109 protein-coding genes, 1 tRNA gene and 1 pseudogene (1 of these 111 running past the window's edge) are annotated in these 115,343 nt (G+C 42.2%); 68 read left to right on the forward strand and 43 right to left on the reverse strand.

Annotation, left to right across the window (positions count from 1 at the left end; all coding sequences use genetic code 11):
• Positions 1 to 331 precede the first annotated feature (331 nt).
• The 7 genes from FM019_RS16355 to gloB all read right to left on the reverse strand — a co-directional run bounded on the left by FM019_RS16355 (position 332) and on the right by gloB (position 7,222).
• Positions 332 to 625 carry a putative quinol monooxygenase gene (locus FM019_RS16355; RefSeq protein WP_143837041.1) on the reverse strand — a complete coding sequence of 98 codons (294 nt, stop codon included), beginning with the start codon at positions 623 to 625 and terminating at the stop codon, positions 332 to 334.
• Between the two features lie 15 nt (positions 626 to 640).
• On the reverse strand, positions 641 to 1,330 hold the full coding sequence (locus FM019_RS16360) for a response regulator (protein ID WP_143837042.1): 690 nt from the start codon (positions 1,328 to 1,330) through the stop codon (positions 641 to 643).
• A 5-nt stretch (positions 1,331 to 1,335) separates the two neighbouring features.
• Positions 1,336 to 2,799 (reverse strand): ATP-binding protein, encoded by a 1,464-nt coding sequence (locus FM019_RS16365; RefSeq protein WP_143837043.1) that lies wholly within the window; start codon positions 2,797 to 2,799, stop codon positions 1,336 to 1,338.
• A gap of 222 nt (positions 2,800 to 3,021) precedes the next feature.
• Positions 3,022 to 3,483, reverse strand: a complete 462-nt coding sequence (locus FM019_RS16370) for a methyltransferase family protein (protein ID WP_185969320.1) — start codon at positions 3,481 to 3,483, stop codon at positions 3,022 to 3,024.
• A gap of 199 nt (positions 3,484 to 3,682) precedes the next feature.
• Positions 3,683 to 4,729 (reverse strand): ion transporter, encoded by a 1,047-nt coding sequence (locus tag FM019_RS16375; RefSeq protein WP_143837045.1) that lies wholly within the window; start codon positions 4,727 to 4,729, stop codon positions 3,683 to 3,685.
• 8 nt (positions 4,730 to 4,737) lie between these two features.
• Positions 4,738 to 6,405 (reverse strand): LysM peptidoglycan-binding domain-containing protein, encoded by a 1,668-nt coding sequence (locus FM019_RS16380; RefSeq protein ID WP_143837046.1) that lies wholly within the window; start codon positions 6,403 to 6,405, stop codon positions 4,738 to 4,740.
• A 43-nt stretch (positions 6,406 to 6,448) separates the two neighbouring features.
• Positions 6,449 to 7,222, reverse strand: coding sequence for a hydroxyacylglutathione hydrolase (gene gloB / locus FM019_RS16385; RefSeq protein WP_143837047.1), 774 nt, complete (start codon positions 7,220 to 7,222; stop codon positions 6,449 to 6,451).
• A gap of 77 nt (positions 7,223 to 7,299) precedes the next feature.
• Here gloB and FM019_RS16390 point away from each other — a divergent pair, with 77 nt between their 5' ends.
• The 4 genes from FM019_RS16390 to FM019_RS16405 all read left to right on the forward strand — a co-directional run bounded on the left by FM019_RS16390 (position 7,300) and on the right by FM019_RS16405 (position 13,221).
• Positions 7,300 to 8,085, forward strand: coding sequence for a class I SAM-dependent methyltransferase (locus tag FM019_RS16390; RefSeq protein ID WP_143837048.1), 786 nt, complete (start codon positions 7,300 to 7,302; stop codon positions 8,083 to 8,085).
• Positions 8,086 to 8,207: 122 nt separating this feature from the next.
• The gene (locus FM019_RS16395; protein WP_143837049.1) at positions 8,208 to 9,281 is read left to right on the forward strand and encodes a methyl-accepting chemotaxis protein; all 1,074 of its coding nucleotides are present in this window, start codon (positions 8,208 to 8,210) and stop codon (positions 9,279 to 9,281) included.
• 473 nt (positions 9,282 to 9,754) lie between these two features.
• On the forward strand, positions 9,755 to 10,660 hold the full coding sequence (locus FM019_RS16400; protein ID WP_143837050.1) for a hypothetical protein: 906 nt from the start codon (positions 9,755 to 9,757) through the stop codon (positions 10,658 to 10,660).
• Between the two features lie 332 nt (positions 10,661 to 10,992).
• Complete coding sequence (locus tag FM019_RS16405; RefSeq protein ID WP_185969321.1) at positions 10,993 to 13,221, forward strand: winged helix-turn-helix domain-containing protein; 2,229 nt, start codon at positions 10,993 to 10,995, stop codon at positions 13,219 to 13,221.
• A 4-nt stretch (positions 13,222 to 13,225) separates the two neighbouring features.
• On the opposite strand, the gene FM019_RS16410 is transcribed toward FM019_RS16405, so the two are convergent.
• The 4 genes from FM019_RS16410 to metG form a co-directional block, all read right to left on the reverse strand.
• The gene (locus FM019_RS16410; RefSeq protein WP_143837052.1) at positions 13,226 to 14,017 is read right to left on the reverse strand and encodes a hypothetical protein; all 792 of its coding nucleotides are present in this window, start codon (positions 14,015 to 14,017) and stop codon (positions 13,226 to 13,228) included.
• A gap of 61 nt (positions 14,018 to 14,078) precedes the next feature.
• Positions 14,079 to 16,310 (reverse strand): TonB-dependent receptor, encoded by a 2,232-nt coding sequence (locus FM019_RS16415; protein WP_143837053.1) that lies wholly within the window; start codon positions 16,308 to 16,310, stop codon positions 14,079 to 14,081.
• A 110-nt stretch (positions 16,311 to 16,420) separates the two neighbouring features.
• Positions 16,421 to 17,074, reverse strand: a complete 654-nt coding sequence (locus FM019_RS16420; RefSeq protein ID WP_143837054.1) for a hypothetical protein — start codon at positions 17,072 to 17,074, stop codon at positions 16,421 to 16,423.
• Positions 17,075 to 17,533: 459 nt separating this feature from the next.
• Entirely contained in the window at positions 17,534 to 19,561 is a 2,028-nt protein-coding gene (metG, locus tag FM019_RS16425; RefSeq protein ID WP_143837055.1) for a methionine--tRNA ligase, read from the reverse strand.
• A 117-nt stretch (positions 19,562 to 19,678) separates the two neighbouring features.
• Between metG and apbC the strand changes: the two genes are divergently transcribed.
• Positions 19,679 to 20,740 (forward strand): iron-sulfur cluster carrier protein ApbC, encoded by a 1,062-nt coding sequence (gene apbC, locus FM019_RS16430; RefSeq protein WP_143837056.1) that lies wholly within the window; start codon positions 19,679 to 19,681, stop codon positions 20,738 to 20,740.
• Positions 20,741 to 20,844: 104 nt separating this feature from the next.
• Positions 20,845 to 21,447, forward strand: a complete 603-nt coding sequence (gene dcd / locus FM019_RS16435) for a dCTP deaminase (protein WP_143837057.1) — start codon at positions 20,845 to 20,847, stop codon at positions 21,445 to 21,447.
• Positions 21,448 to 21,465: 18 nt separating this feature from the next.
• On the opposite strand, the gene FM019_RS16440 is transcribed toward dcd, so the two are convergent.
• A complete protein-coding gene (locus tag FM019_RS16440) occupies positions 21,466 to 22,368 on the reverse strand; it encodes an AraC family transcriptional regulator (protein WP_143837058.1) in 903 nt (300 codons plus the stop codon).
• 115 nt (positions 22,369 to 22,483) lie between these two features.
• Here FM019_RS16440 and FM019_RS16445 point away from each other — a divergent pair, with 115 nt between their 5' ends.
• From FM019_RS16445 to FM019_RS16455, 3 genes are all read left to right on the forward strand, one after another.
• Positions 22,484 to 22,951, forward strand: a complete 468-nt coding sequence (locus FM019_RS16445; protein WP_143837059.1) for a YHS domain-containing (seleno)protein — start codon at positions 22,484 to 22,486, stop codon at positions 22,949 to 22,951.
• A 190-nt stretch (positions 22,952 to 23,141) separates the two neighbouring features.
• A tRNA-Pro gene (locus FM019_RS16450) sits at positions 23,142 to 23,218 on the forward strand.
• Positions 23,219 to 23,599: 381 nt separating this feature from the next.
• Positions 23,600 to 24,355: a hypothetical protein gene (locus FM019_RS16455; protein ID WP_143837060.1), complete on the forward strand. Its 756-nt coding sequence runs from the start codon at positions 23,600 to 23,602 to the stop codon at positions 24,353 to 24,355.
• 239 nt (positions 24,356 to 24,594) lie between these two features.
• Here FM019_RS16455 and FM019_RS16460 read toward each other — a convergent pair whose 3' ends face one another.
• From FM019_RS16460 to FM019_RS16475, 4 genes are all read right to left on the reverse strand, one after another.
• Positions 24,595 to 25,458 carry a hypothetical protein gene (locus FM019_RS16460; protein WP_143837061.1) on the reverse strand — a complete coding sequence of 288 codons (864 nt, stop codon included), beginning with the start codon at positions 25,456 to 25,458 and terminating at the stop codon, positions 24,595 to 24,597.
• Positions 25,459 to 25,680: 222 nt separating this feature from the next.
• Positions 25,681 to 25,887, reverse strand: coding sequence for a hypothetical protein (locus FM019_RS16465; RefSeq protein ID WP_143837062.1), 207 nt, complete (start codon positions 25,885 to 25,887; stop codon positions 25,681 to 25,683).
• Positions 25,888 to 25,945: 58 nt separating this feature from the next.
• On the reverse strand, positions 25,946 to 26,164 hold the full coding sequence (locus FM019_RS16470; protein ID WP_143837063.1) for a hypothetical protein: 219 nt from the start codon (positions 26,162 to 26,164) through the stop codon (positions 25,946 to 25,948).
• Positions 26,165 to 26,267: 103 nt separating this feature from the next.
• A complete protein-coding gene (locus FM019_RS16475) occupies positions 26,268 to 26,813 on the reverse strand; it encodes a hypothetical protein (RefSeq protein WP_143837064.1) in 546 nt (181 codons plus the stop codon).
• Between the two features lie 214 nt (positions 26,814 to 27,027).
• Between FM019_RS16475 and FM019_RS16480 the strand changes: the two are divergent.
• Together FM019_RS16480 and FM019_RS16485 are read left to right on the forward strand one after the other, a co-directional pair.
• Positions 27,028 to 27,639, forward strand: a pseudogene (locus FM019_RS16480) (tyrosine-type recombinase/integrase).
• A gap of 153 nt (positions 27,640 to 27,792) precedes the next feature.
• Positions 27,793 to 28,665, forward strand: coding sequence for a hypothetical protein (locus FM019_RS16485; RefSeq protein ID WP_143837065.1), 873 nt, complete (start codon positions 27,793 to 27,795; stop codon positions 28,663 to 28,665).
• A gap of 192 nt (positions 28,666 to 28,857) precedes the next feature.
• On the opposite strand, the gene FM019_RS16490 is transcribed toward FM019_RS16485, so the two are convergent.
• A complete protein-coding gene (locus tag FM019_RS16490) occupies positions 28,858 to 30,024 on the reverse strand; it encodes a tyrosine-type recombinase/integrase (RefSeq protein ID WP_143837066.1) in 1,167 nt (388 codons plus the stop codon).
• Complete coding sequence (locus FM019_RS16495) at positions 30,024 to 30,314, reverse strand: hypothetical protein (protein ID WP_143837067.1); 291 nt, start codon at positions 30,312 to 30,314, stop codon at positions 30,024 to 30,026. The genes FM019_RS16490 and FM019_RS16495 overlap by 1 nt, the downstream gene beginning before the upstream one ends.
• Positions 30,315 to 30,984: 670 nt before the next feature.
• Between FM019_RS16495 and FM019_RS16500 the strand changes: the two genes are divergently transcribed.
• Positions 30,985 to 31,626 (forward strand): hypothetical protein, encoded by a 642-nt coding sequence (locus FM019_RS16500; RefSeq protein WP_143837068.1) that lies wholly within the window; start codon positions 30,985 to 30,987, stop codon positions 31,624 to 31,626.
• A gap of 12 nt (positions 31,627 to 31,638) precedes the next feature.
• Here FM019_RS16500 and FM019_RS16505 read toward each other — a convergent pair whose 3' ends face one another.
• Positions 31,639 to 32,016 (reverse strand): transcriptional regulator, encoded by a 378-nt coding sequence (locus FM019_RS16505; protein ID WP_143837069.1) that lies wholly within the window; start codon positions 32,014 to 32,016, stop codon positions 31,639 to 31,641.
• A 248-nt stretch (positions 32,017 to 32,264) separates the two neighbouring features.
• Here FM019_RS16505 and FM019_RS16510 point away from each other — a divergent pair, with 248 nt between their 5' ends.
• From FM019_RS16510 to FM019_RS16525, 4 genes are all read left to right on the forward strand, one after another.
• Complete coding sequence (locus tag FM019_RS16510) at positions 32,265 to 32,912, forward strand: hypothetical protein (protein WP_143837070.1); 648 nt, start codon at positions 32,265 to 32,267, stop codon at positions 32,910 to 32,912.
• Positions 32,913 to 32,915: 3 nt separating this feature from the next.
• Positions 32,916 to 34,553 (forward strand): hypothetical protein, encoded by a 1,638-nt coding sequence (locus tag FM019_RS16515; RefSeq protein WP_143837071.1) that lies wholly within the window; start codon positions 32,916 to 32,918, stop codon positions 34,551 to 34,553.
• Between the two features lie 145 nt (positions 34,554 to 34,698).
• Entirely contained in the window at positions 34,699 to 34,959 is a 261-nt protein-coding gene (locus FM019_RS16520) for a transposase (RefSeq protein WP_143837072.1), read from the forward strand.
• Between the two features lie 73 nt (positions 34,960 to 35,032).
• Positions 35,033 to 35,335 carry a hypothetical protein gene (locus FM019_RS16525; RefSeq protein ID WP_143837073.1) on the forward strand — a complete coding sequence of 101 codons (303 nt, stop codon included), beginning with the start codon at positions 35,033 to 35,035 and terminating at the stop codon, positions 35,333 to 35,335.
• Positions 35,336 to 35,508: 173 nt separating this feature from the next.
• Here FM019_RS16525 and FM019_RS16530 read toward each other — a convergent pair whose 3' ends face one another.
• The 4 genes from FM019_RS16530 to FM019_RS16545 form a co-directional block, all read right to left on the reverse strand.
• On the reverse strand, positions 35,509 to 36,270 hold the full coding sequence (locus FM019_RS16530; RefSeq protein WP_143837074.1) for a cyclodeaminase/cyclohydrolase family protein: 762 nt from the start codon (positions 36,268 to 36,270) through the stop codon (positions 35,509 to 35,511).
• A gap of 16 nt (positions 36,271 to 36,286) precedes the next feature.
• Positions 36,287 to 37,807 carry a hypothetical protein gene (locus FM019_RS16535; protein WP_221934390.1) on the reverse strand — a complete coding sequence of 507 codons (1,521 nt, stop codon included), beginning with the start codon at positions 37,805 to 37,807 and terminating at the stop codon, positions 36,287 to 36,289.
• A complete protein-coding gene (locus FM019_RS16540; RefSeq protein ID WP_143837075.1) occupies positions 37,797 to 39,185 on the reverse strand; it encodes a toll/interleukin-1 receptor domain-containing protein in 1,389 nt (462 codons plus the stop codon). Before FM019_RS16540 ends, FM019_RS16535 begins: the two co-directional genes overlap by 11 nt.
• 216 nt (positions 39,186 to 39,401) lie before the next feature.
• Positions 39,402 to 40,076, reverse strand: coding sequence for a recombinase family protein (locus tag FM019_RS16545; RefSeq protein WP_143837076.1), 675 nt, complete (start codon positions 40,074 to 40,076; stop codon positions 39,402 to 39,404).
• A gap of 456 nt (positions 40,077 to 40,532) precedes the next feature.
• Between FM019_RS16545 and FM019_RS16550 the strand changes: the two genes are divergently transcribed.
• The 24 genes from FM019_RS16550 (at position 40,533) to FM019_RS16655 (ending at position 51,126) form a co-directional block, all read left to right on the forward strand.
• Positions 40,533 to 40,829, forward strand: a complete 297-nt coding sequence (locus FM019_RS16550) for a hypothetical protein (RefSeq protein WP_143837077.1) — start codon at positions 40,533 to 40,535, stop codon at positions 40,827 to 40,829.
• Positions 40,830 to 41,256: 427 nt separating this feature from the next.
• Positions 41,257 to 42,045: a tyrosine-type recombinase/integrase gene (locus tag FM019_RS16555; RefSeq protein WP_143837078.1), complete on the forward strand. Its 789-nt coding sequence runs from the start codon at positions 41,257 to 41,259 to the stop codon at positions 42,043 to 42,045.
• Positions 42,046 to 42,117: 72 nt separating this feature from the next.
• Positions 42,118 to 42,375: an AbrB/MazE/SpoVT family DNA-binding domain-containing protein gene (locus FM019_RS16560; RefSeq protein WP_143837079.1), complete on the forward strand. Its 258-nt coding sequence runs from the start codon at positions 42,118 to 42,120 to the stop codon at positions 42,373 to 42,375.
• The gene (locus FM019_RS16565) at positions 42,375 to 42,713 is read left to right on the forward strand and encodes a type II toxin-antitoxin system PemK/MazF family toxin (RefSeq protein ID WP_143837080.1); all 339 of its coding nucleotides are present in this window, start codon (positions 42,375 to 42,377) and stop codon (positions 42,711 to 42,713) included. The genes FM019_RS16560 and FM019_RS16565 overlap by 1 nt, the downstream gene beginning before the upstream one ends.
• An 11-nt stretch (positions 42,714 to 42,724) precedes the next feature.
• Positions 42,725 to 42,955 (forward strand): hypothetical protein, encoded by a 231-nt coding sequence (locus tag FM019_RS16570; protein WP_143837081.1) that lies wholly within the window; start codon positions 42,725 to 42,727, stop codon positions 42,953 to 42,955.
• Positions 42,956 to 43,152: 197 nt separating this feature from the next.
• Positions 43,153 to 43,641 (forward strand): hypothetical protein, encoded by a 489-nt coding sequence (locus FM019_RS16575; RefSeq protein WP_143837082.1) that lies wholly within the window; start codon positions 43,153 to 43,155, stop codon positions 43,639 to 43,641.
• Between the two features lie 27 nt (positions 43,642 to 43,668).
• Positions 43,669 to 43,938, forward strand: coding sequence for a hypothetical protein (locus FM019_RS16580; RefSeq protein ID WP_143837083.1), 270 nt, complete (start codon positions 43,669 to 43,671; stop codon positions 43,936 to 43,938).
• An 18-nt stretch (positions 43,939 to 43,956) separates the two neighbouring features.
• Complete coding sequence (locus FM019_RS16585; protein WP_143837084.1) at positions 43,957 to 44,361, forward strand: hypothetical protein; 405 nt, start codon at positions 43,957 to 43,959, stop codon at positions 44,359 to 44,361.
• A 23-nt stretch (positions 44,362 to 44,384) separates the two neighbouring features.
• Positions 44,385 to 44,858 (forward strand): hypothetical protein, encoded by a 474-nt coding sequence (locus tag FM019_RS16590; protein ID WP_143837085.1) that lies wholly within the window; start codon positions 44,385 to 44,387, stop codon positions 44,856 to 44,858.
• A 482-nt stretch (positions 44,859 to 45,340) separates the two neighbouring features.
• Positions 45,341 to 46,195, forward strand: coding sequence for a hypothetical protein (locus FM019_RS16595; RefSeq protein WP_143837086.1), 855 nt, complete (start codon positions 45,341 to 45,343; stop codon positions 46,193 to 46,195).
• A 116-nt stretch (positions 46,196 to 46,311) separates the two neighbouring features.
• A complete protein-coding gene (locus FM019_RS16600) occupies positions 46,312 to 46,653 on the forward strand; it encodes a hypothetical protein (protein WP_143837087.1) in 342 nt (113 codons plus the stop codon).
• Positions 46,654 to 46,835: 182 nt separating this feature from the next.
• Positions 46,836 to 47,024: a hypothetical protein gene (locus FM019_RS16605; protein ID WP_143837088.1), complete on the forward strand. Its 189-nt coding sequence runs from the start codon at positions 46,836 to 46,838 to the stop codon at positions 47,022 to 47,024.
• Between the two features lie 66 nt (positions 47,025 to 47,090).
• Positions 47,091 to 47,282: a hypothetical protein gene (locus FM019_RS16610; protein WP_143837089.1), complete on the forward strand. Its 192-nt coding sequence runs from the start codon at positions 47,091 to 47,093 to the stop codon at positions 47,280 to 47,282.
• Positions 47,283 to 47,300: 18 nt separating this feature from the next.
• The gene (locus tag FM019_RS16615; protein WP_143837090.1) at positions 47,301 to 47,579 is read left to right on the forward strand and encodes a hypothetical protein; all 279 of its coding nucleotides are present in this window, start codon (positions 47,301 to 47,303) and stop codon (positions 47,577 to 47,579) included.
• Positions 47,580 to 47,587: 8 nt separating this feature from the next.
• Entirely contained in the window at positions 47,588 to 47,791 is a 204-nt protein-coding gene (locus FM019_RS16620; protein ID WP_143837091.1) for a hypothetical protein, read from the forward strand.
• Positions 47,792 to 47,803: 12 nt separating this feature from the next.
• Positions 47,804 to 47,959, forward strand: a complete 156-nt coding sequence (locus FM019_RS20845; RefSeq protein WP_185969322.1) for a hypothetical protein — start codon at positions 47,804 to 47,806, stop codon at positions 47,957 to 47,959.
• Between the two features lie 8 nt (positions 47,960 to 47,967).
• A complete protein-coding gene (locus tag FM019_RS16625) occupies positions 47,968 to 48,198 on the forward strand; it encodes a hypothetical protein (RefSeq protein ID WP_143837092.1) in 231 nt (76 codons plus the stop codon).
• A gap of 230 nt (positions 48,199 to 48,428) precedes the next feature.
• Positions 48,429 to 48,689, forward strand: a complete 261-nt coding sequence (locus FM019_RS16630) for a hypothetical protein (protein ID WP_143837093.1) — start codon at positions 48,429 to 48,431, stop codon at positions 48,687 to 48,689.
• 10 nt (positions 48,690 to 48,699) lie between these two features.
• Positions 48,700 to 49,233: a hypothetical protein gene (locus tag FM019_RS16635; RefSeq protein WP_143837094.1), complete on the forward strand. Its 534-nt coding sequence runs from the start codon at positions 48,700 to 48,702 to the stop codon at positions 49,231 to 49,233.
• A gap of 11 nt (positions 49,234 to 49,244) precedes the next feature.
• Positions 49,245 to 49,637 carry a hypothetical protein gene (locus tag FM019_RS16640; protein ID WP_143837095.1) on the forward strand — a complete coding sequence of 131 codons (393 nt, stop codon included), beginning with the start codon at positions 49,245 to 49,247 and terminating at the stop codon, positions 49,635 to 49,637.
• A gap of 13 nt (positions 49,638 to 49,650) precedes the next feature.
• Positions 49,651 to 49,947, forward strand: coding sequence for a hypothetical protein (locus FM019_RS16645; protein ID WP_143837096.1), 297 nt, complete (start codon positions 49,651 to 49,653; stop codon positions 49,945 to 49,947).
• A 21-nt stretch (positions 49,948 to 49,968) separates the two neighbouring features.
• Entirely contained in the window at positions 49,969 to 50,265 is a 297-nt protein-coding gene (locus FM019_RS16650) for a hypothetical protein (RefSeq protein WP_143837097.1), read from the forward strand.
• A gap of 11 nt (positions 50,266 to 50,276) precedes the next feature.
• On the forward strand, positions 50,277 to 50,411 hold the full coding sequence (locus tag FM019_RS21040) for a hypothetical protein (RefSeq protein ID WP_260681650.1): 135 nt from the start codon (positions 50,277 to 50,279) through the stop codon (positions 50,409 to 50,411).
• Between the two features lie 175 nt (positions 50,412 to 50,586).
• Positions 50,587 to 51,126, forward strand: coding sequence for a hypothetical protein (locus FM019_RS16655; protein WP_143837098.1), 540 nt, complete (start codon positions 50,587 to 50,589; stop codon positions 51,124 to 51,126).
• A 97-nt stretch (positions 51,127 to 51,223) separates the two neighbouring features.
• On the opposite strand, the gene FM019_RS16660 is transcribed toward FM019_RS16655, so the two are convergent.
• The 6 genes from FM019_RS16660 to FM019_RS16685 all read right to left on the reverse strand — a co-directional run bounded on the left by FM019_RS16660 (position 51,224) and on the right by FM019_RS16685 (position 59,140).
• The gene (locus tag FM019_RS16660; RefSeq protein ID WP_143837099.1) at positions 51,224 to 52,825 is read right to left on the reverse strand and encodes a hypothetical protein; all 1,602 of its coding nucleotides are present in this window, start codon (positions 52,823 to 52,825) and stop codon (positions 51,224 to 51,226) included.
• Between the two features lie 14 nt (positions 52,826 to 52,839).
• Complete coding sequence (locus tag FM019_RS16665; protein WP_143837100.1) at positions 52,840 to 53,631, reverse strand: tyrosine-type recombinase/integrase; 792 nt, start codon at positions 53,629 to 53,631, stop codon at positions 52,840 to 52,842.
• Between the two features lie 14 nt (positions 53,632 to 53,645).
• Positions 53,646 to 54,803, reverse strand: a complete 1,158-nt coding sequence (locus FM019_RS16670; RefSeq protein ID WP_143837101.1) for a hypothetical protein — start codon at positions 54,801 to 54,803, stop codon at positions 53,646 to 53,648.
• A gap of 236 nt (positions 54,804 to 55,039) precedes the next feature.
• Positions 55,040 to 56,347 carry an HNH endonuclease gene (locus tag FM019_RS16675; RefSeq protein ID WP_143837102.1) on the reverse strand — a complete coding sequence of 436 codons (1,308 nt, stop codon included), beginning with the start codon at positions 56,345 to 56,347 and terminating at the stop codon, positions 55,040 to 55,042.
• 37 nt (positions 56,348 to 56,384) lie between these two features.
• Positions 56,385 to 56,906, reverse strand: coding sequence for a DUF2726 domain-containing protein (locus tag FM019_RS16680; protein ID WP_143837103.1), 522 nt, complete (start codon positions 56,904 to 56,906; stop codon positions 56,385 to 56,387).
• 1,211 nt (positions 56,907 to 58,117) lie between these two features.
• A complete protein-coding gene (locus FM019_RS16685) occupies positions 58,118 to 59,140 on the reverse strand; it encodes a patatin-like phospholipase family protein (RefSeq protein ID WP_143837104.1) in 1,023 nt (340 codons plus the stop codon).
• A 545-nt stretch (positions 59,141 to 59,685) separates the two neighbouring features.
• Between FM019_RS16685 and FM019_RS16690 the strand changes: the two genes are divergently transcribed.
• Positions 59,686 to 59,883, forward strand: coding sequence for a hypothetical protein (locus FM019_RS16690; protein ID WP_143837105.1), 198 nt, complete (start codon positions 59,686 to 59,688; stop codon positions 59,881 to 59,883).
• 52 nt (positions 59,884 to 59,935) lie between these two features.
• Here FM019_RS16690 and FM019_RS16695 read toward each other — a convergent pair whose 3' ends face one another.
• From FM019_RS16695 to FM019_RS16715, 5 genes are read right to left on the reverse strand one after another with little or no spacing between them, the layout of a single operon-like run.
• Positions 59,936 to 63,283, reverse strand: a complete 3,348-nt coding sequence (locus FM019_RS16695; protein ID WP_143837106.1) for a CHAT domain-containing protein — start codon at positions 63,281 to 63,283, stop codon at positions 59,936 to 59,938.
• Entirely contained in the window at positions 63,280 to 63,852 is a 573-nt protein-coding gene (locus tag FM019_RS16700) for a hypothetical protein (RefSeq protein WP_143837107.1), read from the reverse strand. Before FM019_RS16700 ends, FM019_RS16695 begins: the two co-directional genes overlap by 4 nt.
• A gap of 10 nt (positions 63,853 to 63,862) precedes the next feature.
• Positions 63,863 to 65,167 (reverse strand): peroxidase family protein, encoded by a 1,305-nt coding sequence (locus FM019_RS16705; RefSeq protein WP_143837108.1) that lies wholly within the window; start codon positions 65,165 to 65,167, stop codon positions 63,863 to 63,865.
• Between the two features lie 49 nt (positions 65,168 to 65,216).
• On the reverse strand, positions 65,217 to 65,888 hold the full coding sequence (locus FM019_RS16710; RefSeq protein WP_143837109.1) for a hypothetical protein: 672 nt from the start codon (positions 65,886 to 65,888) through the stop codon (positions 65,217 to 65,219).
• Entirely contained in the window at positions 65,861 to 66,616 is a 756-nt protein-coding gene (locus FM019_RS16715) for an RNA polymerase sigma factor (protein ID WP_185969323.1), read from the reverse strand. Before FM019_RS16715 ends, FM019_RS16710 begins: the two co-directional genes overlap by 28 nt.
• 273 nt (positions 66,617 to 66,889) lie before the next feature.
• On the opposite strand from FM019_RS16715, the gene FM019_RS16720 reads away from it, so the two are divergent.
• Positions 66,890 to 68,146 (forward strand): hypothetical protein, encoded by a 1,257-nt coding sequence (locus tag FM019_RS16720; protein ID WP_143837111.1) that lies wholly within the window; start codon positions 66,890 to 66,892, stop codon positions 68,144 to 68,146.
• Between the two features lie 68 nt (positions 68,147 to 68,214).
• Positions 68,215 to 68,901, forward strand: coding sequence for a hypothetical protein (locus tag FM019_RS16725; RefSeq protein WP_143837112.1), 687 nt, complete (start codon positions 68,215 to 68,217; stop codon positions 68,899 to 68,901).
• A 930-nt stretch (positions 68,902 to 69,831) separates the two neighbouring features.
• Here the strand turns inward: FM019_RS16725 and FM019_RS16730 are convergent.
• Positions 69,832 to 70,743 carry a LysR substrate-binding domain-containing protein gene (locus FM019_RS16730; protein WP_260681651.1) on the reverse strand — a complete coding sequence of 304 codons (912 nt, stop codon included), beginning with the start codon at positions 70,741 to 70,743 and terminating at the stop codon, positions 69,832 to 69,834.
• A gap of 121 nt (positions 70,744 to 70,864) precedes the next feature.
• On the opposite strand from FM019_RS16730, the gene FM019_RS16735 reads away from it, so the two are divergent.
• The 7 genes from FM019_RS16735 (at position 70,865) to FM019_RS16765 (ending at position 77,558) form a co-directional block, all read left to right on the forward strand.
• A complete protein-coding gene (locus FM019_RS16735; RefSeq protein WP_143837113.1) occupies positions 70,865 to 71,749 on the forward strand; it encodes a pirin family protein in 885 nt (294 codons plus the stop codon).
• Between the two features lie 37 nt (positions 71,750 to 71,786).
• A complete protein-coding gene (locus tag FM019_RS16740) occupies positions 71,787 to 72,032 on the forward strand; it encodes a DUF2798 domain-containing protein (RefSeq protein ID WP_185969324.1) in 246 nt (81 codons plus the stop codon).
• Positions 72,033 to 72,410: 378 nt separating this feature from the next.
• Entirely contained in the window at positions 72,411 to 73,244 is an 834-nt protein-coding gene (locus tag FM019_RS16745) for an NmrA family NAD(P)-binding protein (RefSeq protein ID WP_143837115.1), read from the forward strand.
• Positions 73,241 to 73,678, forward strand: a complete 438-nt coding sequence (locus tag FM019_RS16750; RefSeq protein ID WP_143837116.1) for a DUF1772 domain-containing protein — start codon at positions 73,241 to 73,243, stop codon at positions 73,676 to 73,678. Before FM019_RS16745 ends, FM019_RS16750 begins: the two co-directional genes overlap by 4 nt.
• A 109-nt stretch (positions 73,679 to 73,787) precedes the next feature.
• The gene (locus tag FM019_RS16755) at positions 73,788 to 74,762 is read left to right on the forward strand and encodes an AraC family transcriptional regulator (protein ID WP_143837117.1); all 975 of its coding nucleotides are present in this window, start codon (positions 73,788 to 73,790) and stop codon (positions 74,760 to 74,762) included.
• Between the two features lie 302 nt (positions 74,763 to 75,064).
• Positions 75,065 to 76,351 (forward strand): serine hydrolase domain-containing protein, encoded by a 1,287-nt coding sequence (locus tag FM019_RS16760; RefSeq protein WP_260681652.1) that lies wholly within the window; start codon positions 75,065 to 75,067, stop codon positions 76,349 to 76,351.
• A 319-nt stretch (positions 76,352 to 76,670) separates the two neighbouring features.
• A complete protein-coding gene (locus FM019_RS16765) occupies positions 76,671 to 77,558 on the forward strand; it encodes a M28 family peptidase (RefSeq protein ID WP_185969325.1) in 888 nt (295 codons plus the stop codon).
• 62 nt (positions 77,559 to 77,620) lie between these two features.
• Here the strand turns inward: FM019_RS16765 and FM019_RS16770 are convergent, their stop codons facing one another.
• A complete protein-coding gene (locus FM019_RS16770; RefSeq protein ID WP_143837119.1) occupies positions 77,621 to 78,877 on the reverse strand; it encodes an FAD-binding oxidoreductase in 1,257 nt (418 codons plus the stop codon).
• 99 nt (positions 78,878 to 78,976) lie between these two features.
• Here FM019_RS16770 and FM019_RS16775 point away from each other — a divergent pair, with 99 nt between their 5' ends.
• The 4 genes from FM019_RS16775 to FM019_RS16790 all read left to right on the forward strand — a co-directional run bounded on the left by FM019_RS16775 (position 78,977) and on the right by FM019_RS16790 (position 83,175).
• Positions 78,977 to 79,885: a dihydrodipicolinate synthase family protein gene (locus FM019_RS16775; RefSeq protein ID WP_143837120.1), complete on the forward strand. Its 909-nt coding sequence runs from the start codon at positions 78,977 to 78,979 to the stop codon at positions 79,883 to 79,885.
• Positions 79,886 to 79,895: 10 nt separating this feature from the next.
• Complete coding sequence (locus tag FM019_RS16780; protein ID WP_143837121.1) at positions 79,896 to 80,897, forward strand: 4-hydroxyproline epimerase; 1,002 nt, start codon at positions 79,896 to 79,898, stop codon at positions 80,895 to 80,897.
• A 10-nt stretch (positions 80,898 to 80,907) separates the two neighbouring features.
• Positions 80,908 to 82,401 (forward strand): aldehyde dehydrogenase (NADP(+)), encoded by a 1,494-nt coding sequence (locus FM019_RS16785; RefSeq protein WP_143837122.1) that lies wholly within the window; start codon positions 80,908 to 80,910, stop codon positions 82,399 to 82,401.
• Between the two features lie 105 nt (positions 82,402 to 82,506).
• Entirely contained in the window at positions 82,507 to 83,175 is a 669-nt protein-coding gene (locus FM019_RS16790; protein WP_143837254.1) for a GntR family transcriptional regulator, read from the forward strand.
• Between the two features lie 53 nt (positions 83,176 to 83,228).
• Here FM019_RS16790 and FM019_RS16795 read toward each other — a convergent pair whose 3' ends face one another.
• Both FM019_RS16795 and FM019_RS16800 read right to left on the reverse strand, forming a co-directional pair.
• A complete protein-coding gene (locus tag FM019_RS16795; RefSeq protein WP_143837123.1) occupies positions 83,229 to 84,428 on the reverse strand; it encodes a M24 family metallopeptidase in 1,200 nt (399 codons plus the stop codon).
• Positions 84,429 to 84,859: 431 nt separating this feature from the next.
• Positions 84,860 to 85,891 carry a LacI family DNA-binding transcriptional regulator gene (locus FM019_RS16800; RefSeq protein ID WP_143837124.1) on the reverse strand — a complete coding sequence of 344 codons (1,032 nt, stop codon included), beginning with the start codon at positions 85,889 to 85,891 and terminating at the stop codon, positions 84,860 to 84,862.
• A gap of 480 nt (positions 85,892 to 86,371) precedes the next feature.
• Here FM019_RS16800 and FM019_RS16805 point away from each other — a divergent pair, with 480 nt between their 5' ends.
• The 8 genes from FM019_RS16805 to FM019_RS16840 all read left to right on the forward strand — a co-directional run bounded on the left by FM019_RS16805 (position 86,372) and on the right by FM019_RS16840 (position 99,529).
• On the forward strand, positions 86,372 to 89,182 hold the full coding sequence (locus FM019_RS16805; RefSeq protein WP_143837125.1) for a TonB-dependent receptor: 2,811 nt from the start codon (positions 86,372 to 86,374) through the stop codon (positions 89,180 to 89,182).
• 47 nt (positions 89,183 to 89,229) lie between these two features.
• On the forward strand, positions 89,230 to 90,732 hold the full coding sequence (locus FM019_RS16810) for a tryptophan halogenase family protein (RefSeq protein WP_221934391.1): 1,503 nt from the start codon (positions 89,230 to 89,232) through the stop codon (positions 90,730 to 90,732).
• 18 nt (positions 90,733 to 90,750) lie between these two features.
• Positions 90,751 to 92,448 carry a CRTAC1 family protein gene (locus FM019_RS16815; RefSeq protein WP_143837127.1) on the forward strand — a complete coding sequence of 566 codons (1,698 nt, stop codon included), beginning with the start codon at positions 90,751 to 90,753 and terminating at the stop codon, positions 92,446 to 92,448.
• Entirely contained in the window at positions 92,445 to 95,021 is a 2,577-nt protein-coding gene (locus FM019_RS16820) for a family 20 glycosylhydrolase (RefSeq protein ID WP_143837128.1), read from the forward strand. Before FM019_RS16815 ends, FM019_RS16820 begins: the two co-directional genes overlap by 4 nt.
• Before the next feature lie 133 nt (positions 95,022 to 95,154).
• Positions 95,155 to 96,033 carry a BadF/BadG/BcrA/BcrD ATPase family protein gene (locus FM019_RS16825; protein ID WP_143837129.1) on the forward strand — a complete coding sequence of 293 codons (879 nt, stop codon included), beginning with the start codon at positions 95,155 to 95,157 and terminating at the stop codon, positions 96,031 to 96,033.
• Positions 96,034 to 96,049: 16 nt separating this feature from the next.
• Positions 96,050 to 97,048, forward strand: a complete 999-nt coding sequence (gene nagB-II / locus FM019_RS16830; RefSeq protein WP_143837130.1) for a glucosamine-6-phosphate deaminase NagB-II — start codon at positions 96,050 to 96,052, stop codon at positions 97,046 to 97,048.
• Between the two features lie 4 nt (positions 97,049 to 97,052).
• A complete protein-coding gene (nagA, locus tag FM019_RS16835) occupies positions 97,053 to 98,210 on the forward strand; it encodes an N-acetylglucosamine-6-phosphate deacetylase (protein ID WP_143837131.1) in 1,158 nt (385 codons plus the stop codon).
• 5 nt (positions 98,211 to 98,215) lie between these two features.
• Positions 98,216 to 99,529, forward strand: a complete 1,314-nt coding sequence (locus FM019_RS16840; RefSeq protein WP_143837132.1) for a sugar MFS transporter — start codon at positions 98,216 to 98,218, stop codon at positions 99,527 to 99,529.
• 216 nt (positions 99,530 to 99,745) lie between these two features.
• Here the strand turns inward: FM019_RS16840 and FM019_RS16845 are convergent, their stop codons facing one another.
• The 3 genes from FM019_RS16845 to FM019_RS16855 form a co-directional block, all read right to left on the reverse strand.
• On the reverse strand, positions 99,746 to 101,674 hold the full coding sequence (locus tag FM019_RS16845; RefSeq protein ID WP_143837133.1) for a putative bifunctional diguanylate cyclase/phosphodiesterase: 1,929 nt from the start codon (positions 101,672 to 101,674) through the stop codon (positions 99,746 to 99,748).
• A 131-nt stretch (positions 101,675 to 101,805) separates the two neighbouring features.
• The gene (locus FM019_RS16850; protein ID WP_143837134.1) at positions 101,806 to 103,758 is read right to left on the reverse strand and encodes a tetratricopeptide repeat-containing sulfotransferase family protein; all 1,953 of its coding nucleotides are present in this window, start codon (positions 103,756 to 103,758) and stop codon (positions 101,806 to 101,808) included.
• A 110-nt stretch (positions 103,759 to 103,868) separates the two neighbouring features.
• Positions 103,869 to 106,514 (reverse strand): TonB-dependent receptor, encoded by a 2,646-nt coding sequence (locus FM019_RS16855; protein ID WP_143837135.1) that lies wholly within the window; start codon positions 106,512 to 106,514, stop codon positions 103,869 to 103,871.
• A gap of 293 nt (positions 106,515 to 106,807) precedes the next feature.
• On the opposite strand from FM019_RS16855, the gene FM019_RS16860 reads away from it, so the two are divergent.
• Genes FM019_RS16860 through FM019_RS16870 form a run of 3 tightly spaced genes read left to right on the forward strand, consistent with a single transcriptional unit; the run spans position 106,808 to position 109,721 of the window.
• Positions 106,808 to 108,775, forward strand: coding sequence for a BCCT family transporter (locus FM019_RS16860; RefSeq protein WP_185969326.1), 1,968 nt, complete (start codon positions 106,808 to 106,810; stop codon positions 108,773 to 108,775).
• 34 nt (positions 108,776 to 108,809) lie between these two features.
• The gene (locus FM019_RS16865) at positions 108,810 to 109,325 is read left to right on the forward strand and encodes a MarR family winged helix-turn-helix transcriptional regulator (protein ID WP_143837137.1); all 516 of its coding nucleotides are present in this window, start codon (positions 108,810 to 108,812) and stop codon (positions 109,323 to 109,325) included.
• 57 nt (positions 109,326 to 109,382) lie between these two features.
• Positions 109,383 to 109,721: a tRNA-binding protein gene (locus tag FM019_RS16870; RefSeq protein ID WP_221934392.1), complete on the forward strand. Its 339-nt coding sequence runs from the start codon at positions 109,383 to 109,385 to the stop codon at positions 109,719 to 109,721.
• A 146-nt stretch (positions 109,722 to 109,867) separates the two neighbouring features.
• Here the strand turns inward: FM019_RS16870 and FM019_RS16875 are convergent, their stop codons facing one another.
• Positions 109,868 to 110,890 (reverse strand): glycosyl hydrolase family 17 protein, encoded by a 1,023-nt coding sequence (locus tag FM019_RS16875; RefSeq protein ID WP_260681653.1) that lies wholly within the window; start codon positions 110,888 to 110,890, stop codon positions 109,868 to 109,870.
• Between the two features lie 295 nt (positions 110,891 to 111,185).
• On the opposite strand from FM019_RS16875, the gene FM019_RS16880 reads away from it, so the two are divergent.
• From FM019_RS16880 to FM019_RS16890, 3 genes are all read left to right on the forward strand, one after another.
• On the forward strand, positions 111,186 to 112,538 hold the full coding sequence (locus FM019_RS16880; RefSeq protein WP_143837138.1) for a wax ester/triacylglycerol synthase domain-containing protein: 1,353 nt from the start codon (positions 111,186 to 111,188) through the stop codon (positions 112,536 to 112,538).
• 414 nt (positions 112,539 to 112,952) lie between these two features.
• Positions 112,953 to 113,669 carry a response regulator transcription factor gene (locus FM019_RS16885; RefSeq protein WP_143837139.1) on the forward strand — a complete coding sequence of 239 codons (717 nt, stop codon included), beginning with the start codon at positions 112,953 to 112,955 and terminating at the stop codon, positions 113,667 to 113,669.
• Between the two features lie 189 nt (positions 113,670 to 113,858).
• Complete coding sequence (locus tag FM019_RS16890; RefSeq protein ID WP_143837140.1) at positions 113,859 to 114,242, forward strand: hypothetical protein; 384 nt, start codon at positions 113,859 to 113,861, stop codon at positions 114,240 to 114,242.
• On the opposite strand, the gene FM019_RS16895 is transcribed toward FM019_RS16890, so the two are convergent.
• Positions 114,220 to 115,343 carry the 3' portion of a glycosyltransferase family 4 protein gene (locus tag FM019_RS16895; protein ID WP_143837141.1) on the reverse strand. The gene runs 1,432 nt beyond the window's last position, so the window shows 1,124 of its 2,556 coding nt (coding positions 1,433–2,556); the start codon falls outside the window, past its right edge; the stop codon is at positions 114,220 to 114,222. The genes FM019_RS16890 and FM019_RS16895 overlap by 23 nt on opposite strands.

Below are 115,343 nucleotides of genomic sequence, written 5' to 3' on the forward strand. Positions count from 1 at the left end.
GGGGATGATTAGTTAAGTAGGAGCAAATTGCATCTGGGCCATGAGCCAATGAGCTCAATAAACAGGCCGAATATATGAAGGCAATAACTCACTTATTATCTATCAATAAACCTTGCAAACTGGGTGGGTCCATATATGACGTAGGTTTGGTACGCGGGTATGAGGTTGTTTTGGCATGCGGGCGTGACGTGGGTTTGGCTCGCGGGGTATTACGTAGGTTTGGTACGCGGGCATGACGTAGGTTTGGCACGCGGGCGTGACGTTGTCATGGAATACGAGTATGACGTAGTTGTGGAGTGCGGGCGTGAATTAACTAGACGCTAGCGTCTTGTCAATTCACCTTCTCGGCTTGATAAACGGTTAATTCTGGGTGGCTTTCGCACAAAGGTGATAAATTTTTCACAAATTGTTGTGAGGTCGGCAATGCAAAGTGTGCTTGCACAGCATCGTTGTCTCGCCATTGTTCGAAAAAAAACAGCTTTTTGGGTTGTTCAACATCTTGGGTGACAGCGTGAGAAATACACCCGTCTTCAGCGCGAGAATGTTCTACGTGTCTCAGGCATAATGCCAGTGCATCCTGAAGACAGTTTTCTCGAATATGGACGCGGCCAGTGATAATGATCATTTTCCCCTCCTTATATTACTTATCGCAGTCTTCCACACTTTCGACTATTTTGTAACCCACGCCATATACCGATCGAATTAAATCCAATCCACCTTCGTCGTTAAGTTTTTTGCGAAGTTTTTTGATATGGCTGTCAATAGTGCGATAACTAACTATGCGATGGTCGTCATAGGCAATATCCATTAGATGGTCCCTAGAAAATATTCGGCCTGGTTCGCTTAATAAACATTTAAGCATTTTAAACTCAACTGCGGTTAGGACAATCTTTTGATTTGACGTTAAGGCCAACATACGGTTGTCATCAAGACCTAACAACGGCTTATTCTGAATATCTGGCTGTAGGGTTCTGCGCAATACGGCTTTGACTCTGGCGACTACTTCCCGTGGGCTAAAAGGTTTGCAGATATAATCATCAGCTCCAATCTCCAGTCCTATTAGCCGATCGACTTCTTCAACTCTCGCTGTCAGCATTAATATGGGCACTTGGCTAAATCGCCGTATTTCCGAGCAAATCTGAATCCCATCTTTTCCGGGTAGCATAATGTCCAACAAAATTGCATCAGGGGGATGTTGTTTTACCACTTCGACAACATCGTTGCCGTCACTAAAAATTTCAACTGCATATTGTGCTTGGTGAAGATAGTCTTTCAACAGCAAGGCTAGTTTGTGTTCGTCTTCCACTATAAAAATCAAGGGGGTCGTCATAAAGTTTAACCTCGCATATCCAGACCAAACAGCAAATGCACAGCAAGACCACCCATCGCTGATTGTGTTGCCCAAATTTTGCCATTATGGGCAATCATGATTTTTTTACAAATTGCCAACCCCAAACCGCTACCTCCACTATTGCGGTTTCTAGATTGCTCTGTTCTATACAGGTGCTCAAACAGTTTATCTAGGTGTTCATTGGCCACACCGGGACCATCGTCGGAAAAAGTTATCTCTACAGCGCTATCTTGTTTAACTACTGATATATTCAGGTGACTCGCATTTTCAGCGTAACGAATGACATTGGTTACCAAGTTACTAAACAATTGTTTTAGACGTTTTTCATCGGCATTCAGCAGAATAGGTTTATCAGTAGAATTTATATTTAAGTCAATTTTATGTTCGGCCAATAGCTGTTCATATTTGCGACTTTCACTGCTGACTAACGCACTGATATCTAGTACGTTTTTTTTGTAGTGCAATGTACCGATGTCTGCACGAGTAAGCTCATGAAGATCTTCAATTAAGCGTTCTAATTGGGCAATTTCTTCTTGGGCTGAGATAAACTGCTCAAGAGTGAGTGGGCGGATCCCATCAATAACTGCTTCAATTTCTCCTTTTAGCACCGCAACAGGTGTTCGTAATTCGTGAGAAACATCGGCTAACCAGCTCTTTCGTGAGTCCTCATTTTTCTTCAAGGTAAACGCAAGTTCATTGAAGTCTTGCTCAAGTTGATTAAATTCGTCTTTGCGTTTTAAGGCGAGTTGGCGATCAAATTGTCCTTGTGTAAGTTCGTGCATACCCTGGGTGAGTTGCTTGATGGGACGAATGATATGTCGAGCAAGCGGTAATGCGATAACTAAAGTAATTACCAAAATTAGTATTGAAAAGATAAGTAGTGAGGTGTTTTGTTGCTCGATGAAATTCAACTCATAACCTTCGGTTAACTGATCTCGGCGCAGAAATTTCAACTGGCCAACAACTTGATCATCAACAACAATGTCGATGGTATTGTGTGTTTCTTCATGAAAAAGCCTTCCTACCACTATGTTTTGTTGACTGTCTAACAAAGCATAACCCATTGGCGGCGGTGGTAAACCCCTTGGAGGTCTGTGACCTTCGATGTCACTTGGTATGGAACGACTCCCATCTGGAGGTCGTCGTTGGGGCGGATGGTCTCCTCTGAAGGGCCGAGGTCTCTGACGTGGCATTCTTGCCGCAGGTGAAGCTTCCCGTATTAAGTCGATAAATATTCTGGGGTCATCATTAATGGAGGACCACGACTGGTTTACTTGATAATGCTCCGCTAGTGAATCCGCAACGGGCCTTAGCGCTTCGATTTGTTTGGCATTGACATAATCTATCATCCCTTTTCCAATGCTCCATTGAATAATGCCAATCAGGGTAACCGTCAAGAAAACGCTAGAGAGTAAAAATATTGCAAAGAGTTTAGTTTGGATCCGCATAGTATCTTCATTGTTGAGATCAACAATTTTTACGTTACTTGAATTCTAGGGCAGTTCAAGTACTTAAATGCATCGCTAAGGAAAGATTGGGCGATTCAGTAAAACTTCCACATTTTTTGCACAATTGTCGAGTTTAAATCGCATATTGGCCGACAGTCAGTTGGTAAGTCTTTTTCAACGTTTAGGTTTATCAGACACGTCAACATTTGCTGATTTTTTGTCTTACAACCAACGTCTGACACGCGATTTATAATCCGTATATGCTTGCCCAAAAAGGTTTTCAATGATTTTCTCTTCGGGTTTGATTTGGAAATGAGTCAGGTATACGCCACTAGCAAAAGTACTTAAGAATCCGATCCAGGTTCCAAGGTAGAAAGTGGCGGAGATAAGAAACAATATCATTCCAACATACATGGGGTTTCTGGTGAATTTGAATATTCCCGAAGTCACCAGAACAGACGCTTTCTTTGGGTTGATTGGGTCGACTGTGGTATTAGCGCGTTTAAACTCCCAAATTCCCAATACTATTACGCCAATGCCAGTCAAAAATGGAAGTGCCACCCATATATCAAACGATTTTGCCTCACGAAAGACGCCAACATCGTTGCTCTTTGCTATAGCAGCCATTGAAATAAAGAATGCGCACACCAGTGGTGGGGGTATTTTGTGTTCAAGCCATTTCACTGTATAACCTCGATTTTGGGTAAGCATAGCCGTCCAGCAGAGCCCTTATGCCCAATTTCTGCGTACTTCAAGTTCGAAAGAACCGGCTATTCCGTCACTTGAGCGCCTTGATCTTGAGCATTAGAGCACTACTGGGATTAAACTATAAATATTATGTTTTAAATCAATTGATTGCAGATATTTTTATCCCGAATTGAGGTTATTTATTTTGCTCAAGTAATGGGGGTTGTTCATCAACTTGACTTGTTTGACTGCCTTCAAATTCACTTTTCCAGCGCTGCTGAGACACATGCACTTTAACTAATTCGATGCACTCATTGACCACAGCTAGCATTTCTTGATCTAACTCATGATCCTCAGATGAAAAGCGGCCAATACCATTCTCGACAAAGTCGTCAATTTTTTCCGGTGTCATATCTTTGAGCAAATTTACTACCGATTGGGTAACAATGTCTGTCACCGCTTGCTCCAGAGTACGTTCAATAGTGCTTCCCAGTACAGGCACGAGTTTTAATGTGCCAATTTGCGAGTTTTCTCTTACTGCTTTTCCAACACTTTCGTTCACGTGTTGCCGCACAGATTGACCGTGTTCATTATGCTCAATAGATTCGCCGATATGGCTCATTACAGATGCCAGCCACTTGGTTAATATAGGCAGTCGGCTGGCGATCACACTGCGACTAATGTCTTCTATTAGTGGGGAGCCTGCGGCGATATCTTTTTGTGCATCGCTAAGCACTTTCACGACAATTCGATCCGACAGTTCTTCTACAAAAACGTTGTAATAAAATTCGAAAAATCGGAATAGAGCGGTTCGCCGTAAATCGATAATTTGATATTTATGCAAGCGATGTAAAATCGAAAAAATCCGCAAGAATCTAAAAATGCGTGCGGCAGCAAGAGGAATACATCCGACTAGATCGTACCAATGAACAAACGGAAAGAAATACCATCTCAAATAGGTTTTTCGACGAATTGCTACCACCCAACGTAAGCAAAATTCACTTAGAAATACGGCAACAAAGGCCAAATCAATTAATAAAAAATTTGCGTGAACTGGAGCATAGCCACTGACTAATCCGTCTGATATGTAGGCCAAGCCTTGTCGGAATACTTCGGTTTCATACAATGAATCGAAGATGATCCAAACAAGATTAATGATCAGTAGCCCCAGCATAGCTAAATCAAGCAGTATCCAGGGCCCTTCATGGCTTTTTAGCAGATTGTCGCGATTAAAGCCAAACATCAATTACCTTAGGTTCGGGTTACGTCTACAAAGACTCTAAGTTTTTGTCCAGGTTGCAGGTATTTGGACAGTTTGCCCTGATTCCAGCGTTTAAGATCATTCAGTTTCACTTTGAATTTATTCGCAATACGGGCCAAAGAGTCACCTTTTCTGACAGTGTAAGTCAACGAGCGAACTACAGCATCTTTACGTTGCGACTCCGACACTTGGTTTACCCAAATAACTAACTTCTTGCCAGGATGGAGCATGTCGGTCGGCGCCATACCGTTCCACTTAGCAAGGCTGCGAATATTTACCTTGTATTGGCGGCTTAAGTCCCAGAACGTATCTCCGGCTTTCACGGTATGAGACAACTGGTGAGAAGCTCTGCGCTTAGATTGTGTGCTCGCCAGACGCTGATCTTCTGATAACGAATACTGATCTAATGACTTTAATGACACGGGTACTAGGATATAGTCCCCCGCTCGGATCATGTTGCCATCCATATCGTTGACGCCTTGTATGACATCTACGGTCGTATGGTATTGCTTAGAGAGTTTCAACAGGCTGTCGCCGCTTTTAATCTCGTGGCGAACCCAATTCAACCGCTTGTTTTTGTCGATATCGTTAAGCGCGATTTCAAAACTTTCTGCCCGGTCAGCAGGTAATAATAAACGGTGCGGACCTTTCGGATCCGTCGCCCATCGATTGAAACCAGCATTGAGTGAGTGAAGTTCTTTTAAACTCAAACCAGCTAAGTCTGCTGCCAGCGCCAGATCGATTTGAGATTGAATGTCGACGACTTGCACAAAAGCTTTGTTTTCTATCAGCGGCCATTCGACATTGTCATCATCAAAATCTTTTAAAATACTACTTAAAGCCAATAATTTTGGAACATATGCGCGTGTTTCTCTGGGCAGATCCAACGAAAAGAAATCCGTAGGTTTACCGGCTTTTTTGTTACGCTTGATGGCTCGCATTACTCGACCTTCACCGCTGTTATATGCGGCAAGTGCATGCATCCAGTTTCCATCAAACATTTTGTTTAGGTATTTTAAATATGCAATCGCACCTTCCGTTGATGCAACGACATCGCGGCGGCCGTCATACCACCAAGTTTGCTTCATGCCAAAACGTTTTCCAGTGCTGGGAATAAACTGCCACATTCCGGCTGCACGCCCATGTGAGTATGCAAATGGGTCAAACGCACTTTCCACAATGGGTAACAAAGCCAGCTCTAATGGCAATTGGTGCTTTTCAATCTCTTCGACAATGTAGTGTAAAAACGGTTTCGCCCGTTTAGACACACGCTGCATATATTTGGGGTGCTTTAAATACCAATTTTTTTGAGCAGTGACCCGCTTATTTTCAGGGATGTCAAAACTTAACTGCTGTTTGATCCTCAGCCAAACATTGTGGCGATTCTGCGGCAGCGCTTCGGCAGGAAGTTCCACATAGTTGTCTGGCTCTACAGTAATTTCTACTATTTCAGTTGGATGGGTAACCGGTATGGTGCCTTGCGCGGCAGAGGTGCAATCAAAAAGCTCTTGCGCTAGGTCATGCTGTTGCTGGCAACTTTCATTTATCTGTTCAGCAATCTGCTGCTCTTGCTCCAACTCAGGGTGAGTTTGGGTCATCGCGCTGAACGACTGACACCCAGCTAACAAGGTTATTGCACTGACAAGAGAGACTTTCATCACTGTGTCCAATACAACATGAGTAGGAGAGCTGTGAGCTCCATTAAAAATTGTCCTTCCACTGCCTAACTGCAGCAAAAACCTGAACTTCATCGGACAGAGCTTTGTCCAAATAGTTTTCTGCATTGTGTTTAATTTCATCCTGTTGCGCACGTAAAAACGGGTTAATCGCTTTTTGTTGTTCTATATTCGTAGGCAGAGTAGGGAGGCCCTGACGTCGCCTTTTTTTCGCCCAGTCTGAATATTCAGACAGGGCTGTATTGTTTGGCTCAACCTGCAAAGCAAATTGCACATTGGCCAGCGTGTATTCGTGGGTACAATAGACCACGGTTTCGCCTGGTAGTTGCATCAATTTGCTTAAAGACTTGTGCATTTGTTCAGGGCTACCTTCAAACAACCTTCCGCAACCCGCAGAAAATAGTGTATCGCCGCAAAACAGCATGTTGTTGCCGTAATAAGCAATGTGATCAAGTGTGTGACCCGGCACGTCAATGACATCAAGCGTCAGATCAAATTCGGCCAAATACGCTTGATCACCTTCCTTTAACCGCTTGGTTAATGTTTGAATGTTACCATAGTCGGGCCCTAAAACAGGTATATCTGGGTATTTGTGCAGCAGCGTATCGATACCATTTGTGTGATCCCAATGGTGATGAGTGACTAAAATACCTTTGAGTGTTAGCTTGTTTACTTCGCAATAAGACAGCACGGGTCCTGACTCACCTGGGTCAACTACCCAGCAATCCTGTCCATTATGCAGACACCAAATGTAGTTGTCAGTGAATGCTGGGATCGGAAACACCGTTACATCGTGCATAGTTGCCCTTGCTTGTGTAGTGAATGGATTGATGTACTATAAGAATTTGTTTGATGCTGCGCAAATATTTGGACTGAATGAAGCCTGCTTTTAGTACTAAAAAGCCCTTGTATCCGAAAACTTGGAGTGAGATACCAGTAGGGGATGAGCTTAAATCACAAGTTGAATCCAGCTTACATGATAGCTGTCGAAGCTTTTTTGGTTATCATTTGATCAAACTTGGCTGCTTGAGTCGAGATATTGATTTACCTAGTTGCACAATTAATCACAAGATTGACGTGATCAACAAACAATGTGTGCGAGCCAGTCAAGACAATGCAAGTTCACAAATAGTTGCCGATAGCCATGAGCTACCCTTTTCTGAAGGGAGCATCGACGCGGCGGTGCTGGCACACGAACTGGACTTCTCTCGTGACCCTCATCAAATCTTGAGAGAAATCGATCGAGTATTGATCCCAAATGGTCACGTTGTGATAGTTGGGTTTAATCCTTTTAGTTTGGCGGGTATCTTTCGTTTTTTACCTATGTCGCGGAATAAGATCGTTCGTGAAGCGAGATTTTTCAGTCGTTTCAGAATTAAAGATTGGTTAAACCTGCTGGGTTTTGAAGTGATTGAGCAACATCAACTTGCCTTTTCCAGTTTATTGTTCAAAAAGAAATATCGAATATTTTCGGGCTTAGAGAAATTGTGCCGAAAATATCTGCCCATATTTGCTAGTGTTTATATTGTTGTGGCGAAAAAACGTGTGGTGCCGCTGTCGTTAATTAAACCCAAATGGAAACCTTCACCAAAGTTTTCACCGGTAAGAGCAAGCATGCGAAATGGCATAGAAAACAATTTTCGTGAAAAAAATTTGCTGTAAATGAAAAAATGGTCGATAACTAGCTGTTAGGTAAATGAAATAATTTTTGAAACAGAGACTAAAGCGAATCTGCCTACGATTTGCAAAGCCTATGACTGAGAATTAGGAACTGGGGTCCAGTAATGTTTTTTAAGAAAGTAAACGAAGAAGATCAACGCAAAATCCGTGAACTCACTAATGACAATCAAGCATTGCAAAGGCAGATTGATCAATTGCAGTCTCAACTCGCTGACGCACAAGAACAGGCGGCTGTGCAGACCACGGAAAGTTCAGAGGCTCAAGTTGTCGCGGAGATAATGTTAGACGGTCAACGCGCCTTGAATTCGGTCAAAGGCTCGCTGAGTGTCACCGCGTCTACTTTGGCAGCAGAAAGTGCCAAAGTGAAAGGTGCTGAAGAATTGTTTACTGGCTCTTCTGAGATGCTCGATGAAGCGGCTAGTGGTTTAACTCAAATTGATGCCATGGCGGCAAAAGGGGTAACCCATGCCGGAGAATTGTCGGGATTAGCTAGCAGCATTAGTAGTTTTGTCGGAGTCATTAACTCTATTGCAGAGCAAACCAATCTGTTGGCCCTAAATGCGGCAATTGAAGCGGCGCGAGCTGGTGAAAGCGGACGTGGTTTCGCGGTTGTTGCCGAAGAGGTTCGGAACTTGGCAATGCGTTCGTCTGAATCGACTCAGGAAATTAATAATCTGGTTGAAAAAATCGAAGAAGGGACGCGTAACATTGAATCAAACATCAATGAAGTGTCTTCTCAATCCAAAGAGCTCGTGACCAAAACTAGTGAAGTGAAAGACAAAGTTAGCCAGGTGCTAGAAATGTCTACCTCTATGAGTAATACCATCAGTGAATCAGCTGCCAGAACGTCTCTAGCCAACGCACAAATTGATCACTTGGATCTCAAACGTGCAGTGTATAACGGTATCATCGGCAATGGTGACAGTTCGGTTAATGCAATTGGAGAGCCTGCATCGTCGGAACTATCGGCATGGATTAACGCATTGGGTGTTGAAGGAAGCTCTTCGAACATTAGAAGTGTTGAGCAAGCGAATCAAAGAGTCTATGACGCAGCTCGTGCAGCCTTGTCTGTTGCAGGTGAAAATATTGACAGCGCAGCGCTTGAAGCTCTCAACAACATGGAAAAAGCCAGTGCAGATTTGATGAGTAAAATCGACAGCTTAACCGCAGATATTTAATTTCACTCATACTTTTTGAATATTAAAAAAGGCGTTCATTTGCAGTGATCCCCAATGGTTGGACTATCCAATTGATGGGGGGCACTTCAATTTGAGCGCTTTTTTTGTGCATGTTGTTTTTATTAAAGGAATTTCTGCCATTTTTTAACTCCGCTGTAGAATCCCTCATTTAAAATCCAAAAAAAAAAAGGACACGCTTACCTAGTTTTTTATCTATGAATATATGCGTCTCGGCGCACTTTTAAAAAAATGATTAAAACCTTATCTTTTCCATTAGTAAATCATTAGAAAAAAATTACCCACCACGCTAGGTATTCGCTCTTTTTTAGCAAATAGTTATCATTGGAACTCGCGGGAAATGTAGCTTGGTATTGCGTGTAAGTATCAAAGGTAACAGCAGACTTAACTGGGCAATATGTGTTTTTTGGGTGTTCTATCAAATAAACCTTAAACAATGATAGAAGGAAAAGATCATGCCAATCACGACATCAATAGTCACAGGCGAAACGCCACAAGATATAAACGTTACTATGACCGGATCTGAAGTCAGGAAGATTACCCCCACAGACTATTCTCTTTTTGATTTCGGTACCGAAGATATTAAACAAGCGGTCAATAAATTGTTAGGTCGAAGCCCTAACGATGTATATATGAATCTCCCAGGCGGAAAGCATAAGTTATTTGAAAGATACAACTGGGAACCTGTCAACATCGAACTTGCCCCCAAAAGCTATAAGATTGTTGACCATAGTAAACAGCTTTTGGTAGTAAACACTGCCACTGTAACAAACTCGACTGAAAGCGATGGTTATTTTGGCAGCAGCTTGACACAAGAAAAGCAGTTTACTGTGAGCTCATCCTGGCATAAACGCAATACTTTTGGCTTCACGCAATCGATCAATTATGGTGTACAAATTGGGGTCGGTAGCGTAGGTGGTGAAACCTCAATCTCCATGGAGGAAGAAGTTGGTCAGGGAGCTAGCAACAGCGACACGGTTACAATTGGTTCAAAAATTGATACGAGTATAAAAATGGAACCAAATACTACGTACAAATTAACACTTGAAGCCTATGACAATGTCGTTAAATTAGAAGTTGACTATTTAATCAAACTCACAGGGGGGATAGCAGTAAATTATAAAAACCCCTGCAAAGGTCATCACTTTCATTACCTTCCCATAGAACGAGTGCTAAGTGCCATGACGCCAAATAAATCTAGTGCATTTTTGGCCATTGAGAGTGTTGAAATTGATTATTGGACCGATAGTTCAATTATGTTCGTAAACCCCGCAAAGGACAACGAAATTGTGGAAGTCCGTCACGAAAAACTTAATACACAAGGCAAACGTTTTGAGGCTGACTTAGTTGCGGCTGTATAGTTGTTGCGAACTGACAAACTAAGATATTGGGAAACTGTCGAGCAGTTTCCCATTTTCCAATTATTTCGACCAAAATCTGCGACTAAAGACTTACCCGTAAAATAAACCATTGAGAGTTTGCCAAAACCTCTCCACTCCCACATTATTTCGACATATATTGGACACAAAGTTGGCGTCGCCCCCTTTTGTATAAAACCTTTTTAATAAAATAAAACCGAGCTATGGGTTTTAAAACTGGTAGCGCGTTGAATAGCATGCTAAAAAAGCGATTATCTGACTGATGAATATGCTCGGAAGAGGCGTATCAAGCATTAATTTTATGGAATGAATTTTTGGAAAACTCATACCAATTTGATAACTGGATTTTTAAGCCCGACACGGGTGCACTCATCTCTGGCGAAAAGGAAACGAGCTTAGAGCCCAAAGTTGCTCGCTTACTTGAGTACCTTATATTAAATCAAAACCGTGTAATCACACGTGAAGAGCTCATCGAAAAAGTGTGGGAAAACCGAATTGTTTCGTCTGATCCTATCAATCGCTGCATTTCAATAATCAGACAAACATTAAACCCTGAAGACAAATCTGCCTACATCGAAACCGTCCCGAAGAAGGGATACCTGAGTCATTTTACCGTTGTTTCTGCAGATGAACTAAAAACGGGATTTACCATAACACGAACGAACTTGGCCGTTGTGTCAGTGGTTATTTTGCTTGTTTTTGTGTTCACATTCCAATGGGTAAAAGACCCCAGCCCTGATTACACCACACCTAGCATTGCTGTGCTGCCATTTAGCGACTTAAGTGAAACGAAGTCTAACCAGTTTCTGGCACAAGGCATGAGCGACACCGTAATCGACATGTTATCAAGAGTTAAGGGTCTTGACGTTACCGCGCGAACATCTTCTTTTGCCATCGCAAATCAAAATTTAACCGTGAGTCAAATCGCGTCACAATTAGGTATTGAACATATGCTAGAAGGCAGTATTCAAGTCAATGGCAATGACATTCGAGTGCTCACCAGGTTAATAAATGCGAACACGCAAAAAGAAATTTGGTCGCAAAGTTTCGACCGCCAATTGCAGAATGTGTTCTCAGTTCAAGACGATATCGCCGCGGCAGTTGTGGCCGCTTTAAAAGGAACGATATTGCCCAGTAATTACAACAATTACGAACCTAGCTTCGAAGTCTATGAGCTGGTCCTCAAAGGCCGAGTTGAAATGAATAAAATGACGTCAACCGGTTTGGAAACTGCACAAGACTTGTTTAGGCAAGCCATTCGACTGGACAGTCAATACCCGTTGCCACATATTTTATTAGCTAAAGTGTTAAAAGCTCAATTTGATACCGATAGCTATACCCACGACTACCAGACTGAACGGAAATTACAGTTTTTAGATGAGGTTGAGCACTTGCTTGATACGGCTCTTAAACTGGATCCCAATTCCGGTGAAGCGCGAAACCTCAACGCAAGTATGTTGATAGCAAAGGGAAAAACACAGCAAGCCGGTATAGAGTTAGAAAGAGCTATTGAATTGGAACCCAATAATGCTGATGCCATCGGCCAATATGCCACGTGGTTACAATTCCAAAATCGACTTGATGAGGCGGTAATACAAGCTCGCAAGGCTGCATCATTAGATCCCACTTCCAGTAAAATCCAGCAAATACTTGCACAGAATCTGTGGATTTCAGGGCGCTCTGAAGAGGCCATCAGTATTATTGAGGCGGATATTGTAAACAACCCAACGTCTGCTAAAAATAACGGTTTATTGGCTCGTTGGTCTTTACAACTCGGAAGACCGGGTAAAGCAATGTTGTATGCAATTAAAGAAAAGGAATTAGATCCTAACAACCCCGATAGAATTTGGGGTGTTTGTTTAATACATTATCAGCTTTGGGATAGAGCTAAGGCACAACAGTGCACACAAGCCTTACTAGCTAAGTTTCCCAATTATTATGAAGCTAAGAAATGGTCTTTTCAATTTGGAGAAAAACCCAATATTGAAGATGGGATTGACTTTATTTACAAACAAATCGAGTTATTCCCACGAGTGGTTTATTTCCGCTTGCAGGCAGCACATTGGCTGGTATTTGAAAATCGACCTGAAGAGGCATTAACTTTACTAGAGCCCAACTTTCCAGAGTTGTTTGCCAATGAGCCTACAGTGACAGACTGGTCTTTATGGGCGGTGGACTTGATTTCGCAAGCCTGGACGCAATTGTCTGAAGATGAAAAAGCCACAACATTACTAAAAGCTGGGTTAGCGCACATCGCTAAGACCCGCAAGCTGCAAGGCGGCGGTTTTAGCAGTGGCATTGAAGATGTGAGGTTTCACATCCTCCTAGGAGAACATAGTCAGGCAATGGCTAAGTTAAAAATGGCGATAGACAATCATTGGTCTATGTATTCAATGTGGTTCCATAAACACCCCGTATTTGAACCTTTTGTACAAGACCCCCAGTTTTTGAGCTTAGTGGAACAACATAAAGCATTTATGCAAAGCCAAAGGCAGTGGTATCAGCGCCAGTTGAAAAATGACGCTGCGTTGTCTGTTGATTAAAATATCACTGCTTATTAGACACTCTCCACCCATGCTTAATAACTACAGGCAAACTTAACAAGATGCCTATCAAAATCATTACGGGAAAAACGGGCAAGGTTGCAAAGTAATCGACCAATAATCGCCAAACCGACCCTTGCCCCACTAATCCTGTACCCAATATTTGCGACATCAGTATTACAACCAATAATTTGTAATTCACATCGTATTTGTTAACGACTCTCGCTCGCCACCAGATAACCAAGACAAACGTCAAAACAACAAATTGGCTTAGGCGGTGGTTGACGGCAAATTGTTCGACAGATATTAATGCAAAGTAAGGTGCCCACAAATTCAATGCGCTGACCAAAATCACTGGGCTAAATATTACGCTGACCGTGTTGAAACTTCGCATAAGCTCAGTACCTTGCCATTGGTTATTTACCCATAAACGCCAGTAGCATATACCGACGCCAAGCATGCTCACCCCATCAAAGAAGGTAAGTTGATAGGCGTATCGTTGCGCAAAACTGCTCACAGCGTTGACCAGAATGTGGGCGTTTAGCGTACCCAGCAGCAACATCAGGGCGATTAAAAATTTCCCTACAGTCAAATAAACGCTCGTCAATAGATGAGATTGACTCGTTCTCAATATGTACAAGACGAGAATATAAAATTGCCATAAAAAAAGCGCCCCACCAAACAGCTCGCAGGGCCAAGGAGCGCGCGAAACACCGAAGAAAAAGGGCATCGCAAAACCGTAGTATGCAAGACCTATCAAACCAGCATGAATCATGAAAAACATGATTGAATTCATTTCCAACTTCACTTGCGTTTAAAATGTAAACTGATGGATTTAGCCACGCAGATAACATTAACTACATGGTGTAAGTCACCCTCAATCCCAGTGTACGAGGCCGCAGACTAATTGCAGGATTTTCATTGGTTGCACCTGTGTTGAGAATAATGGCATCGTTGTCAAAAAGGTTTTCGACGTACAGATTCACGTTCCATTGCCCTTTTAGATAGCTAATGGAGGAGTTAATCTGAGAAAATGCCTCACTTTCGGCAAAATCTGGATTAGGCGCACTCACACCGCTCATATTTGAGAAACGATTTACACTGTTATCTGTGTAACTTGCGTTTAGGGAAAAGATCATTTGTGCGCCTGCTTGCCACTGCCAAGTTACATCGATACCTGCACTAGCGACAAACTCAGCGGCACCTGGCAGTCTATCGTTTTTTAGTGCGCCCGATAAAAAGCTTCGCTGATCTGAAATGTCGACTATTTTGCCGTCTTGCCAAGACGCGTTAACAAAACCACTGATTTGCTCCAGATTCGCTCTCAATTCAAGTTCAATTCCGAAGACTTCAGCGTCTCCAGCGTTGGCAATATAGTTGGCACTGTCTGAAGGACGAATCGCATCCACCTGCACGTCGCGCCAGTCAATTCGATAAACTGCAATATTGGTTTGTAGTTGATCATCAAGCCAATAGCGTTTTGTGCCTACTTCCAGATTAAAAAGTGCGTCTGACCCGTAGTCTGGTTCAATAACTACGTCATTTGGGTCAACAAAGCTTGGACCGATATTGGGATTTACCTTGCCCGCTCGTGCTCCTTTACTCACAGTGACATAATAATGTTGCTGTTCATCTGGTTGATAACTGAGTGAAAGCCGCCAAACTAGATCGCTGTTTTGGGTGGTGTTGACAAAGTCTGGTATCTGCTGCAACGCCAAAGATTCAAAATCAAAAACACGTTCTTCAAGCTGCTTTAAAATTGAATCTGCCTCAAACCATCTCGCACCTAACCCTAAAAGCCAATGATGAGACAAATCTACTTCTGCATCTACAAACACGGCTAGTTCTTCAACTTCAGTTTTAAATACCCCATCATTAAATACATCAGAATTCACCACCCCAGGCGCGATGTCGGCAAAGGTCTCCTGCAGACTCAGTACCTTAAAAAGCAGAGGGCCTTGTTGTTTATATTCCTGGTAAAAAGCCCCCGCGACCCAAGAAATTCGTTCAGAATGTTCAGACACAAACCTGAATTCCTGAGAAAAAATATCGCTGTCCAGCACGCTTTGATTCACCAATTGCCCAAAGCCAAAGAAATCCCCCAAATCATCAAACCAGTTTGCCGTGGAGCTTCGTTTATTGGTGGATGAAGTTAACAACAGGTCATTAGCAAATTGGTAAGCCAGATTCAGATTATAAATTTGCAAATCAAATGCACGGGACTCCCTGACAAATGTGGAACGAAGAAATTTCCCTTGTTTTGGATCCCAACCGTTAGCGTCTCCAGGGTCACTTTCAACCCACATTCCTTCTAAGGAAAGGTCCAAATTTTCCGATGGTCTCCAAGCAAGTACCGCGCGCAAGTTACTGTCGGTAAAATCATTTTCTATGTTTAGTCGGGTGTTTTTAACCCAACCGTCGGCTTGGCGTCGGGAGCCAACCAACCGCAGCGCCAGCTCATCTGAGATTAACGGAATATTTATCATGAGATCTTGACGATGACGCACTCCGCCATGGGCAATATCGGCAACATCTAGCCTCACCGCACTTTCTAGCACGTCAAAATTGGGTTGATTGGTAACAATCCTCACAGTTCCAGCAATGTTACCTGAGCCGTATAAGGTGCCCTGGGGGCCTCTTAGCACCTCTACCCGATTGACATCAAACAAACTCAAGTCAGGCTGAAGAATTTCCGCATAAGGTCCGGTAATTGACATTGAGTTGACGTACAACCCTACTGGATCTTGTGTCAACTGAGTCTCGCCTATATCGGTATTGATCCCTCGGATATTTATCGTCGCTCGATTTTTACGTTGTTGGCTAAGCGTAACACCAGGAATAAGGCGAAGGGCACTTTGAAAGTCATCAATTACATTTTCGCTAAGTGTTTTTTCACTTAGTACAGAAACACTGCCACTAACCTCATGAACATCCACATCACGTCTGGAGCTTGAAATAGTTAAACGTTCAATCACTTTATGATCGATTTTGTCAGGTATCGAGTCTACGGTTTGAGCACTTGCTAACGCAGATGCAGTAAAATGAGAAGCGACTATACAACAGCAAGTGATACACAAGCGTGAGGTCATTAAAACTCCATCATTGTTGGCCAAACGGTCTTAAAAATGCCAATAGGGTACTAGCCTTTTGATCCTCTATTGGCATACAGGAATATCGACTAATTTAGCCTTAACTCAGGTTAACTTACCGTTCTCTTTCTCTGAACAAAACACAACACGCCAAACAATAACATCGCCAACATAGAAGGCTCTGATACTTGCGGAATGACTCGCTCACTAGCAAGTGAAAAGTCGGCATATACATCAAAAGAGAATTCAGATAAATCGTTATTTCGTTGGCCTTTTGTATCAAATCGGTCTAGTGCATCGTCAACCACATTGATAGCCAACCCCATAGACCAAGCAAAAAATAGCGAATCGAATTGATATGGAATATTCGCCTGGCAGCGAATGAATTCGCAACCATTAGTAGCAGTTGGATCTGAATCAAATTTATATTGGCCAACGTCGACAAAAACAGAGTCATTAAGTGCAGCGGCAAAGGTCATAGCCGTAGCCAAATCAGTCACATCCAGACCACTTGCATCGCCAAACACATTGCTAAATCTGTCATCAATAAATGCAACGTCGTATAAGACACCAACAATATCAATATTGAACGCCCCCATCAGATTGCCAGTGATATCATCAACGTCCAAAACCGTGCTGGTCACGCTGTTTAGATCGCTAATTTCAGAACCATCTAGAGCGGAAATGAACGCTGCATGGGAGAACGTTGAGGTGCACAACAATAAGCCACTTATCAATATCATTTTTATTTTAGTTATCTTCATTTTATTTTTCCTTTTTGTCTTATTTGTGATTGGCAAGCTCACAGTTCAATAGCTTGCGATACCAGGTAAATGGGTAAAAAATGACGTCGCCATTTCACCTGAAAGATTGTGTGGCAAGAATCGTAAAATGAGAATTAATTGGCACTGATGAATTTCTAATGGTTAGCTTATGGATATTTATCACATTGATTTAATTGCATTTTTTGAATTTTATAAATTTATGGCATTTAATCAAAAACTGGAGTGATATTGATTGAATTGGGATGCATTTAATCCCAGTAACGGTAGAACGTTACAAACTCTTTTCAATGATAAGCAACAAAATATTGAAAAATATTGCTCTGTTGACAAGTTTACGAAACGTTTTGATGCGCTTAGCAAGAAGTAAGCATAATCAGCATTCGAAACGGCGTTCATTTGAACGCCTTTTCTGTTTTTAATCTTTAGTCCTAATTGAGGTTATTTAACTTTCATTCCTGGTTGAGCACCTTCGTGGGGTTCCAGTATCCATAGATCTGAACCGCCAGGGCCCGCGGCCAATACCATTCCTTCAGACAAACCAAAACGCATCTTTCTCGGTGCCAGGTTCGCGACCATCACCGTCAGTTTGCCTTCCAGTTGTTCCGGCTGATAAGCCGATTTTATCCCTGCAAAGACCTGGCGGGTTTCGCCGCCTAAATCTAATTGCAAACGCAGAAGTTTATCTGCACCTTCAACGTGTTCTGCCTTAGCGATTTTTGCTATGCGCAGGTCAACTTTTGCGAAGTCATCAAACGCAATCGTCTCGCCAATTGGATCTTTTACTAGGGGACTATTTGGATCAACTTTAGGGGAGCTTTCCAGGTTTTCTTTTGAGTCTTCAATCACTTTATTCACTTTATCCATGTCAACACGTTGCATTAACGCCTTAAATTTGTTGATTTCATGATTGGTGAGCACAGTTTGCGCGCTTTCCCATGTCAATTTGTCATTTAAAAAACTCTCTGCCTGTTGCGCTAAAGTAGGCAACACCGGCTTTAAGTACACCATCAAAATTCGGAATAAATTGATCCCCAGTGAACAGACATCATGAGTGAATTGTTGTTTGCCTTCTTCCTTGATGGTCACCCAAGGTGCTTGCGCATCAATAAACTGATTGGCTTTATCTGCAAGGCCCATAATGTCTCGAATGGCACGATTGTACTGACGCTTCTCAAATGCTTCAGCGATCCCATCGGCCGCCTGGTGAAATTGCGCGACTAACTCAGGTTCAATTACATTTTCAGACAGCTTTCCGTCAAACCGTTTGGTAATGAAACTGGCACAACGGCTAGCAATATTAACCACCTTGCCGACCAAATCTGAATTGACCTTTTGCGCAAAGTCTTCGAGGTTTAAATCGATGTCGGTAACGCCATCATTAAGCTTTGACGCATAGTAATAACGCAAATATTCTGGATTTAAATGGTTAAGGTAAGTTCTACCTTTGATAAAGGTTCCAGTGGATTTCGACATCTTTGCACCATTCACGGTAACAAAGCCATGCACATTAACCCCTGTAGGTTTGCGCAATCCAGCGCCTTCCAAAATGGCTGGCCAGAATAGACAATGGAAATAGGTAATATCTTTGCCAATGAAATGATACAACTCGGCATCCGAATCGGCATTCCAGTAACTGTCAAAATCGATGTTGTGTTGGTTACAGTAGTTTTTGAAGCTAGCCATATAACCTACAGGTGCATCAACCCAAACATAAAAGAACTTGTCTTTTGTACCGGGAATTTCAAAACCAAAATACGGCGCGTCGCGGCTGATATCCCACTGCTGTAAGCCTTCTTCAAACCATTCTTTTAACTTGTTGGCAATTTCTTCTTGTAACGCACCACTGACTAACCAGTCTTTTAACATGCTTTCGAACTTGGGTAGATCAAAGAAATAATGCTCGGAGTCTTTTAATACTGGTGTGGCACCTGAAACAACAGAGCGCGGGTTAATGACCTCTGTGGGGCTATAAGTTGAACTGCAAACATCGCAGCTATCGCCATTTTGGTTTTCAGCGCCACAGGATGGGCATGTTCCTTTTACAAAACGGTCTGGCAAGAACATGTTCTTTTCCGGATCATACAATTGACTGATCGTGCGTTTGCTGATGTAGCCCGCATCGTTAAGACGATTATAAATTTCTTCGCACAGTTCTTTGTTTTCTTCAGAATGAGTGACATAGTAGTTGTCATACTCAATATGAAAATCCAGTAAATCCTGATGGTGCTCTGCGCGGGTTTGCGCAACCATTTCCTCAGGAGTAATACCAAGCTCTTGGGCTTTTAGCATCACTGGTGTACCGTGGGCATCGTCTGCACACACGCTGTAACATTGGTGCCCACGCATTCGCTGAAATCGCGTCCAAATATCGGTTTGAATGTGCTCTAAAAGGTGACCTAAATGAATGGATCCATTCGCATAGGGTAGGGCACTGGTAACGAGAATTTTGCGTGGTTCTGTTGGCATGTGTGTCTACGTGTCTTGATAAGTTGAAAAAAGGACGCAAATGGTAACGAAAATGCACTGTGTTTGCACCAGCAATTAAATGCAAATCCAGTAAAACTTGCTAATAAGGGGGCAGAATTGTCGAATAAGTTGTCAGATCCTGAGTTTAGAAAGCAGATTTACCAGACATTGGCGGATTTACTCGACGTTGAAGCCTCGGTAGTGACCCAAGGTTGCCAAATTAGTGAGCAGCAAATTCGCTTGTCTTTTCCGTTCGTATTTGAGCAACGATGTAATGAAATTTTCGTTGCGCTGCAAGCACTAGGCATTACTCAAACAGAGGTGCAATGCCAAAGTTACATTGACCCTAAACAAACTAAATTGAAACGTGTAACCAATGTAAATAACATCATTGCGGTTGCCTCTGGTAAAGGCGGAGTCGGTAAGTCTGCAACCAGTGTCAATCTTGCTTTTGCTTTGCAGGCCCAAGGCGCCAAAGTAGGATTGTTGGATGCTGATATCTATGGCCCTTCCATTCCTATCATGCTAGGTAACCCTCAAGCACACCCACAAAGCGAAGATAACCGCCACATGATCCCATTGAACTGTGAGGGGGTGGTGGCAAATTCTATTGGTTATCTGGTGCCTCCTGAAAATGCCACGATCTGGCGAGGCCCCATGGCCAGTAAAGCCCTTCAACAGTTAGTAAACGAAACCTTGTGGCCTGAATTAGACTATTTGATTGTGGATATGCCGCCGGGTACCGGTGACATTCAATTAACGCTGGCGCAGCAAATACCGATCACCGCTGCAGTGATTGTTACCACTCCTCAAGATATCGCTTTGGCAGATGCTAAAAAGGGCATTGCCATGTTCAATAAGGTTGATGTACCCGTTTTGGGTTTGGTTGAGAACATGAGTTACTACCTGTGTTCAAATTGTGGTCACAAAGATTACGTGTTTGCCAGCGGCGGCGGACAGCGATTGGCAACCGAATTTGGTTTGCCCTTGCTGGGACAGATCCCATTGGATATTGTCATTCGTGAGCATGCCGATGGAGGCAAACCGCTATTGTACCAACTACCCAATTCCGCTCTTAGCCTGGCGTATTCAGACTTAGCGTTTAATGTTTCCAAACAACTTGCTTTGTATTCCGGCTTAAAACACGATGATGGAATCGACGTGCAAATGTCCAGTTAGTGGAAAAACATTGAACATAGTATGAACGCAGACCATAATGTCGGCGGTCAGAGCACTCGCTCACTAACCTTGTTTCTAAAAACAAAAATAAAGAGTTTAAAATCATGCGCTTATGTGACAAAGATATCTACCAACACCTGAAGGACGGAAAAATCGGGATCACTCCAGAACCCGATTACTCTCAAATCAGCGGACTAACCGTAGATATTCGTTTGGGCAACAAGTTTAGAGTCTTTGAAGATCATGCCGCACCTTACATTGATCTCAGTGGACCAAAGGCACAAGTGCAAGAAGCCATGAACTCGGTAATGAGTGATGAAATCATGGTCGCTGACGACAAATCCTTTTTCCTTCACCCCGGTGAGTTGGCGTTGGCTGTAACTCATGAATCTGTGACCTTACCTGCGAACATTGTTGGCTGGTTAGACGGTCGCTCCTCACTAGCACGCCTGGGTTTAATGGTGCATGTCACCGCGCACAGAATTGATCCGGGTTGGTCAGGGAATATCGTATTGGAGTTTTACAATAGTGGTAAATTGCCACTGGCCCTCAAACCTAAGATGAAAATTGGTGCCATCAGTTTTGAGGTGTTGTCTGATTTTGCTGAAAAACCCTATCATTCCAGAGCGGATGCCAAATATCGTGGTCAAGACGGGGCTATCGCCAGCAGGATAAGTGCTGACGATAAAAGCGGCGATACTGAGTGACAACTCTGAATTAGCTTATTAATGGACAGCTTCGGCTTGTCCTGAGCGCACTGCTCCCGGACTTACCCCTAAAACGCGTTTAAAGGCTTTTGAAAAAGAAGATTCATTGTCGTAGCCACAGGCTAGAGCAGCATGCAGGGTAGGTACCTTCTCATCCGCCAACATTCTATACGCCTGACTTAGCCGCCATTGGGTAATGTAGTCCATGGGTGAAACCTGCAACACCGACTTGAACAAGTCGCTGAATGCCGCGCGTGACATAAAACAGATTTCCGCGAGTTGCTCCACAGTCCATTTTTTATCGAGATCAGCATGGATCGCTTCCATCACTTTACTGAGTTTCGGATGAATCGTTGCTGCTAGCACGCCCGTTTCAGACGGTAAATGTTGACGAAATATCATCGCCAGGATCGCTTCAGCGATTTTTCCCAATATCAGCTCCGAACCTTTTTCTGGATTCAACGATTCGTCCATGAGTGCTTCTAGCAACCAGAATAGGCCAGCCTTATTTGTTTTAATTTCTTCTCTTTTTAAGATCACGGCATCAGGAAGATGCTCTGTAATAGACGTGACCAAAGGATGATTGTGGGCAAAATAACCACAAATTAACCCTGTACCACCTTCCTCTAACCCATCTTGATAGTCTTTACTACTGGATAGATTTTTTTCAACTGCAAAGCTTTCATCGTTGGTAATGCAATGGATGACATCTTTTGGAAACAACACAATATCGCCTTTTTCCAAAGTCCAACTTTGGGAACCATCACCAATAGTCACAAAACAACGGCCAAAGCTAACAATATGGAAACTCATGTACTGAGTGCCAGAGGTATCGACCGCCCAGTTTCCACAATATTGGCCATTGTGAAAAACGTTTGCGCTGACTTTAAAGGTAGAAAAAAGTTGGTTTAAAACATCCATAGACGATGGGACATAATCTGTATTGTTTGAGACATAGTTAGCATACCAGAAGCTGCGTAAGATTCACCTCATCAACTGATTCATTAATGCTTAACCCTTAAAACGAGTACCGACCATGTTTAAATTATTTAGCTACAGAATATTTTTCGCGGTGATGACTATCGCCATGTCATCCTTTGTATTTGCATCACAAGAAACTGCTACCGATGAAAATGGCGTAATTTTAGCTGGCCACGACGCGGTGGCGTATTTCACTGAAGGCAAGCCAGTGCTAGGCAGCGCAGAGTTTACTGCAATACATAAAGGCGCGATTTACCGATTTAGCAGCGCTGAAAACCGCGACCTGTTTAAACATGAACCAGAGCGTTTTGAACCCGCGTACGGCGGATACTGTGCATTAGGTGCAACCATGGGTGAAACATTCAAAGTAGACGGCAAAGCTTTTGAAATTGTAGACGGTAAGTTATATGTCAACCGCGACAAAGAAGTGTATGACGTATGGAAAATGAATATTCCACAAAACCTGTTAGCAGCAGATGCTGAATGGCCTGAAATTCAATTTGTCGCAGTCAATAACCTGTAAGAATCGAAACCTTAAAGAATTGTGTGTGAAAAGTGTTAAAACGTCTCCCGTTTCAACATGGTGTTTGCCCCCAACATGGGGGCTTTTTTTACGAATCGACAAAAAACGCCTAATTATCAAACAAAAACACCCAAACCCCGCAAACGACCATTGCAAAGCGTCAAAAAATAAGTAAACTGCGCAGCTCGGTCGGTGTGTAGCGCAGCTTGGTAGCGCACTGTCATGGGGTGTCAGGGGTCGGAGGTTCAAATCCTCTCACACCGACCAATTAATCCCTTTAAAACCAACGGTTTAAACAAAAATCCCTGAAACATTAAAAATGAGCGTACCCCTTCCGTACCCTTTCCGTGCCCTAATACAGTAGTCTGAAACCTTATATTAGTCTCTTCGATCCTTGTAGTAACTTTCATGATATTCAACCTGAAAGATGTGACTTGATCGCTGGATGTTCTCGGAATTTCCCTGAATTGAATGATCGGAAATGTGCTTATTTTCGACTAGAACATTTTGTAGATCGAACCGCTGCTTTGTACGTAAAGCGGACATTTCTTATTCTTTCCTCAGAAAACACAGAATATGGTTTTTCAGGGGAAACGGGTGTTACTATGAAGTCTAATTATCAGGCTGTTATGAGGAGATGGAAGTCCAGTGACATCATCAACAATAGTTGAAAAAAGTTGTTACTTTATTAGTAATGTATCTTGCTACGATGTAGTAAAAGATTTTGCTGGTCCGTTGCTAGCTGCACTTGCAGTAGTAGCTTCTGTCTTTATTGCATTTAAGCAATTATCTAAACAACACCAGAACACTCTAGATGCTCAAAAAGAAGAAGCTAAAAGAAATACAAGAGTAGAGCTATTCAAAGATATTAATGTTCTCTTAGATCAATCAACGGCATCTATTAGACAGGTTAATTCTTATTGTTTTGGTAAGAAATATTCTAACTTGGAAATGAAAGCTCAAGTTGATCACGTTGAATATTTAGAGTTAATGAAAAACTTCAGTAACCCACTATTGGCTGTTGTCACCAAAACAGAATCGCACGAAATAGTGAATCTCAAATTGTTCCGAGTATTTCGGTTCGCTTTACTATCCATCCACCATGATTTGTTATCTCTACAATCTGAAAGAGATCGTTTTAAAGTTTTAGAAAACATCATTGAGTTGACTAACGACTCAATAATGTATTTCGGCGATTTCCAAGTTTGCATGCAAAACATGGCTTATGGTGAAGTATTTGATGCTGATGTGCCATTTAGGATTCCAGCTGATAAAAGGTATAAGGTCATTACTAATTGCCCTAAAAATTTAGATGAGCTTCATGATTACTTTTGGCGAGAAACAAATTGGGGCAAAAACTGTATTAAATACGAAAATGAGGCAAAGGAAAAATTCTCCTCGTAACAAGTTACTCAAAAGAACGCGACACGCTTGGCTTGTGCTCCTTCGTCGCTAATTTTAGCAAAGCATTTATGCGCCCATTAGTAAGGCGTTGAATGCCCGCTCTTTGCCTAATTCTACCTTTCGCCAGTATGAAACAGTATTACTCAGTATGATATTTTGATAAGTAGTTCGAGACTTTATTACTCTCCTACAGTTATTAGTCAGAAAAGCGTTTCTGCAGTGGCACACTACAGACTATCTCATCTTGGATGTGATTGTTTTCCATTACGCACCCACATTATTGCCATTAAGAAGCCCATTAATGCCAAGCTTGGTGGTGTATTAAGCGAGACGCTAGCTTCTCTAACTATCAAATAGTGATAAGCAGGTAAGCCATTGGCGTAAAGTGAATTGTAAGTACCCCCCAAAATGTTATCAGGCGAGTCTGAAAGCATAAAATCTTCGACAGAAAACGCAGTATAGCTATAGCTATAAGCGTCGATAACACCAGCGTTGGTAAATACCGAAGTAGATGATGATTTTCCTTCTGGCTCATCATTTCGTTGGTAAGCTTCAGAAAAATTAAATATTGCACACATGAAATACCAGTTGCCAACACCGCCTAAGCCATCAACGCACTCACTTGAATCGTTGGTAATGCCTGAATAAATTAGATGATTGTAGGAGATTGTATGGCGAAAATAATTGCCTTGATACTCATATTCATCGACAAGGTTGTTTGCAAAAGGATCAAATCCAAACAACTGATAAAAATAAGCATAGGTAGCATGCTCTTGCGTACCCACGTTTGAGTAAGGCCAATTGTCGGTCATCCCTCGGAAGCGATTCCATGAATCGGTCAACACCGCCACTTCCGAAGCTTGCGCAAAGCGCCAGTCTTTCCCAAATTGGCCATTAGCCAGCGCATCATCGATTTCATCATAGTTCACCGAATAGGTGACATCAAAGCTCAACCATTCCAGTCCCTGCAAATCAAGTATCGGATCGCTTTTGATAATGCCTGCTGTTGCCACACCCGAAAAAACCAAGCTTGAGAACACCAATAATGCCGCAATAAGAATATTCACTTTAGTGAGTAAGTGGGTTGTGGCTGTTAATTTCATATTAAAGTTCCTTTTTAATTAAGTGCGCAATAATAACAAGCGAATCCGATAATTTCTATGTGTTGAAAATAAGGTTGGGGAATCGCTGAATATATTTAATATCAAGGTCGCCCTGGGCGGCCAATGCATCAAAATTTTAAACTGGAGAAATGGGTGTTCAGTAAGTTAGAAAATGCGGGGCATGCGGCTCCGCCTAATTTTGAAATAAAAGAGGGTTCGATTCTAGTAACCTCTTCTATCGATCCAAGAACTATATTCTTCAGAGCTTGACGCGACAAAAGAATCATCTCTTCTATGAGCTGCCACTTCCGGATATTGCGCATCGTTTTTAGAGTGATCGATTTTTGAAAAAATATCTTTCCGTTTAAGTACAACAGTCAAAAACAAAACGATAAGTACAATTACCCAGATTGCCATCGATAATGGCATTTTGACCTCCTTAAAATAGAATATTGTTCAAATTATAACACATTGATCAAATAGATCCCTACCGGCGAGCTCGGCGCCTCGAGCCGCTGTTGTATCGAGATAAACTGGAGCCACCATTTTGGCCGACAAAACCAGGTAGACCGTCTATCTCTTTATCACTTAACTGGTTTTGCTTATCAAGGGATTTGAATTGGCTGAGTTGACCTTCAGGCGAGCGTACGCCATCTCCTAAACCAACTGTGTCAGCAAGCTTGCTTGTGAGGTTTCGGGTATCCACGCCACCCTCTTTGACGACACGATTTTCGCCGAAACCCTGCTCAACAAAAGAATCAACTTGTTTCTGCTTTTTGTCTACTTGCGTATATCAGCAGCTCTAAACATCATTCACTCCATTTCGCTTTAAAATGTTTGCCAGAGCCTTTTCTCAAACTCTTTCTATCAATCATTTTTGATTTGAACTTAAAATCTACGCTGATTTTTACGATAAGGAGCCTATTAAAATTTCCAGCTCGCTTAACTAACACTGTGTTGTCAGACTTATGTGGAGAAATTGTTTTTATTTCGACGAAATCTTTTCCCAATTTGCCATCTGAACCTTGTGTAAATGGTTTATGCCTCTTTATTCCATATTTAGCTTCACCGTAAAGCTCCCCAAGTTCACCGTAGATTGGCAGATGCCGTCCGGTTAATTCTAAGTAATTTTGAGCAGTTCTAATCAGGTCATCGAGCAACTCCCAAAGTTCTAGAGTTGTGGGGTTTTTGGGTTCTTCATCACAATCCCAGTCCTCGTCATCATCAACAAACTCCTCGATACTATCCCAATTGTCATGCTCCCAAGGGTTATACCCACAGGCCGCTGCCTCAGCTATTTGCTCTGGGCTATAGCCCTCATCATGCATACTGTGGAGAAAATCCCAATCACTCATATACTTCCTTTGCTAGATATATTAGTTTGCTTGTTATGCACTAAACCCGTTTTTACGTATTTGTATAAAATTGACTCATACAACGGTACGACTATGACTTAGAGCATACAAAAACTTGTACGTTAGTTCTTTGCCTGTCGCCGACTCTGCAAGCTAGTCGTGGCCAGTTAACTTGACTACCATAATTAGGTCTCTGCTAAATAGGAGACTACTTATGGCAATTCAAATTAAGACACCTTGGAACAAAGATAGAATAATCGGTCAGAAAAAACCTCTACAAATTTCACATATATGGGGAATTCGAATCCGCTTAGAGCTTGAAGGACGAACGAGGGACCTAGCACCGTTCAATCTTGATCTCGATAGTAAGCTAAGAGGTTGTGACCTAGTTAAACTCAAAGTATCAGATGTCGTTTGCGGGCGTTCAGCCCTGAGAAGAACGCACATTGTTCAGTAGAAAACGGGCAGTCCTGTTCAATTTGAGATAACACCGAATACTGGAGAATCGATTCTGGCATGGGTTAAGAAAACCGGACTCAAGGAATCTGACTATCTTTTTAAATCACGGATCAATAATTCTGAACACATATCTACCAGACAATACCATCGCATTTTTCAAGGATGGATTGAAAAGCTCAAACTCGACACGTCAATCTATAGCACTCACTCAATGCGCAGAACCAAGGCTTATCTGATTTATAAGAAGACTAAAAATCTGCGAGTAGTGCAACTGTTGCTTGGTCATAAGAAGTTAGAGAGCACAGTCCGCTATTTAGGCATCGAGGTGGACGATGCTTTGGAAATATCAGAATCTATTGAAGTTTAGGCTTATCTGGGCTGCTTGTGCAGCCCTTTTGTACGTGAAGCAGACATTTAACCCTTCCTCCGAAAACACAGAATATGGTTTTTCTGTGGACATGGCTGTTACTATGGAGCTTAATTTATTAGCTATTATGCCCAACTGTAGAAAAAGGACGTTATGAGCTTCGAAAGATATAAATTATTTGAATATCGATCTTTAGCGCACAGGTTATTTAAAAGACATCACACGCACTTTAATGATATTTATTGGAGTCAAAGGATTGCGAATAGACATGTATTCTCACTCACAAAACCTTACAAAAGGGACGATTCAATAACACTACTTTTCAATCCGACGACCGATGAGATTAGAAATAGTAGATCTTTGGGGGAATGGGCAGACTGGTACTCAGATTTTGATAGATGGTCTAGATTGGCATCGATCGTTGGTTTGGCCGGATACTTAGAAACATATATTGCGCAGGTATCAGTGGCAGCATTCGAATCAACCCCATCTCTAGTCTTGGGAGGGGGGCCTAAAGTTGATGGGGCCGTCTTTCTAAAGCATAACGCCAATTATGATTTGTATCAGCACTCGGAGTCTCTAACTAGGGGAGATTGGCAGGCAAGAGTGTCGGCCTATAAGGGATTCTTTGGTTCATGCCCTTTTGAGAATCTTATTTCAGAACTAGAAAAGCTTAGAATACTCCGTAACGATGCTGGCCATTCATTTGGTAGAGATATTAAATCAATGAGGTTTGCTCAAGGGTGGGAAGTAAAAAAGCTTGCGAACATATCAGATTCAAAAATAATTGATTTTCTCAAACTTGTTGAATCTGTCGCCAATTCTATTGATAGCCATATTGCAGAGGAATATGTCGGCCAGTACGAAATTATTAAGGTTTATCATCAGTGGTTGCCAACATTAGAAAATGCGAATCGGTATGCTCAGAAAGAACGCGCAAAGAAATTCAGGAAGTATTTTTTCGAGCTTACTTCTGGAATATATAGTCCAGCACTAAAAATGATGGATTACTATGATTCGCTATAGCGGCAGGCATAAAAAGCCGATGCAAGCGCAGCTAGCTATATTGGCCCGGCATCTGGGCGTTGAGAGTCCGTTCCTTGTCTATAACGGCCCATTAAAAGAGAGCGATAAGCGATCGCTCTTTGTCCAATTGAGGCAGACAGGAGCTTAAAGTTGTAGCCCCACCTGAGTTTATAAGTTTCCCCTCTTAAAAGATTATACGTCAAAAACATCTAGTTCAGCAGCAATAACCCTCGTCCATTCGACATGGTTTTCAGTATATATCTTGGTTGACTTCGCATCTGAATGCGCGAGTCTCTCTTGTGGATCTATACCACCATCTTTGAACATTCTCGCAGCCAAAGCTCTAACCTCATGAAAAGTTGGTCGAGCTTTTTTAGGTAATACTGAATACAACCCTAGTTCATCCCTTAATTTCGAAAAAGCACTGCTCAGATATGTGCTAGCGACTTGGGTATGGTGATCACAGTTTTCTCCTATCTGAGCTTTGTATCTGCCAATACGATGCACAATGTAAGGACCCTCAATTCCATCTTTTCCACTATTGAAAATTGTACTTCGAAGAGCGGCGGTAATTGGAATTTCAACATTAGATGCTTCCAAGTGTTCTGTTTTTTGTCGGCGAACTCTTATAAAGCCATAGATTGTTAGGCCGTTCTCAATTTTCGGAGTATCAAACCAAGTGCAATCGCTGTACTTCATTCTGCTGACCTCCAGCGTAGCTTGAGCAGTTTCTAACCCCAACTCAATTGCTGTTTTCAACCACAATTCTGCCGCTGAGTGCATTTTAAGTAAGGCTTCTAATTGAAGTCGCTGTCTTATCTTCTTGGACGTGTTTTTTTTGGTTCTCTTATCCCACGCATAATTGTGTTTAATGGCACCTTCATCCAACAAGTAAGAAAAAATTTTCCTCAAAAACCGAAGCTTGCGATTGTATACGTTGACACTTTTTCCAGACGTATGCTTCACCATGTATTCGGTAACAAACTCCAGGTCCAGCGATTTGCTGTATGCTGAACCTCCAAAGCTTAACAGTCGCTCACAGTCGTTTGAGAAAGTCGACCATGCATTTTCTTTTAGGTTTTCCTCTTGCTGTACTCTCACTTTAACGATTGGAATCCAGTAAGCAAGCGGACGATTATATTTATCTGCATTTTCCAACAAATTAATAGTTCGATTTCTATGTTCCGCGTTGAACAATTTGGCCGCTTCAATCGCTTCGATTCTTTTTGTTTTTGGAGGAAAGTAAAATTCTTTTCCACTGATGTAGCGGTATTTAAATCTTTTTGATCCTCTAACCAACTTTGTAGTTAGACCGACAGGGAGGTCGTTATTTTCGATTTTTTTGCGTCGTGGTGCCATTACTTATTCGCTCCTGCTGCCTTCATCATTTCAAAAAGATTCTTTACTACTCCGCTTTTCTGAGTGTCTACAAAAATTAAGTACTGGCCTGTTGGGGTTATTTCGACGGTGGTGTTTGCCGGCATTGTATTCCGCCGAATCCAATTCCTAACTGTTTTGCAAGTAATTCCGCCATTCCATATTTCTGCAGCATACTCTGCCGGCGTATAAGCCTTCTTTCTGTTTAATGTGAGTGACGAGGTTCCAGCGTCAAGCTTGGTTGTTGTGTTCTGTTTATACGAATTGTGCATTTAGATGCTCCTTAGAATGATTTACTGGTGCCGACTCTAAATGACATTTCTGTGGTACCGATTTTAAATTTGCATTGACTAAGCCCATTTTGATACAAAGGCGAACTAAATCTTTGCTAGCAAATAACGGTTGGATGCAACATTTTGCTTTGCTAGTTTTACTTGCCAGTAACTGTGATGTGGAAATAAGTTTATTTAGTTGACTCATTTAATTTTCTCCTCATAGAATCTTTGTTTGATGCAGAGGAGTCTATTAGTCGGCTCTGTAGACAGTAAATTATCACTCGCTGCAACAAGCTCAGATCCTTTCAATATTAGATTTGTGATAAGTGCTTTTAAGTTTTTGTATTTACTGGTTTTTATTTGATTTTGTGTTTGCGTTTCAGCAATATTGCAGTGGAAACTTAACCGGTGATGTTTTCGGATCAGGTATTTAATCCGGTCGTATGTTAAAAATAATGCATCGAAACCTGCAAGACAGACCAATTGACATACAAAAAGTATTTTTTCCGCTAATTGCAGAATGACTGTCGTCCTGCAAGGAATAATATGCAGGTGAATAACCTTTCTATTGGGATCCAAACTTCTCTTGAAACTTTCCCCATCTAATTTGACGTGCTTCCCCGCGATGAGAGAGTGATTATCCTGGCCACATTTTCGAGTGATTAAGATGAAGCTTTATAATGGCATAACGAATCAGTTTGTTTTGAATATGCGTAGTGAATTATTGCGGTATTATGAGTTAAGTTTTGAGCGACTTAGCCAAGGGGATTTTTTCATTCCAGAGGGGATTGTAAAAACATCATTTGAACGCATTGTGCTGCAACTCACCAGTCATCTTATCGAGGCGAAACATCGGTTTGATTTAGGGTGCCCAGCTTCAGTTAACGATATCAAACGCCTTCATTTTGGCATGCTTCACCGAGAAGTCCATGTGGCCAAAATCGACTGGTTCATCCCACACTATGTGTTGAATTTTCGAAACACAGAATTGGAGCCAATGGTGTTTAGAGTCGTATCAATAGATGCCATCAAGCGAGCGCACCGTAAAATTTGGATAGCTTTATTGGTCGATGGGACAAGATATGATTTACGAGGCGGAGCATCGGTATATCGCGCTATTAAAACTTATCCCAAAGCATTGCAATCCGAAGCTCAGTTTCCCCCGAAGCATGTTCCGCCAAATTGGAGGCTTCTGGTTAAGCAAGGAATAAACAATGTGAACACGCCGTCATATTGGGAATTGCGAGTAGATGAAGGTGAAAACTACTCTGCGCAAATACTAGACTTCTCTCAGACTGGAAAAAGTTAGCGGGTAAGGTATTTAGCGTTTTTCTGGTGTTGTGTTGAGAGCGTGATGATTGATACTGAAGGTTGGTTCGATGGGAGATGTGTTGAGCTCTGTAATGGGCGCAACAATGCGGTAACCCAACCCCCGACGATTCTCTACATAATCTGAGCGTTGAGCGTTATCCCCAAAGTGTTGGCGAAGTTGAGTGATACTTTTATCGATAGCTGAATTACTGACACTGTGGCCCCAAACACGCAGCATCAATTCGTTTTTAGACACCAAGCGCTGATTGTTGTGAATAAGATAAGTCAGCAGCTTGAACAAAATAGGGGTGAGGTTTTGGCGATTGCCTTCACCATCGACAAGCTGCGCCAAGCCTTCATCCAAATTGTAACTGCCGACCCGTAGCACGTTTTTGACTCACCTAAAAACTTAACCGCACTCTATTATCCACGGAAAGAGAGTAGGTCAAACCTATCCAACCAACGCTAAGTAGTTGATTTTACTTAAGAGATACAAAGACAAGGTAAAAACAAGTTAACGGTAAGGTTTAGGAAAGTTTGGGATTTGCCCTTTTTGAACAAGATGGTGAGGATACATCGCCCACGTTTGACAGCTGGGCCATTGAGGAGAATATGAATTAAAAACAGGAGTCATTCATGAAGTTATCTCTAACCAAACCCCTCTCTATATTAACCTTTACCACAACCTTACTTTTGCTTGGTGGCTGCGCAACCAGCGCCAAAATCGAACAAACTACGCTAAATATGCAATTTTATGCCTTGTCCGGAAAGTCATTGACGGTCAATTATGCCCATGAGGCCATCAACCGTGACGTCCTCCCTGAGGACGGCTACGCCAAGACGCAGTTTAAATCCTTATCTGGATTCACACAAAAAGTGTTGAATAAGGGCAAGGTAAGCGTCACTCGTCAAACGCAATCTGCTCAGTACACCCTGGATGTTAAATTTGAACACCCCAATGAGCTCGGCGCAGTGTTTTATGACCACCAATTAGCCTCATCCATGGCCAAGTCATTGTTGACCCTGGGCTTAAATGGCAGCAGTGATTATAAGATTGTGGCTAACTACAAAGTGACATTTACGCTGCAAACCTCTGATGGCAACCCAGTTGCGACCCAATCCTATGTGGTGGAGGATGCCTTTGACCATCAACGCTCAAAATTTGGTTTTGGCAGTTTTGATAAAATGCGGGAGCTCAATGCACAACTACTGGAAAAAACCTACACCGAAAAACTTATCCGATTTTTAAATCTTGCCAATCAATCAATTGCGGTGAAGGGGTAGGGCATGAGCAAGCAATTTTTAGTCGTTGTTTTATTCACACTTAGTCTTAGCGCCTGCGGCGGGGGCGGTGACGAAGAGTCCCAAACGGCAACGAATCCAACTGTTACACAACCCACACCGACTGATACATCACCGGTTGTGACCATGGAGGCAACTTCCCTTGAGCTTCAGGCTAATCAACAACATGAAGTGGGCATTTCTGTCACTGACGATAACGGGATAAGCTCAGTAGTGTGGGAAGTACTTTCAGGTAAAATAACCATTTCCCAAAGCGATGACGACAGCGCAACATTGCTTGCAGGAGAAGTATCAGAAAATGAAGCCGCTGAGGTCAGGGTGACGGTCACCGATACGGCCAACCAATCTGTATCAGCTACTTTGTCGATTACCCTGCGTCCAGCTGAACAAGCTTCTTGGTCAACACTTAACTGGGAAACCCAAAGCATCGATGTGGGTTACACCGATGTATTGCCCTTTGCCGGCGTAACATCATCGGGAGAAGGTGTTGCAGTGCTTGCTGCCCGTGACAACGGTTCGATTACGCGTTTTAAAGTTGGCACCTTCTCGGATGAAAACATATCGAGCTTCTCTGAAGTAACAGAATACGTGGTCGCACAAACCGATGCTCAACCTTTTTTGACGCGCAAGCAGCGCCCCGTTTTTACACTCTCAGCTAGCGGTGAAGCCGTATTTGCCTGGATACGTTCAAACGAAGTGTATGGGATTGCACGAGACGCACAAGGAAATTGGTCCGATATCAGAAACTTAACCAGCGCCTTTGATTACGATATCTATAATTTGCATGAGATTGCGTTTAGCCAAAACGCGATAAGTTTTATCATGGAATATGACCAAGGCATGCCCGGACACCTTGATTCTGTGCCAGGCCTGGTGAAGTTATCCTTTGATTTAACACTTAACCCCTCACAAACGCAGCATCAAGTCATTATCGAAGAAGGGTTTTCTGGTGTTTTGGATACGTTTGTATTGGGTGAGAGTAGTTTGCTGTATGCGGTCAGCTCAGATGACGATGCACAGTCCATATCGGTGCAGGAAATGGATGGTGAGGTAAAAACATCTCTCACACTACCTGCAGGCCATGCACCCAAAGTGTTTATCAGCGCAGACTATCTGTTAACGACAAACAATAAAGTGGGAACCGATAAACGGATGGGTATTTTCAAAAAAGAGGAGGACGGCTATGTCGAAGTCGGTGAAGCAGGTGAGTATGCTTTGTCCCCTCAAGTAGCCACCAATGGCAAGCTGGTCGCTGTTTATGCTTTTGAGCAAGGCTATCGCGGGATATTTGAAAATAAAACGTTTTGGCTATTTGACCTGGAAACTCAGTCAACGATTACGGATACGGTTGTCGGACTAAATGGCACTTATGATAATACCAAAATTGTTATGAACGAGCGTGGCGAGACACTTATCGTAAGTGATGGTGGTGTGGCTGGTGAGGTTTTGTATCAAACCTTCTCTGAAAGTGGTGAAGCACTCGAAAGCGGACGTATCGCCAATGTGAATTACAGCAGTCTATTTGGCTCGCTAGTAAGCCTTGACGCAAAAACCACACCCAACGGTGTGATGGTTGTTGCAACTGGCACAAAAGAAGCGTTTGTAGCAACTGTTCAACCATAAAAACGTCCCCCTACTGCGTTTAAGGTCATCGAGAGGTGGCCTTTTTTTATCTTTGAAAGTCCCCACAATTTAACGTTGTTTTAGCACACCAAAAACTCCTCTGCACATTAAGCTTATCTCATCGAAAACCACAAGAGAGGTGACAATGAAAAAGAAACCCAAACACTCTGATGCTGAAAAGTTATGTTCGGCTCTATTGGTATTATCTGGAGTAGCAGATATAAACGAGTTGGCTAAAGTCACTGGAATACATCACAGTACTCTAAGAGCGTGGAGGGATAAGTTAGGCGAAAAGGAGTTCACTTACTGGGATCTTTGCCTAACCGTCAACGCTGATATAGAAGCTGACTCATTATTTTTACTTGCAGATATGCTCAATATTGGAGAGAGGGAGAGCACGTTTTGATTTGACACATATCCCACCCATTCAAAACTACTCTCCAAATCAATTTTAAAAAAAATGAGATAAGGTGATAGCAATGGAAGATATCGGTATTTGGTTAAGTTATTTGTTGGGTTTTGTGGCGCTAATATTCTTCGGGTTACTCGGAATGATAGCTGGAAGTGAAGGCGGAGGGGCAAGTTACTCAAGCTCTTCCAGTCCGGCAAGCTGCTTCGATGATGACGACAACTTCATCATCAACCATGCAACCGGCTCTCCAATGGTAGGAGGCGTTTCTGGCCAGGATGCCTTTGGAAATAACTTTGGTTGCAATAGCAGTATGTTTAATAGTTCTGGTTGCTCAGGCAGTGTCATGGGTAGTGGTTTTGACGATATTTAACTAACGGAGTTTATTCTTAAATGAGATGCCTTTAAGGGCATCTTTCGGCCAAGAGAGGACTAAATATGAAAGAGGTTGAACAAGTGTTGCGACCCTTTGATTGTCTATCCTAGAAAATAACTTCCACTATCTTAAAAATACTAGCGAATAAGTAAAAAGTTCACAATGTTTCGTTAAATATCATCCATTTTGATTTGCATAGTTTCAACAACCTCCGAGCTTAACGCTCCTACTCTGGAAAAAGCCTCTAATTGTTTTATTTGTAGCTTCTCGTATATATCGTCACATGCTTTCTTTTTCTCTTTTGACCAATTTCTCCTGCTAAGAGATACGAGGTTCAAATTGATTATAAATATCGATGAAGTAACTCCAGCAATTGCTGCGCTAATCGCTGCCCCTGAATCACCTCTCACGGCAGTATATGCCTTGTCAAAAATAAAATTTCCATGGTCAATCAATTTGAAACACTGTTCGGATATTTGAAACACAAAATCGGTAACTTGTTGTAGTTTATCGAGCGACTCTTTGTTGTATTTAGATTGCAACTCCTTGTTACTTTCATTCTCTGCCTGTATGCGCTGTTTTCTAAGTTTGACAACTTTTTCAAATTCCCTAGAGTCTTCTTCAAACAATAATTTCAGTTGAGGTTCTATGTTGTTTTGAATATCTTCAATTATAAATCGAAACTGATTTTCAAATTGAATATATTTAAGTTGATTTGATTTAATAGAACCATTGTCAATTCCGAGTTTTTCCTGTTCCGATTTTTTTATACTGAGACTGCAAACTGTTGTTATTAGTTTGCCTGCAAGTATTCCCATTAATGCTGCGGCGCTGCCCGAGCCTGGTGCTGAATTTCCTGCCCCAAAGTCGTTTAACAGGTTATTGACTGATCTATCTAATAACCTACTTGTAGTTACTAAATTACTATCCATAATATTGTAATACCATTTAAATATAGTGTTTGAAAGGCAAAGGCGGCAGATCGTGCGCCATTGGAGTTGCCGTTAGTATTTCTCCAACCTGGTCAGCAAAGCGCAGTGTAACAGGTTCACCATCAGCAAAATCACAGCGATTGAAGTTCACCTTTGTTAATCCAAGAATATCTTTTAAAACCTGTTCCATATCTGCTTCACCGAACGATATCTCTATCATTAATGGATTAGGGACTTCACGCCCTTGGTATGTGCCAAGTCTAGGTACAAATCCTTTAGTATATAAATAGGCTTTTTTATAACTATCTATGCAATAAGCACCTCTCAACAAGGGATGGTCTGTCGGGCTATATAACTTAAATTGTTTTTCGTGCCTTATTCTTATGGCAATGACTTTTGTGTTTTCAGGCACTCCAGCTTTGAACCCTTCCCACTCATCTTTATTTATTCTTGTTTTGCCATGGATAAATAACTCAGTCGGTGGAAACCCATGATCTCTTTTATAGGCAGCAACAATTTGCTCAGCAATAATTTTTGCTTTCACGAAAGGCAAATGAAACTGTTTCGTTTCTGAAGAATACCAAGGCCCTACAGCCCCCCTAAACACAACACCGTCGCCAGAGTCGAGGAACATTTGGGCACCGCAGCAGGCATTTTGACTATCTATTTGTGTTTCATCTTTCTTAAACACTAGACCCACGTAGCACACGCCAGGTCTTACATTTGCTAGTTTCCAAGGACGACCAGACGCTTTGAAAAATGCAGTAGTACATAGGTTCCAAGCTACTGACGCCTTATCTTGAAGTTGTCTTGTTTGCCTTCCGTTTTCTATGAATTCTTCTGGCATAAGGGTAGTTTCGCGAACGACCTGTATAACTGCTTTAGCATCCAACAATCTAGCCTTAAGTTGATTGTGAAAATTCAATTCGTAGCGGTACAGTTCAGCAGTTTCATTATCTTCGTCAAACAATGAGGGTTGAGCAGATAGTTTTTTTGCTAACTTGGCATTCATGAGCTGTGGCGATGTTTCTGCTATCGAACCTGGAACTCGAGATTGGGGGCGACCATATTTATAGACTTCTTCAGGAATAACTACAAACCAAAGGTCTACCCCTTCATCTTCTTCATTGATATGACGGCGAATCTCATTTTCAAAAATTGAAACGGTATTGTAGATCGCTTGGTGTCGGTCTTTGATACGAATAGCTTGAACAATCTCTTGGTCTGAAATGAGAATTGAGGTTACTGGTGTGTCCGGCCATTTCGCACTAAATAAGGCTTCAAAACCTGGAAAAGGAATGTGATGAGCAACCTCAGATGTCGCTGCAATGGGCAAATTGATTTGGTTTACCCATTTTTTGTATAACTGCAAACCGCTTTTTGTTCCAACAAAGCCTACTCTTATTGCGGTTGGCCCGTTTTCGTCGTTTAAAGGGCCAAACCACAATAATCCATCCTTGGCAAACGCTGTTTGTTGTTGGTAACCAAACAACAATTCTGGTTCATTTAAAAGTTGTATGTCCTTATTACTCATCATATCCGGCCTCTTCTTCGGTCAAATCAACTTTGACATCATCTACTTCATCAGGGGCTGCTAGGGGCTCAACATTGGCTACAAGTCTATAATCCATCTTAACTGCAGTTGGCCTACCAACGACTGTTATCAACTTGCCCTCACCAACATCAAGTTCTATTTCAGAACTTCCCCTTGACAACAAATGTGTATATAGCAATAGCAAATCTCTCCATCGAGGATTCCACCAACTCTTGCAAAAGCCTCGGCGTAATCTGTGCATTTTATTGCTGTCTTGGATTGCATTTCGACCATCTTCAGTGAATACCACATGTGGTATAAGATTTATGAACGGTGAAATTCCATATTGAACCTTTGCTTCAATAGCAAAATGCCAGAACAGTTTGTTTTTTGCGCTGAAACCATTTACTTTTTTGCGCCTGACTTGTCCATGCTGGTCTGGAAATTGAAGTAAGCCTTCATGTTTATCACTTATAGGGAAAAACCAAGAAACGCGACCGTTCGATAACTCGTACTTGTGTAATCCATTTTCAAACATGGAATTATTCCAAGTTTCAACTAATAGATTATTCACTTTCTTTATTACTTCTCCTCTTAAAAAATCCTTATGATTTCGAACTTCATTATTAAGTACTGAGTGCAATTTCAATTTTGGCGACTCACTGGGTATGACGTGACTTGGTAAAAAAGAAATTAGATCTTTGCGACTTGCGAACGTGCCAAGCATGCCACCCCATTCAAACCAGGCATAAGGACACGTTGATAACTGCTTTTGCCATAGCTTTCTATCTCCGGGTAATCGAAAAAAGTTAAGCTCTTCAGGTATGTAGGAAATCTCCAAGCTATTACTTGTCGCAAAGTCATCTTCTAATTTTACTGATGTAGATGGTTTTCGAGTAGCAGCGAGCACGGCGCCGAGATTAATCTCTTTGTTGAATTTTGGTGTTTCATCTCGCTCAAGACGTTCAACTAAGCGCTCTATCCCATACCCCCAACCTTTTGAGAAAGAGATAATGTTTCTATCTGAAAATCCATAAGGAAGACCGCCGAATTCAGTGTCGTCAATAATTATAGGAATGATAAAGTTTGGGAGCTTATTCTGCGATTCAGCATTGAGAGCTAGCTCAACTTCACGTTGAACACCAGGTTTGGTTAAGGATGTTTTCGTAATGACAATAATAAACTTAAAAGTGGAATCTAGAATCGCTTCATCAATATCTTCCCACCACTTTTCTCCACCAAATAATTTGGTAACATCGGACCAAACCTCATATCCGATAAGTTTGAGGCGGGTTGATAGCCATAATGTAAAATGGTTATCCTCGGGGGTCGCGTGGCTGACAAAGACTAAATTCTTTTGATTCCTGTCCTTCTCGACCATTACAATTCCTTCTCCAAAGCACGTTCATCAAATAAAACAACAAGTGGCTGGTACTATGTCCGTTAGGGTTTGAAAGCAGCTACAATTTAATTGCCCAGATTATTTACCTTACACAAGAGAGTTGACCAGGTACAGTCTTTGTTGCAAATATGAGACATGTTTAGTTTTCTGGTCCCACTGCGACTCTCATCACTGAAGTTGGATTTCGATCTCAAGTCAACCATTAGGAAAAACTGCTCTGATAATGAATCGCACAGAAGAGCAGTTAAGTTTTTTGCCTCGCCTACTTTTAATACCAAGCTGGTTAAGTTTTTCGGTTATGGTTTTTGTGTCACGGATTCCTTCACTCATAATGGATTCAATTATCGGCTTTAGCGATTGATGAAATTCGTTTGTTTGTTGTTTGATTCTCTCCCTTGCCCTGGAAGTGTCTGAATTTCGAACTTCTCCAAGAGAGGGGTTTCCTAGTTTGATCCCCCTGGCCTTGGCTGCTTGCAGTGCAGCTTTGGTTCTTTCTGATATTTTGTTTCGTTCATCTTCAGCCACTGCAGCCAGGATATGAATCGTTAACTTATTCGCATCAGGGTAGTCACAGCAAACGAAATTGACATTTGAGCGCATTAAGCCTGAAAGAAAGTGCACACACCGCGACAACCTGTCTAGTTTGGCAATAATGAGTATGGAGTTTGTTAGCTTACAGTGATTTAGAGCTGAGAGAAGGATAGGGCGATTGTTGCTTTTACCTGATTCTATTTCGGTGAAATCCTTAACTATGAAACCAGTGTCTCTCGATTTGATGTATCGATTCACTGCTTCTCTCTGTGCTTCCAAACCTAACCCGGATTCAGATTGTCTTTTTGTACTAACCCGAAAGTAAGCGATGTAGTTCATTGATACTTGCCTAAAAAATACTGCTATATGGTGGTTTAGCAGAATTATCTGGTCTTTGGTTAACCGGTCAAGAATGTGAACTTTTTAGCGACTGAATGAAATTGAGATTTGTCGCAGTGAGATTAGTTGAAAATCGTTTTGGGTTGAGACGTATTAGGGCAGCTAAATTAGGCTTCTCATATTTTGTATCAAAACACTGCAAAAAAACTACACCAGGAAAATAATGGAGCAGTGGACTATATATCCATTTATTTGCAAATTAATTTAAGTACAACACTTGTTAGCCTATCGTGACCAGCTTAGACGTGATTGGCGGATCGCCGATTTCGTTAGATAGTGTGATGCGTCAAGCTGTTTTGCTTTTTGTATTGCGAGCCATCGGTTTCAAAACGAATATTCGATTGTTCTTTCACACTAAAGACTAATAAATTAACAAACAGAATAGGAAACTACATTATGGAGTTGAACGATTCACTTTCGGACAGTCAGGCGAGGTTCGCGTTGTGGCTGGAATGCAAAATGCCAGAGCTACTACGTTTTTTCGATTTTGACAAAAAAGAAATATTGCATTACTCATTATCAAGGTATTTATTATGTGCCCCACGTACCGAAAAAATACTGGTTAGATTTGTCGCGTTGGTGTGGATTCACGAAAACGAATACGACTTTTGTCTAGTTGAAGCCGCTAGATGTTTAGATGCGCGGCAATTAGGCATCATACTGGAATGGTTGAGAGACCCTATTTGGCCATAGGTAATTAGTAGGAAAAATCGGCTGGTAGTCTCTTGGAATATTATTTTGGGGTCTTATTACTTAATTTTGTAACAATTCCAAGAATGTTATCAGCCGCAATATACGTATAGATAAAAAAAGCGAATCCATAGCTTTTCGTCACGTTTTTTAGTTACTAAATGCAAACTATTAAACTAGGAGAAGCAAAACAAGTCATTGAACTTTGAAGTCGTACCAACATCAATAGTCGGCTAGAGCCCTCCAAATATAGTTAACGTAAATTCGCAATTACGTTAGCATATCAAACCTAACGGAATAAGGGAGATCTAAATTCTTATGCATTATTTCTGCACCCAAACGTTTCCTATCACCCTGTATATTTAGCACCCTACATACTGTTGGTTTATTTTTGTACTAATATATAGGAAACCAAGTTTCCTATATTAAAATGACAGACGAAAAAATAGACTTTAAATGGCGGTGGAATCCTCCATCATTGCGCACTGTAAAGCAGCCTGAAACGCTTACACCAGATGAATTTTTAGACATGGTTGAGAGAGTTGATAATGAGCGAGTAGAGCCACTTATTGGATTGCGCAACCAGTGCATGTTGCTTACTACCTATTTTAGTTGTTTTCGTGCTGTTGAAGTGAGCCAGTGGAAAGTTAAGGAGGCTTTGTATCCTGATGGTTCACTAATGTTCGTCACTCGACTGAGAAAAGAGGGAACAAAGGGTAACTATCCTGCCATTGCCCATATACCCAACGTGCGGGAGTACAGAGCGTATTTAGATAAGTGGGTTGATGCCAGAGTAAAACATCGCATTGGCAAAGATAAATCAGGCTCTACGGATTACAGAGGTTTAGATCCAGAGTCGCATGTGTTTTTAAGTAACTGGCGTGGATTGTGGCAACCGTTTTCGCTCACTCGCAAAGTATCAAAAGGTAAGGAATACATGGTTGCTACGGCTGTTCAGAACCTGCTTACTAAGCTCTATAAGGATTACGGATACTCAAATTCTAGTAGTCACGCTGGGAGACACAGCTTTGCACGCTTTGCTCAGAAGCTACTTGAAAAGAAAGGTTCTCAAGATACAAATCGTATTATTCAAACTTTGCTACATCATCGTACCGAAGAAGCGCAGCGAGATTACACAGATATTGATTTTAATCATATTAGAGAAGTGGCTAGGCGAATGATGCCTAAACCCAAGAAACGCGGTAGGCCTAAAAAATAAGTTATAACAATGTTGCAACATTGAGTTGGCGTGCTATAGTTATAACATTGTTACCACAAGAGTGATTTTATTATGGAACTCGTAATTAGAAAAATAGGCAATTCAAAGGGGGCAGTTATCCCGGCTCCTTTGCTTAAAGAGTTGGGTGTTGATGCTGGCCAGATTATGCAAGCAAACGTCGTTGAAGGCCGATTGGTCATCGAGAAGATGAATAAGCCTGAATATTCACTTGGTGAACTATTGGCACAATGCAAACCAGAAACAATGGAATTGAGTTCAGAAGACCAAACTTGGTTGAATGATGGTCCTGCAGGGAAAGAAGAAGTCTGATGGTGAAAAAGTATATTCCGAAGCGTGGCGATATTGTGTTCACAAATTTTAACCCTTCTGCTGGGAATGAGCAGGCATATGAAAGACCGGCATTGGTGCTTTCGCCTGAGCCATTTAACAATCAAGTACAGCTCGCCCTGGTTGCACCTATAACCTCAACGGTAAGAGGCCATGGCTTTGAAGTGGCCCTTGATGACAAAACAGCAACACAAGGTGTGGTGCTTTGTCAGCAGGTTAAGACAATTGATTATGAAACGAGGGGGGTAAGATATATTGAATCAGCCCCTCATCATTTAGTTAACGAGGCTTTAGCGCGTGTACGTGCGCTGGTTAGCTGATAGGAAACAATATGAAAGACTCGATAAAGGCGGCATTGTTGTATTTGTGCTGTGTGATTACTGCAACATCTAGTTCTTATGTTGTGACACAGCCATACGGAATACTAATTACTCTGGTTACTGGGGTGTTTTTAGGGGTGATTGTTTTTGTGCTTATTAACTCGGTACCATGGGTAAATAAAAAGATTGGTTGGAACAAAATTATCCGTTCACTATACCACCGAGCAAGCGCTGAATACTAAGTTTAGAAAATGTAGGAAACAGATAATAAGGCCATTTACAAACGATACGCATGGTAGAAATCATTATTTCCATGCGCCAAAAGAACATACGGTTCCTAAATCTTCAAATGATAGAAAAGGTACCAAAACGGCTAAGAGGCAATCTGATAAAGAGCTTCTCGCCCAAGAATTACAGCAGTAGGAAACGTGGAGCTCCGATGCTCAATACATTAAAAGAGATTAGTGTTAACAAGTTTGAAAATAGTCAATTAATTGGTTTGAGTGCATTAGCGTTATTAACAACCATGTCCTTTAATTCGCATGCGAATACAAACAATGAATGCGAGCAATTCGAAAACATGCGACCTCACTCAATTGTCTTAACTGGTACAAAAAATGTGTCAGAAGCGACAGACCTATCAATCCAATGGTCAGAATGTAACAAAGATGCCATTTCTTTAACGGTTTACCTTGGCACACACAAGCTAACGCCAAGTACAGAAATACTCGAAAACAAAATTTCGGAAGATATAAAATCCACGGGTTTAGAAAATTTTATGCTATTTATTGTCAAACACGATAACGAAGGAACAGGGGCTTCCATACAATGGCAAGGTAAAAGCCTAGGTCTATTTCCCTTGAGCAGGCTTAAAGAGCAACTAATTGATGCAGCAACTGCCGCAAATTGGGAAAACCAAAAATTCTAAAGCAATGTATCGCAATCGGAAAAAGGCATGGATAAGAATAAACTGCTCATACAGTCTACATTGGAAGCCATTAAAACACTTGCTTTCAATCTGCTTGCAGGTTGGCTAGTTTGCCTCATTTTGCTTTACTTCTTCGCAGATGCATTAGGCCTTTTTGAAGTTCATAATTATTCAGAATTTATAGAACAAATGATGTTTTCTGTTCAATCTCTGGCGCTGCCCGTTTTAATTGCTCCGATCTTGGCAATGCTTAAATTTAACAAAGTATATTTTTCTTCTGAAGAAGAGCAAATCTAACGTATAGGAAACAGAAAAGTGATCAACCTCACAGATATTCAAGAGTTTGTTTCAGATTTTAGAAATGCATGCGATAAGGTAAATTGGCAAAAAATGCCGTTAGAATATCAAGAGTTCCCACTTGGTACTTGTGGAGCCATGAGTCAGATATTGGCGTCTTTCCTTATTGCAAGAGGATATGAAAATATTGAATATGTGGCTGGAGAAAGGAATAGTCAATCTCACGCTTGGTTGGAGATTGAAAGAATAGCTATTGATGTGACAGCATCTCAATTCAATGAGATAGGAAGCAAAATTTTGTGTCAGAAAAAGTCTGAATGGCACAATCAATACGTAGAACAACAACGATTTTTATGCTCTGGCGAGCTTTCACCTAACCGGATTTTGGTTTCAAATGCTATTTATTGTCAACTAAATCAATAATCTGCAAACAAGGGAATGAACAAATGGAAGCCCGGCGAATCGAAATGGCAGCTTTTAAAGCAATTGAACACTATAGAGCCGCTTTTCACTGTTCGATAGATAATGGGTATACCTTTGGTTCTTCGCAATTGATGCTTGTGTCATTTAGTGCAGAGTTGGCAATGAAGGCATTGAATTATCAACACGGTTCCAGTGCTAGTGGCCACCGATTGAAAAAATTATTGAATCAACTTCCGCCAAAATTTTCAGAGGAAATTGAGACAGAAATGAGAGAAGAATGGGATGACTACGATTCTTCTTTGGATAACGTAGACCATGCATTTGTTGAATGGCGATACATATTTGAAGCAAAAGAGCCTAAAACTTTGAACGTTAACTTTTTAATGAGGCTAGCTGAAATCTGTTGCAACATAGTAAAACGCGAGTTTCACATTGAAGAACGTATTATAGAAAATGGTGTGAGAAAAATTATTCACTTACCATCGATAAAAAAGTGACAAAGGAATGAAGATGTAAGCCCCTGTGGACTCAAAATGAGAGCCTAGTGGTTTAAAGGCTAGAGGCTATTTACATGGTTAGGCTAAAATCAACTAAAAAATTAAACTTACGGGTTTTTAAATTGGTTTTGAACATAGGGCTTGAAATTGAGCCTGATAAAGGCGATACGATTTCGTTTATTTGGCCCTCAGTAAACGGATATAAATTTGTCCAACTACCCAAAAAGTACAAATAGGAAACATAGGCATACTCTTTAGATCCGATTATGGAAAACTAAACTGTAGATTTTGGTTGTCTGGAAAAATGATTAAAGCCCTTGTTTTACATGGCCAACGCTTAAATAGCGAGTCTGGGGATTCCAGCATTTTTAGTCAAATGCTGGGTTAATAGTAACGATATTGAAGAATTCTGGAAAATCGCTCTTACAAGCGTCTTGAGTGGTTTTCCAGAGTTCTTCCAGAACTGAATATAAAGAGTAAAGATGTCATTCAAATGGAAGGAGGTTAACTGGCCTACAATTTTGTTGAGCGGTATTCTGGCAGCGATAATTAGCTTTATAGGAAATAAAATCAATACAGAAAATACAATCGAAGCAAATAAGAATTTACAGAACAATGATTTAACCTTACGCATTGAGCAATTTGATAAAAAATACGAACTAGATAAGCAAGAACTTGCTGAGTCCCGTATAGCGAGTCTGTCTGAGCAGCAGCTTTTATCTGACCAGCTAGATTTTCAACGAAAAAAGTCTTTGCAAGTAGAACAGCAGTTATCAATATTGAAACAATTCCTAACATCCAATACTAGCAATATTAAGCAGATAACAGCGCAACAACTAGCTTTAATTACTAATTTCGCAAAGCAATTAGAAACGGATAGAAATGAGATAAATAAAATCACTATACGTGAGAAGACACTGAACTATATTGACGCCGCTCGACTTGTTCACCAAAAAACTGCGGAGCTTAATTCGACCTCTTGTGTGCTAACATTTAATTCGACTAGCATTGTAGATGGTGTAAAGGTGTTTTTTGGTAATAAACAATTAGACTCTGCTTCTTGTGACGCTCATAACCTTGTTCGTGCTGAATTAATCGAAGCGCTTGTTCAATATGAATCTAAATTCAGTGACGTATTGTTTCTAGCAGCACCAAATTTATCTGCAAAAATTACGACTCTTAATGATGAAGTAAACACAACTGCACTACGCAAATTTCTATTAAGTGGTAGCGGTATGATCGATTTAACAGCAGATATTGTCAGTTTGAACACATTAATGATGCCTGAGTCGAGATTTTCAGCACATTTGGCTGCGATCATGACAGAGGTACCATAAAAGTTGGGAATAGATGAGATGAACAACTTATTTGCAATACAGTTGTACCTAAAATCAATTATACATCTTAACGCACAACTGATAGTTTGAGTATATGAAATTTGAGGATTTTAGTTGTGAAAAACTATTTCAATAGTTTTATCTTATGTGCAACAGTAGCAGTGTCTGTGGCGACTATGCCTACGTATGCCGAAAAGAATGTTAGGCCTGATCCACAACCAAAAACACCAGAAGGCTCAAGAGTAACTTTTCAATATGGCTTTGACGTAGATAAGGCTATGCTAGAAACTGCAGCCCGTTTTCTTATTAAAGAAGGTTGCGAGACAGACATAAAATACTCCGAAGAAGTTTTCCCTGGGGAGATTAAAGTGTCTACCAGGGGGCAATCAGAAGAATACGAAGACCCTGCTGCAGCCGCAACATGGGCTTTACAAAATTGTTTACCTGTAGGTAAGTAATAAAAGATGGAATTCTGGAAATTTACCTTACTGTAGGTGGCAGCATTAACAGCTAAGTCTGTTGGTTTAGTTTGGGCCTTGATCGAGTTATATGATTTTGTGACACTGATGATTCAAATTCCAGTTGTATTTTGGCGAAGTTTGCCGCTGATTTTACCAAATCGCTAACACAGGAATAAGAAATGATCATCGATGATATTATTTCAATCGGCCAGTGGACTCGTAAACCACCGACAGAATCAGGCACATACTGGCACTGGTGGGGTGACAACAAAAGTGCCCCTTTCGTATTCAATGTTGGTTTTTCCGGTACCAAACGAAAATGTTTTATTCAAAAAGGTCATGGCGGTATGAAGGACCCTCAGTGGTGAGATGAATATGGTGGGTTCTGGGCTCCATCGTTCCCCCCATCTACTAGTTTTGAAGCATAGGCCATCATGCAGACCATTACAGACAATTTTACACTGACTTCTGGTGATTATGTTTATCTTCATTGGCATTCAGATCCCAGCACCAAGCTGATTGCAAAGAAGTTAGTGGATGGCCAATTAGTAAATGCCGCAACTGGCGATGAGATTAGTAAGCATTCATTAAGAAATTGGCTTGTTGGCGAAGAATTCAAGTTGTAGGAAAAAGGAAGTGATCATATGAGTATGCACATATCAGGAAGCGGCGAAAAGGTTGTACTTTACGAAAGAATCAAATTTCTGGAGATTGCTATCGAAGTGGCAAATGAAGACGAAGAAAGTGAAGCTATTGCCTCCAAATTGGAAGCAGAACTACAGCAATACAAGGATAGATATGAGAGTGCTGATGGCAGTGTTTTAATGGACGCTTCTGGAAAGTTTGAGTTAAAAATGCGAGCTAAAATGTATATTCAAATGATACGCGATTCTTCGGCTCAAAAGACTGAAAATCGAACATAGGAGACATGATGACCAAATTTATTATGGTTGATATGGAAGGGCCTATAGCCGCAACTATAGGAACAGCTAATATCTGTATGGCTGTATCGGATGGCAAGGAAAGAACTAAGGTTTTTTTCACCGGAAAGGACGAACCGATTGTGATCCTTTGTTCACTCACAGAATTCAATAAAGCATGTGGATCAGAAGAAATATTTGTAGAAATTGAGTGATAGGAAACAATAATGCTCGATGTTTTAGTGGTAATACTTTTGATAGCTGTGCCAGTTATTTTACTTATGTGGTTCCTTGGCTTTTTCGCACGTAAAAAGAAGAAAAATAAATCAGGATGGGACAACCCAAATAAATCACCGCTATCAAAGTCAATTGATGATAGATAGGAAAAAATATGAAAGACTCGATAAAGGCGGCATTGTTGTATTTGTGCTGTGTGATTACTGCAACATCTAGTTCTTATGTTGTGACACAGCCATACGGAATACTAATTACTCTGGTTACTGGAGTGTTTTTAGGGGTGATTGTTTTTGTGCTTATTACCTCGGTACCATGGGTAAATAAAAAGATTGGTTGGAACAAAATTATCCGTTCAATATACCACCGAGCAAGCGCTGAATACTAAGTTTAGAAATGTAGGAAACAGGATGATGTTAAAACGAAAAATTACCTTACCGTTGAGTATGCTGACTATAGCTTCAACCGGGTTTCTGATGATTCTTGGAGTGATACCAATGTCACTATATAGTTTGATACCCGCAGGGGTTCTTGCTTGCGCAAACGTATTCGCTCGATAGGAAACAATGTACGAACAATATGCCATAATGTAATAAACAATACAGCATTATGTGATTTATGGCAGAAGCATTCTATAGAGTCAAAGAAGGTGAATTTGTTCGTCAGCTTGAAACAACAACCATCACAAAAGTGATCGCGCAAGAAAGTATAGATGAACCTTTAAAGTTTGTTGTAGTGGCAATAAATTCGGCCACTAAAATGGCATATGCTATGCGTCATGGGCGAGTAGATGAACTTAGAACATGGCGCTTAGATAATCTAGCTAGATTTTTAAAAAAACACGCTGTAGCCTCTTTTGAGACTCAGTTTCAGAGATAGGAAATGACATATGGAAAATGGAATGGAAGTTAGTTTAGTGGTAATTGCACAAATAGCTTCAGTGCTAGTTTCAGCTGGCACAGGCTTAGTGTTATTGGTCTCCGCTAGAATCAATTTTAAGATTGCTAAGAATGCTACTAGAGCACGCAGAGAGCAGAACTATTTTCAAGCAAGTAATTTGATGATGAAGTATTGGGACGACATCCAGCATATCCATTCTCTCAACAACAAAAAAATACATTATGAAGATTGGGAGCCTAAAGATAGAGCCATCGCCGCTAGAGTTTGCTTATGTTTACACCAGATAGGTGGTTTGATGGGAAGTGGTGCTGTGCCAGAGTCAATATGTGAATTGTATTTTTACTCCATTCCCAAGGTATACCATACATTGAAGCCATATCTTGAGTCCGTTCGCAAAGAGGGCAAGGATTTTAGGCATCAAAGTTATTGGTTCGAGCTTGAACCTTTAGTTGAAAAAGCGCTCCAGCTGAATAAATCTAAAGGTCGAGACTTTGGGGACATTGAATTGCTAAAAGTTGGATAGGAAATAATGAAATGGTAGGTAAAGTAGACTGGGAAAAATTATTAGAAAAGTTAGGCGGAGAGAATTCTAGAGCTTCAGAGTGTTTAAGTAAGATAATATCTCACATTATTGATTGTGGATTATCTAACCAACTCACCGTGGAAGAAACAGGCTATGGTGACTTGTTAATACGTAATATTGCATATCAAAAAAAACATTTCCAATTGATGCCAATCTCCGATAATCGGTTGGAGCTGAATTTCAAGGATGAAAACACTGGTGTAGTTCGTTGTTTCTTTCCACACCCAAGTCATTCTGATTCGCTTAACAGAGTTTCTCAGATTCTAAGCAACATTGACTGGACCAATCCGGTTAAACCAAATAAATGGTATGACTGGCCTTTCTTCTATCCAATGGTCAAGTAAATAGGAAATATTAATGGATTTTGCAGCAAAGATAGCCTTTATCCTCATAGCTGTTACAACAACAGTATGGTATTTGATAGAACAAAGGAAAGATCAAGAACCATTTAATTACGGCAAAATCATCTGGGCGATTTGTACGGGCTGGTTAGCTGGTTTTTGTTTGTATGTAGTTTTCTTTGTTGATCCTGCTGAGCAGGGACAAGCATTAACTTTGTATAACAGAGTTAAAGAAAATGGAGCCGTGTTAGCCGCGTCGATTGCGGCCAGCGCTTTAGCTTGGGATAGGTTTTTCAATAGAACAAACCAATAACAGTGAATACTAGGTAACATAGTGATTAGAGTGTGTCCATCAAGAAAAGGCGTTTACGGTATATGTCAAAGTGGTGTGGTGGAACCCACTCTGGCTGATTTCGTTTATATTGGTAGAGCCAAATCGATTGAGTCTAGGCGTGCCGATTATGAACGAATATCTTTGGGTGCATCAGCTAATAAAATATCTAGTCAATTGCACCAATGGCTGATCATGAACAAAGACTTTCAGTTTTTCATTATCTCAGAGAAAGAATCCGAGGAAATGCTTTTAATCAAGTTGTCACTCGAAATGGGTGCAATGCTTTTTAACAGATAGGATACATCAAAATGGATTTTACTCAGACTGTAGAGCCTTTGGAATTGGGCGATGGAGAAAGATTCTTATTGGTTTATGTAGATCAGGATAGAGGTGAAATAATTTCTATTTCGCTTGAAGTCGTTTTAAAAAATGAGCATGGATAGGGAAGTAAGCGCTTAGACGTAGCGATTGATCATTACAATAAACCCAAGCGCACTGCAATGTGTTATTTCATTGAGTGCAGCGACTCAAATATGGTCGCATTTGAAGAATTTAAAAAGAAAATATCACGATAGGAAACATTGTAATTTATTGCAAAAAAATATGTAGGAGCAGTAAATGGCACTTCTAGCAGAAACACTTGTTGATGAGTGGTTAAATCGTAATGGTTACTTCACCATGAGGGGTCTTAAACTTGGAGTTCAAGAGATAGACCTGCTCGGCGTAAAAAGTGTTTCATATAAAGCTAGCGCTAGACATGTCGAAGTGCAAGTTAGCTTGCGACCTGTAGCCTATATAACACCATTACAAAAACAGCACATACCAAGTTTTGCTAAAGCCAAGAACAGCGCAAAAAAGCGCCCAAAAACGATTATAGAAGAAAGTGTTGCAGCTTGGGTTGAAAAAAAATTTACTTCACTCAATAAAAACAAAGTTAGAGATGCCAAGTGGCCAGACTGCGAATGGGAGTTCATGTTTGTCCATGGCGTTGTCATAGAAGAGTACGAATTGGAAGTGATGCGTTCATTAGGCATTAATACAGTACCGCTTTGGCATGTGTTACGTGATTTGAAACACGCGCCTGGTGTAATTACGGGTGGAGCCGGCACTGATCTCGCCGAATTGATTGAATACTTTAATGAACGTGTGGCCGAATAAATCAATTATCAAACAGGTCATTTAGTGATTTATAGTTAACGTAAATTCGCATTTACGTTAACTATAAATCTAATAAGTAACAATAGAATTGTGGATGTTAGTTATAATTCTGTTCACTAATTCGAGGCACGGGTAATTCTATTCTGTTACCTTCAATATCGACAATTACACCTCTGAAAGAAGTGGAACTGAAAGCCTGCTTTAATTCGTTTTTGTGATTCTTAAGATTCTCAGCTGCAGGGCCACAGATTTCTCCCCACTTTACACTCGAGCAATACGCTTGAGCACTTGTTTGCAAATCAACATCTGACAGTTCCAAGACAGAATTAGAAATCAAGCTTTTTAATTTTTCTTGGTCAAGCGCCTTTAAAACGGTACCGCTATCGCGCACAAATTCAAACCTATTGATATAGTTTATATTGTAGATAGAAAACTCTGGCCAATAATTTGCCTTTTTATGTATTTGCTCTTGTATGTTAGCGTATGAACCAGACGCTTGAGCTTTCCATTTGTTGAATTGCCCAAAGTTAATGTTTAAGTGTTTTAACATTGTTGTGTCAATATCAATCGCACGGATAAAACAGTCTTCTTCGAAATTATCGAAACATAAACGAGTTTTATTCGACAGGTCATTTAATCGCTTTTCTATGGAGGTTCTTTCTGCTTGTAGAGCAGTTTTTGATGCTGGCTTTATGGAAAAGCCTGCCAGACCGTCAGCGGCTAAAACGTCCTCTATTTGAATGTAGCGCGCGACTAACTTTTCAGCGTTTGTCTTAGCGATATCTAAATTGCTGAATAGAGAAGCTATATATTTAAAAGTAGGATCTTTTTCAATATCAAAATGTCGGGATATCTTATCAACATTGAATGATTTTATTTGTGAGGTTTCCCAGCTGATAGCTTTGATGGCTTCCTTCAATGATTGCCTAACAGACAAAATATCTGCGGGCTCTAGCCCAATAAGGCTTTTTAACGATGGCGTATTATCAATTGTACCTGATTGAAAGATGTAGGTTGAAACGGTTGCAGTTGAGTCAACTTGTTTCACCGAAGATGTGAGGTTAACTGCCGCGTTAGCTTTGCCTTTTGAGCTACTTACGGCCAAGGACACTGCTGACGAAATTTCTTCGACATATTTACTATTTGACGCAGTGAAGACATATGCGACGCTAATGTTTGTCTCTTTGACAACGCTCGTAATAAGGCCTCTGCCACATGGTCGATAGAACAATTGACTATCCTTTTCCTCATTGGCCTCACTTAAGTATGCTTTCCCTTCGTCGGTTAATTTTACTCTTTTTACTCGTTGAGAGTTGTATGATCTTACGCCCGATACAATATAAACAATACTTTTGTTGTCGTTAAATATTTCTCTCTGCTCTTTGTAGTCCGCAGCAGCGCTGACCTTAGCCAAACCAAAATTGGTAGAGCCTGAAGCGGAAAGACTAAGTCCTGTCTTTTTAGAGAACTCTGAAAAACTACTGACAAACCCTTCAGAGTAACTTTCTTGAGCGATAGGGGGTTTTTCTTTATAAGTAACGTCAAAGCATTCTCCAAGAGATCCAACATCAAATGGAGCAAAAGGATCGAATGATTCACCTAGATCTGCAGTCATACCCGGCTGAAAAACAATGTTTTCGGATTGCGCACCAAAGCTTGCAAAGAGTATAAGTAGCATTACTGTGATATTTTTTTTCATTATTTTTCCTTGTATTATTTTCCAATTGCTTTCAGCGCGTCGGCTTTAGCCTCTTCAGGTGGCTCTTCGTATTCGACTGTCGTGGCAGGCGTAATGTGTCCAAGAATACCTTGTGCAACCTTTAATGACTTGCCTTGTGTATGAATAATATGGGTGGCCACACCGCGTCGACCACTATGAGATTTAGCTTTTTCAATGCCTGCCCAACCGCGCAACATCAGCGCCATGTGCTCCTGGAGTGAGTTAGGATGATAAAAGCGTTTGCGTTGGGATAAAAACAAGGGATCGCTGGGTTTCACATAGGGATCTTTATCTAAGCGGTGCTGCACGTAACGGGTTAGTACGTCGCGCAAAGTGTCGTTGGCCAAGGGCAGTTCGCGGGAGCGCGTTTTGCGTTTTTTGTTGACCGCCGGGTAGAACATCGATGGGTCAATGTCAGCACCAGCTTTGGCTAACGCGGCTATCTTTACAACTGTACTGTCGAAGTCTTCCACCTTAAAGGATATGCGCTTACGCTCATACTGGGCACTGGATTTGCGCAGCGCATTGGCGCCTTTGGTGATATCGGCCGGTACCGTTAACACCTGGTATAAGGTAAACGTTCTATCAGCGTGACCAACAAGGGTATCGAGCTTCACCAAATCTTTCATTTTAAGCAACGCAATTTCTTGGGCGCGCAGTCCCAAATGACGGCTAATGCGCATAATAGCGGCGTTTTTTTCAGGGTGGCGCCGCTGTTCGACAGCATCAAACACCGTCGTCCACTCATCATCGGTGAGCACATGCGCTTTTCCGTTATTGGCCAAGGGTGGTTTACCTGTTAATTTTCAATGGCCACAGCAACCCAATCAAACATTGAGTCGTGTTTCTCCAATTTGTAAGTCACACCTAACCTAGCTGCATTGCCATCTTTTCCACCGTGAGCTTGTATACCACAGTAATTGAATTTAAAACCAGTTTTGGATTTGGATTTGACTTTTACTTGGGGCGCAACGTAAGGTGCCACTCCTCCACCAACCGCTTTTGCATGCTTGGTCCCAAAAAACAAATTGGGCGTGGTCGCAAATGCTGTACCGAATTTAACTTCAAACTCTCGGTTGCATTTGGCATCCCGTGGCAATACAAACTTACCGGTTTGTAGCGTCGTTTTCTCCAGTAATGCTATGGCGGTGTTTGCTGCGGTCAATTCCGCATCCATCTTTTTTTGCATCGTTTGCAATAAACCGGCAATCTCAGACGCTCTGTCTGCATTAAATTGAAAATCGGCAGGCATGATCACGTTGTAGGGTTGAATATTGTTTAACACGGTGATCTCTGCTTCGGTAAACGTATCGCCATTGTCGTCTGTAGCAGTTGGGGAGCGTTCACACACAAAATTAAAAGTTTTGTCGACGGATATTTTGGAATCTTCATTAAGCGGGACTGATTTGCCCGCCTCAGCGTCGGGCAGCTGACCTTTGCAAGTAGCTGAATCTTTGGGCGTGATACTTATACCTGTTATTTCTATAGGTGAATTACCAGCAACGAGTGTGAAGGTCGCTTTTCTGAGGGTTTGCATGGCGTGGGATATAAAGGCGTTGTTATTATTAAACGCATAACACGCCTTGATCGCCTCATAGGCATTATCGGCTAGGCGTTCGTAGCTGGTATTCGTATACGTGTACTCTTCAGCATCCACCGCATAGTTACTACAAAAGCGCTGCATTTTTTGGGAATTACTGCCGGAGGTGCCCGTAAACGTTGCAGGTATTTCCTTGATCACGGCTTCGACTTGAGCGCTACTGGTGCTGGCCTTGATGCTGCCATTGGCTTCGCAATAATTGCTAAACACAAACTGGCGAAAATCGCTGGTGCGCACATTCAGTTGCACATCTTTCATCGCTCGGGTTAATTCGACGCATTCGTTGGCCACAGCGGTGCCGGCTAAGGTCATCAGTGTGATGGTGGAAAATGAGAATATTCTTAAGAGTGTGCGCATGTGTCATCCTTAATTTATCATTATAAGTGACCAGTCTGCTTACTACCGAACCACGAGCAACTTGGCATTGTGCATTATTTGTACTATGCTTTTTAGACTGAAAAAGGGCAGTGTGGATGTAATACTGTCCAACACCGCACACATTTCAGTGCCTTTGAAAACAATAACATACCCCCTGAAATCTGTATAGTTCCGTAAAAATCATATTTTAACGGATTTCCATGCAAATTGATGCTCTAACATTTTCCTTTCTCTTTCACCGCAAATTTCTCTCTGTGAAAAGACAAATATTTTTGATTCATTTTAGTCAATTTATATTGCTTGGATGTGTCAATATTCCAGGTAATTAAAGTACTTTTTGGGAGGCGTTTTGAAACAACAACAAAGCCATTTCTATCGAAAGTTATTAAGTGCTTGTCGAATAGTTTATCTACGTGAGGGGCCAACAACAAGCCGTTGTGACCATCCATTTTTTCGTCATCACTTGAATCTTCCCAGGCTTTGATATGGCTCGCAATTAAAATGCTAGGCCATTGTTCAGCAATTTTTGTTACTACGCACTCACCTTTACACAACCTCATAACTTCATCTCTAAAATAGTCTTGACCAATTCGTGATTGTGTAGTGCTTATTGAACCGGTTTTAGAAGGCTTCTTTCGCTGCCTAGGTTTGACAGATTTACTCTTGTCTCTAGATTGTGTACTCAAATGAAACAAGCCCGTATCTGCAGGGTCCTTTTCGAACCAAATAGAATCGTTAATAGAAAGATTGGTTAGATTTATTTGGTCGGCGATTTCCGCGAGTCTTAGATTGTACCGTCCACTCTGCTTTCTTTTTAGAGGGAGCGCTATTTGTTCTTCATTGAGTAGTATGCGTATTTCATTAGATTCACCTTCGTCCAAAGGCTTCTCTAAAAAGAATTCGATCATGTCTTTTGGAATACCAGTTTCCAGATCGGATAAGATAGTTTTGTCGCAAAGCTTTCGACAAGTTGCTGATGATTTTATTTCCCAAGAATACCCCGCTGAATATGGAAATTTTGAATCGATTCTGGATTCGGCAAACACGATTGAATCTTGATTGTTCGATTCGTGGATATGACTCAATAAGAATTTAGCTGCCTCTGTAGAAATTCGGTTCGAATACGTTTCTGTAAACACACCCTTTTCTGAGATTAATCTCGGCTCACTTGTTTCATTGTACTGGTCATGGAATAGGTCAATAAAGTCTTTGAAATAGATAGGAGTTGCTAAATTTTTTAAGGTTATATCGACTCGATAACCATCTTTTTTCCATGCATCAAAAGCTCGGCCTGGAGGTCTTGGTGCCATGTAAGCATCCTTTGCCGCAAACCCAAGTTGGCCGATTAATCCGTCCTTAATTAAAAAAGCCAAGTCGCCTTCTTCCATGGTTGCCAATTGAGGCCAACCGGCATTATTAATTACTTTTCCATTGCCATTAACGTATTTAACAGGTGCCCATAGAAACTTCAGTCTTTGCACCTCGTCATATGTTTTGCCTATTTTAATACTGTAGAACTTCATTGATCATTTCCTTCAAAACAAAGCTGTTTGAACAGCATTATTGTTGTTCGCCAATTAGTGGTTGAGTATATTCGACAGGTAGTTTCTTACTCTTGATTCCTGCTTGTAAATAGAGCTCCTTGGCAACGTCAACCTGGTCGTAGTATGACTGCGTTTTTAATCTTACTAACGGGTGAAGACCCTTAAGGGCACAATTGACATACTTGTCACGCGCTATTCTCTTCGGTTGATTATGACTAGGGTCGTCTAATTCGATCACAGCTAATATTTTTGTGTTTGTATCGGTGATCACGTAATCCATTCGCTTAGACCAGGCTTTACTTTTGTGCTTAAATTGCGTTGGCTCAACCAGTGCAATGAGGGACGTTTGACAATGTATCGAGTAATTGCTCCCAAGTACTTCTCTCAATGCAAAATACAATTTTCTTTCACTTTGCGTTGTTAAAAACTCCTTTTTAAAGTGCTGTATTTCGGACTCTTCAACTGTTTTGCTCTCGCGGGTGGAGAATTTCAATACGAGCGCCAACGCGACAAGCGCCACTATTACAATAAAGTCCATTACAAATCCTTTTGGTTTGACTATCGATTAGATAAGAGTAAGTTAATTCCCGGTTAGCCTAACGGTTTTTGGATGGAAACTCCAATAGCAATAAAATCGATTATTTTGGCTTAAGTCTTTGAGCAACTTGACGTATTAGCGCGTAGTGTTGAAATGATACCCGAAGGTTTCTTCATTCCAGCAGAATATTGAGAGGATAAAATGTACACCTTGTTATTCACGCTAACTATTTTTATTGCTCTAGCGCTTTCCTGGTATCTGATTTTTCAAGTGCTCCCGTATAAGGCAATGAAGCTAAGATCTAAGCCAAAAATATCGCGGAAGACCACCAAAAGCTGAAAAATGCTCAAGTCTTCGACGGATATAGGCTTCGTTGAAACTAAAGTTAATGTTGAAACAACATTGTCGGTGGTTACGTAGTTAGTTTGCGGAATATTTTTCGAACCACGTTTACAAAGATTGGGTTAAATGGTTTTACGTAGCCAAGAAAACTTCTTTCGTTTTTTTCATGAAAGATTGAAGTTTTTAACGTACCAATATACAGTAGTCCAAAATTTTTAAGTCATTGATTCCAAAAGGTTTGTAATTTCCGGAATTGTCTGGTTTTCCGGGGTGAATATTGCGTAAAATATTCATTAACTGGTTGAATATAAAGAAAAAAATAAAAATTCCTTAACTGTCATGGGGTGTCAGGGGTCGGAGGTTCAAATCCTCTCACACCGACCAATTATCTTCCTGATATCCTTAGAAATTTCCATTTCCTTATTCTCAAAACCCCAATTTTCTACCTTTTTGTGAAACTTGCGGAGTGTGCGATGCTACAAAAGCATCGAGTTTTGCAGACTCATTCTCAGCATTGCCTTGCTTTATCTACTTTGAATAACGGTTCAGTGTCACCTCTCAAGTGTTGGTCTCCTTTTTAAACAACGTGTGCGGATCACGTTGCTTAACTCTCAAGGATATCAGGCGTGTTTCTATATACTTTCGACTCAGATGTCTGGAGTGTTGGTATAGATTGTCGACTGTTTTGATTATTTTTAACGTCTTGTTAAGCATGATGTATTCATTGCTTAACTCATCGCCTGGCTAGCGCAGAGTTGACTCTTTTCACTTTTTGAGTTCAAAAAAGGATTAGAGCCTGATCCGTTGTTACTGCTACCTCCAAAACACTGGCTCAATTCAAGGGTGTTAGTTATTGCTTTAAACTCCTGCTACGATGACGCAAACCTCACTAAATCTAAAGCAATTTGTTTAATATCAGATTGCGCGATAAGCTTCTCAGCAAGTCCTCTTAAATTGTTCATATTTTCGGGAGTAGCATCATCCATTTCAGAGGATGCATCGCTGCCAATATTGATTTGAATCCTTTTGTACTGTTTCGGCAATTGCACTGTTTCATATATTTGCTTTAGTTGAAAATCTGTCGCTTCTGCCACGCCATCCATCATGATATCGATAACCGGCTTAGCCCATCTTAGCTGCCCCCAGTCTTTGGCTTCTTTGTAAGGTAAACCTTGTTCAGAGTGTCCCGTACCTATTGAGATCATATACATGTCTTTTGCGCCGATCTTATACTGCTCTCTGGCAAAAGCGTAGGCTAACATAGAGGGGTTGTTGGCAAATACGCCACCATCAACCAGAGGATAGGGGACGTTGGTTTTGGATTTGATTCTGGCTGGCTCAAAATAAGTTGGCGCGGCAGCTGTGGCTCGAGCGACATCACATGCTCTAAAATCATTTGCTGGTTTTTCCGCATTGATATTATCGAATAAATGCATTCTGCGTCTGCGAATATCGTATGACGTTATTAAACAGTGGGCATGTGACAAGGTCCCACTTGATAGATATTCAGTGCCTAAGCAGTCTTCCAGCGCTTCTTCTAGGTCAGCCGCGTCGTATTTTTCGTCTATTACGCCAGCCAATGAGGTGAGTTTTTTAGAAAAACTGATATCAAAAATGTCTTCGCCTCTGTCAAAATAGAAGCTGGCTAATTCCCTAGCCTGATATCTGGGTTTACCCTTTTTAGAACCATCATTTAACGCTAAGCCCAAGGCGATGATCCCCCCTGTACTCGTTCCAGCAAACAAATCCACATAATGACTAATATAGGTAGTGTGATCACCCGTTTTCTGGGCTATTTCTCGCTCTATTTCTGCCAGAACCAATGCGGGAATAATTCCTCTAATACCTCCCCCATCAATTGACACAATTACTTTTGGTTTTTGGACACTCATTACCCTTCCTCTTTTGTCGATTAACCTTAATTACAAGAGTCATTCATATTGCGCTTCTAGTGGTTGGTTCAAAGCGCCATAAAGTGTGTGAAATGCTATCGACCAATTCGTGGATTTCGTCGAAAGACGACATGTAAATGGGTTTGGTACACAAGCGCCAAGGGCTTTTCTCTAATCCAAAATGCCTTGTGCACTGAAATAGCATTGCATTATTAATTTGTGACAGCACTTGCCAAAACCTCTCATTAGAAGACAAAAAAGTATCTGCAAGTGGTGCTAATGATATTTTGTGGTTTGTGCATTTTAGATCCTGTTTGCGCCAACTGACCGAATTCATTTTCGTTACCTTGTGGAACGGTTTACAGAGTAAATACTTTAATTAGACATTGATTGGTAACAATTGTAATGCGATAACTCCCTGAAGCTCCATGGAAGTGAAGTAGGCTATCTTTAACATCAACTGGTAAATTTAGATGGCTGCTTTCCATCTCACGTTGGATTAATTATCGTCTTTCCAATTAGTTGGCCATGGGTCGGCTGATTGTATGAACAGGCTTCTCAAGTTCTATGTTACATGGCGCTTTTGTTTGGATGAAAGTGGTTATTTAGGTTTTGTGCACTTCCAAAACGCTGAATGCAAGCAACTGCCCCGGTTATTGCTTGCTGGTTTGAAAGCGGATTACTTCAACAAAAACCTTGAAGTACTGATGGACAACGTGGATTTAAGGCGGTTTATTTTGTGATTAGGAAAAGGCGCCTATGGTTACTTTTTTTGTTTATCTCTGATTGTTCCTGTCAAAACACAGTTTCGCTGGATTTATTGGCTACGTTGAGAGAAAAACCGGCCCAGTAACGCGGATGAGAGTAACGTCCCGATTGAAAAAAACGCGACTTGGCGCTGGCGAGTGCTTTGCTACTGTTTCCGTCAAATTCCCTCAAGCCTTGATAAAAATAGCGCATAAACAGCGAAGTAGGGTGGTCCTCCACTTTCCAAAGCGTCGCTAATACCGAACCTGCACCATTGAGCAGGAAATTTCGCGACAATCCATTCATACCAATGCCACTGAAATACTGACCTTGCAGTGTCTCGCAACCACTTAGCACAATAAGCTTTGAGGCAAACGAATTTTGAGACAACTGGGACAGGGTTAAATAGTCGGTTCCGCGTTGTTCATCCGCTGTTGCGAAAGCCACTAAATCCGGGATTTGCGGGTCATACAGACCATGAGTGGCGATATGCAGAATATTTGACTGACGAAAAGGGAGTGATAGCAATTGTGTGGACGTTGCGTTTTTGCCAACGGCGAGATTTACCGCTTTTTCCGCAAATAGGCTACGAATAGCTTCAGCTTCTCTGGCAGTAAATGGCAAAGGGGCTAACGCACTGCGCCATTGTCTGGTTAATTCCTGCTCGGTTAAATTCTCGGCCGATTCAGTTAAATTGAAGGTCGGGTTGGCAAATATGGCGATATCCAATGCGCCGTCCGAGCGACGGAATTCCTTGTCTTCAAAATAGGCACTTGCCGACATGGTTTGCACCAAGGAAACATCAAGCGCCAGGGGATTGTAGAAATTGCTGTTATCAGATGTGTTGAAGGCGCCCAGTGGAATGCGATTCAACTCACCGGAAGAAGCAATAATCAACTTTGTGTATCCTCGTTGATCGATCGTCGATATGGGCAACAACTTGGCTAAAGAGGTTTCTCTTAAAATTTTTAAAAGTGAGTTGTTTTCATAGGCTTGTATAAGTTGATTGGATAGCTGTTCCCAGTCATTCGCTTTTGCACTTGGATAGGCGCGGCTGCCGTCAGTATCAGTCAATATGGCAAACCCGTAATCCGGGCCTGAAATAAAGTGGATAAATGCTTCGCTCTCTGACAGGTTTGATTGGATTTGTTCAAATGACAGGGTCTTCAAATCAAGCTCAGAGGCAGAGCTTTCCTCTACCAATAAAAAGGCAGCAAATTTATCTGAGGCGATATCTGCAGTTGTTCTGTATTTAGCTCTTTGATTTTCATCCGAAGTAGAAATGGCCAGCTTTTCGCTATTGAGTTTTTCTTGCCATACGGTTGCCATCTCATCGAAGTCCGTTTGATTGAATCTGGATTGTTTGCGTGTACTTTTTTCGATGAGAAAATTGGCGGAGTGGTATTGTTCAAACGCTTCAATGAGTTTGACTGACCGCGTGGTTTTGTCTATTGCGGGAGATTCAGCCAAGAATGTTGAGTAAGTAGCAAATAAGTCGTGGGTTGCTGCTATGTAAGGCGCTGAGTTGCTGAGAACTTGTTTAATGAGATTGGTATCGGCAAAAGCCTGTTCATAAAGCATCTGCACCTGTTCTGCGCACATTTCCCCAGAGACACGCTTGATAACTAAGTTCACATATCTCAATTTGCGCGTCGGGTATTCGGTGTTCAACTTTTTTGTCAAAATTTCATCACAAGAGCGCAGCTTTTGGCTTAATCGACGGCTGTCAGTGAATACAGATTCGTCGCATTTGGCACCTGAAAAGCAATCATTGAGTATATCCTGAATAGCGATGGCAGAAGTTGGTTCCAGAACATTTAGCGCTTCAAGTTCCACCAACAGGCAATCAATGATCTGCCCTTTGACAAGGGTACGTATTTCGGATGCTTTGCAAATGGGCTCTATTCTCTGCAATGCACCTTGGAAGTCACCCAGGGATAGATGATCCCTTGCCGTATGCAGTTTGTTCACGACAAAATGGTAGCTGGTTTCAGGGAGTGCAACTGCAGCGGTTAAATGCGCGTTTAGCGCTGCTTCGTGTTGCCCCGAATAGCTTAGAAGGGTACCGCGGTAAGATTGGGAAATTGCCAAGTTCTCTTTGTCACCAAGAGATTCATCTATTGCAATTGTGTTATCTATGTAACGCAGAGATTTTTGATAGTCTCCAATTTTTCCATATAAGGTGCCAATGTTGTAGTAGGCTGACGCTTTTTCGAAAATAAATTCCATGTCAGTGCGGTCAGAAGATTCGATCAACTGAATCGCTTTTTGATAGGATTGCAGCGCATTCTGCAACTCGCCCAAACTCTCCTGAGAGAGTCCAATATATTGATGTAGGCTCGCCTGTTGAGTGGCAGACAACTGATCTACCAAGCTCACCTGGGCCGCCAACAAGGTGTAAACAGCCTGCTCATCCATGTCTTTCGCCATGTAATAAAGCCAATACGCCTGCAATAAATCATAATGTGCTTTAGGGTTGAAGTCTCCTACAAGCTCTACAGCTAGTTGGTCCAGAAAACATTTGCCAATATCGATATTTTGATTGGCCGGAAGCTCAGCGCTGGTATGGCAGAACGTATCTGGGATGGTAAGCCTTTTTTGCTGTCTGCCTAACTGACTCTCCATTAACGACACTGCAATTCTCCCTTTAACCTGTTGTTGCAATGTTGTTTTGAGTTCAGGTGATTCAACCTGTTGCAATAAACTTAGCGTGGCCACATCCATATCAATGGATGATTGAAATTGGTTGAGAAAAAACAAGTTTCTTGCAAGTGTTTGTCTTGTGCCTAATTGCAGCCTGCTCGGAGAATGTTTCACGCTGTCCAGCAGGTTAATCAAAACTTGATTGGCACTCTCATACTGTCCTTGATTATTTAACAACGAAGCCTGCCAGAAGGTTATTTCGTCTGACTTTTCTGACCCCTCAGGCAAATTAAACCTGATAGTTTCCAGTGCTTGTTCTTCAATGTTGTTCGTTTGCAGGTTTTGTATAGCCAATTGATGCAATTGATCGGCAAGCGAGATGTCTTCCGCGGCCGTGAGTTTTTGCAGCGAAGTATTATCAAGACTCTCCAAGTCGACGACTTGCTTGATTACCAATTGAATGTCGAGTTGTGCAGGTACGCTTTCTGGGTTTATAAAAACGTATTCGCTAGGATAATAGGTAATAGGATTATCTGAATGAGAAATAAGCTGACCATCGAGTTTTACTTTGACCTCAAAGTCATAGGGAATATTTGAAACTATAAACCCTTGCTCACCGGTTTCTGTTATCTCAATGGTGGGGAGATCCAGAATGGTTTTTTCTACGCCATAAACACAACTAGAGGGCATAAAAAAGCATGCCCACAAAAATGTGAGCAATGCTTTTTGTCGAATTGCTTCAGCAGTTTTCATTCAGTATTTTGATTCCCATAGCCTCTCCAGGCCGCGACTGTGTCGACCGAAAACGGTTGGCCGCCAACCGTGGTTTCCCATCTGAGTGTATCTTCAAATACTTTTTCAATGGGGACATCTGGGCTGTCTTCATTCATCTCATAGGGATTATCAGGATCACCTGGATCAACTTTTAACTTTTTTGATTCTACCTTCCAGTTTGTAATCCGCCATGGTTCTTCATTGTCGTTGCCATGGGGAATGACAGCATTCATATTGGCGTCTTCTAGGAAGTAGTCACCGTCCTTGGAAATCAATTCCAGTCTTAATCCCCGCATGATTTTGGCCATGGTATGGGTCCAGACGCCACTTGCTTTTTGAAAAACAAAGTCGCCGGTAACCGACAATTCGGATCGCATTCGGAACAAGCCGTTTGATCTTGGCAAGTAAATATCTAGATCTCGCATGCGTTCTTTTTGCGCTGCAGTGAATTCGGACTCGTCCACCGGGCGCGCACTGATTATTGCTCTGTCATCATCGACGGGTTTTGCAATCCAGTGTTCAATTGTATCTTTAGTCGGCTCAGTCATACTATTCTCCTTAACTTTGAATAAAGTTGATTAAGTTGATCATGTTGATTTTGCGCTCTTTGATAAATTTTATTTCTTCCAATTTGGGACCCAATTTTTTAATCGCGTCCGCAAACTGAAATTTGTTATGGGTGTAAACGCTGAATGTGGCTTGTTGCATAGCTTCGACCAATACCTCAGCGTTAAGGGCGCTTCCTAATGGCCCGAGTTTTTCTCCCCCCTCTCGTTGCTTGGCTTCCAAAAGAATGTAAAGCCATAGTGGAAGGTTTTGCGGAGTAACACCTTCTACGTCCTCAAACGCTGCATCTGACAAATCGTTCAGGCGGGTAATACCTAAAAACCCTTCCACAACCTTTTCGCCATACTCTTCCGTAAGAAAATCTATAAATTCCTCTCCGTCCGGCAACCCTATTTCATATGCCGCGTTAATATTCAGACTGACGATATCCCGTTTTGCATAAATTAGGTCGAGATTGGCCATCTGTTTAGTGATTGCTGTGTCAATGCTCGCTGCCTTGTTGGGATTTTCTTCGGCAGGACCATCTTGGTCTTCTTTGGTGCTGAAAAATTTTTCCCATAGAAATTCAAATTTTTTAGAGAGTTTTTTGTTGGGGCGCATCAGCCTTCCCAACTGGTGAACATTATTGTCAAAATCAAAGTGGTATTGTTTGAGCACCATGCTATGCCCGAAGCGAAAACTGGCATGTGAGAAAAAACTCGGGATGATACTCTGTCGTATTTTGGATATTTTAGGGTGATTTACCAGTCCTTCCAGACAGCGGACATTGTTTTCAAAGTATTGTTTATAGACATTTTGATTGAGTATCTTGGGCAAGAAATCTTCAATGACGATTAGTTGAAATAACAAGGTGGTGTATTGTCTGGCCTGTAACCCATTTGCCGCAAACTCTTCGTCTCGTAGCAGTCGGTTGTGCAGGTCCTGAAATAAGCGGTGAAACTGGCAAATAATGACGTTTTCATCATTACGAATTTCTGGGATAACGGCTTTCTGGAGTCCTTTTCGAGGCCGATAAACATCGCGTTTGGCTAACTTTTTGAAAGTGCCATCAGGTTTGAACAATAAGTGTGAATCCAGAGGAAATTGCAATTCGTACAAGGCACCTGACCCATACAGGCTTTCCAAATCGAGTCGGCCACTTACTTTGCGAGACATTGAACCTAGCTTTGTACTGGGCACAATATCGTGTGAGATCATTTGTCCTAGATAAGTGTATCCGGCATCAATACTTGAGGGCGGATTAGGACTATGAAACATCTCATAAGCAATGCTTTTTAATTGTGTATCGGTTAGCACAGTTAACTCCTTTTACCTGGCTCAGCTGCTTGTCAGGTCAAGTGTGTTGTCATGGTAGATTAAGCTGAATATCGAAATTCAGCACATACTGTTCATCTCCCTGGGGCACCACTTTCACCGAATACCTGTCGTTGTTCAGCAAAGACGTGCGTAACGCAATACTCAGTAAGCCATCGTCTGACAGCTTCAGCGTATCCTTGAAAATCAATTCGTTTGTTTTTGCATCAAACAGCTGCATGTCGTGTAATTCAGATAGCGACATCGGCGTGACGGCAAGCACCAACACATCAGCCTGTTTTTCCAGTGCAATTTTATGCAGCATTTGCTGCTCTTGAGAGCGCAGATTCTGTACGTAATAAATTTGCGACTCACTAACACTATCAACGGGCGTGAGGCCTTTATCAAACAGACCTCCTGTCACCATTACCATCACTACAGCGGCACTTGCGAAGACACCTCCAAACGCACCTTTTAACCAATCTGGTAGCAAGCTGCCCGCGTTTTCGTCTTTTTTCACCTGGCTAGCCTGTTGACCGTACTGGTGAAATGCCTGGTCTATTTGCACCTCTTCGAGTAGCTCAGGGTGTTCCATCAGGTACACCTCAAACTCCGCCATTTCTTCCGCTGTTAATTTACCGTGCACATAACGGTGCACTACATCAAATTCCTGAATATACTCCCGATCCATTGGTTTCATGTTAACCTCGTCAATTGCTGGCACTGCAGTTCCTCCAGCGTCGAACTCGGTCTGTCCTTGACTGCGTTTTCCTTTAAGTGAAACGCGCGTGCAAAATCTCTCATATGATCATGAATTATTTTTTCACTACCTATAGATAAGCCGATAATGAGACCAATGCTGAGCAAATGATTGAGGGAAACTTTTTGTAAATCGATACCCAGTTTCACTTGCATCACCTGCTTGAGACGGTTGCGGGCTCTGTATAACACTCTGTCGAAGTGTTCGGTACTGATATCAAATTCGGCGCAAATGACCAGTTTTTCCTGCCCGTAGACAAAGTAGCGGTAGAGCATGTCACTGTCGCGCGGTGTGGGTAACTCGTCCATCACCTGTTTGACAATAACAGCCAACTGTTGGCTGTTGAGGGAAGTGGCAATTTCGGCTTGTTGATCGGCAATTGTAGTGGCAATGCTTTCCTCGCAATCGGTTTTGCGACGTTGTTCTTTGCGATAACTGGAAATTAGCAGATTGATACCAACCTGGCGAATAAAAGATGACAAGGCTGCAGGGTTTTCTATTTCGCCATTACGGGCTTTATTGATGACTACGACAAAAGCATCTTGAGCAATGTCAGCTGCCAAATCCGGGTCTTTTGCGCGATGATTGATAATGAAATAGAGGCTGCGCCAATAGCGCTCAACCAATGAATGCTCAGCTTTCTTATCTCCTGCTCTGATGCGTTCAACCAAACTATCGAGTGAGTCTGACAATATCCTTGCCCCTTCTGGGATTGTAAGCCTTTGATCTGATTTATTTTTGCTCAATCTGTTACAAAGTTACCTCAAGCAACGACGGGATGCAATGTTGACGCAAAATAGATACAGCACTCTGGGATAAACGCCAGGAATTCAGATTGGAACGGATCGGGAAAGGCATACGATATTCAAATATTTCATAGTTTGCGGGTAAAAAGTTCAAAAAGGATGGGAGAAGTTATTCATTGCTTGCACTGATCAATAAAACCTATTAGTGGAGCTTTCCAAATGCACTTAAAAACCAAACTCTTATGTATTGCCACATTATTTACTTCATTTCTCTGTGAGAGTGCAGAACATGATTACAAGTTAAATGTAGATGAAAAAAGTTCTCATTCAATGGCTTGCGCCACAGAGGTAGTTAATGACATCAATGACAAAGACTTGTCCAATGAAATAATCAAAACATTGGCAAAGGCTCCATTGGATTTAAAGCTCCTTTCTACAAAGGTGGCAAATGACCTGCCCATTGACCAATATTCAAATAGAAGTGCGTTTGAGAAAAAATGGATATCACTTCGATTAGACAAAATGGCTTTATGTTTTAAAGAGAAGGCGGAGCAGTCAAAACTCACTGCGGCTGACCTGGTACTTGAAAAAAAAGTGAATGAGCTACGCACTACAATTGATGACCAGAAGAGCCTTTTGGCAACAAATCATTCTAGTAAGATTTGGGCGAATCAATTTGTTATCGGCAACCTTTGGCAATCTTCCTATGATGACGAAGGTAAGAGAGACAGCTTAAGTGAATCAGGAGCAGCAGCCCAATTCAGTTTCAATGGAAGATGGTTTCTGGATCAAAAAGCCATAGATAAAAAAGAAAAAAATGGTCTTATTCAGGCAGAAATTGGCATCACTTTGTTTGAGGCTCCATCCTTTGATGGCAATGAACCAGAAAATGAAATGCCGGAAATGCCGGAAATGCCGGAAATGCCGGAAATGCCGGAAATGCCGGAAATGCCGGAAATGCCGGACATACCAGATATGCCTTCTGGTAATGAAACAGATGGAGATGCAAAAAAAGTTTTGTTCAATGATGTCTCAGATAGTATCGATGCATATTTTAAGGTGTCTTACTCACCCAATTGGGATTGGATAAAATCAGATGACAACAAGTCTATTGGCTCTTTTTTTGCTGTTGGTGGAATACAATCACGAGACAAACTCACAGCCGAAAATGATTCGGTACTTCACCGATATGGCGTTGGCATCGAGTACATATTTTACCCGCAAAATATTAAAGTTAGTGGCAACGCGGTTCCTTCTGCCAGGTTAAGTGTTTCGAGAGTTAAATATGAACAATACGGATCATTAGATGATCAGTACCGCTGGATACTGGTTGGAGAATGGAAGCCTGTTTCTAGCAGTGATCTGATTTTGGGTTTTAGAGCCAACCTTGGCGACCAAGAGGATGACTTAGGTATCTTTATTGGAATTAGAAAAAGCACAGATGATTTGTTGGCGTTTTTTGGAGCAAGCAAGTAGTTTTTGTGCCGATTTGATTTCTGAAACATATTTTTTGCATATGACCCATAAAAAAAGGAGAGCTTACATTGGATAATTCAGTAAATGAACAAATTGAGCACAAGTATCGCTCAGCGTTTAATTATATGACATTAAGGGCATTCATAGGAGCAATAGCATTTTGTTTGCCAATACTTGTCACCTGTGCAGCAAACTTGGAGCCTGATATTAGCCTCGGATCCATAAGTGAGTACTATCATACAGATGCAAGAAATTTGTTTGTTGGTAGCCTTTGTATTGTTGGCACATTTTTATTTGCCTACAACGGATGGCGCGAAGACGGAAGCACTCCGATTGCTCAATCAGCCTTGTCAAAGCTAGCTGGTGTTGGTGCATTTGGTGTTGCTTTTCTTCCTACGAATTCTGATGAAGTGAAATGGCTAATATGTGACAAGTGCATTGAGTCTGTTGAAGCACTCACCGCAACTTTACACTATGTTAGCGCCGCCATTTTATTTATAATTCTGTGTGTGTTTAGCCTTTATTTCTTTCCGCGGAATATGAGCGGTGCGAGCGGTGGTGCAAAGAACCGCAAGCTTGTTTATCTGCTCTGTGGCGGGACAATGAGCTTTTGCATGTTGGCGATAACGTTATACAAATTTGATATCATCACCTATAGCCGAACAGTTTATTATGCTGAAGCATTTGCATTGTGGGCTTTTGGTGTTGCTTGGTTTGTTTCAGGTAAGTTTATTTACGGATTTCGTGATGATTAACAATAGCGCCAAATTGATGCTTGGACGATCTGTTGTACACCCATTTTTGCCTTTAACTTTGGTTTTTGCGCATTAAGACTTTCCAAATTTATAATTCTATTCAGAAATAAAATAATCAAACAAAGATTTAGAATGCTTTACTAGATAGCTTTTGTTTTCTGGCAAATTAAACAGTGAACTTACTGGAAGGCCAATTGCGCTTAAAGAATGTGACAAATAAATTGAAAAAAATATTCGAAGATGCCATATACGCACTCTAGTGATTTTCACCTTTTTAATCGTTTTTGTTTCCACGAAAAGCTGCTTATTTTTAAGTTCTGTCGCTTCTTTGCGATCATTGCTTTTGGTTAACCGATAAGACGTTAACGTCTTAAAAAGAGCGCAGAACAGCCTTTCGTTAGCAGAACATCTAGAAGAAACCGATGAATATTACAATACGCGCAGCATATCTAAGACACAAAGGCTAAAGCGCGCGTTCAAGATGGAAGTTTCGCAAAGCAAGGCATGTGAGAATTTCGAGGTAAAAATTCATCGCCGGCATAACCGAGGCGGTTGTTGTCAATAAGACCTTAGCACATTTAGACATACGCCTCTTATTATTCCTAAGTGACGAGCAATTCTTGAACAATATGCTCGCTATCACAAAAGCCGTGGTGTTGTTTTAGTCAAAAATCTAATAAATTCAATATATAACAAACTTAATAATCATTTCAGTTTTAAAATTAGATCTAACAACGAATGAATTCTCTTTGTATCAGTTTGATCGCTACGGGGCGTCACCAATTTCTAAGATGTTTCTGGTCAAAATAAATCTTTGAGTAAAACGCTTTTGGATTAACACGTCCGCTCCTGTTTGGTTGCACTTCTAATTTTTTCTTTTTTTCCTTTACTACAATTCGAATTCTCAGTTTTTACGAGCTTATCAATCTACTAAAATTGGAAACTTACTTTCTCCTGTGCTTTGTCCTGCAAAAATTCGATAAAGGTTCTGACTTCAGTTGGTACGCCACTGCGAGATGGCATGATGATGGAAAGGGCTGCTGAGCGGCTATGCCATTGGGGCAGCACTCTGACTAATTGGCCATCTGTGACTTCCTTTTTGCACACATATCCTGGTAGTGAAACAATTCCATGACCGTTTACACAGGCCGTTTTTAGTGCGCTCATATCGTCGGAACTAAAGACAGGTGAGTAACGGATTTCAGCTGTTTCGCCATCATGCCTGGTTAAGCCCCAGACCCGTGAGCTGTTTTTCCAGCCAAAACCAAGTGCCTTGATCCCGTGTAAGTCTTGTGGTGCAAAAATCTGATTAGTCTTTGTCAGCAATGTAGGGCTGGCAAACAAGCACCATTGTACTTGAGCAAGGTGCTTTTGAATTAACGATGAGTCAGGAAGGTTTTTGTCATGACCTCTGATAACCATGTCCAACCCCGAAGTTATTATATCAACATAATCATTGGATACATGTTGCCTGACTTCGACATCAGGATGTTGGTGCAAAAATTCACATATAAGACTCGGCAATAAGTAGTTAGAAACCCCAAAAGAGCTGCTTATCTTAACTGTTCCAGATAATCTTCCAGGTCGTTTTTTTACCATGCTCTCAGCTAACTCCAATTCGTTAATGACTCTTTTCGCATGTTGATAAAACTCTCGACCCGCTTCGGTGACGGCAAAGTGTCGTGTGGTTCTTTGGATCAAGCGCCTTTCCAGTCGTTGTTCCAGTTTTTTTACGTGCCTGCTGATTTTGGATTTAGGTGAACTAATCATCTCTGCGGCTCGGGTAAAGCCTTTGTTTTCCACTACTTTTACAAAATAGTAATAGTCATTTATATCGATCATTTCACGTACCTTGTCACGTTAATTGTCCTAATAATAGAACAGTGAGTTCATTTTTTGGCTATTTTCTTAACAAATAACAACGTCTATTGTTTGTCTATCGAAAAACTCGAGGAGCGAACCAATGAATTTAGTTAATCCTGTCGTCAATTTAGATGAACCCATTATTAGCTTCGGCCCTAAATCGGTGGGAGTACCATTTTCTATCGGTGATGGGTTTGACGCTTTATCTTTTCGGCACAGCAGTTTCAATACCGGTTTCGACCCATTAATTATGGTAGATCACTACATGATGAATGCACCAACATTTGGTGCTCATCCTCATGCTGGTTTGTCTGCCGTGTCGATTTTGTTTGAAGATAGTGTCGGAAAATTCCACAACACAGATTCAATGGGTAACGATTTTGATCTTGAGCCTGGAGATTTATATTGGCTAAAAGCGGGCTCAGGGGCCGTTCATGACGAAAGGCCGCGTCCGGGGGCGAAAATTCACGGACTGCAAATGTTTGTCAATATTCCGAATAAAGACAAAAATACTCGACCTGACTCACTTCATGTTAAATCCAGTGATATGCCAATCATTGCAGGGGATGGCTCAAGAGTCAGGCTTGTTTTGGGCAGCTATCTGAATGTGAAAAGCGCAGAGTCTCCCTCTACGCCTATTAACATTTTGGATGGCAAACTAGACGGCGCTAGTGACTTTAGGTTTCATTTGGAAGCGGGATTAAACACCTGGGTCTATGCCGTTTCAGGTATGGTGGGCTTAACTTTGGGTGAGTCCGAACTGATGTTGCAAAAGGGCGAATCAACTGTAATAGAAGGTGGGCAAGCTAAAAGTATTGTGACTTTATTCAATCAAGACTCAAAAGAAGCACATTTTGTTATTGTCTCAGGTAAACCATTAAACGAAAGCTTTGTGCAGCAAGGTCCGTTGGTCGCGTCCGACAATGAGGCGATGAATAATGTCATCGCGCGGGAAGCTGCAGGGTTGTTTGGCTCAATCTCATAAAGAAACAAGTTTTCGTAAGTTGAAAAAGGGAAAAGGCATGTTTAAGCACAAAATTGAAAACAGCATTTTCACGCTGTGCAGGAGTGTATTGATGGTGCTTGTTATGTCCGGAACGCTGTCATTTTATTGGACAGGCATAAATATAGATACACCATCTCCGAATACACTGGTTGAATTAACGCTTAGCTGGCTTCAAGCCTGGGGTGAAAGTTTCTTAATTGCTTTGCCAATTAGTCTTATTGTTGGACCCTGGATAAACCGTTACGTAAAGCGGGAATCATGAAGTAGTACGGTAGACTTTTAACGCAATTAATAAGCAATTTGACATTGTACAACTGTGGTCCCAGGTTTACGCACCTTTAGCGTCAATGCAGGTCGATAAGGAATATTGTGCGGATATCAAATTGTTCTATACGGCAAAAAACGAGTCTCAAAACCTGGGTTTCTTGCCCTTGGCAGCATATAAACGGCATTCGACAAAACTAATCTGTATTCATTCATTTTAAATGGGGCATTATCGCTTGCGTTTATTTAATCCTAAGAAATGATTTTCATGTAACACATTCGAACGATGTGCATCAAAAAGCATACGCTGAGTAAATTTTAGCCTTAAACACTTCGTTATAGTGCTTTTATCTTAACCTTAAAGAGTAAAAGCAGCATGAAACAAAACACAAACAAATATTTAATTATTGGCGCAACAGGTAAAACCGGTGCACGTGTTTATAACAAACTAAATGAGCTGGGTTTAAACGTAAAAGGGGCGAATCGACAGGGTGAAATTCACTTTGATTGGCGCGCTCCAGAAACATGGGCAGCTGCGCTAATGGGTATTGATTCGGTGTACTTAACGTATTACCCAGACCTTGCCATACCCGAAGCGCCTGAAGATATTGCGAAATTTTGTGCGCTAGCAAAGATAAAGGGTGTAAAGCACATTACGTTGCTGTCAGGGCGAGGAGAGCCCGCGGCGCAGGTTTGTGAAGAGATAGTGCAAAAGTCAGGGATAAGCTGGACTGTTGTGCGAGCAAGTTGGTTTAATCAAAATTTTAGTGAAGGAATGTTTCGAGCTTTCGTTGACGCAGGCACAATCGCATTACCAGTTGGCGCAATTACTGAGCCATTTATTGATGTTGAAGATATTTGTGATGTCGTTGTCGCGTCTTTGTTAGATACTCGGCACAGCGGAAACCTGTATGAAGTAACAGGCCCTGAGCTTCTGAGTTTTGTCCAACTTGCAGATATATTCACTGAAGAACTTCATCGCTCTGTTGACTTTGTGCAGATATCACACGCAGCCTTTGGTGCTAACTTGCAGCATAATAATGTCGATCCGAAGGCCATTGAAATGCTCACCTATTTATTTACAGAAGTTCTTGATGGCAGAAATGAGTTCATTGCCGACGGTGTAGAACGGGCATTGGGTCGACCGGCAAGGCGTTTTAAAGAATTTGTATCTGCAAATCGCCTTGCGTTTTTAGGAGGCTCCCAATGACTGGAATAACTATCCTTACTTTAATTGAAGCGCTGCTTCAACTATCGATGATCGTCATGGTCGGTCTTTACTTCGTTTTCAGTAATACTGTCATGGGTGCGTTATCGCAACGCACCGACGGCGCCTCTACCATGGTCGAAATTAACAAACAGATCCTTAATCCAACCTTTTTGGTGTGTTTTGCTGTTTCAGGTCTCGCTGGGCTGTATTTTTTTCTCTTTCACTGTGGATTTTTATCTTTGGCAGGGATTATTTTTTTCACTGGAACAACCCTGGTTACCGCACTTTTCAACGTTCCATTAAATAATCAATTGCTAGATGCTACAGGTGAAAGTTTAGGAACTGTTTGGCAAAAATATCTCGATAAATGGGTGTTTTGGAATCATGTGCGGACAGCGTCAGCAGTCTTATCAAGTTTGTTGTTATTTATCTAATAAATTAAAAATTGAAGTGATCCAAAACAGCAAAACGGTTTTTAATCAAAATGCTGCTAATCTTCACAGTAGATTTAAATTTAAAGAGGGAAAACGGGGCAATTGCGCAATGAACTTTGACTATAAAAACCGAATAAGCACCCGAATTAAAGATCAGCCAATAGGAAGGTTGCTTGACAGCCTTCGCATGGAAAGCGCTTTTTTTACCCAATCTAGATTATCCATGCCGTGGGCGTTGAGCATGCCTGCTATGCACAATTGTATGATGTTTCACATCGTTGCAGAAGGTAGTGCATTGTTTCAGGTTGGAAATACAGAAATTCAACTGAACTCAGGCGATTTCATTCTCTTCCCAAAAGGTGAAGGACACGAGTTAAGTGATGGTATCTGTCAATCATTTACGCCTTTAGATGAGTTACCTATCAACGCCGTGACAGAGCGTTATGAAACCCTATCATTCGGAGGTGGGGGGGCGCAAACTACTATGGTTTGCGGCGTGTTACTTTTTCAACATCCGCTGGCGATAAAGCTGTTGGGAATTTTACCGACTTTTATTGTTATCCAGCAAGATAGCGAAACACCTTCAGACATTGTGGATAACATCAGTCGTTTATTAGAAGCCGAAACGAGTACAATTGGTATGGGTGCGGAGGCAGTTATCGCGCGCTTGGCTGATATATTAGTTATCACTGCTATGCGTCAGCATTTGCAGGATCTCAGTGAAGATAAAATCGGTTGGTTGGGAGCGCTGGAAGATGATCGAATTGGTCATGCGTTGAAGCTTATCCACGATAGTCCCGATCATCACTGGTCGTTGGAGGAATTGGCCCATGATGTAGGTATGTCCAGAACGAGCTTTGCACAGCAGTTTAAACGACTGGTTGGTAATACGCCCATGGAGTATTTAACGGAGTGGCGAATGTCTTTGGCCTATTCTAAGTTACAGCTTTCTAAAGACTCTATGTTGGTGATAGCGCTGGATATTGGCTACCAATCTGAAGCGGCATTCTCAAGGGCATTTAAGAAAGTGATAGGCAAAAGCCCAAACGAAGTTAGGAAAGCATACCAGACCTCAACTGTTTAGCCTTTGAGACCAAATTACTCCCTGCCTTTGACGTTACAAAGGCTTGTTGTACCAACCTCATTGGCATTAAAACCTCCTTTGTCTCTATTACTTACAAACATAAGGGCTAGAAAACGCACTTTTGTTAGCCTATCCAAACCTCAGGTTATTTAACTACTAATTCTTCAGAATATACGAATATAAACAGCAAATTCAAACGCCGCGAAAGTGTACGTTCTGCAAAAAATTTTGCTTGCTGAATCAAAAAACAATAGATGGAAAAACTTATGCTTTTCCTCAGGTAATCAATAGAGAGTTTCCTGATGAAAAAAATTTTAATCTCTTTATCTGTAATCGTTATTTTTTCGGGTGCTTTTGGCGCCCTGCGTTTCACAGCATTGTTGCAAGGTTGGTTTTTGACACCCTGGGCAGAGTCTGATGATAGACAGACTTTTACAACCCATTTGAAAAAGAATATCGACGAACACTTAAAAGGGAATGTAGTTTATGGACTCATAGAAGATGGCGAAATTGTGGACAGTTATTTCGCTTCCGTCGGTAAACCTGTAAACGAACAATCAGTATTCGGTGTTGCGTCTGTAGGTAAATGGGTTACTGCGATGGCCGTAATGCGTTTGGTCGACAAGGGGATTTTAGATATAGACGCGCCTGTGTCACAATATTTAAAGCGCTGGCAACTTCCTGCTAGCCAGTTTGATAATGACTTGGTAACGTTACGTCTTTTACTGAGCCATACCGCTGGCATTGAAGACGGGCTTGGCCATAATGGATTTGCTCTCAATGAACCTATCCAGCCTCTGACTGAGCATCTAACCCTTGCCGCTGATGCTGATCCAGGGGTAAATGCCAGAGTCGTTGTGACATTGCCCCCAGGCGAGACATGGAACTACTCTGGTGGTAGCTATAATCTTATTCAATTAATTGTTGAAGATGTCACCCAGCAAAGCTTTCAAGATGCAATGCATCAGTTGTTGTTTGCACCACTTGGTCTACAGAATACACATTTTCAAGTCAATCGCAGCAACCCATTACTCGCTGATTATTATGGCGAAGCTCAAGAAGCTCAACACTACCCAAACTACACTTCTTTAGCTGCAACGGGCTTGTACACAAATTTAACTGAAATACATAAATTAGTCTTAGAAAACCTAGCTGTAGACTTTCGTAACAAAACTTCGTCCTCTTTATTGAGCGAAAAAAGCTTGATTCAGATGCGACGGCCCCAAGCCTTTGTTGGTGGACAACCTATTTGGGGAGCTGGAGTGATGCTGTTTGCGCCTACTGACACAGGTCACATTATAGGCCACGGAGGCAAATCTCCTTATCTCAATGCAACAGTGCGTTTTGACCCCGACAAAGGAGACGGATTTATCATGTTTCAAACCGGAAACGACCAAGCCCTTGCTTCAGATATGGCTACCCAATGGACCTTATGGAAAACCGGTAAACCTGATATTTACCTGGTCAATAATCGAGTGAATAAAGTTGTACAGGACACCATATTAGGGACATTTATAATAATCTCGATTGTGTTGATTTATTGGGGGTGGGCAATTCACGAGGCAAAAAAATATGAAGTTACGCTTTAGGTAAATATTTAGACAGTTTTCAAGCCGCTTTGATCTTTTGAAAAGTTAATATTTGCTTCTAAATTAAACTTATATTCTATGTTTGTAACATCGCCAACCAAAAAGTTGTTCTGGCTCAATTGACCAGTGCAAATTACGAGTTACAGTGTATCGAATGCGACGATTTAAACTATATCGATTTTTTCTGCGACTTACCTAAAACAAATCCAACATGAATCAAACCATGCGAATTTCCTTTGTTTTAATTCTCTTTTCCTGTGTTTGCTCTCCAACGAGTGTTGCGCAGGCCCATTCACTATTCATACAACACGTAATTTACTTGTCTTCTGACGAATTAAAAGGAAGGGGATCAGGCTCGAATGGGATCTTGGAAGCGGCGCGATACATTGAAAAGCAATTCAAACAAATCGGATTAAAACCCTACTCGCAACAAACATATCTGCAACCTGTAGCCATAGCTGATCCAGAGCTGAGAGAGAACAACGTAATTGGTTGGTTGCAAGCAGCAGAAGAAACTTCACGTTCACTTGTTTTTATGGCTCTCTACGATGGGTTGGGTGTACGAACAGGAGGTAGTGAGGGGGACGATGTTATCTTTAACGGTGCGCGAGATAACGCCACCGGTGTGGCCGCATTAATTGAGCTTGCACGACGATTAGCGCAACGGCCAACCATAAATCATAACATTGTTTTCATAGCCACAACTTTGGAAGAAGTGAATTTTGGCGGGAGTCGTCAATATGTGGATTCGCCGCTTTTTCCTTTGCATGATATTTCACTGGTGTTGAATATTGATGGTTTTAACGTCAGCGGACCGAGAAGTGATTTTTTTGTGATGCCTCGTAAGGGTATAAACATGCTTAATGATATCAAGCGTGTTGCGCTTAACCTTGATTGGCAGTATTCGCCGCAAGAATGGGTGGATGTCATGAATCAGAGATTTGATAGTGCTGTCATGCTGTCACATGGTGTTCCAGCAATCACAATATGGACTGGAAATACTTTGAAAAACGGTCAGCCAGCGCCTTCTGTTGCATTGGGCGATATTCACAGTGTTGAAGATGAGATTAATGAGTTTTGGAATTGGGAAGGTGTCGATGCGCATTTATCACTCTATCTAGCCGTGGCGAATTTTTATCTTGAGCATCCCGGGACCGCGAAAGTGACCAAACCAGAATTATTCACGGTACGCCTAAAAGACAAATAAACTGCGAAGTTCAAGTATCGAGTAGTGCAAAAAACGGGGCCGGTCACATTATTTGATTAATTTCAATCAAACCTATTAATACTAAACGGTTCCAATTCAATACTTGATGGTTTTTTACAAACCAATTCCGCGATTAATTTTCCGGTTATTGCTGCTTGGGTCAGACCCAGATGCTGGTGACCAAATGCAAAAAATAATCGATCATGCTTAGGTGCTCTGCCAATTACTGGTAGAGAATCAGGTAGGGAAGGGCGCATTCCCATCCAGTGTTGGCCATCTAAACTTTCAGTAATGTTGATTCCATCAAGCAGTTTTGTGCTGTGCGAAGCCAGAGCAGTCGCGCGCTTTTTGTTACTTTTTGTATTTAGTCCTGCAAATTCTACGGTACCAGCTAACCGCAGTCCGGAAGTCATTGGCGTCATGATAAATTTGCGTTCGTATGAGGCTATCGGACGGTTTATATTAGGGTGGTTTTTGACCATGTAGTGGTATCCGCGTTCGGTATCCAAAGGCACCTTGTATTTCAGTGGTGTAAGCAGCCTTTTGGACCATGCACCAGCAGCAAGGATAGCTGTGTCACAGTGGATAGTTTGCAGGCTAGTACTGATCCTGACTTTTTCCTTTGACTGTTCGATTGAGTGCACATGCTCCTGCACAAACTGGCCTCCTTGGGCCATAAAATATTCAAATAAGGATAAACAGAGTTTTTCAGGGTCTTGAGTGTGGCCCACATCAGGGAAATACAGAGCATAAGTAACGTTACTCGATAGCGAAGGTTCCAAATTTTTTACTTGGCTTCTACTCAACAGTTCTACTCTAATGCCATTGTCTAGGTATTTGTTTTTAATTTGCTCGATAATTTTTAGGTCAGTATTTTCGAAGGTCATCAAACTGCCTTGTTTAATCAACAAATGCGATAATCCTGCTTGTTCCAGCAATTCATCGTATGCCTCTATCGCCTTAATATTTAGGGTTTTCAGGGCTTTGGAATGACGCTTGAAACGCGCTGGTAACATGTTGACAAAAAAACGAATAAACCATGGCATCGCAAATGGCAAATAAGCAAGCCGGATCTTTATTGGGCCATTAGGACTAAACAGCATTTTCGGTATATGTTTCAACAAACCTAGTTCTGCCAAAGGAAAGACCTGTTCTGTAGCAAAATGCCCTGCATTGCCTTTGGAGCAACCTTGAGCGACACCGACTTTATCGATCAGCGTCACCTTAATTCCCTGATTTTGCAATTTTATTGCGCAACACACTCCTATAATTCCTGCTCCGATCACTGCAGTTTCAGGTGCATTCTTAGATTCATTCATTTTGAAATTTCTGTTTTGTGAATTAATTATTGGATATTGTATACAATATACTATAGTATGCAATCCTCATTTAACATTACAGATAAAAGGAGCTAAAACATGTCTATCGAATGGCAGGGCGTGTATCCAGCAGTTACCACCCAATTCAATCAAGATGGCACGATCAATTACGAATCTACCCAAACTATGCTGGACAACCTAATACAAGAAGGTGTTCATGGAATCATTGTTAATGGCACAGTCGGGGAAAATTGTTCGCTGCGCCCAGAAGAAAAGCGTAATGTTATGAAAGCCGCAAAGGAAGTGGTTGATAGTCGTGTGCCTCTATTATCTGGGGTGGCTGAAACCACTACGCAATTTGCGATCGAATATAGTCAGGATGCTGAGAAAATTGGCATTGACGGGTTAATGACTTTGCCAGGTATGGTGTATCGCTCTACCGAGCGTGAAGCCATCAACCATTATCAGCAGATCGCCAGAAACACCTCCTTACCTATTATGGTTTATAACAACCCAGTGACTTATGGTGTCGATCTGACTATTGAAGGCATGAAGGTGCTAGTGGCAGAAAACAACATTGTTGCCGTAAAAGAAGCTACCGAAGATACTCGCCGTATCACTGAATTATTTAACGCCTTTGATGATAGGTTCATTGTTTTTGGCGGTGTTGATGACATTGCATTGGAAAGTTTAATGTTAGGTGCCACGGGGTGGATTTCGGGTTTAACCAACGTATTCCCTCGTGAATCGGTGGCAATTTATGAGCTGGCACAAGCGGGTCGATATGAAGAAGCAAGGGAAATCTGGCGTTGGTTCTTACCTTTATTGCGATTGGACACTATCCCAACACTTGTACAGTGTATTAAGTATGCTGAGCAGCTTGCGGGCAGAGGTAGTGAGGCGGTTAGAGCACCTAGAATGGTCCTTCCAGATGCTGAAAAACGTTATGTAGAGTCCTTGTATGAGCAGGCCTTAGCAACACGCATTGATTTGTCCAAATACGCGTAAGGAGAGGTAAATGCGTAAAGGAACGTTTTTTTGTATCGATGCGCACACATGCGGGAATCCTGTGCGATTGGTAACGAGCGGGCATCCCAATTTGTCGGGCAACAACATGAGCGAGAAGCGACAGTGCTTTGTGCTAAATCATGATTGGATAAGAACTTCATTGATGTTCGAACCCAGAGGACACGACATGATGTCCGGGGCGTTCCTTTATCCTCCTTGTAACGACAATGCAGATGCTTCAATTTTATTTATTGAGACATCTGGCTGCTTACCCATGTGTGGTCACGGCACAATTGGTGCAGTGACAGCAGGATTGGAATCGGGGTTGCTACGCCCTCGACAAGCAGGATTGCTTACTTTAGAAGCTCCGGCAGGCCAAATACGTATTGAATACGAAATGGCAGATGGCAAGGTGCAGTGGGTCAAACTGTACAATGTTGCATCCTATCTGGCACATCATAATGTCGAAATTGACGTGCCTGAACTGGGATATCTGACAGTAGATATCGCCTATGGAGGCAATTTCTACATTATTGTTGAGCCTCAAAATAGCTTTCCAGGTGTTGAGCATTGGAACGCCGATCAAATATTACGATTCAGCCCCATCATCAGAGCAAAAGTCAACGAACAAGTGAGCTGTGTACACCCTCTGGATCATACGGTTAAAGGCGCCTCACATGTGTTATGGACAGGCACACCTTCAAAATCGGATTCTGCTGCAGCCAATGCCGTATTTTATGGTGACAAGGCCATAGACAGATCGCCATGTGGAACAGGAACCAGCGCTCGTATGGCACAACTCTTTGCTAAGGGCAAACTGGCACTTGGACAAGAGTTTGTGCATGAAAGTTATATTGGTAGTCAGTTTGTCGGCTGTATAGAACAAATCACAGCAATTAATGGTATACCGGCGATTTTACCTAGCATTAAAGGTTGGGCGAAAGTTTTTGGGCAAAATTGTATAACAGTTGATGACAGCGATCCCTATGCTGATGGTTTTCAAGTAATTTAGGAGAAAAATAATGGCTCTATCAGGTAAAAACCTCATTGCTGGCCAGTGGGTAACGAACGATGAACAAAACACTTTCAGCGCTTACCTGCCAGCTACCGACGATCTAGGTAAAATACAATTTTATAATGTCAGTTCTGAACAAGTGAATACGGCAGTGGAAGCCGCACAACTCGCTTTCCCTCGCTATCGACGAATTAGTGCTGCTGAACGAGCTTCATTTTTGCAAACAATTGCTGAATCTATCATGTCTTTGGGGGATGAATTACTTCAAATCACTCACATGGAAACAGGCCTTAGTGTTGAGCGTCTGCGTGGTGAAAGGCAGCGCACTATAAATCAACTTAATGCGTTTTCAGTGGAGTTGTTGAACCCTTCTTATACTGATATCGAAGAGCCTGGGGATGAAACGCGTTCACCTGTTCCCAAACCATCAACAAAACTTACGCGCATTCCTCTAGGGCCAGTCGCTGTTTTTGGTGCATCCAATTTTCCCTACGCTTTTTCAACTTTGGGAGGCGACACCGTAGCGGCTCTGGCAGCAGGTTGCCCTGTTGTTGTTAAGGCGCACCCTGCGCATCCGGGGACGAGTGAATTGATGGCTTTAGCAATCCATCATGCAATCGACAAACTAGCGATTCCAAAAGGTGTGTTTTCACAGTTTCACAGCACAGATCCCGTTTTAGCACACCAATTGGTGCGCCACTCTGGTATCAAAGCAGTTGGATTTACTGGATCACAAAAAGTCGCTGAACTATTGATTAAATCTATTCAACTTAGAAGCGACTCAATTCCTTTTTATGGGGAACTGGGAAGCATCAATCCACAGTTCGTTTTCTCTGAAAAGATAAAACATGGTAGTGGTGCATTAGCGCAGCAGCTTTGTCTCTCTTTGTTAATGGGGAATGGGCAATTTTGTACCAGTCCCGGTGTCTGGATCGTGCCGGAAAGTGCGACAGATTTTATTGAAACCTGCAGTACTTTTATGTCTGAACAATATTCAGACACATTACTCACTAAAGGGATCCAGAAAGAGTATGAATCCTCAGTGAGCGCTTTGAAAATGAACAAACAGTTACGAAATATTGCTAATGCAAAACAACTGCAACATTTTCATGGCACCCCGAGTTTATTTGCAACCAATGCTTATCACTTTGTGACCAACGAACAATTACGCAAGGAAGTATTTGGGCCTTGTGCAGTCATTGTCACCTATAAGCAGATTGAAGAGTTACAACAGATTGTCTCTGTCATGGAGGGCCAATTGACGGCAAGCGTTCACGGAACAGAGCGAGATTTTGAAGAACACAAAGACCTTATCGAATCAATAAGTTTTAAAGTGGGGCGGCTCATATATAATCAGATGCCAACAGGGGTCGAAGTTTGCGCGTCAATGAACCATGGTGGTCCTTATCCTGCTTCCACGGATATTCGTTCTACGTCGGTAGGTCAACAAGCCATGAGTCGATTCTTGCGTCCGCTTTGTATTCAAAACTTCTCGGAATAGTAGATTTTTCTGCGTACGAATAATGTTACGCCTATGGACGTTGGGATATTTTAAAGAGGATGGTAGACTGCATACAAAATGCAATCTCTAGTTGGTAACGGTCATATGCAAATTGTGCACAAAACGCGCACACAACTCGTTGTAGAAGCGATACGCGAGAAGATTCTTTGCGGCGAGATTAAAGCCGGTGAGCCCCTTAGACAAGCTGCACTGGCGACCGAGTTAAATGTGAGCCGGATACCTGTTCGTGAAGCTCTGATGCAGTTAGAAGCAGAAGGGTTGGTAAAATTTGAGGCTCACAAAGGAGCTACCGCTTCGGAAATATCCTCCAAACAAGTGTGTGAAGTCTTCGAGTTAAGAGCTTTGTTGGAAGCAGAGTTGTTACGTCATTCTATTGAACGTCTAACAGATGATGATTTTGTTGAGGCCGAGAATTGTCTTGCAAAACTCGAAGACGCTATGGCCGCAGGGGACGCAATGAGTGCGACAGGAGAACTTAATACGCTGTTTCACAATAAGTTGTATAGTCGGGCAGAACGGCCGCAGACGTCGGAAATTGTCGCCTCTCTAAATCAAAGTTGTAGCCGCTATGTTCGAATGCATATTTTGTTAGCTGGGGGGATTGAAACTGCTCCACACGAACACCGAGAATTATTGGATTTGGCAAAAGCGAGAGAGACTCACAAAGCCTGTCACGCCCTTAAAAAACACATTTTGAGTGCCAAAGACGATATCAAAGCACTTCTGATGAAAATGGAAAAAGAAAACCACTAGAGTGTAAAAAGGCCAGATTTGGCCTTTTTTATGCCATGTCGTTTACCAAAACCTTAGCAAAAAGGTTGTTCTAAACTCAATTGTGGATGAGTGAACCAGCTAGCACCCTCTTTAGTAACGTAGAAATGATCTTCCAGCCGTATTCCAAATTCCCCAGGCACCACGATCATAGGTTCATTGGAAAAGCACATACCTTGCGCAAGTTTTGTCTTGTCGCCTTTTACCAGATAGGGACCTTCATGAATGTTCAACCCTATTCCATGGCCTGTGCGGTGAGGTAAGCCTGGCAATTGGTAGTCAGGTCCTAACCCATGTTTGATTAACACCTGACGCGCAGCCCGATCAATTTCTTCACAGGTAACACCTGGCTTAACGGCACGAAATGCCGCCAATTGTGCTTCTTTTTCAATCTCCCAATATTCCTTGATTTTGTTCGACAAATTACCGTACGCGTAGGTGCGTGTGATGTCAGAATGATAACCGTCAACTTGACATCCGGTATCAATAAGCACTAGTGAGTTATCTTGTAAACAGGGATCGCCAGGCACACCATGAGGATGTGATGTTGCATCGGCAAATTGAACTGCGCAAAAATAGCTGCCTCTGTCAGCCCCCAATTGTTTATGAGCTTCATCAATAAAATTGACGACGTCACTTGCTCTGATACCAGGCTGTAAGAAAGTGTAAGCCAACTTGTGCACTTCCAATGTCATATGCATCGCGTGTGTAATAAGCGCGATTTCAGCATCTGATTTGCGTGCTCGTAGGTCTCCTATCAAGGACACTGAAGAATAAATTTGCGTTGCAAATAGCGCATTTTTCAGGTTTTCATACAGCCATAATGGACACTCTGGATCAAGGGCAACGTTTGCCTTAGAACGCGAAGCCAAGATGTTAGCAACCAATGTGGTTGGGTCGTGATGTTCTTCCCAGAATTCGAATGAGCCAGTAACCTTGAGCCGCGCACGCAGTGCTGATTCTTCAAATTTTGGACATATATAAATAATTTCGTCTGTGGTGATCACTACACCTATTAATCGCTCAGACATCGACCAGGTTAAACCAGTGAAGTAGTGCATATTAGTTCCGGCCACCAACATTACTGCTTGAATTCCATCAAATTGCATTGACTGGCGCAACTTTTCAACTCTAGCTCTGAATTCATTTTCGGTAATTGGCGTGGCCGTTGTCAAATTATGAGACAGTGAGTCGGTTTCCAAACGTCTATATAACTCATTGATTTTTTTATACATAGTGTTCTCTTGGTATTCGATAAACCCGTGTCTGATGTTATTCAAGTACTGCTAAATACAGGTGATGTTTCATTGTTCCAGATTTTGCTAGCAAGACAGTATTCGTTCTTAGGAGATTCAATGAACAAACATTATCATTAAATGCCCTATCTCTATTTCACAAAATATGGCCTTAGGCTGAAAATGAAACTCGCTCCCTACATACTTCATATAGATTCCATAATGGTAATATATTACGGATTGTATACAATATGCAATGAATTAAGTTTGTAACGTGAGATTCTGCAAAGTCGCTGTTACCAAGAGTAATCGTGAACATTAAACCTAGTGTGAGTAGCGGTTTTTGAATGCAAATATCCCTTGTTTTGTTCAAGGCTTAATCTGATGTTCGTAAAATCACAATAGAAGTTAATTAAAATCTTTAAATTCAGTTATTTAGATTTACTCGATTCTCGTTCAACCAACTTAGGAACAAAGTGTTGGTGCTGAATAGTGAATTTATTACCTTTTTGACTTCGAGATGCGATGATGTGATTAATCAAAGCTGACGCGGCCTTACCCGCTATTTCGCCCGTGGGTTGGGCTGCAGTGGTCAATTTTGGCCAAGTTTGGCGGCTAAATGGGCTATCTTCAAATCCAGCAATGGCGAGCTGTTCGGGAACATCTAAACCCATTAGTCGAGCAGCAAATAGTGCTCCAGCTGCGATTTCATCGTTACAGCAAAAAATCGCTGTTGGTGGTTGAGGTAGGGCTAACAATTGTTTCGCGCCCTCAATACCAGATTCGAACGTATAGTGTCCTTTAAATACGTAATCTGGAACAAGATCAATATCATGCTCTTCCAACGCCTGAATGTAACCTTTGTAACGTTCAGCGGTCGAATGATGCTCCTCATCACCACTTATAAACGCAATCCTTTGATGTCCTTGGGTAACCATGTGTTCTGTAATGGCCTTTGCAGCCTCACAGTCATGAATAAATACGCAAGGTGAGGTTTGTCCACTTTCATCTGAACCTGAAATGATCCGTACAAAATTCAATTTCATTTCTTCCAATGCGCTTAATACAGAGGGCATCTCAGAAAGGGGAGGGCTGATAACCAGTCCCGCAAGTTGGGAGCGCTCTATCATATTTTTGATTTCGTCAACGATATTGGGTTTGTCTGCTTGGCAGGGGTGGATAATTAATTCGTAACCTTGTCGGCGGCAGGCTTCCAAAATACCATTTTGCATATCTATCACATAATAGGCGTTTGGATTGTCATAAATATAGCCAATGGCGTAGGAGCGAGTAGTCGCCAAATTTCTGGCAGCATGATTAGGTTGGTAATTCAGCTGAGCAATTGCCGCCTCGACTTTTTCTAATGTCTGACCTTTGACAGTTCCTTCTTTGTTGATTACCCGAGATACTGTTTTGAAGGATACACCCGCCAGATCGGCGACATCTTTTATCGTTGCTTTCATTGCTCACCATACTAATTAACCCTAGTTCGGGATAAACGAACCCTAACAGCATCGGTATTTTTACGCCAATAGGCGTAAAAATTTCAATGCTGATCCATAGTTTAGTAACAAACAACGGGCAAGGATATTATTGACAAGTGAAATATATAGATTATTTATATAAAGTCGAATTTCCTAGACCCAAATTGGGATTTACTCGAAATTACGAGTAAATAAAGTAGCCAAATCAAAATTTTTAAACGTTTATTTTTCAATAAGTTAGTTTAAACCTGTTATTTTCTTGTAAAAAAATTTGCAGCTTAATGAAAATTTGCCTATATTCTCAAAACAAATGACAACGCTGTCACCAATTTGCTTTCGATGGCTTGTCATTTTTCACACACTTTCAATGACAACGCTGTCAGTTGTATTGCGGACAGATGTCATTTTTTTAACTACTATAATGACAGCGTTGTCATGTTTGAAATCAGGATAACTAGCATGAAAAAATTAAATCTGAGCAAAATTGCAAAAAGCGTCAAATTCGCTTGTGTGTTGGGCTCTGGGCTTGGATTGGCGTCTATGCCCACGCAAACTGTATTCGCCCAAGAGAGTGCGGATAATAATGTAGAAAAAATTGAAGTACGTGGCATTCGAGCCAGTAGCAAAGAAAACCTAAATCAAAAGCGTTTTGCTAGTGCAGTAGTCGATGTCATAACTGCAGAAGACATAGGAAAATTTCCTGATAAAAACGTGGCTGATACTTTGGCAAGGGTGCCTGGTGTAACAGTAAGCCGTGATTTTGGTGAAGGCGAAGGCGTGACAATTCGTGGTTTTTCTCCAGAGCAGAATACCACCTTGTTAAACGGTCAGGCTGTGGGCACCGCGCAATGGTTTATCTTGCGTAACACAGGTCGTAACTTTAATTTTGAAATGCTTGCATCAGAAATGGTTGCCGGCGTGGAAGTCTATAAATCTCCTCAGGCGGATATTGAAGAAGGGGGCTTGGGCGGCACAGTAATTGTGCATACACGCAAACCACTTGATATGGACTCCGGAACAATTGCCGGGAGTATCGAAGCGGAGTACTCGGATATTTCTGAATCCTGGGACCCTGCCGTGTCGGGAATGTATAGCTGGAAGAATGATGAAGAAACCTTAGGCTTCGTTGTCTCAGCTTCTTTGCGTGATAGACAGGTTGAGAGACATAGTCAAGAAAGTGATTTTGGTTGGTTCGGTCCAGGTATTGCCCGAATTGAACCTGGGTTATCGGCGCCTTCTACACAAGGTGTTGGAAATCCTGGTCCAGAAAAAGGTTCTTTACCTTGGGGCGTAGGTTCTGCGGTGTTTGAACAAGACCGCTCAAGAAAAGGTTTTGATGCGACGTTGCAGTACGCGCCAAATGATAAACTAGATATGAGTCTACACTTTTTACACGCTGAGCTTGAAGCCTCAAACGTCAACTCCAACTTGATAGGTATTCCATTTCGCGGATTGTTTGTTGGCGATGCAAATGCCCGCGAAGGAACAGTATCTAATGGTTTTGTTAACTCATTAAATTATTTTGGCTTGCCTGATCAAGAAGGCTGGGTGCCACAGTTTTTGGCTTACGACGTGATTTACCGTGACGGCTCAAGTATGCAGACGCAAGTACTGGATTTCGAATTAAACTATGCAATGGAAAATGGTCGAGTTCACTTCCAGGCTGGCACAACAACGGGTGATGGTCAGATCAACGATTTCTTCACTGAGTTCTGGGCGGATCCGCGGGATCCTCGCGCTGGCATTATTTTCTCAAATCCTAACCCAACTGCCCATGGTGCATCGATTGATTTTACCGGCGCTAATCCTTGGCTTTCCAATCCAACAGATGAAATGTGGCTTGCTGTGGTCTTCGACCAGCAAAACACTACTGAAGATAAAGAGAATTATGCTCAGCTAGACGTGTCTTTTGATGTCGAGTATGGCGCAATCAATGAGATTAAAGTTGGCGCCAAAATTAAAGATCGGAGCTTCTCTCAATTTCGTATTCGCGATGATTTAGGTAATACGTCTTTGTTTGGTGAAGGAAGTTTAGGGCCAGCTTCTGATTTTTGGACTGGCGAACTGCTTAACGCTGAGCATGGCGGAAACTCTTTGCCCTCTATGCAGTACTTCTTCCCGAATCAAGGACTGATTCGTGATGCATTCGCTGCACTACCAAGTTGCTCCGCTGGCGGAACCGGGCCATGCAGAAACGATGATGTGGTGCAAAATATCGCTAATTTTGAGGTCGATGAAACCCTAACAGCGCTCTATGCCATGGCTAACTTTAGCGGTGACGGTTATCGCGGTAACTTTGGTGTTCGCTATGTCAGTGACGACAGAACTACACATGGTTTTGATGGTGACACGCCTGTTACCTTCGAAGATGATTCGCTCAGCGAGTTTTTACCTAGCATCAACTTGGTGTTTGATCTGAGTGAAGATCTGGTTTTGCGTACTTCAGCCGCTAAAGTATTAACCCGGCCTTCACCGTTTAATTTGGCTCCGTCTTTCAACTTAACCCCGGAAACCGGTCGAGGTCAGGCAGGTAATCCTAATCTTCAACCCATGACCGCCAATCAGTTTGATTTAGGTGTGGAGTGGTATTTTGATGAGGCGTCTATTGTCAGTTTGACCTGGTTCCGCAAAGATATTAGTCAGTTTTTCTTTACCAACACGGTACAAGAAGAAATTAACGGTGTGGTATTCAATCAATTGCAGCGTCCGGAAAATGGCGGAAATTCTAACTATGAAGGGATCGAATTCCAGGTTTTGCATGACTTTGACAATGGATTCGGTGCGTCCTTTAACTACACTTACGTTGATGCCTCAGATGGCGAAGTGCAAAGTGCTGAGTTAATCCCTGCACAAGTAGATGCACAAGGAAATGAGACTGCACCAGCTAGCGCTGCATTGGTGACGCGTAATGTTATGTTCCCTGATGTTTCACAAACTTCATTCAACGTCGGAGGATATTACGAAAACGATTTATTCAGTGCTCGCCTGAACTACACATGGCGTGATGAATACTTCATTTCCAATCCAGGTTTGACGGAGTTTGGCCCGACATTCAGAGATGATTATGGTCAATGGGATGCGCAATTCTCTTATAACGTGACAGAGAATATTACGTTGAAAGTCGAAGCCATAAATATTACTGATGAAATATTCAATAATTATCTGGTTCAGGCAGGCAACAACCCACACCCCGCAGATGGCACGCAAGTGGTGTCAACTGAAGGGCAAAACGGTCGCCGTTTCTTCGTTGGTGCAAATTTCCGCTTCTGATGGTAGAAGGCGGGCATAAGCCCGCCTGATTTACTGGAATTATCTATATGATCCCTCAAACTATTCTCATTGTTGGTGGTGGCACAGCCGGCTGGATGTCAGCCAATTTGCTGAAAAAAAGCTGGCCTACAGTAAAAATCACCTTGGTGGAGTCAGATTCTATTGGCACCATTGGGGTAGGTGAGGGATCCACACCATTTTTAAAGCAGTTTTTTAAACGTATTGGGGCATCCGAACGTGAGTGGATGCCGCAGTGCTTTGCTACCTATAAGGCGGGAATTGAGTTTAGTCGATGGTCTGAAAAACCGGGCTTTACTCACTATTTCCATCCTTTTTTTTCGCAATTGGATATCAAACCAGCCGAGCCATTTTTTCACAATGCCAAGCTACAACGACAAGGTATCGAAGCTGATGCACATCCTGACGCCTATTTTGTTAACGCGCAAATGGCGAAACAATGCAAAGCGCCTTTGGCCAAACGACGACTAAATTTTGATTTAGATTATGGCTATCATTTTGACGCGGGACGCTTGGGACTATGGTTAAAAGATCGGGCCATCGCTGATGGTGTTGAGCATATTATCGATGATGTCACTCAGGTAGAGGTACGTGATTCGGGTGAAATAGCCGCCGTGATTGGGGCTAAGTCAGGTCGCATGGCTGCTGAACTCTACGTAGATTGTAGTGGTTTTAAAGGCTTGCTAATTCAGCAAGCTCTATCGGTCCCGTTTAAATCTTACAAGCAAAACCTTTTTAATGACGCTGCCGTTGCTATTCAAACGCCTCTAGCTGATGAGCAAGATATCCCAACACGCACCTTGTCTACTGCGTTGACCAATGGTTGGGCATGGGAGATACCACTGACCAACCGCGTGGGCAACGGCTACGTTTATTCGTCTGAGCATATTTCTGGCGAACAGGCTGAGGTTGAATTGCGCAGGCATTTGGGCTTGGCAGATGATACCGATATCAGCGCTAAACATTTGAAAATGAAAGTCGGGCGAGTTGAACAGCACTGGGCCAAAAATTGCCTGGCTGTAGGGCTTTCACAAGGGTTCATTGAACCTTTAGAAGCGACTGCCTTGATGTTAGTCCAATTTACATTGGAAAAATTTGTTACAGCAAAACAAAGTTTGCAACAAGAGAGTCTTGTTCGTGACAACTACAATGCTGACATTAATAAAATGATGGAAGGCATTAGAGATTATATCGTTACCCATTATGCTTTGAACTCCAGAACGGATAGTGATTATTGGCGCCGCTGTAGAGAAGACATAGAAGTATCAGATAATCTTCAAGCATTATTTCAGGCATGGAAAAGCCATGAACAGTTTGAAAGTGAACTAAACAAACAAGCATCGCATTTAGTGTATTTAAGACCTTCGTGGTACGTGATTATGGCAGGAATGGGGAATTTTCCCATGGACCTGCTTACACCTAGTCAAGGTCAGGTAGCACCTGTCAATTTATCCAAACAATATTGCATTGATTTAGTGGAAGATCTTTTCCCAAGTCATAAAGCCGTCCTGTCGCAATTAGCTGCAGGGTAAAGAATAGGACCCTTTTGAATGAAATTTTTACTTAAAGCATCGAGTCTTCTCATTACCTTAATTCTCACCGCGTGCGGTGGCAGCGACAACGCACCTGGCGTAAATGTTCAACAGGAAAATCCAGCTCCGGTTCCAACGACCCCACAAACGACAGCTGCACCTAAGCTGAGTTTCAATGACTCAACGGCCGCTAAGCAATTGTCTTTGGTTCACAGTTTTAGCTCAGGCTCTTCAATGACCATGCCGATGATGTATTCTGGTGGTATTGCCGCTGGTGATTACGACAATGATGGGGACATCGATTTGTATTTAATCGCAGGAAGCGGCGGAAATAATGGTCTGTTTCAAAATCAGGGAGACGGCAGCTTTTTAGAGGTCGCCAGTGACGCAGGCGTAGCGATTTCGGGCGTCAAAGGAATAGGGCCAGCTTTTGCAGATATTGACGGAGATGGTTGGCTTGATTTGTTTGTCGGCGGTATTGACGGCCAGCAGCCCACAGTTTTTCTGAATAAACAAGATGGCACTTTCTCAGATGAAACCTCGGCTTCTGGTCTGGTATTTACCGCCCCTAACAGTATTTCAGCTAATTTTGGAGATATCGATCTGGATGGTGATCTGGATATGTTGGTCAGTCATTGGGGAAATCCATTAGAAGAAGGTAAAAGTTTAGAGATTCTTTGGCAGAATAACTCTCAACCAGGGCAGATTCGATTTCAAGATGTAAGCACCGCGTGGGGATTTAATCAAGCGTATTCAGAGCAGATTGACAAAGTGAAAGATGGCGTAAATACAACTGACACGTCCTTTGTGCCGAGTTTGTCAGATATCGATCAAGATGGAGATCTGGATTTATTGTTAGTGTCAGATTTTGGTGAAACCAAGGTACTTCGGAATGACCTGGCTGCAGGCTTTGTAAATATCACAACGTCTCAAATTGATGACCAATTTGGGATGGGCTCAGCTGTGGCAGATATCGATAATGACGGTGACATGGACTGGTACGTTACCAGTATTCATCAAAAAGCCACTTCTAACCAAGCCCGGAACCCATCACAAGGATATACAGGGAATCGCCTTTACATCAACGATGGCCAGGGAAATTTTATCAATCAGGGCTTTGGCTTACAGGTAGCCGATGGTGGTTGGGCTTGGGCGAGTTGTATTGCTGATTTTAATAATGACGGACTTAGCGATATTTTCCATGTCAATGGTTGGGGACAAGACGGTTTAGATTTTGCTCACTACATTGATGACAATTCCCGCTTGTTCTTGCAGCAACCCAATGGCGAATTTATCGAATCTGCACGGGAACTTGGGATCATTGATGCGCGCCAAGGCAGGGCAATAGTCTGCAATGACCTTGATGATGATGGCGACATTGATATCGTTGTCTCTAATAACCAAACTGCAGCGCGGGTATTTGTCAACGAATTGGAATCAGGCTATCACTACGTAACGGTTGTTTTAAAAGGCTTGGCACCGAACATTCAGGCTTTTGGTGCCCGTATTCAGCTGACTACAGCTAGCGGTAAAATCCAGACAAAAGAAATAGGCAGTCATAACCATTTTGCTTCAATGAGTGCTCCTCACGCTCATTTTGGGTTAGCCGAGGAGCGGGGACTGGTCAATATTCAAGTCACCTGGCCGGATGGGAGCATTGGCACCTACAACAATTTGCAAATAGACCGTGTCTGGACGTTGGAGCAAAGTGAATGAACGGCAAATTTAACCTTGCAAGTTATATGTGGTTAGGTTGCAGTTTAACGCTGTTGCTTGTTTTGGCTGGATGCGAGCAGCCTGCACCCACGAAGGAGCTAACGCAAGCAGGTTTAAATCGACTCGCCGAGAGTCTGGATGTGCGTTATCAAGTCATCAGCAACCTGGATGTTGACGACTGTGATCCAAACATTGCCGATGGCAAATGTTATTTGGCCGAATTTCGTTTCCAGTTTAGTGAAGATATTGATAGCTCGAATTGGAGTCTATATTTCAGCCATATCTCTCCCGTGCAGTGGTCTGGCGGTGAAGACTTTAAAGTCGAGCACTTAAACGGTGATCTGCACCGGATCACGCCAAAGGATCCAATTAAAGCTGAGCAAGAGTATGTCTTGCCGATAAAGTCGGCGTTTTGGTCTGTTTCGGAATCAGATTTGATGCCAAATTATTTTGTTGTAGCCCCATCATTGACACCTCAAATTGTGAGCTCGACCCAAGAACAAATAGCTCAAGATAGCCAATTACCCTATTTGCCACATCATTTGGGATTTGAGCAAGAGGAGCAGTTACGCAGAAGTCACAATGATCAGACAAAACTTGCCAGCCCAGAGCAAAATTATTTGGATAATATGCGCAAGTTCCATAGCGCCCCAAAATTACAACCTGACCCTTACCGGGTTATTCCCAAAGTGGTGTCTAAGCAATTCCGTGGTGAGCTTGATGTATCGAAAGGTCTTCGTTTTGACGTTGATAGTCCATGGAAGGAAGCGGGCAGTATCATTTTACAGCAAAGTGGTTTGCTCCTCTTAGCAAATGGAATCCCGGTTAATATACAAATTGATGAAACTCAGGTCTTGGAACCTGAAGCCTATGTGTTGAACATTGATCAACAAGAGATTCACATACAAGCAAAAACGCAAAGTGGCGCATTTTACGCGTTAATGACTTTAGGTTATTTGTACGATGAAAATAAAAATCGTCTGCCAATTGGCCAATTAAGTGATCAACCTGCTTTCCCCTTTCGTGGCCTTCACCTAGATGTCGCACGTAACTTCCACTCTAAAGCCATGGTTCTCAGACTGATTAAAAACATGGCCAGATTTAAATTGAATAAGCTGCATCTTCATCTGGCTGACGATGAAGGTTGGCGTTTGGCGATAGAAGGTCTGCCAGAGTTGACACAAATCGGTGGATATCGTTGTTACGACCCCACAGAACAACAGTGTTTATTGCCGCAACTAGGCAGTGGCCCGCACCGTTATTCCGCTGTGAACGGCTTTTACAGTCGAACAGATTATATTGAGATTTTGCAAAGTGCTAAGGCACATCAGATTGAAGTAATTCCCTCTTTGGATATGCCTGGCCATGCCAGAGCTGCAATTGTCGCCATGCGAGCAAGGTATCAACGATTGATGGATGAAGAGAAACCCGACGAAGCGTCGAAGTTTTTATTGGATGATGAAAACGATCTAACTGAATACCACTCGGTTCAATTTTATTCTGACAATACCATTAACCCCTGTCAGGAATCTTCTTATCGATTTATTGATAAGGTGCTCGATGAGCTGATTGAAATGCATCAAATAGCCGATGCGCCACTTCAGCGATACCACATAGGTGCTGATGAAACGGCTGGCGCTTGGAAGGCATCTCCAGTGTGCAAGGCGTTCCTAAAGCAACACGGTGATGAAGTTAAAGGTGCTGAACATTTATCTGGTTATTTCATTAAGCGTGTCGCCCAAATGGTTGCCGATAAAGGCGTTCTGCCTGGCGCTTGGAGTGACGGGGCAGCGGAAGTGATGGAAGCTGCTGATACACCAAGACTGCAAGTTAATGTTTGGGATACACTATTTTGGGGGGCAGATGATTCAGCAAATCGTTTTGTAAATGCCGAACAGTCGACAGTTTTGTCCATCCCCGATGTACTTTATTTCGATTTCCCTTATCAGGCTGATCCGAAGGAACCGGGATATTATTGGGCGTCCAGAGCCACCGATAGCTACAAAGTGTTTCAATTCATGCCTGAAAATTTAGCGGGTCATGCCAAAATCTGGACAGATCGTATGGGCCAGCAGTACGAGGCCTCACAGCAGGTGCCGTTGAAGCCAAACCAACACATTGAAGGTATTCAAGGTCAGCTCTGGAGTGAAACTGTGCGTAGTGACGAGATGGCGGAATATCTGCTATATCCAAGACTAGTCGCTTTAGCCGAGCGCGCCTGGCATAGCCCTGACTGGGCAGAGTCTAAAGATTCTTCATCCTGGCCTGATGAGAATTATCAATCCGATCTAGCGTCTGATTGGTACTACTTTTCTGAGTCGCTAGCAAGTAAAGCACTACCTTTAATTGAACGGTCAAGTAGTCATTACCGAATACCCGTTCCTGGTGCAAAAATTGAAGCAGGAGAGCTACATATGAATAGCCCTTTGCCTGGTCTAATTTTACAATACCGCCTTAAAAACGAAGAGTGGAAAACATATCAATTTTCTTTCAAGGTATCAGGGAAAATTGAATTGAGATCTTTGCTTCCTGGCGTGTCTCGCTCCAGCAGGATAATAATAATCGAACATTAATTGCTGACTTGAAAAGTTGGTATTTTATCGACAGATAATTACATGACAGCGTTGTCATTTTGATATTTCCATGTCATGATAGATCTTTAATGATTTATGGGTGACTGAGAAAGACTCCATAGGAAACAAGACGATGAAACAGCAAATTCCACTTTATTTGGGTATAGACGGCGGCGGCACAAAGTGCAAGGCCCGCCTGGAAGATGCTCAAGGAAATCTCCTGGGGGAAGGCTTGGCAGGACCAGCAAATCCGGTACGCGGACTCGCGCTAAGTCAACAAGCGGTATTGGACTCAACCCTAATGGCTTTAGAGCAAGCAAAATTAGGACAAGGTCAACTACCTAGTGTTAATGCTTGTTTAGGTTTAGCCGGGGTTAATGTGGCCCTTTATGCCAATCAGTACAAAAATTGGAGGCACCCATTCGCAAAACTGCACGTCATGTCTGATCTACAGGCTGCATGTCTTGGTGCTCACGGAAATCAGGATGGCGCGGTCATTATTTGTGGTACCGGGTTTAATGCTGGCGCTTATATCAATGGTCAATTGACCGAGGTCGGCGGGCATGGGTTTGAGTTGGGTGACCACGCCAGCGGAGCAAGGTTAGGGATTAATGCTGTTCGAAGGGTGTTAGAAGCCATTGATGGTCTTTGTCAACACAGCTCCATGACTAAAGCCATAACATCTTATACAAAATGCAGTAATGCTAGTGCACTGTTTGAGACATATCACAAAGCTACTCCTTCTCAGTTCGCCGCCTTAGCGCCTATAGTGATTCAGTATGCTAAACAGGGAGATGTTCACGCTGTTGAGATAATGCGCACTTGCGCTGCTTATATCGATCTAGTTGTAGAGCGTTTGCAAAAACTTTGTCCTCCAAGGTTTTCAATGATAGGAGGGATCGCAGAACCCATGTTTCAGTGGCTAAACAAAGCATCTCAAGATGCGCTAGTAGACCCACTGCACTCGCCAGAAGAGGGTGCAATTTTGTTCGCTCGAAATAATGAACACTAGACTAGGTAATAATTAAATGACGATCAGTATTATGGCCAAAGAGGCCCGCGAAGCCCCCCAAATAATCGCTCTTCAGTTGCGGCAGAATCAGCAATTGTGCGCTAAATTGGGAGAGCAGATCAGGCAACACCAACCCAAATTTGTTTATATGATAGGCCGCGGATCCTCGGACCATGCAGGGGTATTTGCCAAGTATTTAATTGAAGTCGAATTAGGCCTTCCTGTTACCGCGTCAGCGCCATCTGTTTCCAGTGTTTTTGGCAAAACACTGGCCTTGGAAAGTGCGCTGGTAATTGTGATTTCTCAATCGGGTCGTAGCCCTGATATTTTACGTCAAGCTGAGCAAGCAAAGAATCAGGGTGCGCTGTGTGTGGCATTGGTCAACGATGAATCCTCTCCGCTTACGCAATTAGTTGACGTGGTTGTACCGTTGAAAGCAGGTCCGGAAAAAGCCGTGGCAGCAACAAAAAGTTATCTGGCAACATTAAGTGCAATCTTACAATTCGTTGCGTATTGGAAAGATGACCAAGTAATACTCAACGCTTTACCTGGTCTACCTTCTGCGATGGAGCATGTTGTGAACTCAGCAGAACAACTTAACGCTGAATTTATTCAACAATTAACCCACTGTGTGGTGCTTGGGAGGGGATTTGGATATGCCATCGGACGTGAAATTGCGCTGAAATTAAAAGAGGTGTGTTCTTTACATGCGGAAGCTTTTAGTAGTGCTGAATTTCTCCATGGTCCAGTGACCTTAGTTGCAAGAGGGTTGGCAATCGTTGATATTAGTCTGCGAGATGAAACGCGCGACGTTCACAATCAACAAATAAACGAAGTTGACCGTAGAGGGGCAAAACTGTGCCACCTTGTCTACGAAGGGGAGCTTTTACACCCGAGGTTTGAAGCGATACTCGTATTGCAGCGTTTTTATTTAGATATCGAACATATTGCTCAGACCTTGGGTATGGATCCAGATAGTCCAGCAGGGCTGCTTAAAGTGACACAAACGGTTTAGTATTATGCAAACAACTTTGTTAGCCAGCCGTTGTTTTGATGGTTTTGCATTTCACAATAACGCACTGATTACGATTGAATCGAATAAAATTCGCTCTATTGTGCCTGATTACCAGGGGCCTTCTGACATTCAGGTAACCGGATTGTTATGTAGTGGTTTTATCGATCTTCAGGTAAATGGCGGTGGCGGCGTGTTATTTAACAACGCACCCAATGTCGCAACTTTATCCAAACTGATTAACGCTCACGCCCGGTTTGGCACCACGGCCATGTTACCGACACTCATTACTGACGAATTCAAAGTAATGCAGCAGGCTGCTGGAGCCGTATCCGATGCAATGGCTCAAGGGTTGCCGGGTATTCTAGGAATTCATTTTGAAGGGCCGCATTTAAGCATCGCTAAAAAAGGAATTCACCCGCCATCGTCTATTCGTCCATTAATGGATCAAGAGTTGCACTTGTTGATGCGTAAAGATCTAGGAATTGTGAAAGTGACAGTTGCACCTGAACAAGTATCCCCTGACATTATTGCCGAGCTGGTCACCGCCGGAGTGATAGTGAGTTTAGGTCATTCTAACGCAAACAGCGAACAAGTTATTGCAGCATTGGCAGCGGGAGCGAGTGGCTTCACTCATCTGTTTAATGCCATGTCTCCAATGACGGGTAGAGCACCAGGCATGACAGGTACAGCATTGCAACAATCCCAAGCGTATTGTGGCCTGATTGTAGATTTTCATCATGTGCACCAACAAAACTGCAAGCTGGCTGTGCAATGTAAGGGTGTTGACAAATTGGCGTTAGTGACAGACGCAATGCATCACGTTGGAAGTAATGAAAAACGATTGCCCTACATGAATACTCATATCCTTCGACAAGGAGACAAATTAACTCTTCAAGACGGGACGTTAGCGGGTTCAGCACTGAATATGGCAACAGCAGTTCGCAATTGCCACGAAGGGCTAAGCCTGCCCTTGGCTGATGCATTGCGCATGGCAACTTCAACACCTGCAGCCTGGTTAGGTTTGCAAAATAAACGCGGCGCAATTCGCGCCGAATTTCAAGCAGACTTTGTTGTACTTGACAGCAACTTTGCTGTTTCCCAAACATGGATTGGGGGAGAACAAGTTTTCTCTCAAACCACTACAATAAATGAACAGGAGTAAACTTCATGCAAACCCTGGTTAATGACGCTCGTCCAAGATCTTCGCTCGTTCCTATGTCAATTATTGGGGCTTTGTTTTTTATTTTTGGGTTTGTTACTTGGCTTAATGGTGCCTTGATCCCGTTTCTACAAATTGTCTGCGACCTGAGCGAAACCGAAGCATTGTTTGTAGCGTTTTCGTTTTATATTGCCTATGTGGTAATGGCATTACCTATGTCATGGATCTTAGACAAGGTAGGTTACAAGCGAGCAATGGTTTATGGATTGTTGATGGTCGCCTTCGGCTCATTGTTGTTTATTCCTGCAGCAATGAGCCAAGAATTTGTGGTCTTTTTGATTGCACAATTTGCTGTTGGTTCGGGATTAACTATCTTACAAACAGCCTCCAATCCTTACATCGTCAAAATTGGCCCACAAGAAACCGCTGCTGTGCGTATTTCTGTGATGGGCTTGCTCAATAAAGCCGCAGGGGTAGTAGCGCCTATAGTATTTACCGCGCTGGTTTTAGGCGAATTTTCTGACGTCTCGGTCAAATCTATTGCCTTATTGTCAGAAGCTGAACGCACCGCACAAATAGAAGTTTTAGCTAATGGATTGATATTACCTTATTTGGGTATGGCGATCGCGCTGGCAGTGTTGGCATTTTTACTTAAGCTTTCCGCATTGCCAGAATTAGAGCTAAGTAGTGAAGAAGATTCCGATTCAGACGGCTCGATTTTACAATATCCACAATTGATCTTGGGAGTTTTTACCCTATTTCTGTATGTCGGTGTTGAAGTGATTGCTGGCGATACAATAGGTTTGTTTGGTTCTAAACTTGGGGTTGAGAATGCGACTTCTCTCACATCATACACAATGATATTCATGGTTGTGGGTTATTTGCTCGGTTTGATTTTAATACCACGCCTGATAAAGCAAGAGCAAGCCCTGGCTGGATCGGCGATATTAGGTGTGATCTTAAGCATCCTGATTGTCACCGGCAGTAATGAAAGCACCGTTTTGTCTCAGCTGTTATGGGGTTGGATGGGCGTTCCTTTGCTACCTGATACTGTGGCTTATGTGGCGATTTTAGGTCTAGCCAACGCGCTTGTCTGGCCTGCCGTTTGGCCATTGGCGTTAAATGGATTAGGTAAACATACCGCGCGAGGTGCGGCATTACTCATTATGGGGATTGCCGGTGGCGCGGTGTTGCCGCTAGTTTATGGTTTGTTCAGCGAACAATTCGACGGTCAATCTGCCTATTGGATGATGGTGCCTTGTTATGTGTTTATTCTTTTTTACGCCTTGATCGGGCACAAAAAGCGTGCGTGGAGAAAGTAAGTAACGAGGATTAAAACATTGCGCGAATGCACATAACTTGGAACATGTTAGGTTCTATGTTCGAGACACTTAACTATAGTGCGTGGCACGGAGCAAAGAACTAAATGAAAACGGTTATTAGGTTTCCATATGCAAATTTTCATATTGTTGTACAAATTTGCGGGACTTGGAGCCTAAAAATCTCTTTCTTTTACATTGAAAATAGCAACAAGAGAGCTAATCCAATGGGGAGCTTTTCAAGCACGTTGGGTCAACCATCTTGGAATTTAGAAAATCAGAGATCTCACTTCCCGGCAAAGGCTTCGACCAATAATACCCCTGACCAATATCACAGCCCATTTCAATCAGCTTGTCCAGCGTGCTCTTATCTTCAACACCTTCAGCGACGGTTTGCAGTCCTAGGCTATGTGCCATATTAATAATGGCTTTTACTAGAGGTTCGTCTTGGTTGTCTTGGCTCAAACAGCGGATGAACGAGCGGTCAATTTTGAGTTTTGCCGCGTTAAAATCGCGCAGATAGCCCAAATTAGAATAGCCGGTGCCAAAGTCGTCAATGGCGATAGAGATGCCTAATTCACTCAACTTTAAGAGTTGAAGTTGGATTTGGTCAGTGTCGTCAATTAGCAGTGATTCGGTTAGTTCCAATTCCAATGCTTCAGGGGGTAAACTTGAATCTGTCAGTGCTTTTGCGACTATATCTTGCAAATGGCCACTTTTGAATTGCATGACTGACAAGTTAACCGCTACCCGCAGTCCACTTAGTCCATTTTGCCGTTGCAATGCACAATACTTACACGCTTCCTGGAGTACCCAGGTTCCTAATTCATTAATTAAACCGCCACTTTCCGCGATGGGAATAAACTGATCTGGGCCTATCATACTGCCATCGCTTTGTGGCCATCGTAACAATGCTTCAACGGTTGAAATATTGCCACTACGTAAATCAATCATGGGTTGATAATACAGCTCAAATTGCTGCGCACTGATGGCAGGACGAAGTCTTTGCAACATCTGAAATTTATCGTCGGTTGCTTTATCTAAACTCTCGTCATAGAAGTGATAGGTATTGCGTCCGTCCTGTTTGGCGCGATACATAGCAATATCTGCCTTACGGCAAAGTTGCTTAAAATCCTGGCCGTCATTTGGCGCTGTTGCTATGCCCAAAGAAGCGGACACAACCACTTGATTGTGCAAGATCTCAAACACCGAAGCGCACTGTGAGATGAGCGCCTCTGCCAATCCATCAAGCTGCGAAGTGTTAATAGTAAAGGGGGCCAAGACTAAAAATTCATCACCGCCAAATCGAATCAAATGATGATTGGATTCGAGGGTTTCACTTAATCTTTGTGTAAGTTGTTGTAGGAGTTTATCGCCAGCAGCGTGACCTAGTGCATCGTTAACGGGCTTAAAATTGTCCAGATCGATAAACAGTAGCGCCAATTGTTGTTTATTACTCTGAGCTGCTTGTAACGACTTCTCAAACAAAATTTCACCATAAAAGCGGTTAGGTAAGTTGGTCAGGGTGTCGTGATGGGCCAAGTGTTCTACTTCTGCTCGGCTTTGTTGGATCTTGGCGTTCGTCTTTTTCAAAGACACGGTTAGTTTTTTGATATCTCTTACCAGAATATAAACACTGAACCCGGTTACAACAAAAATCACTAGGATAAAGATAAGATGAGACCAGCTTAACGATGGGATGTGTGGCGTAATGAAGCCTTGCAAAGTCAGCCATGACAACAGCACACACTGTGCGATGACAAATAATAACATTGAGATAAACAGGCCCACACCACCCAAAATTGCAGCAAAAATAAGTAGGCCAGGGTAGCCTAGTACCGCTAAATCAAATAGTGCAGCTCCGGTTAATGCCAGTGAGAACAGCATTACAGACATTGAGGTTAACAATGTATAGGCAGAAGCTTGTACTTTATGCTTGTAAGCCAACCCCAACGCCAACACTAAGCAGGTAAGCCCGACGCTGAAAATAACAAAGGTGATGTTTCGCGCGACCGTTAGTGATGCAAACAAGCCCAATGCAGTAATCGCACATATTTGCATCAAACGATAACGGCGAATCTGACTAAAAACGCTGGCACCTTTGTCGTCTTTTTCTATATTTTCATGCGCTTGCAGAGTTTTGGACATTCAAATAATTTTATATGCGATGGTGCTTTACTTTACCGTTTATATCGATAAATACCAACTGTCTTCACAAAATCGAAATTCTCATGAATAGCGATTATTGGTGTGAAACCCATTTAAACCCAACAGTAACGTTATTGAAGTGGATCTAACACCTTCTTTAATGGAGAAAGATAATCTTCAAAGTTCTTCCATTGCTCCATTCCGGATCGATAGATAGGCTGTCGAACTTGCTCCGAGCTGGGTGTTTTTATGGTACGTACAGTTTTGTGAAAATCGATACAACTTTGCTCAAAAGGTAGCCCGCAAAAATCAAGGATCCGCTTTACTTGGCCTTCTAAATTGTCAATGACATCTTCATGTTGCACGCGCAATACGAAACCAGGCAGTACACGATCCCAATGGGCCATAAGCTTTATATAAGCTTTGTAGTAGCGACCTATATTTTCTAGGCCATAGGTAAACTCTTGCCCTTCACCAAATAATTGTTTGAAACCACTGAAACAACAGGCCAAGGGATGGCGGCGCGCATCAATCACTTTGGCATTAGGTAACATCAGCTTTATCAGTCCAATATGCAAAAAGTTATTAGGCATTTTGTCAATGAAGTATGATGCTCCAGCGCGATAAACCTGAGTATCTTGTAAAAATTTTTCTCCAAAGCGTAAGTAGTAATCGGGCTTTAAATCCTTTAGCACTTGCGGGTATCGCTTTTGTTGTCCGGTTAATTTGGAGGCTATAGATAAAACATTATGCAGCTCCATGGTGCCGTCGACCTGGGAATGTGAAGCTAAAATTTGTTCTAACAAAGTCGATCCTGCCCGTGGAAGTCCAACAATGAAAATTGGGTCGGCACTTTTATCGCCTACCTCGCCAAGTTGTTCAAATAGTTCGGCAGTGCAGCAAGCAATTTGATCTTCTACTTGTTGTTCAAAAACTTCAGGTTTGTATTGTGTTTGCTGTTGTTTGAGTTGATTGCCCTGGCTATAACGCGCAAAAGCCTGTTCATAGAGCTTGCTATCTTCAAAGGCTTTTCCCAAAGCAAATTGAAAGTGGATCTTGTCATCAATGGAAATGTCTGGACTACTTGCATGCTTTTGCATATCCAACACTTCTTCATCACTAAATTGATAGGTTTTGGTGTTGGCCAGGCTCCAATATGCATCGCCAAATTCTGGCCTGCTTTTGTAAGCTTGCTGATAGGCGCTAATCGCCTGAGAAAAATTACCAGCGGCTTTTAATGCATGTCCAAGTAATAACTGGATGCCAGGTTGGTTGGCGTTATTCGTCAACAACTGCTGATAAATCGCAATGGCTTCGTCAATTTCGCCTAGTCCAACCATGGCACTGGCTTTTGCCGAAAGCAGGTGATGGTTGTCGGCTTGACTTGCTATTAACTTGTCTGCGAGAGATTTGGCTTGATAAAATTTTCCCATTTTGGCGAATAGTTTCAGTAATTCTAGGCCAGCAGCACGGTGATCAGGATAAAGCGCGAGAAGGCTTTCTAGCAGGAACTCTGCTTCACCATATATTTTCAGCTGAATGCCAATCTCCGCTAATAACAGCATGCCCTCTGGATGATGTTTATTGGATTGTAAGAAATGGCGACAGACTTGATCCGCCTTATATAATTTTCCCTCGTACATTAAATCTCTCGCACCCAGAATTGGCTTGGGTAGACCTGCAAGATAATGTACCTGTGCATTTGCAATACTCTCAGCAGGTTTGTTTCCCATCACCGAATAAAGGCCGACCAGGGCTTTCCAACTAGCGATTAATGCACCATTAAGAGTCGTTGCTTTATAGTAGGCGATAGCAGCCTCTTGCACGTTTTGGTTGCTTTGATGAATATGGCCGATTTCTTGAAATGCACGGGCATTGTCAGGATCGTTGGCAATTAATCGTTTGTTGATTTTAAGTGCCTGACCAGGCTGATTATCCATTCGGTATGCGACGGCGAGTAAATAGAGAAGCTCGTTTTCAATGTCTCGCTCATTATTTGTTCGCAGGCTTTCAGTGGCAAGGGTGATAGCTTGTTGAAATTGCCCTTTTGCTAGGGCATCTTTAACGGTGTTGGGAGTAGTCACGGGAAATTAGGTAATCGCTGTTGTGGCTTATCAGTTGCCATGTTACGTCGTAATAGACAAATTCATCAAGGGCAAACCCATGGTTTACCCTTGCGAATACTGCGGTGTCGTTAATAAAAGTCGTAAGACAGACGTAAACCAAAAGTACGCGGCCTGTTGGTGACAACCTTTGGCGTAAATTGTTGATTGTCGATATACAAGATCGCGCTTTTGTCCGTCACATTATCGATGTAAATCTCTGCTTTCCAATCATCGTGTTTGACACCAAATGCCAAGTTGGCAATTGCATAGCTTTCTTGAACATAACGCCCGCCTAGAAAGGCATCACCATTTGAGTCAGTGTAAGTCACCCCTTCATAGACAGCCGCTTCTTGTTGAATGGTTAAACCTGAACCTGTTCCATAAACCAGTTGCGTGGTGTCTTCCAGTACATAAGCGTCCATCTTCATGCTCGCCAGACGGTCTCCGGTATAGGTAATTGAGCCGTTGATGTAGCCCGTCAATCCTTCTGGTAAATCATAATAATAGCGCGCTCGAAGGTTTCCTGAGAAGCTAGCCGAGTAGGGAAGTTCGCTACCAACCCCGGGTGCGATACCTTGCAGCTCGGGGTTGATCCGAGTTAGCTCGGTGTCGAGCAAGCTAAAGGAGGCATCGATTATTAAGTTATCAGAAGCGAGCCAAGTCATATCGGCATCAAGCCCTCGGATCTCGGCATCACCTACGTTATCGGTGAATACCAAAAAGCTGATGTTAGTTGGATCAAAGCGCGAGGTTTGCAAGTCGGTAATTTCTGAGAAAAACGCTGTTGCATTGATACGCAATATTCCATCAAGAAAATCTCCTTTGAGGCCCACTTCGTAGTTGTCTAAGGTATCCGTTAACGAATACACCGGGATACGGAACCCTTCAAAAGCACCGTTTTGATTAGTGGCTTGGCCACCACCAACCCGGTTAGTCACCGGTGGTCTAAACCCTTCTGAATAAGTAGCAAAGAGCAAAACATCTTTGTTCACTTTCCAGTCAATTGAGGCCTTTAGGATCACATCATCAACGGTCAGCACACCATCACTTCCGAGTAAATCAACTTCCAACTGACCATTTTCTATAGCCTGTTGAATCAATGCTGGATCTTCACCCACCGCTGTTAGCTCGTCGGGGTTGAGTGTGCCAAACGCGCGCACGCGACGAGATACATCAACGGTCGTTGTGGATCCTTTGAAAGTATCTTCAATTTCATACCAACGTGCGCCCAACGTAGCGGTGACGGTTTCGGTAAGGTCGTATTCAAATTGTCCAAAAAGGGCTATTTGGTCGATTGTATGAGTTACATCATTGACAAAGCTGACTTCGGATTCAAAGGGTCCACCGTTACTATTGATTCCTTCTGTACCCACGGTTGTGCGGGTAAGATTTTGGAAAAAACCTAAATCGGTATTGCCAATTTTGAATTTCCCGACAGTTTCAAGATCTTGTGTGTCGTAGAATACACCAGCCGTGACACGCCAATCGTTGTCGGCCGATGTGTTAACTCGTAATTCGTGAGTAAGACGACTGGTATTGGTCTGCTCTTTATAGAATTTTGTTGGGTCGAGACATCTTTCGTCCGCAGGCGTCTCTGCTTCATAATGGTTACACACGTAATAAGCTGCGAATAAGCCTCCATTGGTATAGCCGGTGTAATCAACTGTTGAATCGATCTCGCGATCCAGATAACCACCGGTATAAACAATATCAAGCTGATTTAGTCGTCCTTCAAGCGTCCAGGTGGTGAGGCCAAATTCATCATCATTGTCTTCAGGAGTGAAGCGATTGGTTGAGCTCTCTCCTTCGAGATTTGGATCATAAGCAAATACACCTTCAGTCTCTAATGTCTGTTGGGTGTGTTGAACTAATAATTTCCAATCATCATTTATGATGTAAGACAAACCAAAACGTACGCCGGCATAGGTCGCATCGTTAAAATCGTCTTCAACTAATGCATCGTTGACCGGAGAATCCACAGGCGTGTTGGCCGGATCCGTTAAGGGGCCACCAGAAATTCGGTCAATGACTACAGCGCTACCAATATAACCGCCTTCGCCCGGTTCGTTGAGAATATTGTCAATCCAGCCACCTTGATGCTCGTTGTAGGCAGCAACACGAACGGCCAAGTCCTCGGTCAAAGCGAAGTTTAAGAAGGCTTCTACCGCATTACTCATTTCACCACCTTTGGTGAACGCTACGTTCGTATCAACACCAGCGGAAAAGCCAGAATGATCAGGCTTTTTGGTGATCAATCTTACTGTGCCCGACTGGGAGCTCGCGCCAAACAAGGTACCTTGAGGACCTGGTAATACTTCAACGCGCTCCATGTCAGTAGCGAAAATATCTAAGTTACGGCCTTGCATTGATACAGGTTGTTCATCTAGATAAAACGCTACCGAAGGTTGAAGTGCTTGCACTGAAGACACAGCAATATTCGTTTGAGTGGTGGCGGCGCCTCGAATGTATATCTCGTTTTGACCTGGCCCCGTGCCTTGAAATACCACATTAGGTAAAAATTCTACGTAATCTTGAAAGTTATCTACCCCCAAGTTTTCCAGCGCCTCGCCATTTAGAGCGGTGACGGAAACCGGGATATCTTGGATTGACTCAGAACGTTTTGTGGCAGTGACTTGTATCGTTTCTATCTTAGCTTTGCCTGCCTCTTCCTGCGCGTAGACAGGAGTTGCCGCTAAAGCTGCAACAATTGCGCAGTTCAACTTGGTTTTATTCATATTTCCAGGAGCCTTGTGATTGTGAGTCGACTAAGTGATAAAGGGTGTTTTTTTAATAGACTAGATATTAATGAATAGATAGACAAGAGTAAAATAGTTTCAGCACGAATTAATATTCATTGAAGGTCTAGAACGTAAGTTGGCTAAAAAGCTGAAAAATGTTGAAGTTTGTTTGTTTTGTCACTTTCATTTTAATAGAGATCAAATAATTTGATGTGTAGTGTTAATTTGCGGTTGATTAATTTATATTGAGGAAATTGTTAAATCTGTATTAGCTGAAGGACGCTACACCTTTGAATAACACTTCCCAACTATCGCTTAACGCAAAAGTATTTATACCTTCTTCATTGCTAATACTAGGGTTGCTTGTTTTTGCCCTTGTAGTGCCCGAGATTGCCGATAATTTGTTTAAACACATGCAGCAAACCATCGTCGACAATGGCAGTTGGTTTTACGTGCTTAGCGTGGCGATTATTCTGTTGTTGGTAACTTATTTAAGTGTTTCTCGCCATGGAGAAATCAGGCTTGGCCCCGATCACGTTTCACCTGACTATTCACTACTGACTTGGTTGTCTATGCTGTTTGCCGCGGGCATGGGAATTGGTCTGATGTTTTTTGGTGTCGCTGAGCCAGTGATGCACTATCTATCACCTCCGACCGCAGACACACAGACAACCGAAGCCGTGCGAGAAGCAATGAAAACCACGTTTTTCCACTGGGGATTCCATGCATGGGCGATTTATACGGTAGTCGCGCTAGTGTTGGCATATTTTAGTTTTCGACACAATTTGCCTCTCACATTACGCTCGGCACTTTATCCTATGATAGGCGACAAAATTTATGGATGGGCAGGGCATACTGTCGATATCTTCGCCGTAATCAGTACCATTTTCGGTGTTGCAACTTCTTTGGGTTTAGGAGCATCACAAATTAATTCCGGATTGTCTTATCTGTTCGGCATAGAAGTGAACAACGCCAATCAAATATTTCTCATGATCGGCATTATTTGTTTGGCGGTAATCTCTGTCGTGTCGGGACTAGACAAAGGCATTCGTCGTTTGTCCGAAATTAATATGATATTAGCCATCGCTTTATTGGTGTTTATTTTGCTGCTCGGTCCGACTGTATTTTTACTCAAAGCGTATCTACAAAATACCGGAGCATATCTGTCTGATATTGTCCGCAACACATTCAATCTATTTGCTTATGAAAAAAGCGATTGGATTGGCGGCTGGACCATCTTCTATTGGGGGTGGTGGCTTGCTTGGGCTCCCTTTGTGGGGCTCTTTATCGCCCGTATTTCCCGAGGCCGCACTATTCGGGAATTTGTGATCGGCGTAATGTTTATCCCAACTGCTTTTACATTGTTGTGGATGACCGTATTTGGTAATTCGGCCATCGACTTAGTGTTCAATCAGCAAGAGCTAAGGCTTGGGGAGATGGTCAACGAGAATACGTCAGTGGCACTGTTTGTTTTTCTGGAGTATTTCCCGCTGTCAGAAATTCTTACCTTTATCGCGATATTGATGGTCATTGTGTTTTTTGTGACGTCTTGTGACTCAGGCGCGATGGTTGTTGATATGTTGTGTTCTTATGGCAACAATAATACGCCTGTATGGCAACGAATCTATTGGGCCGTAGGTGTCGGTGTGGTAGCCGCTACATTGCTGGCCGCGGGTGGCCTAAATGCCTTACAAACGATGACAATTGCAGCGGCACTGCCATTTGCCATTATTCTATTAATTGCACTTGCGGGCTTAGTGAAAGCCTTACGTGTTGAAACCTTTAAACGAGAAAGTTTGTTGCACAATGCTACTCCAATTCAGCACAGCCCCAACGCAGAAGAATGGCGTGATAGGTTGCAGAATATCGTTAATTTCCCAAATAAATCTACCGTTGAAAATTTTCTCGATAGTATCGTTGAGCCGGCATTTGAAGCGGTTGCAGAAGAACTTAAGGCCAGTCAGATTGACGTTAGAGTTGAGCGTAAAGAGCGCTATGTTGCGTTGCATGTAAAACATGGAGATGAGCAAGATTTTGTTTATGGCGTGCACCGTCGTCAACATCAACAGCCCGATTTTGTTTTCACAGACTCAGAAACGTTGGACGCCGATGATGAACAGACTTATTATCGAGCCGAAGTTCACTTGAGTGAAGGTGGGCAAGACTACGATATTATGGGCTGGTCGAAAGTCGCGGTGATCAATGATGTTATCGACCAGTACCACAAACATCTGCATTTTTTGCATTTGTTACGGTGAAGTAGGGAGCCTTTGGTTTTTTATTGAGGAAATTATGAATAAAGATGAAGAGTTGTTGGTCGCGCTAAGAAAGGTGATCCGTGCCATTGATCTGCGTTCCAAACAATTAAACAAAGATGTTGGGCTAACGGGGCCGCAATTGCTAGTAATGCAAAATGTTGGCAAAGATCCCGGCATCATGGCTCGCCAAGTGGCTGAAAATATTACGCTTAGCCCCGCAACTGTAACCAGTATTCTCGACAGGCTGGAAATAAAGCAATTGGTGCATCGAGTCAGAAGTACCGAAGATAAACGCAAAGTAGGCTTGTTTTTGACAGAAAAGGGGCAGGATATCTTGCAAGATGCACCATTGCCTTTTCAAGAGCATTTTACCAATCGCTTTACCCAACTTGAAGAATGGGAGCAAAGTCAAATGGTCGCCACTATGCAACGTATAGCAAAAATGATGGATGCGCAGAATATCGATGCATCGCCGTTGTTGGAAGTGGGGAATTTGGCGGACAAAGTCGAGGTGGATATCGCACCAACAACGGACAAAACCAAAAAATAAATCTAAGCCCTTTAGTTTAAAAAAGTGTATAAGAAGCAAAAGGTTAAGGAGCCAATATTGGAAATCATTGATTGGTCTGATTTTGAGAAAGTGGATATTCGGATGGGAACCATTTTGGAGGCCGAGAACTTTCCCGAAGCACAAAAGCCCGCCTATAAACTGAAAGTTGATTTTGGCCCGGAAATTGGTATTAAAAAATCCAGCGCTCAAATTACGAGTCTATACAGCACCAAGGATTTAATTGGCAAACAAGTGCTAGGAGTGGTGAATTTTCCACCCAAACAGATTGGTCCCTTTATGTCTGAATGTCTTGTTACCGGCTTTTATAATGAAGATGGCGCTATTGTGTTGGCAACCTCATCTGGCCCTGTACCAAATGGTTCGCGATTGCTATAGGTTTTGTCTGTAGGTGGACAATTCAGGAAGAGAACTAAAACAGCATTGCAAATAATTGATCCGCAACTATGAACCGTGCATTTCATGCTCTACCCACTTCTTGGATTTTAGCTTGCATCGAATTTAGCGGTTTTATAATCGCTCGATTACTTTTTCAGACTATCAACAGCAAGTTTTGGTGACCTGTCCGATTTAAACAATCCCCAATTTTTCTCTGCAATACCATCGGGTTTGTCTTCTCCACCTTTCCATTTTTCATCAAAGGCTTCAAAATAGAAGGATACAATTTTGTTTTCTAACAGCCATTGACGATAGGTCTCAAAAAAGACTTTTTGTGCTTTTTCGCTGGCTTCTCCAATGATCAAACGTTCATCGCCATTGGTACTAATCGAGCTAGTTGCCCAACCTGATTCGCCAAGTACAATTTGTTTGTTAGGATGTAATGCCTTGATATCATTAAATGTTTTCTCAGTCCAAGCAACTGCGTTGTCGAGGGTTTGTGAATTCCACATGGCATAAGCATGCAAAACTATATAATCCAAGGCTTGAGCAATGTCCTGGCTCCAGGGTTTGTTCCAGAAATTGTAATCGTCGGCCAGCGTCACCGGAACCCTAGTCGCATTTTGCACCTTTTTAACCCAGGAAATGTACTTGGGAACATCTTCGGGTAACAACTTATGTGCAGACCAATCAACAAAGATTTCGTTTCCAAGGTTAACGCTGACAATAATATCTTTGTACTCATTGGCCAAGCGAATGACTTCTGAAATCTGTTGCTCATTTTCTTCAGCGGTTTGCGTTGAAGACAGCCACGCACCTTGCACGACTCTGACCGGAAGTTGGTGCTTGCGGATCACTTTTAAAACTTGTTCACTGGCCGCGTCCGCAGCATACATCCGGATTAGGTTCCAGCTGAGATCCCCGTTATGCGTTAAGATCAGCATATCTTCCAGAATATCCTGTTCAGAAGAGACACTGCCTTTACCCGGACTCTCCCCATCGCGGTAAGACCCATAGGCAATGCCCAATCCAATCCACTGTTCTCCAAGCATTGGGTTGAATACTTCAGTTGTCGTCGTTGTACTGTTTTGCTGTTGAGCCATACTCATCGCCTGAAAATGAAAACCAAATATTCCGAAAAAGAAAGTGATAACAATTAGCTGTCTCATATAGTCTCGCCCAAATTTAGTTTTGTTATACCAAGTTAATATCCCATCAATCCACCGCGCAAAGATATTGGCAAGCTTTTTTCGCTATAAAGGACTTTTTATCAGGTTATCAGGGCAAATTTAGTGGATAAACTCTACCCTAGCGAACCGATGAAAGATTTGAGCAATTTGATAAAACCTTGTTTGCTATAGTTTGTAATCTAGGCTGTTGTCCTTTCTCATCTAATGTGGGACTTTGGCAGCAAGGCGATGATGTGTTGACTCTTCATTGGCATAACTTTGGGATATATTATTCATGCATTTGATGGACAGGGCCTTTTATTTTACCGAGACAGAGGCAAGCCCAAAACATGTGGCGGGTCGTATCCTGTTGCATGCTCGTGAAAATAGCGAAAACATCGTCAACCTGGTTACCAAGTTGCGCTCTTTTACGCAAGCCTTTACGCCATTTAATTGTATCGTGAAAAGTCGTTTGGGCTGGCCCGTTAGGTTGCAAAGTGTTGCGCAACTGAATATGGAATACCACATTCAGTTGCATAACATTGCTGACACAGAAAACGCTGCGCTGGTTGACGAGCTCATTGGTCAATTGCATCAATCTTTGCTGGATCGGACACAACCCCTTTGGCAATGCCATGTTATTTACAGCGAATCTAGTCAAGTCTCTATCATCTATGTAAAAGTTCACCACGCGTATGGTGATGGTGTCATGTTGCTCAAACGAGTGATGGGGAGTTTTAGCGAAAAGCCAAATGAGCAACTTCGGCCATTTTGGACGATGGAAAAAGATCGCAATAGAAAAGAGCGACGAAAATCACCGTTTAAAAGGTTTGGTTATCATCTTGTTAGCTTTTGCCGCTCGACGTATCACATGTCGATTATTTTACTGTCAGTTGTGGGCAAAATGCTCAGACTAACCAATAGGTTTTTTACTTTACCGTTTAGCGCCAGTAAAACTCCAATAAATGGACAAGTCAGATATGGTCGCTCGGTCGCGACTCTACAAATACCCTTGGCCAGAATGACTAAACTCTCTCGTCAATCTAATTCGTCAATTAACGATTTATTGTTGACTTGCAGCGACCTTGCCGTAAACCGTTTTCTGCGCGAATTGGGTTTTGCAGCAAAAGATCCACTAGTGTGTATGATGCCAATTAATGTTCGCGCCCAAGGTGACGAAAGCGAAGGAAATAAAATCGCCATAGTGCTTTTACCTCTTGCCAAGCAAGATTCAGATCCCCTCGACAAACTCGAACAAATAAAACACTCTGACAGTCAAGCAAAGCAAATTGCCCACCGATTCACCCCCTTGTCACTGATGCACTACACGATGTTCTATCAGTCATTAGGGATCCTGTTCGAGATATTAAAATTGTTTCATTGGTCCCGTCCAATTAACAACTTCTTACTTTCAAATTTAAAAGGACCAGAACAAACACTCTATCTTGGTGAACATCAAATCGCGTCTGTGCATCCCATATCGATCGTACCGCCAGGAGGAGGGTTTAATATTTCGCTGATTAGTTATCAGGATAATATCAATATTGGTGTTGTAAGCTGCAGTGACTTAGTGAAGGATTGCCAGCCACTGGGCGAATATTTCAACGAGGCCTTTAACACGCTGGAACGCTTATCTGATTTGAGCTAAATGCGACACTATAAAGTTGCATATTTTACGCATAGAGTAGGGTGGATGGAGAGTGTTTTCCTCACTCGTTGTTAAGCATTATAGGATGCAATGAAAACCCAATCGTCAGGCAAAATGTGGAAAATGGTAGCTAAAAGCAGACATTTAAAATTCGGTTGCGGTGACTTATCATGGATTGATAAGACTAAAAGTCTAATAGATACAATACCTTTCATTGCCTGTACGAAAAATAACCAAAAGGCCTTATTAATTTACCGAAAAAAGCGCTAAAATTAATCTTCTATTCAAAGAGGTTAACGGCATCTTTGAAAAAGACAATCTTGGGCTGTATTAGCAAGTGTCGTTCTTAACAGAGGACGCATGCTGTTCACTGAAGTTTAATACAGGAATAATATTTCAGTCGGAGACAGACCGATGAACAAACACATGGAAAGTATCAGTGTCATCATTGCAGTGGAGACTTGTATATATCGAGAAGGAATTAGCCATCTACTCGAACAACATCCAAATATCGTAATTGTTGATAAGGTATCCAATTTCGACGCAGTCTTAAATGCGTGTAATGAGTTTTCAAACGAAACTCATCAAAATCTCGGCCAGAACAGCGACAAGTTGTCTGCAGATTTACTGCTGCTTGACGCTACAATGCCAGGTGCTCTCGACCTTGTCAGCACCGTAAATAGCCAATTCCCGGACGTTCATATTGTTATGTTATCAATGCGCGCGTGTAAAGATGATATGTCCTTATTTGCAGCAAAAGGGTGTCAGGAATTTGTTTCAAGAGAGGATTCAGTTGATGATCTTTTGCACTGTATAGACGCGGCCATCAATGATGGATTTTGGTGCTCGAAGCGCATTGCAAAGCTTTTGTTAAAAGAAGATTCCGTGCATTCATCTAGCCACGTTGGTTCTTTGTTTGACGATGATCTAGGAGTGTTAACACGAAGACAAACCAAAGTGTTAAACCTGCTTGGCACTGGGTTATCTAACAAAGAGATCGCGCGCAATTTGAACATCGAAACGAACACAGTGAAAAATCACGTTCACCAGATTTTGCAGAAGTTGCACGTTAGCACGCGGCGTGAAGCTGCCGCCAAAATACAAAAGAATACCAATAGTTATTATAGCTAAGACGTTTGGTGCTAGGCAGCTAGTCGATTTCTGAATCTTGTTTCACGTGACTTAGACTCAGCGATTTGGTTCGTATAAGTTATACATAGGGTTCAAAATGGTCCTAAAATGGAACTATAGCAGTCGGTTATGGTTCCTAATTCCTGCCTTTTTTAGACCTTAACTCCTACTTGTCTGAGCGCTATCGTTATGCTTTTTGGTTTATCATCATGGTTTTTCCGCAAGGGCAAATTGGATGTGACTCTAGTAACGGTTGGGCTAGCAACCTTGATGCGTGACATACTGAATAGGGCATGGAGTGAACAGCGAGCAAATGTCTCGCTGATCCAGCATTATTCAACGTTGGATGAGTTTTTACGCATTGGGTCTGAGCACCCACCTGAGGTTATGGTGGTTGAATCATCGGCAGAAGAGCTGTTGCGAATACAATCATTATTACCTGTTTCAAATGTTTTAAGGATCCTTGACTTGGGTAAGTCGTTTGAATGGCATCGTCCACATTTACCCATGGTTAAATACGGTCAATTGACCTCTGAACAGCTGATTCACGTTATTTTGATGGCGCAACCATAAAATGATTTTGCGCAGAGAATTGTTGATGAAAATCATCTACTGTCAGACTTCGAATGTTGCTTATGGGTTGTTCACCAAAATCACCGACTAATTTAGATGGACCCACAATGTTTAGTTGTCCTCCTAGACTGCGCAAAATGTTTGCCAGTTTAAAGGAAGCTGCTTTCACCCTAGGGAAGGTGCCAGTGTCGTGCTTTCGGGTGTCCCCCGGATCAAAGCGGCCGAGGGTATAGTCAAACTCACAACCATGCCAAAAAAGCGTTCTACAGCCTAAATACAGGGCCAGTTGTGAGGCAAACAACATAACCGAACAATTATGATGAAAACCAAAGCTGATATTGGTTGAAATACCATCCCCGCGACGGATCCTCACAAAGTCTACCTCATCGGATAAATGGAAAGTATCACAATACCCCGCGTAGACATGGTGACTTCCTTTAGCGGCACATAAATACTCACTTGCCCGGGCATCGGTTAAAAATCTGCGGTCACTAACACAATAAAAATCTGCATCTCTGCCGATAGATTTATGCAGTAGAGACGCCGCATTGACACTGATGATTTTATTCTGAGCTATGAGAGATAATTCAGTCGACGTAACTGAAGGGCCATTGCCGATGATATGGCACACATTCTGGCGCCAACTATTTCTTTTATCCAATAATTTTCGCGACAAGCTGATAGTTTGCGCAAATTCGTCGGATGTCCTAGGAGATTTTTTACCGGTTAACTGATATCGAACTGGGGCAATGGGTTTTCTGCACATAATTTCAGTTTTTATTGGCGTTCTCGTCTTAGTTGGCGCAACGGACAATAAACCGTCTCTTGTCTTTGTCTGATGTCCATATATCTCCTGGTAATAGATTTGGGTGTAATGAGACAAGACTTTCTCCGGGGCCCAATTGTCTATCATCCATTGTCGGTTTCGCGTTTTCAAAGGCGTCAAATCTTGATTGGCTAAGCTTCCCAATATGACTTCTAGCGAATCAATCGGCGTGTTTTGCCAGGGTAATTCAGAGATGTTCGAACCGGTAATGTCACTGAGTAGCTGGATAGTCGTCGGGTCTAAATAAGCACAGGTTATGCAGCCTTGGGCCAATG

It is taken from the genome of Aliiglaciecola sp. M165, assembly GCF_007197995.1.
In the GTDB taxonomy this organism is placed as follows: domain Bacteria; phylum Pseudomonadota; class Gammaproteobacteria; order Enterobacterales; family Alteromonadaceae; genus Aliiglaciecola.

What these genes read in the sequence shown, in the direction of transcription:
- FM019_RS16410 (WP_143837052.1), bottom strand. Translation starts at nt 14,017, where the DNA reads ATGAATTCAATCATGTTTTTCATGATTCATGCTGGTTTGATAGGTCTT.
- FM019_RS16845 (WP_143837133.1), bottom strand. Translation starts at nt 101,674, where the DNA reads ATGTCCAAAACTCTGCAAGCGCATGAAAATATAGAAAAAGACGACAAA.
- FM019_RS16605 (WP_143837088.1), top strand. Translation starts at nt 46,836, where the DNA reads ATGATCATCGATGATATTATTTCAATCGGCCAGTGGACTCGTAAACCA.
- FM019_RS16655 (WP_143837098.1), top strand. Translation starts at nt 50,587, where the DNA reads ATGGCACTTCTAGCAGAAACACTTGTTGATGAGTGGTTAAATCGTAAT.
- nagB-II (WP_143837130.1), top strand. Translation starts at nt 96,050, where the DNA reads ATGACGATCAGTATTATGGCCAAAGAGGCCCGCGAAGCCCCCCAAATA.
- FM019_RS16685 (WP_143837104.1), bottom strand. Translation starts at nt 59,140, where the DNA reads ATGAGTGTCCAAAAACCAAAAGTAATTGTGTCAATTGATGGGGGAGGT.
- FM019_RS16800 (WP_143837124.1), bottom strand. Translation starts at nt 85,891, where the DNA reads ATGAAAGCAACGATAAAAGATGTCGCCGATCTGGCGGGTGTATCCTTC.
- FM019_RS16825 (WP_143837129.1), top strand. Translation starts at nt 95,155, where the DNA reads ATGAAACAGCAAATTCCACTTTATTTGGGTATAGACGGCGGCGGCACA.
- FM019_RS16865 (WP_143837137.1), top strand. Translation starts at nt 108,810, where the DNA reads ATGAATAAAGATGAAGAGTTGTTGGTCGCGCTAAGAAAGGTGATCCGT.
- FM019_RS16620 (WP_143837091.1), top strand. Translation starts at nt 47,588, where the DNA reads ATGACCAAATTTATTATGGTTGATATGGAAGGGCCTATAGCCGCAACT.
- FM019_RS16525 (WP_143837073.1), top strand. Translation starts at nt 35,033, where the DNA reads ATGGAAGATATCGGTATTTGGTTAAGTTATTTGTTGGGTTTTGTGGCG.
- FM019_RS16820 (WP_143837128.1), top strand. Translation starts at nt 92,445, where the DNA reads ATGAACGGCAAATTTAACCTTGCAAGTTATATGTGGTTAGGTTGCAGT.
- FM019_RS16365 (WP_143837043.1), bottom strand. Translation starts at nt 2,799, where the DNA reads ATGCGGATCCAAACTAAACTCTTTGCAATATTTTTACTCTCTAGCGTT.
- FM019_RS16695 (WP_143837106.1), bottom strand. Translation starts at nt 63,283, where the DNA reads ATGAAAACTGCTGAAGCAATTCGACAAAAAGCATTGCTCACATTTTTG.
- FM019_RS16535 (WP_221934390.1), bottom strand. Translation starts at nt 37,807, where the DNA reads ATGATGAGTAATAAGGACATACAACTTTTAAATGAACCAGAATTGTTG.
- FM019_RS16675 (WP_143837102.1), bottom strand. Translation starts at nt 56,347, where the DNA reads ATGAAGTTCTACAGTATTAAAATAGGCAAAACATATGACGAGGTGCAA.
- FM019_RS16490 (WP_143837066.1), bottom strand. Translation starts at nt 30,024, where the DNA reads ATGGCACCACGACGCAAAAAAATCGAAAATAACGACCTCCCTGTCGGT.
- FM019_RS16515 (WP_143837071.1), top strand. Translation starts at nt 32,916, where the DNA reads ATGAGCAAGCAATTTTTAGTCGTTGTTTTATTCACACTTAGTCTTAGC.
- FM019_RS16770 (WP_143837119.1), bottom strand. Translation starts at nt 78,877, where the DNA reads ATGAATGAATCTAAGAATGCACCTGAAACTGCAGTGATCGGAGCAGGA.
- FM019_RS16445 (WP_143837059.1), top strand. Translation starts at nt 22,484, where the DNA reads ATGTTTAAATTATTTAGCTACAGAATATTTTTCGCGGTGATGACTATC.
- FM019_RS16720 (WP_143837111.1), top strand. Translation starts at nt 66,890, where the DNA reads ATGCACTTAAAAACCAAACTCTTATGTATTGCCACATTATTTACTTCA.
- FM019_RS16580 (WP_143837083.1), top strand. Translation starts at nt 43,669, where the DNA reads ATGGATAAGAATAAACTGCTCATACAGTCTACATTGGAAGCCATTAAA.
- FM019_RS16660 (WP_143837099.1), bottom strand. Translation starts at nt 52,825, where the DNA reads ATGAAAAAAAATATCACAGTAATGCTACTTATACTCTTTGCAAGCTTT.
- FM019_RS16750 (WP_143837116.1), top strand. Translation starts at nt 73,241, where the DNA reads ATGACTGGAATAACTATCCTTACTTTAATTGAAGCGCTGCTTCAACTA.
- FM019_RS16560 (WP_143837079.1), top strand. Translation starts at nt 42,118, where the DNA reads ATGGAACTCGTAATTAGAAAAATAGGCAATTCAAAGGGGGCAGTTATC.
- FM019_RS16790 (WP_143837254.1), top strand. Translation starts at nt 82,507, where the DNA reads ATGCAAATTGTGCACAAAACGCGCACACAACTCGTTGTAGAAGCGATA.
- FM019_RS16625 (WP_143837092.1), top strand. Translation starts at nt 47,968, where the DNA reads ATGAAAGACTCGATAAAGGCGGCATTGTTGTATTTGTGCTGTGTGATT.
- FM019_RS16630 (WP_143837093.1), top strand. Translation starts at nt 48,429, where the DNA reads ATGGCAGAAGCATTCTATAGAGTCAAAGAAGGTGAATTTGTTCGTCAG.
- FM019_RS16495 (WP_143837067.1), bottom strand. Translation starts at nt 30,314, where the DNA reads ATGCACAATTCGTATAAACAGAACACAACAACCAAGCTTGACGCTGGA.
- FM019_RS16640 (WP_143837095.1), top strand. Translation starts at nt 49,245, where the DNA reads ATGGTAGGTAAAGTAGACTGGGAAAAATTATTAGAAAAGTTAGGCGGA.
- FM019_RS16390 (WP_143837048.1), top strand. Translation starts at nt 7,300, where the DNA reads ATGAAGCCTGCTTTTAGTACTAAAAAGCCCTTGTATCCGAAAACTTGG.
- FM019_RS16700 (WP_143837107.1), bottom strand. Translation starts at nt 63,852, where the DNA reads ATGACTGAGCCGACTAAAGATACAATTGAACACTGGATTGCAAAACCC.
- FM019_RS16540 (WP_143837075.1), bottom strand. Translation starts at nt 39,185, where the DNA reads ATGGTCGAGAAGGACAGGAATCAAAAGAATTTAGTCTTTGTCAGCCAC.
- FM019_RS16520 (WP_143837072.1), top strand. Translation starts at nt 34,699, where the DNA reads ATGAAAAAGAAACCCAAACACTCTGATGCTGAAAAGTTATGTTCGGCT.
- FM019_RS16615 (WP_143837090.1), top strand. Translation starts at nt 47,301, where the DNA reads ATGAGTATGCACATATCAGGAAGCGGCGAAAAGGTTGTACTTTACGAA.
- FM019_RS16555 (WP_143837078.1), top strand. Translation starts at nt 41,257, where the DNA reads ATGACAGACGAAAAAATAGACTTTAAATGGCGGTGGAATCCTCCATCA.
- FM019_RS16570 (WP_143837081.1), top strand. Translation starts at nt 42,725, where the DNA reads ATGAAAGACTCGATAAAGGCGGCATTGTTGTATTTGTGCTGTGTGATT.
- FM019_RS16530 (WP_143837074.1), bottom strand. Translation starts at nt 36,270, where the DNA reads ATGGATAGTAATTTAGTAACTACAAGTAGGTTATTAGATAGATCAGTC.
- FM019_RS16805 (WP_143837125.1), top strand. Translation starts at nt 86,372, where the DNA reads ATGAAAAAATTAAATCTGAGCAAAATTGCAAAAAGCGTCAAATTCGCT.
- FM019_RS16360 (WP_143837042.1), bottom strand. Translation starts at nt 1,330, where the DNA reads ATGACGACCCCCTTGATTTTTATAGTGGAAGACGAACACAAACTAGCC.
- metG (WP_143837055.1), bottom strand. Translation starts at nt 19,561, where the DNA reads ATGCCAACAGAACCACGCAAAATTCTCGTTACCAGTGCCCTACCCTAT.
- FM019_RS16780 (WP_143837121.1), top strand. Translation starts at nt 79,896, where the DNA reads ATGCGTAAAGGAACGTTTTTTTGTATCGATGCGCACACATGCGGGAAT.
- FM019_RS16440 (WP_143837058.1), bottom strand. Translation starts at nt 22,368, where the DNA reads ATGGATGTTTTAAACCAACTTTTTTCTACCTTTAAAGTCAGCGCAAAC.
- FM019_RS16740 (WP_185969324.1), top strand. Translation starts at nt 71,787, where the DNA reads ATGTTTAAGCACAAAATTGAAAACAGCATTTTCACGCTGTGCAGGAGT.
- FM019_RS16730 (WP_260681651.1), bottom strand. Translation starts at nt 70,743, where the DNA reads ATGATCGATATAAATGACTATTACTATTTTGTAAAAGTAGTGGAAAAC.
- FM019_RS16355 (WP_143837041.1), bottom strand. Translation starts at nt 625, where the DNA reads ATGATCATTATCACTGGCCGCGTCCATATTCGAGAAAACTGTCTTCAG.
- nagA (WP_143837131.1), top strand. Translation starts at nt 97,053, where the DNA reads ATGCAAACAACTTTGTTAGCCAGCCGTTGTTTTGATGGTTTTGCATTT.
- FM019_RS16785 (WP_143837122.1), top strand. Translation starts at nt 80,908, where the DNA reads ATGGCTCTATCAGGTAAAAACCTCATTGCTGGCCAGTGGGTAACGAAC.
- FM019_RS16760 (WP_260681652.1), top strand. Translation starts at nt 75,065, where the DNA reads ATGAAAAAAATTTTAATCTCTTTATCTGTAATCGTTATTTTTTCGGGT.
- FM019_RS16775 (WP_143837120.1), top strand. Translation starts at nt 78,977, where the DNA reads ATGTCTATCGAATGGCAGGGCGTGTATCCAGCAGTTACCACCCAATTC.
- FM019_RS16565 (WP_143837080.1), top strand. Translation starts at nt 42,375, where the DNA reads ATGGTGAAAAAGTATATTCCGAAGCGTGGCGATATTGTGTTCACAAAT.
- FM019_RS20845 (WP_185969322.1), top strand. Translation starts at nt 47,804, where the DNA reads ATGCTCGATGTTTTAGTGGTAATACTTTTGATAGCTGTGCCAGTTATT.
- FM019_RS16745 (WP_143837115.1), top strand. Translation starts at nt 72,411, where the DNA reads ATGAAACAAAACACAAACAAATATTTAATTATTGGCGCAACAGGTAAA.
- FM019_RS16880 (WP_143837138.1), top strand. Translation starts at nt 111,186, where the DNA reads ATGCATTTGATGGACAGGGCCTTTTATTTTACCGAGACAGAGGCAAGC.
- FM019_RS16380 (WP_143837046.1), bottom strand. Translation starts at nt 6,405, where the DNA reads ATGAAAGTCTCTCTTGTCAGTGCAATAACCTTGTTAGCTGGGTGTCAG.
- FM019_RS16810 (WP_221934391.1), top strand. Translation starts at nt 89,230, where the DNA reads ATGATCCCTCAAACTATTCTCATTGTTGGTGGTGGCACAGCCGGCTGG.
- FM019_RS16415 (WP_143837053.1), bottom strand. Translation starts at nt 16,310, where the DNA reads ATGACCTCACGCTTGTGTATCACTTGCTGTTGTATAGTCGCTTCTCAT.
- FM019_RS16885 (WP_143837139.1), top strand. Translation starts at nt 112,953, where the DNA reads ATGAACAAACACATGGAAAGTATCAGTGTCATCATTGCAGTGGAGACT.
- gloB (WP_143837047.1), bottom strand. Translation starts at nt 7,222, where the DNA reads ATGCACGATGTAACGGTGTTTCCGATCCCAGCATTCACTGACAACTAC.
- FM019_RS16475 (WP_143837064.1), bottom strand. Translation starts at nt 26,813, where the DNA reads ATGAGTGATTGGGATTTTCTCCACAGTATGCATGATGAGGGCTATAGC.
- FM019_RS16795 (WP_143837123.1), bottom strand. Translation starts at nt 84,428, where the DNA reads ATGTATAAAAAAATCAATGAGTTATATAGACGTTTGGAAACCGACTCA.
- FM019_RS16755 (WP_143837117.1), top strand. Translation starts at nt 73,788, where the DNA reads ATGAACTTTGACTATAAAAACCGAATAAGCACCCGAATTAAAGATCAG.
- FM019_RS16575 (WP_143837082.1), top strand. Translation starts at nt 43,153, where the DNA reads ATGCTCAATACATTAAAAGAGATTAGTGTTAACAAGTTTGAAAATAGT.
- FM019_RS16485 (WP_143837065.1), top strand. Translation starts at nt 27,793, where the DNA reads ATGAGCTTCGAAAGATATAAATTATTTGAATATCGATCTTTAGCGCAC.
- FM019_RS16510 (WP_143837070.1), top strand. Translation starts at nt 32,265, where the DNA reads ATGAAGTTATCTCTAACCAAACCCCTCTCTATATTAACCTTTACCACA.
- FM019_RS16815 (WP_143837127.1), top strand. Translation starts at nt 90,751, where the DNA reads ATGAAATTTTTACTTAAAGCATCGAGTCTTCTCATTACCTTAATTCTC.
- FM019_RS16420 (WP_143837054.1), bottom strand. Translation starts at nt 17,074, where the DNA reads ATGAAGATAACTAAAATAAAAATGATATTGATAAGTGGCTTATTGTTG.
- FM019_RS16545 (WP_143837076.1), bottom strand. Translation starts at nt 40,076, where the DNA reads ATGAACTACATCGCTTACTTTCGGGTTAGTACAAAAAGACAATCTGAA.
- FM019_RS21040 (WP_260681650.1), top strand. Translation starts at nt 50,277, where the DNA reads ATGGATTTTACTCAGACTGTAGAGCCTTTGGAATTGGGCGATGGAGAA.
- FM019_RS16500 (WP_143837068.1), top strand. Translation starts at nt 30,985, where the DNA reads ATGAAGCTTTATAATGGCATAACGAATCAGTTTGTTTTGAATATGCGT.
- FM019_RS16460 (WP_143837061.1), bottom strand. Translation starts at nt 25,458, where the DNA reads ATGAAATTAACAGCCACAACCCACTTACTCACTAAAGTGAATATTCTT.
- FM019_RS16610 (WP_143837089.1), top strand. Translation starts at nt 47,091, where the DNA reads ATGCAGACCATTACAGACAATTTTACACTGACTTCTGGTGATTATGTT.
- FM019_RS16670 (WP_143837101.1), bottom strand. Translation starts at nt 54,803, where the DNA reads ATGCGCACACTCTTAAGAATATTCTCATTTTCCACCATCACACTGATG.
- FM019_RS16840 (WP_143837132.1), top strand. Translation starts at nt 98,216, where the DNA reads ATGCAAACCCTGGTTAATGACGCTCGTCCAAGATCTTCGCTCGTTCCT.
- FM019_RS16635 (WP_143837094.1), top strand. Translation starts at nt 48,700, where the DNA reads ATGGAAAATGGAATGGAAGTTAGTTTAGTGGTAATTGCACAAATAGCT.
- FM019_RS16645 (WP_143837096.1), top strand. Translation starts at nt 49,651, where the DNA reads ATGGATTTTGCAGCAAAGATAGCCTTTATCCTCATAGCTGTTACAACA.
- FM019_RS16680 (WP_143837103.1), bottom strand. Translation starts at nt 56,906, where the DNA reads ATGGACTTTATTGTAATAGTGGCGCTTGTCGCGTTGGCGCTCGTATTG.
- FM019_RS16400 (WP_143837050.1), top strand. Translation starts at nt 9,755, where the DNA reads ATGCCAATCACGACATCAATAGTCACAGGCGAAACGCCACAAGATATA.
- FM019_RS16690 (WP_143837105.1), top strand. Translation starts at nt 59,686, where the DNA reads ATGAACAGGCTTCTCAAGTTCTATGTTACATGGCGCTTTTGTTTGGAT.
- FM019_RS16735 (WP_143837113.1), top strand. Translation starts at nt 70,865, where the DNA reads ATGAATTTAGTTAATCCTGTCGTCAATTTAGATGAACCCATTATTAGC.
- FM019_RS16375 (WP_143837045.1), bottom strand. Translation starts at nt 4,729, where the DNA reads ATGTTTGGCTTTAATCGCGACAATCTGCTAAAAAGCCATGAAGGGCCC.
- FM019_RS16590 (WP_143837085.1), top strand. Translation starts at nt 44,385, where the DNA reads ATGGAAGCCCGGCGAATCGAAATGGCAGCTTTTAAAGCAATTGAACAC.
- FM019_RS16465 (WP_143837062.1), bottom strand. Translation starts at nt 25,887, where the DNA reads ATGCCATTATCGATGGCAATCTGGGTAATTGTACTTATCGTTTTGTTT.
- FM019_RS16855 (WP_143837135.1), bottom strand. Translation starts at nt 106,514, where the DNA reads ATGAATAAAACCAAGTTGAACTGCGCAATTGTTGCAGCTTTAGCGGCA.
- FM019_RS16395 (WP_143837049.1), top strand. Translation starts at nt 8,208, where the DNA reads ATGTTTTTTAAGAAAGTAAACGAAGAAGATCAACGCAAAATCCGTGAA.
- FM019_RS16550 (WP_143837077.1), top strand. Translation starts at nt 40,533, where the DNA reads ATGGAGTTGAACGATTCACTTTCGGACAGTCAGGCGAGGTTCGCGTTG.
- FM019_RS16875 (WP_260681653.1), bottom strand. Translation starts at nt 110,890, where the DNA reads ATGAGACAGCTAATTGTTATCACTTTCTTTTTCGGAATATTTGGTTTT.
- dcd (WP_143837057.1), top strand. Translation starts at nt 20,845, where the DNA reads ATGCGCTTATGTGACAAAGATATCTACCAACACCTGAAGGACGGAAAA.
- FM019_RS16890 (WP_143837140.1), top strand. Translation starts at nt 113,859, where the DNA reads ATGCTTTTTGGTTTATCATCATGGTTTTTCCGCAAGGGCAAATTGGAT.
- FM019_RS16595 (WP_143837086.1), top strand. Translation starts at nt 45,341, where the DNA reads ATGTCATTCAAATGGAAGGAGGTTAACTGGCCTACAATTTTGTTGAGC.